The organism is Helicobacter suis HS1, assembly GCF_026000295.1.
Lineage (GTDB): Bacteria > Campylobacterota > Campylobacteria > Campylobacterales > Helicobacteraceae > Helicobacter > Helicobacter suis.
The window spans coordinates 1151328-1266670 of record NZ_AP026769.1; the positions used below are offsets into that span (position 1 = coordinate 1151328).

Below are 115343 nucleotides of genomic sequence, written 5' to 3' on the forward strand. Positions count from 1 at the left end.
AGCGCTTCTTTAATTGCGGCTAGTAGCTGTGGGGCTGCGCTTTTGCAGGGTTTAGAGCCCTCTAAGTATAGAGATTTTGGGCGGCATTTTGGAATGGCTTTTCAAATGGTAGATGATTTGCTAGATATTACCCAGTCTCAAGAGGTTTTAGGCAAACCCGCTTTGAGTGATTTTAAAGAGGGTAAAAGTACCCTGCCCTATATTCTTTTACACCAAAAACTAAATCCAGCCGATCAAAAAAAATTAGCCTCCTATTTTAAAGTAGAGAGTGAGGAGGTACAAGAGTGGTGTTTAGAGAAATTTAAAGAATTTGGCATTGCTCAAGAGGTTTTAAAAGAGGCAAGGGGTTATGTTGATTTGGCACTAGAGGCTATTAATGGCGAGGATAATGTGGCTTTAGAGCGCATGGCTAGTGCTATTTTAGAGAGAACATTTTAGGGAGGCTTTTTGTGGATAGCGGGTATGTGGTTGTGAGTTTCACCCATCAAAATCTCCCCGTTGAGTTGCGCGAGCAGCTAGCTTTTTCAGAAAAAAGTCTTTTAGAATTTCTAAGCGCGCTTAAACAGCATAGCGCTATGCAAGAGATCATGGCCCTTGCGACTTGTAACCGCATGGAATTTTATATTTTTGGGGCTTTAGAGAGTGTGCCTGTAATCTTAGAGTCTCTAGCCCGTGCTAAAAATATGCCCCTTACTTTGTTACAAGAAAAAAGCGTTGTGCACGCCCATAATCAGGCAATCCACCATACTTTTTCTGTGGTGAGTAGTTTAGAGAGCATGGTGGTGGGGGAAACCCAAATCACCGGACAATTTAAAAGCGCGTATAAAACATGTTTAGAGGCTAAGCTTTGTGGTAAACATTTAAGTAGGCTAGCTCACTTTGCTTTTAAGTGCGCGGCTAGTGTGCGCAACACCACCGCTATTTCGGCTCAGGTGGTCTCTATTGCCTCTATGGCTGTTAAACAGGCTTTAGAAGTCTTAGAGAGTGAAAAGTTGCCTAAAAAAGCCTTAGTGGTGGGTGTAGGGGAGATGGGACAACTGGTGTGTAAACATCTGCTTTCTAAGGGTTTTGAGGTAGCGCTATGCAACCGCAGTCTTAAAAATGCCCGCACTTTTGCCCAAACACTTGGTACAGAAAATTTAGAAGTACACGGGCTAGAAAACCTCAACACGCTTTTAAATATTTGCCCTTTTGTTTTCAGCGCCACAAGGTCTAAAACCCCCTTGATCACGCCTAATATGCTAGAATCTACAGCCTTTCGGCGCTTTTGGTTTGATTTAGCTGTGCCAAGAGATATAGAAGATCCAAAAGATGCACAGATTTGGCTTTATAGCATAGATGATTTAAAGGGCGTGATTGCTAAACACCTAGAGGAACGCGAACAGGATAGAAGAAAAGCCTACGGGGTTGTGGGCGCTTATACAATGAAGTTTTTAGAATGGCTACAAACATTAGAACTTGATCCGCTCATTAAAGGGCTTAGAGAACTGGCTAAAGAAGCCGCTTTAAAAGAGCTTAACAAAGCGCTTAAAAAGGGCTATATCCCACAAGAGCAGGGTGAGAGTGTGGCTAAGATTTTACACAATGCCTTTAACACCTTTTTGCACCACCCCACCGCCGTTTTAAAGAAAAACGCCCACAAAGAGGAGGGAGATATGCTTAGCGAATGCCTTAAAAACCTCTTTAATTTAGGAGGCGAAAACATGTTTTTAAACGCCTATCACTGCGAATATAGCAAAGGACTTTAATGCGCTACTCTACTCTCTTTGCCCCCTCTCTTAAAGAGCCCCCCAAAGACGCGGTTTTAAAAAGCCACCAGTTTTTGATTCAGGCCGGTTTTATCAAACAAATAGGCAGTGGCATTTATAGCTTTTTGCCCTTAGGGCAAAAGGTGCTTTCTAAGATTAAAAACATCATTAAAGAGGAGATGGATAAGCATGGCGCGCAGGAGTGCATGTTTAATTTCATCACACCTGCAAGTTTATGGGAACAAAGCAAAAGATTACATAAATACGGGCAGGAGTTATTAGTTTTTAAAGATCGCAAAAATTACCCCTTTGTACTAGGCCCTACGCATGAAGAGGTGGCGGTGGAAGTGGTGAAGGGTTTTGTGCAAAGTTATAAGCAGTTGCCCCTACATCTTTACCAGATTCACACCAAGTTTAGAGATGAGATTCGCCCCCGTTTTGGCTTGATGCGTGCGCGTGAATTTATCATGAAAGATGGTTATAGCTTTCATGTGAGTACGCAGGATTTAGAGCGCGAATTTAACGCGATGGAGCAGGTGTATAGCAGAATTTTTACACGGCTAGGTTTAAATTTTAGGGCTGTGCAGGCTGATAGCGGAGCTATTGGAGGCAATAAAAGTAAAGAGTTTGTGGTACTAGCAGAATGTGGAGAGGATAGCATTATTGCTTGTACAAATTGCTCGTATGCGGCCAATATTGAGATCGCTAGGCGTGCTAGACGCTGCGAACCAGATAATGTCCCTAAGGCCTCTTTTGCTAAATTTTCTACCCCAAATACCCCCACTATAGAAGCCCTAAGCGCCTTTTTTAAAGTAGATCCCTTTTTTATAATTAAAGCCATTGCTAAGCAGGTTTTATTTGAGGATCGCACTACACAAATTGTCTTTTTCTTTCTAAGAGGAGATGATTTTTTAGAGGAAACGAAAGCTTTAAATGCCATTAATCGCCTCTGTACTGGGCGGGCTTTAAGTTTAGAGGAGATTAGCGCTGAAACTTTAGAGCAAGCAGGCATGTTTCCCGGCTACATGGGACCTTATGGGCTTAAACATATTTTGCCAGATGCTTTAGTGATCTTTGATTGTGATTTAGAGGAGGCTAATAGCTTAATTTGTGGGGCTAATGAAAAAGAAATGCACTTTGTGGGCGTGGATTTAGCCACATTTGAAGGTTTGAACTATCAAGACATTGCTGCTGTAAGAGTACAGGATTTATGTCCGGAATGTCAGGGAAACTTAGAGCAACATAAAAGTATAGAAGTGGGGCATATTTTCCAGCTAGGAAATACCTATGCTAAAAATTTAGGGGCTAACTTTTTAAATACAGAGGGGGAAGCGACCTTTTTTGAAATGGGCTGTTATGGGATTGGGGTGAGCCGTTTACTCCCCGCAATTTTAGAGCAAAAAAGCGATTCAAAGGGTTGTGTGTGGAGTTTAGAGAGCGCACCCTTTGAGGTGGTGCTGGTGGTGGCTAATAGTAAAGATACAGAATTAATAGCCCTAGCGCAAACTCTGTATCAAGAATTATTAGAGGCGGGCGTAGATGTACTTTTAGACGATCGCAACCTGCGCTTTGGGGCTAAAATGATAGATTTTGAGCGCATCGGCAGCTCTTACGCTCTTATTATAGGTAAAGAAGCCAAATCAGGCCATTTAGAACTCATCAAACGAGAGGGGCTTAGCAAACAAATAGTAGAGCGCGTACAACTTATAGATATTTTAAAGGCGCGCTAAATGCCCCTTATTTTTATTGTAGGCTTGTTTTATATTGTCATAGAGTTCTTGTTAGTGTTAAGTGTTATCCAGCATTTAGGCTTATTTATCTTTTTGCTAGAGGTGGCTATTAGCGGGTTTATAGGGGGAGTTTTGCTTTTTAAAAATCCCTTTGAAGATCTAAAAAATATCAGGAATATCTCTTTTGCTGAGGATTTTGTTTTGCGCAGTTTTGGCGGGCTTTTATTGCTTTTGCCCGGGGTGCTCTGCGATATTTTTGGAATCATTTTAATTTTAATAGCCTCCATACGCCCCCAAAGAAAAAATCATGAGGAGGGGGTTGTTGATGTGGAAGTGCTGGATAAAGAAAAATGAAACCTCTAATTATTGGGAGTCGTGGGAGTGCTTTAGCCTTGTGGCAAGCGCGCTATATCCAAACTCAGCTAGAAAGTTTAGGGCTTTTAAGTGTTATTGAGGTGGTTAAGACTAAGGGGGATAAAATCTTAGATGTGCCTTTGGCCAAAATTGGGGGCAAGGGGCTTTTTACTAAAGAGCTTGAAGAGTTGTTGCTTAGTAAAGATATAGATTTAGCGGTACATTCGCTTAAAGATGTACCCGTAGAGTTTGTAGAGCCTTTGGATTTAGCTTGTGTGAGCGTGCGTGCAGATGCTAGGGATTGTTTTTTAAGTTTTAAATCCCCAAATTTTAAGGATTTGCCTAAAGGGGCCAAGGTGGGCACGACTTCTTTACGGCGTTCTATGCAACTTAAAAGAAAACGCCCCGATCTAGATACTTTGAGTTTACGGGGCAATGTGCAGACTCGTTTAAAGCGCTTAGAGGCAGGGGAGTTTGATGCGATTGTGCTGGCATGTGCGGGGGTCGAGCGTTTGCAAATTAAAGTACCCTATCAGATTCCCTTTGAGATTGAGGAAATGATTCCTTGTATGGGGCAGGGGGCTTTGGGGGTAGAAATGTGCACTAGTCACCCCTTGTTTAATACAATAGCCGGTCTTAATGATTCTACTAGCGCGTTTCTTTGCGGTGTGGAGCGCTTATTTGTTAAAAAACTGGGGGGCGGGTGTCAGGTCCCCATTGGTGTGCACGCTTCTTTAAAAGGAGATCATCTGGAAATATGCGCGGTTGTGGGGCTTGTTGATGGAAGTCAAATGATTAAAGAAAAGATTCAAGGATTAGCAAAACAGGCTAATACACTTGTTCAAACTCTGCTAGATCGATTTTTAGCTCAAGGCGCTAAAGAAATTCTAGCTAAAGCGCTTTAGCGTGTCCCATATTGCTTTTTACCAAAGATTCTTAGCCTACCAAAGCCTCTAACTTTTTAATAATTTTCTCATAAGTGTATTCTTGTAGTGTTTGGTTTAGGTCTCTAGCCACTTTGTTGTAATAATCAGGATTACCTAAGAGTGCATTGATCTTCTTTGCCATTTGTTCTGGAGTGTGAACAATGAGCTCTGCACATAATTCTTTAACATTGCCTATATCAGTACAGATAAAGGGGATACCAAATTGCATGCTTTCTAAAATGACCATGGGAAAATTGTCATAGGGAGCCCGGCTACCATGTAAAAATAGGGTAGCTTGTTGAAAGAGAGCTAGTACCTGTGTAAGTTAGAGTTTATTTTAATCCCACTACAATCACCTTTTTTAATTTTGATCAAGTTGTCTTTTTAATTCTTTTAAGTAGTCTAAACAATCCCATCTGTTTAAAGAACCTACAAAGACTAGGGGGATTTTAGCTAAGCTTAGATAGTAGCTCTTTAAAACAAAATCCTGCCCCTTCTCCTTGTAGTAATTAGAGACATTAAGTAGATAGGGTTTTAAAAGAAGGTCTGCTAAGTTGTTCTGTTGTTCTGTTGTTCTGTTGTTCTGTTGTTCTGTTGTTCTGTTGTTCTGTTGTTCTGTTGTTCTGTTGTTCTGTTGTTCTGTTAGGGCGCTTGCAATGGTTTTAGGTGGGCAAATGTCCTTTTCAAACACTCCATTTGGCAGAATATCTGCAGTACAATAGGGTTTTAGGTAGTCGTATCCATGGCTACCCTTGTGCAGGAAATAAACACAATCGTAGTATTTGAGAGATTTTTTAAACCTGTATTGTTGCCACCATGGATGAGAATCTCTGTGTATAATATGCAGTGTAAGAAGCGCTTTTAAAGCATCTTTGATAAAACGCTTCCAGCTAACGATGTTATCCATGATGGACCATTCTTCATGGCTTCTTAGAATTTTTTTCTTAGCCTTGACAAGTGGAAATTTATCTAAAATATAATCTGTACTCCATGTCCGCAAGGCTATATTGACTAGCAAATCACACTCAAAAGAAATAAGAAATTTTTGATAATCCTCAAGTTGCCCCCGCCAGTTGTCTTCTTCATAAACGATAAAGAAGTCAATCACGAAGAGATTGGGGGAAATTTCCACTGCTTCTTTACTCAAACCACCACTAGAAATAAGGCGAATAGGGCCTTTTCGAGTTAACCTCGAGAAGTTAAACATGCTACTAGTGATTACATAAACCACATGCCCAAATCTAGAGAGAGCTAAACACAAATTATAATCAGCTATAGCTGTCCCCGTCTGTAGAGGATAAAACTGCTCGGTGGTAAAAAGAATAGTCATGAAAATCTTCCTAATGTTTAGACGCAGCTTCTACACCCGAAAAGGCTTGTACAAAATCAGGTAGCCGCTTGCCCTGAATCTTTATAGTATCAAGGGCATGTGTGAGTTCTTGCATCTCTGAGGCGCTCAGTTTTACATTCAAATCTGCAACCACACCCGCCACATCTTCAATAGGCACTCGTGGGTCCACGCGGTGCTGGTAGAGCAGATCAATATAATCGGTGCGCAGGCGCTTGAGCATATGGTGCACAGCCTGCTTAATGTGCTCAGGTTTGCTATTAACCCCCGGAATCGCTTGCCCGTTTGTGGATCTACAGTGAAGTGCCCAAATGCTAAAAACATTTGGGCTTCCTAGGCTGATGTTGCCCGTAGGGAGAGTTTGGTTCTCACTCTGTGTCCCTATAGTAGGGATTTTACAGAGTTTGAGCTCCAACGCATTCCCTACAGGTCTCACACATCATATCTCCAAAGGCGTAACTTCCGACACTTCCTGCCGTAGATACGAATGTATGGGGACATTATACCACAAATTAGTGGCATTCATCCCACCCGCTAAAGACGAGTGGGATTTCTGCCGGAGAGTTTTAAAACCAAATTTAGTTGCAATCACGATCTTTTTTCTAAAAGGAGCCACAGCCTCACCTAAAATTTTTTCAGACTCCAAAGGGCCATAAGCCTCCGCGGTGTCAAAAAAAGTAACCCCTGTCCCATAAGCCCGGCGGATAATAGCAATCATTTCCGGGCGGTAAGGGACAGAGGTATCGTATTTGCGTGGCATGTTTTGCACCCCAAGCCCGATAGCAGAAACCTGCAATTTCCCTAAAAAGCGCTTGTTGGTTGCGCTGTGCTGTTTATTTTTAGAAACCTTACTCTCAAGCATTCCTGAGGAGAGTAAAGAGAGACCTAGTGCCCCTTTGAATGAGTAAAGAGCGCCGTTTTGGATTATGGGGTTGTTTTTCTGGCATAACTATCCTTTAAAGTGGTTAAAACTTTTAACTCAGGAACCCAGAGTCTACACAAAATTAACTTAAAAAGTGCAGGTGTATACGCCTAAGATTTTAAGCTAGAGTTTATTTTAATCCCACTACAATCACCTTTTTTAATTAAAAAATCGCCATGCTCGCTAGTTGTTGTGGGGGTAATTCTCTCTAGTTTTACTTACTTCTCTAACCTTCACTTCTTTACTCCTTACTTTGGGGGGGTCTTATGAAATCCCCTTTAATAAAACCTCTGTTGTTGGGTTTATCCGTGTGTTTGTTTGGCGGATGTTCTGTTGTGGGGGACTTGGTTTCTAGTGCTATCTTTTCTAAGAAAAAATCTAGCAACCACAATCAGAAATCGTTAGAAAAACATTCTACTCCACAGCAAGCTAAGCAAGAACAATCACCGCAAAAGCCAAGTGTATCACCTCAAACAGAGATGTGAATAGCTATTGAGGCCTATAACAGGATAGCTAAGTCTCATGCTAATGTTGGGTATTGTGCTGGTGTAGTTTCTGATGAATTTCAGTTCGCTACGGACAGAGATGTATTTAAGTCCACTATGGAAGACTTTAAAAGACTCGCTGTGAAAGGCAACGCAGAGGCTTACCGTTATTTGGGTCTCATGGATAGAACCTGTATCTATCTTATGCATCTGTGTTTTTCTCTCTAAGATAGACACAAACTCGCTAAAAGCTAGATCTCTAATTTTTCTGCTCCATAGCTTACGCATAACTTTCATGTTCAAATCTTCAATGAAAACATGGGCATATTGTTTAGCTAAATGGTTAGCTAGTTTATAGAAAAAAGTCCGTTCTTAAAAACTTAATTTTTCTGGCATTTTATGACGGCTATATCTATTGTTTATGGGATTAAAAAATCCTACCTTAGCGGTGGTATAAGCTAAACAAGTCTAAAAACGGGCATTTTGCACTGTATTAAGATTATCAAAGCTATTAAAGAGAGAGTATTGTTTATACAAACCTCTATTAGCCATTTTGGTTTTACCACTAGCTAAAGGCCTGCAAACTTCTAAGCAGGTTAAGATGTTTACTAAAGTTTTGTGTTGTAGCGGGGGTATCTACTCTAAAGAGAAAAAGCTACCAGTCTTAGCTGGCTTTGATAATTTTAAAAACCCCTAGCTTTGAGCGCGGGGAGTATGTTGACTTCTTAAGGGTTAAAACAGGTGGGTAACAACTACTCTTGTTGTAATTTTTTAGCTAGATCAATAACTTGTTGTATTTGGGCACTACTAAGCCTACCCTCATGCACAAAGCGCACTTTACCCTCCTTATCTAGCACAACAATTAAACTTTCTTGTTTTTTTAACCCCCAAGCTTTTTGCACCACCCCCTCATTATCCATAACCACCTGACTATCTGGGTGCTCTTTTTTAGCCTTTTTGGTTTCCCCTCGCACAAAAAGACCCGTTCCCATTGTGGCATCATCTACATTGATGATATTGGTCGTTTGGTATTTACTTGCATCAAAATGCCGCGCTACGATTTTATCCATTAAAGGCTGGTTTTCTACCTTAACACTTTTGCGTCCGGCTATATGCTGGAGAATACGCACCTTCCCGGGTAAACTTTTACTACTCCAAGTCTTGTATGCAATATCACCCTTGTTTAAAACAAGCTCCCCTTTATCTTGCACCACCACGCTTGCTAAGGGTTTGTTTAAAACAATGTTTGTCCCATGTACCATGCTCAATGTTAATAGCAAACTTCCAAATATTTTTTTCAACACACACCTCACAAAAGTTCGAGATCATGCTATCATAGATATTTAAACTCTTTTTAAATATTAAAAACTTAATTTGACAATAGCACAAACACTTTTGGCGATGATAGTAGTATAAAGAGTGATGATGAAAATTTTAGTGCGTTTGCCTAATTGGCTAGGTGATGGCGTGATGGCCACACCTCTTATACAGACTCTCAAAGCCACTTTTAAAGACGCAACTTATGTTCTTGTTGGCTCTGGTAGTGTGTGTGCACTCTTTGAGCGCGATTTACATAATGTCTTAATCATTGATAAAACCAAGAGCGCTAAATGCCGCATGTGGGCTACTTATAAACTAGCTAGAGACATTGGCCCTTGTGATATAGGTTTAGCCCTAACTAATAATTTATATGCGGCCCTTTTGCTTTACTTTAGCCAAACCCCTATTCGAATCGGGTATGCTAAAAATTGCCGCTCTTTTCTTTTAACCCATGCTTTAAAACCCCATAAAGGCCACCAAGTAGAGCGCTACTACCATTTATTATCCCCCCTAATGGCTTTAAATAATCCCCCACCTCTTAAATTAAAAGCCACTCCTCTTAAATTATCCCCTTTACAAAAACACATTGGGATTAGTCCGGGAGCTGCCTTTGGGAGTGCTAAACGCTGGAGTACAAATTATTTTGCAACCCTGATTCAAGCCTTATTAAATCAAGGGCATGCGATCTATCTTTTAGGTTCTAAAGACGATCAAAAAGTCATTCAAGAAATTTTAGATCAAACCCTGCCCCATGCCAATCTTTATAATCTATGTGGGCAAACCACTATCCCTGTTTTAATAGATACCATCGCCGCTCTTGATCTCTTAATTTGTAATGATAGCGGTCCTATGCACATTGCCACCGCTACACAAACCCCTTTAATCGCTCTTTTTGGGCCTACAGATCTGCATGAAACAGGCCCTTATAAGCCCTTAAAAGCACAATTACTCTTTAAAAATCTCCCCTGTGCGCCTTGTAAAAAACGCACCTGTCCGCTTAAAACAGGCCCTATTAAACCCCATGCCTGCATGGATACAATTAAGCCTGAAGAAGTGATTGAAGTAGCCATGCATTTATTAGAAACTAAAGAGTCTGCAGAGCTGTAAGAATGGTTTGTAACACAGATACATCATCTTTACTAGGGGCTTGCAAAGGTTTTTGTTTCTCTTTAAAAAAAAGGGTGATGTTTTGCCCATATTGAGAAATTTTATGGATTTTAAGCTGGTTAGCCAAAATTTTAATCCGGATAATTTGTAAAAACTGGGTGGTCATTAAATCTAGCGCTCCAAAACGCGCATGAATCTCACTTTGAATTGCAGCCACACTGGCTAAATCAAGGCATAAAGAAAGCCGTCTATAAAGTTCTAAACGCAAACTATCGCTACGGATTAAATCCGGGCTTAAAAAGCCACTGACTTGGAGTTTTAAATCTACGCTAAAACTTTCCTGTATCTCTCCACTCTCTTGAGAAATGGCCTCTTCTAACATTTTGGTATATAACTTATAACCAATGCCTTTAATATGCCCGCTCTGATTTGCCCCTAAAAAATTCCCCCCGCCTCTAATTTCTAAATCATGCATGGCAATACTAGCCCCGCTACCTAAATAAGAATTCTTTTCTAAGGCTAAAAGTCTTTTACTGGCTTGTTCTCCTAGTGTGTTTTTATCCTCTACTAAGTAGTAACAAAACCCTTCTTTATTCCCCCGTCCTACGCGCCCTCTTAATTGGTGCAAATCAGCCAAACCAAAGCGATCGGCTTGTTCTATGATAATGGTGTTAGCATTGGGTAAATGAATTCCTGACTCTACAATAGAAGTACATAAAAGCACTTCAAAATGCCCCTGTGCAAAATTAACCATGATCTGTTCTACTTCTTTTGCCGGAGTTTTAGAGTGCAAAATTTCTACACGCAAATTAGGGAGTAACTCTAAAAGTTTTTGTTTGACTTTGGGCATGCTTTCAATATGATTATGGATATAAAAAACCTGTCCCTTGCGGCGTAATTCTCTTAAAATAATCTCTTTGAGCAGGGGGTTTGTTTTTTCCTTCACAAAGGTACGGCTAGGTTTTCTATTAGCCGGAGGTGTTGTTAAAGTGCTCACCCCCTTGATTTTAGAAAGAGCCATGCTAAGCGTTCTTGGAATAGGGGTAGCTGACATGCTTAAAGAATGCACTTGGTGGCTTAAAATTTTGATCGCCTCTTTTTGCTTAACTCCAAATTTATGTTCCTCATCTACCACCACTAACCCTAAGTCTTTAAATTTAGCCCCTAAAAGCGCATGGGTACCCACCACTACAGAAATACGCCCCTCTTTGATCCCCTCTAAAACCTCCTTTTTATCCTTGCTAAAGCGATCTAGCTTGGCTACTTTAAGATTGAAGGGTTCTAGGCGTGCTTGGAGGGTGTTAAAGTGCTGGGCACATAAAAGTGTGGTGGGGACAAACATAGCGCTTTGCTTGCCACTTAAAAAGATAGCATAAATAGCATGCATGGCCACCTCAGTTTTGCCAAAGCCCACATCGCCATTGAGTAATCTATCCATGACGCGCCCTTGAGCCAGATCTTCTAAAATGGCTGTAATGCTACTCTCTTGATCGGGGGTTAGAGTAAAACCACAGGCTTGTTTAAAGGCCTTGAGTTTAGCGCTATCTGCGTTGATTTTCTCCCCCTCTAATAAATAGCGTTTAGCGGCTAAATTAATGATCTGTGAGGCCATTTCTAAGATTTCGGCATGGACTTTAGCCTTAAGTTTGATAAAACTACTTTTACCTAACTTATCCAAAACAGGGAAATTATTAGCGATGTAGCGCTCCACTAGGTGTAAATTTTCTACAGGCAATAACAACATATCCTCATTTTGATACTCTAAAGCGATAAAATCGCGCACACTGCCAAAAATACTTTGTTGGACAAGGCCCTTAAAAAGCCCCACTCCATAATTTTCATGCACGACAAAATCCCCCGGGCTTAGCTCATCTAAGATGAGTTTAGGGCGTAAAAATGGGTGTTTTTGTGGGTAGGAGTGCAAAGAGAAAAAAATCACATCTGGGGTACTAAAATGGAGCACACAATCAGAAACAACACTTTTAAAGGGGGCGTTTAGATGGTGTGTAGGGATTAAGTCTATATTCTTAGCAAGCAAAGTAACGCGTTTATGGGCGTTGAGTTGTAAAAATGTGTCTAATTGGTTTAAATGAATCTGAATATCTTGGCAATTAGGGGGGGTTTGTAGCACCGGTAAGCTGAGGGCATGTTTTAGATTATCAGCAGGGTTAAAATCAAAAATTTCTTTTGCCTCTAAATGGGCTTTTTGGCTTAAGGTGGCGCTATAGTGCTGTAAAAAATCAATCCCAAAATCCTCCAAAACCCAAAACCCAAGCGATCCAATATCTTTAATCAATACGCTACTTTCTAGTTTTTCTATCCTTTCTTGTAAAAGCGTGTAGTTTTCTTGGCTTAAACTGAAGAGTGCGGGCGTGATCTCTAAAAATTCTAAGAGTTCTGAATCGCTTAGCTGGGTAATTGGATCAAAGGTGCGGATATCCTCACAATCTTGCCCTAAAAAGCTAATGCGGTGTGGCTTAGTTTGACCGGGGATAAAAATATCTACAATATCGCCCCTAAAACTTGCCTCACCGGGTAATTCAATGATGTCTACAAAATCATAGCCATAATAATAAAACTTTTCTTTTAACTCTGCTAAAGAATAACTTTCTAAACACTCTATCATAAAACTTTGGAGTAATAAGGGTTTGGGTAAAGGGTGTAAAAGCGCGCTTAAAGGAGCGATAAGACGGGTTTGTGGGTTTGTTTCTTTAGATTGATAAAAACAACCCAATACGCTTAAAAGCTCTTTAAGTTCTGTGTTAAAAGCGCGCATATCATCAAGGTAATAAACTCTTAACTCCGGCAACACAAAAACAGGAATGTGGGGTTTAAAAAAGCGCCACACCTGTAAAGCTTCTTGAGCCTGTTTATTATCTGCAACCACTAAAATTGTGCTGTTAAAAGAAGGGAGAGCAAAATAAAGGCTAGATTGCATTAGGTTTTAGGATTTTTATTTTCTTCTAAAGCTTTGATCACTTCATTTCTAGGGCGACTCTCCCCGGCTAAGATTCCCTTCCGTTCAATAATTAATTCTGAACTCACAATTTTACCATCCACATACCCTAAGGGCATGATTTCAATCACATCAGCCTGTGCATTCCCGTTAAATTTACCGCTTACTACTAATCTTGCCGCAAAAATATCCCCCATAACCACACCATTTTTGCCAATCACAACAGTGGATTCAGAATGGACAATGCCTTCTAATTCGCCATCAATATGTAGATGGCAATCAATATTTACTTCTCCTTTGAATTTGGTGCCTTGGGCGATGATGGTGGCTGATCCGTTAGTAGGTTGTTTATGATCGTTAGTAAAGATTGCCATGCAATATTCCTTTCTTTGGTAAAAATAAAATCAAAGTCTCTCATATTCCAAGTGATAAAAAACATAGGATTAATCGGCTTGTCCATGAAACGCACTTCATAGTGTAAATGCGGTCCAGTGCTCATGCCACTACTGCCACTATAAGCAAGAAGTTGGCCTTTTTTGACAAATTCGCCGTTTTTAACTACAATTCTTTTAAGATGCGCATAATAAGTTTGAAAACCAAAGGGGTGGTAAAGTTTAACAAGCCTCCCATAACCCCCATTCCACCCGCTATTAGCCAAGCCCACCACCCCACTAGCGGTTGCATAAACAGGTGTGTTAATTGGCGTACTTAAATCCACACCTGTATGGTTAAACAAGCGGTGTAAAATGGGGTGAAAACGCTTAGCAAAGGGGCTAGAAATCCGCCGATACGATTCAAGTGGGTTATCATTGGGGATAAAACGCATGATAAAAGTTTTTTGAGCCCCTGTAATGCTAGCCACATCTAGGCGTTGGCTTAATGGCGCATCGCTAGTATCCTCCCCTTCAATCCCTACTGAATCTTCTAAATCGCTGATGCGATCGCCTGCTAGCAATAGCTCTTCTAAATAGCCTTGAACCTTTTCACTCAAATGCGCATGGGCTTGTGAACTCTTGAAATATTCTGCACTGAGTTTTTTAGTCTGGGCTTTGGTGGTTTTGATTTCTACATCAAAGGCATAAAGCGCGATGCCTAAAAACATGAACACGGCCAGTATAAATAAGAGAATGTAGTACATGATCTGTTTGTAGACAATGTGCACATTAATAGACTTACTCCCATCTTTGTAAGTCAACATTAAAATGAGGCGTTTATTCAGCCACACCCATAACCCCTAAATGTTCTGTAGTTTGGCGTTTTTCACGGATATGAGCCATATCTTTAATGCTATAGAAAAGATTTTTCCAGCTGACTTGAGAATCGTCTTTAAAAATTGAATCAAAGTGAGCCATGTCCCAATCCATGTATTTTGGCATGTCTACAATACGGCCTAAAAAGCGGATTTCATAGTGTAGATTATTGCTACTATAACCAAGTAGCTCTCCTTTTTGTACAAATGCATGCCTTTTAATCACAATGCTATTAAGGCGCGCATAGATTGAACTAAACCCAAAAGCATGTTCTAATCGTATTAATTTGCCATAGCCTTGATAATTTCTAATAAGCACCACATCTACCACTCCACTAGCCGTTGCATACACGGGTGTATCTGGCGTTGTATTAAAATTATACCCATGGTAGGGGCCTAAAGATCTCTTATTAGGGGAGTTGATCAAAGTTTTAGTGCTATAGGTTTTAATAGGTTCTCCATTAGGGATAAGGGCTAAAGCTAGGGTTTTATTAGGGATAGAGAGTTGTTTTAAATCCACACTGCTATAGGCATCATCGCCTTGACTCTTTTTAACCTGTACAAGATTTTCAAAATCTTTAATTTTACGGCTAACTAAGGCAATTTCTTGGGTTTTTTGAGAAATCTCAAGCTTGAGCGTGTTATTTTTAGTATACAGATTTTTATAATTGGTCTCTAAAATACCTTTTTCTAAAGTCATTTTACTAATCTTTTCAACCAAGTAGCCTAAAAACCACCCTCCGGCTAATAACAACCCGATAACTAGCATGGTGATTAAGAGTACATGCCGTTTTACATGCCTAGAAAGCCTGAGTTGTTTAGACCCATTTTCATCAATAATTGTTAAGACAAATTTATCTGGCACACAAACCCCTACTACCCTCAAAATGCCCCTGATACTTTTGATAGCCCTTTATAAATGTACGCACAACACTAAAAGACCCGGCCACCACAAACAAACCAGAAAAGGGGTTAAAAGTATCCCAGCTAAAGGGAGCAAAGGGTATGCACAATTGCTCTAAAAACCCCTCCAAAACCCCCCTATCTATCATCTGTGTATCTAATACTTCTAAAATCCACACCCGTTTAACACGGGATTTAAGGCTTTTTAAAACCCCATAAGCGTCTTTTCTTTGATAGCTATTATACACCAAATCCACTCTTTGATCGGCTAGGGCTTTAGCCAGAGCCTTAGCCCCGCCTACATTGTGCGCCACATCTAAGATAATAGAGGGTGTCAAAAACTCAAAACGACCCGGTAAATCTAAGGGTTTAAGTGTAGCAAGAGAAGAATCAATATTTAAGATTTCTAAAGCACTAATCGCTGTTTGTAAATTATCAACCAAAAAGGGTGGATAGTGGTGTTTGTGGGCATAAGCTTGTATGGCTAAAGAGGGGGGAGGCACTAGGGGCGCTAACTTTAAAGAATATTTGCTTGCCATTTGCTTGGCTAATTTTAAAAAGGGGCGGTTTTGGTGGGCTAATAAAATAGGTGTGTGTGGCTCTAAATCAATCATAGCTCTTAGTTTAGTAGTAGCAATTTCTTTTAAGCTATGGCCTAACCTTTCTGTGTGATCTAGGCTAATGGGTGTATAAATAAGAGCGATTCGTTTATTTAAAACACTTGTGCTATCAAATTCCCCTCCCAAACCCGCCTCAGCCACTAAATAATCACAATCTTGGGCTAGTACAATGGCTAAAAGAGTGGCGTATTCAAAGTAACTCATGGGTTCTAGGGGCAATGTTTGTAAAGTTTGGTGTGCTTTTTCTAAAGCAGCGTCTGTGATGATTCTACCCTGCGAATAAAAGCGCTCTTTAAAATTTAATAGATGAGGGGAGGTGAAGTGTAAAACTTTAAAGCCAGCCTGTTCTAACCCCAAAGTTAAAAAACGCCCTGTACTACCCTTACCATTAGTGCCAATGATTTGGATTTTAGGCACTTGATCCTGACAATACGCATTAAAAGTGGTGTAGATACGCTTAAAACGCTTAGGATCAAAGGGTGCGTACTCCTGTGCTTTAGAGGCTAGATAGTCTGTTAAATTCATTTATTGAGTTTACCTTCATAGGCAATTTGGGAGACAAACTGGGTAAGAGTTTGATCTAGGGCTTGGGAGATTGCATAAATGCGGTTATTGTAAGTGATGAGAGGGTCTTGTAATGAAACAGCGTAGTTATAATAACCGCTATCATGGAAAGTTTTTACAGTGCCCATTTTATTATTGTAAGTGTAATCCACATACACCGTAGCGCGGTAGAAGGTGGTAAAGCCCTCTTGATTTTGGCTAATAGAAGTATCAGCTACCCGCGTGATTTCAATGGTAATAATAGAATCGGCTTGTTTCTGACTAGTTAGGGTATTTTGGAAACGCTGTACAATGACGCGATTAAGCATGTCCTTAAAAGCCACAGAGTTTTTAGGGTTGGGCAAATTCACCACCAAGCGCACATATATACCTTTGCCTAAAACCTTATCTGAAAGGGCGGCAATGGGTTTATAGCCACAACCTGTTAATAAAACCAAGGCAAAAAGCGCGCTAATGGCTTTCATTGCACGACAAAATTCACTAATTTATGGGGTACGATAACTTCTTTAATCACGCGTTTTTGATCTAGCCATTTAGCCACGCTAACTCTAGCCTCTTGTAAAAGCGCTTCTTGATTTAAATCTTTTAAGATCACAATTTGCCCTCGTTTTTTGCCATTGATTGTAACGGCCATTGTAATTTGATCTTCTTCTAATGCGTGTGGATCTACATGGAGGGTTTTAAAATTACTCAAATTAAAAAGCCGTTTAGAAATTTCATGGCAGACATGGGGGATAAGAGGCTCTAACACATGGGTTAAAATATAATACCCTTCTGTCCACAAGGCGCTATTTGTGGTTTTTTCTAGGGCATTGAGTGCTTCCATGCAAAAGGCAAGCAAAGTATTAAAGGGATAATGTGGCTGGACTTTATCAAAAATATCATGGCATTTTTGTAAGGCTAAATAAATTTTTTTACGGGCTTCTTTTTCTGCATCGCTTAGATTATTTACATCTAAAAAGGGGAGTTGTTTACAAGCCTTTGCTAAAAATGACTTTTCATAAAATCGTTTTAAAAAACGCGCTGCGCCTTCTAGGGCTTGATCATTCCATTCTAATTCTTTATTAGGCGGTGCGACAAAATGGATATATGCCCTAGCAATATCTGCCCCGTATTTTTCTAAAATCTCTTGAGGCGTAACCACATTGCCCTTAGATTTACTCATTTTAGCGCCATTTTTAAGCACCATGCCCTGAGTGGTGAGAGCCTGAAAGGGTTCATTGATATGAAGATAACCCAAATCTCTAAGAGCCTTAGTAAAAAAGCGCGCATAAAGTAAATGCAAAATGGCATGTTCGATTCCGCCAATATATTCATCTACCTCCATCCAATAATCTAGTGCGTCTAAATCAAAAGCCTGTTTATCCCAAAGTTTAGGCGGGGTGGTGTAGCGTAAAAAGTACCAACTAGATTGGAAAAAGGTATCCATTGTATCAGTTTCTCGGCGCGCCTCTTGTCCACATTTAGGGCAAAGACAATGTTTAAAACTTTTATGTTTATCTAAAGGATTGCCCTCGCCATCAAATACCACATCTTCGGGCAATAAAATAGGCAAATTTTCTATTTTCTCACACACTAAGCCACAATGTGCGCAATGTATCATAGGAATAAGCGCTCCCCAGTAACGCTGGCGTGAAATACCCCAATCTTGCAAGCGATAATTAATAATGCGCTTTCCTAATCCCTTTTGCTCAAAAAGTGTACTAAGCTTTTCTTTAGCCTCTGTGGTGCTAAGCCCGTTATATTCCCCGCTATTTTTTAAAATACCTACTGGGCAAGGCGCTACTTCTCCTACAATGAGTTCTTTAATAGGGATATTAAAAAGGGTTGCAAAGGCATGATCTCTAAGATCACACCCGGGTACTCCCATTAACGCCCCGCTCCCATAATTATCTAGTACAAAATTAGCCATATAAACGGGGATAGATTCATTGGTTAAGGGGTGTAAAACAGATAGCGGTAATTTAACCCCTCTTTTTTCTAAAGAACGCGTACGCATATTGGTATTTTGAATGCTTAAAATCTCTTCTTTAGCCTCTGTGTTTAGTAAATCTGTTTTTAATAAAGCTTGGATTAACACATGCCCGGGGGAGAGCGCTACAAAAGTTACTCCAAAGATCGTATCAATACGGGTTGTAAATACCTCAATTTGTGTTAAATCCGATCTATTTAAACGCGCTATACTTTCAGCTTCTAATGCAAAGCTAAAAGCTAACCCTTCTGATTTGCCAATCCACTGTTCTTGCATGCTTAAAACTTGTGTAGGCCAAGAGCCTTTTAAATTCTTAAGTTCTTCTAAAAGTTCCTCAGCATACTTTGTAATTCTAAGATAGTATTGTGGCATTTGCTTTTGCACTACAGCAGAGCCACAGCGCCAGCATTTCCCATCAATGACTTGTTCATTAGCTAAAACTGTGTGATCAAGAGGACACCAGTTTAACCACGCCTCTTTTTGATATACCAAACCTTTAGAAAACATCTCTATAAAAAATTGCTGTTCAATTTTGGTGTAATTAGGATCGCAAGTGGCAAATTCGCGAGTCTTACTAAAGGAAAACCCTAGCGCCTTAAATTCCTCTTGCATGTTGGCTATATTTTTCTCTGTCCAGATTTTGGGGTGGATTTGGTGTTTGATAGCCGCATTTTCTGCGGGCATGCCAAAGGCATCAAAAGCCATTGGGTGTAATACATTATAACCCACTTGGCGGTAGTAACGCGCTAAAGCATCGCCGATTGCATAATTGCGCACATGCCCCATGTGTACCTCACCGCTAGGATAAGGCATCATGCTTAAAATATATTTTTTAGGTTTAGAAAAATCAGAACTAGGTTCAAATGCTAAATCATTAGCCCAAATTTCTTGCCATTTTTTTTCAATGATTTTAGGATTATAGGTTTGCATTAGTATTCCACATCTGTATTTTTAATGCTATCAATGATGAGTAATATCAAACAAAAGACATTACTAATTAGCGCCCCAATCATAAGAGTGTAGGCTAGAATTAGATTATTTAAAATTTGTAAAAATATAAAGGCTGGCATGAGATGAAGAAGCGCTACCAAAGACCCCCCCATTAACTCAGAAGCAAATTGTTTTTGTACCCCGATTTTAAGGGTTGTAACGATGAAATTAAGCGCCATAGCCACAAATAAAACCACCACATTAGGTTCATAAAGAAAGCCCGCAATAGAGGTGGTGCTAGCCAAACTAAAGACCGTAAAAACAACCCGACCCCAATCCATGGCTATCCTTTCTGTGGTTTAGACTCTTCCATGTTCATACAAGCGCCGTAAACGCTCCTTTTCTTGTTTGCGTTTGGCTTTTTTGAGCTCATTATCATGGTATTTGGCTAAATCAAAACCTAAAAGCACGGCAATACGGGGGGCTAAGAAAATAGAGCTATAAGTCCCTACAACAGTGCCAATGAGCATGGGCAAAGAAAAGCCAATTAAAATCCTAGACCCAAAGAGATAGAGCACTAAAAGCACAAAAAAGACGGTTAAAGAAGTAAGAAGTGTACGGGTCAAGGTACTAGAGATAGCCTCATTAATCACAAAATTAAGATCATTAGAGCGACCGGCAAGCATTTTTTCTCTAATGCGATCAAAAATGATAATGGTGTCATTAATGGAATAACCAATTAAGGTTAAAACCGCAGCGATAACCTCTAAGTTTAAATCAATATTAAAAACAATGGCGCTTGTAGCGGTGATGAGGCTGTCATGGACTAATGCTAAAATGCTAGCTAGGGCAAAGCGCCATTCATAGCGAAAACTCACATATAACATCATCGCTACAATGGCTAGTACCAAAGATAAAATCCCTCTTTGTTTGAGCTCATCGCCCACCTTAGGCCCTACACTATCTAATTTACGGATTTCAAATTTACCTAGAGGCGCTAAAATTTCTGTAATCTGGCTGCCTAAATCTTTGATTTCTTGTTTACCTACAGGAATTTTAATCACCACTTCTTGATCAGAGCCAAAGGCACTTACTTGTACCCCATTTAAATGGGCTTTTGCAAAGACTTCGCGGATTTGTGCTAAAGGCGCTTTTTTCTCAAAACGCACCTGTGCTACACTCCCCCCTGCAAAATCCACCCCCAAATTAAAACCCTTAAAGATAATCAAAGCTAAACAAAGCAAAAGTACAACACAAGAAGCCCCCAAGCCCCATTTAGAATACTCCATAAAATTTAAAATTCTCACCCGTTTAAAGAGTTCCACGGGCTATCCTTTTGTGATGTTTAACACTTTGGCTTACACCAAACCAAAGATAAAGGTTTTTCTTGCGTGAGAGTTTAGGTAGAATAGCTTGATAAAAGCCTTGCGTACCTATAATGGCCGTAAGAATTGAGGCTAAAATCCCAATGCCGGTAGTGAGCGCAAAACCCTTAACAGAGCCCGTACCATAGGCATAGAGCAATAAAGAAGCAATCAGAGAGGTTAAATTTGAATCAAAAATAGCGCGTGAGGCATTGGCATAGCCTGAAAATAGAGCCTGTGCTACACTCTCATTAGCCCTAAGCCCCTCTCTAATGCGCTCATTGATAATAATATTGGCATCTACGGCCATACCCACAGTGAGTACAATTCCAGCCATGCCCGGTAATGTTAAAGTCGCCCCAAAGATAGCCATGACCGCAACAATCAAAAATAAATTGACAATCAAGGCCATGCTAGCAATAACTCCAGCTAGGGCATAATAGGCAATCATAAAGACCATAACTAAAATAAAGCCAGAAATAAGCGCCACAATGGAGGTTTTAATGCTATCCGTTCCTAAAGAAGGGCCAATAATGCGCTTTTCAAGTACAACAAGTGGTGCGCTTAAAACCCCACTTCTAAGCGCAATGGCTAAATCGCTTGCTTGCGCTACAGTAAAATTCCCGCTAATCTGCCCACTTCCTCCCCCAATGCGTTCGCGGATATAGGGGGCTGAATACACTTTATTATCCAATACAACGGCCATGCGTTTGCCCACATTAGCCCCTGAAAAATCCCCAAAGATTTTAGCCCCCTGCGCATTTAATGAAAAACTCACAACAGGACGGTTATCTTTATCATAAACAACTTGGGCATTTGTTAACATTTCCCCATCTAAAATGGGAACGGCTTTTAATAATAACTTACCGCGCTCGCCTGTGTAGGATAATACAACATCGCCTAGTTTTTCTATCTCTGCACTGCTTAATTGATCTAGATATTCGTTTTTTTGCTCATCTACAGCCATCATTTGTAAATGCGCGGATTTGGTGATGAGATCCTTTGCCCGCTGTTCCTCTTCAATGCTTTTAATACCGGGCAACTGGACTAAAATCGCATCTTTACCTTGTTGTAAAACAGTGGGTTCGGCTAGGCCAAATTGATCGAGGCGGTTTCTAATGGTGCTAATAACCTGTACTACGGTTTGTTGCTTGAGAGCTTGGGCTTTTTCAAAGGAAAAATGCAAGTTATAGCTATTTTGGCTAACAAAAATCTCAATTCCATCTTTGCGCAAATCCTCCAAAATATGCGCAACGCTCTTAGCGTCATCTTTATCTAGCAAAGTAAAAGAAACACCCTGTAATGAAGAGCGCAAATCTTGGATTAACAAATTTTGTTGTTTGAAAGCATAATCTAAAGAGGTGGCTATAGAGGCATATTTATTTTTAAGCGCTTCTTGTACCTGCACCCCTAAAAGCAAACTCAACCCCCCCCTTAAATCCAACCCTAAAGTGATCTTAGGCCCCTTAGTTTGTAAAAAACTAGGCAAAGAAAAGCCCACCCCAAAGATAAAGGCCAGCATGAAAACCAATAATCTCGCATTAAAGATTCGAGACATTCAAAATCAATTGCTCCCTTTTTGCAAAGTGGTTTTTGTTTCGCTCTCTAATTCCTCAAGTTTGTAGGCAACATGGTTTTTAGAGAGTTTAACCTCTGTTGTATCATTAATTTTAACCTTAAAAAAAGTACTCTCCGGTTTGATCACCTCACAGATCAACCCTCCCTGAGAAACGATTTTATCCCCTTTTTGCAGACCCTCTAACATTTCTTTGTGTTTTTTGGCTTGGTTGCGTTGTGGACGGATAATTAAAAAGTAGAAAATCAAAAAAAGCACCAATAAGGGCAACAAAGAGGTTAAAATTTCCCGGCTCTGATTCATTTTGTTCCTTCATAGCATAAACCTAGCATTATAGCTACTTTTTCTAATTTTTGGCTTTTAAAAAGCTCCCTAAAATTAAAAGGTAAAAAGTACCCAAAATACCTGAGGCCATCGAACCTAGCAAAATGGCGATCTTAGAAACCTCCATTGCTTCTTTGCTGTTAAAAGCGATATTAGAAATAAACATGGACATTGTAAAGCCAATGCCTGCTAACATTCCTGCCCCTAAAATCTGCCACCAACTCACCCCATCAGGCCGTTTAGCAATCTTGATTTTCTCGGCTAAAAAGGTGATAAGAAAAATCCCAGCGGGTTTACCCACAATAAGCCCTAACATCACCCCTAATAAAATCTTATCCACATTAAAATGCAATTGCGCTCCAATATGCACCCCAGCATTAGCTAGGGCAAACAAAGGCATGATTAAATAAGCGCCATAAGGGTGTAAAACACGCTCTAAACGCTCTAGTGGGCTTTGTAAAGACCTAGTGGCACTCCGTAGAGCATACAAAGAATCGCGTTGTTCTTGATCTAGTGGTTTATTAAGTGGGGGAGAATGCATTAGGCTATCTTTAAAGCGCTGTAAAGATTGGTAAAAGGTTTGGAGCAACTCAGATTGTTGAGAAACTTTAATAGGAATAGTGAATGCAAGAGCCACAGCGGCGATAGTGGCATGGATACCGCTATTATAGGTTGTGATCCATAGAAAAACCCCTAGCAATAAATAGGGCAATAAATGGCGCACCCCCATTTTATTTAAACCAATGAGCATGGCTAAAATAGCCCCCGAACATAAAAGCCAAGTTATCTGTAAATTAGTGCTATAAAAAATGGCAATGACAATAATTGCGCCTAGATCGTCTGCTACAGCTAGGGTAACTAAAAATACTTTTAAAGAAGTGGGTACCCGTTTGCCCAATAATAAAATAACGCCTAAGGCAAAGGCAATATCAGTAGCCATAGGGATACCAAATCCATGCGCGCTATTTGTATTAACATTGAGGCTATAATAAATCAATCCGGGGACAAGCATGCCCCCTAAAGCAGCGATAACCGGAAAAGCTGCCTTTTGAAAGCCACACAACTCCCCATACAGAACCTCTCGCTTAATTTCTAACCCAACTAATAGAAAAAAGAAGGCCATGAACACATCATCAATCCACTCATGCAAAGAAAACCCTACAAAGGTTTTTCCAAAAACCCACCCAATTTGGGTGTGCCATAGTTCAAAATAATAGGGAGCTATAGCAGAATTAGCACAAATCATTGCTAGCACAGCGCTAATAAAGAGAAAAATAGTGGCAAAGTCAAGGGCATTTGGGTAGATTAAGTGTGCTTTGTAGCGATCAAGGAAAAAAGCTAAATCCTTAAAAATAATGGCCTCTTTTTCATATTGTGGCTTAGAAGGGAGGGAGTTTGCATTTCCTGTTTAGGATAGATTTTTTGAAGAGTGGTGGCGTAGTTTTTAACCTGCGCCCTATATGCCTTCTGACTTCCTTTACCGCTTTTGTGATCAAGGATATAAAATTTGGGGTCTTTATAAATTAGCATGTCTAAGCGCATGTAAGATTGGTGGGATTTAAAGCTAATTTCGGTTGCAATACTCCCTTGTTTTAAAAGATTTTGAAATTCTGGAAAATTGTGTAGGGCTAAGAGCCGCTTTAAAACCCCTTCTACTGAAACGCCTTGCAAGCTATAATAGTGTGTCAAATAAGCCTTTATTATTTCAAGAGACACGCCATAGCCATAGAAAAACTCTAAAGCCTTGTGCATGGCAATTCCAAAGAAACGCGCAGATTTACTTGCCTTTAAAGACTCTTCTGGTTTTTGATAATCTTCTTGTGCCCCAAAAGCTTTTTGATCTAATAGCAAACAAGGAATGCGATCGGGGGTTTTAAGGGGTTGTTGTGGGCTAGAGGTTTTAGGCTGCCACCCTTCTTTTCTTTCTTGGTTGTCTGGAAAAAGATTTAAATCCTTAGTGCCAATCTTAATCTTGAAAGCGCTTTCTGTGCTTGTAGGTTTCTTATTAGCACCCATTCTACTCCCATCCTTTTTAACAATGCTCAAACCCTCCTTAGCCCGTGTACAGGCCACATATAACCTATTAACTTTCTCTTTTTCATTCTCCTTTTGATACGCCTCTAGCGCTTTTTTGTATTCTGGATCTACTTCCTTTTCTCTATCTTTTGCTTTATAAAAAACACGCCCATTTGAATCAACGAACAATTTATCTTGATCGGTTTGCTCTCTGCTTGCCAAACGATCCATCAAAATAACATGCCCAAATTCCATTCCCTTAGATTTGTGTATAGTCATGATTTGCAAGCCTTGTTTTTGGCTTGAGGCGATCTTAATATCTTCTTTTTCTAAATACTCTAAGAATTCTTGTTTGTCATGGTAGTTAAGCGAGAGTTCTAAAAAGTACTGGGCACTTTGGCCATGAAGCTTTAACGCGCGCATTAAATCTAAAATATAGGTACTCAAATGGGAATTTTTAGCGGGGAGTTTTTCTTGTAGGGGGTAATCTAGCGCATAGCCTAGTAATTTAGAGATACAAGCAAGGTGGTAGCTTTGGTAGTCAGGCTCTAGATCGCAGCGTAGAGCGTAGATTAAAATTTTAACTTCATGCTGGGCAAGTAGGCGCAAATCTGTTTCACTCACAATCTGTACATTTTGTAAAAGCGGGTTATTTTCTTTAGATTCTATAAGAAAATCTTTTAGCCCGTTAACATCTTTGTTATTAAGGCACAAAATAGCAATATCCTCAGCAGACACGCCTCCATTAAGTAAAATTTCTATCTCCTCTAAAACCCCCTTAAAAATAGCTTCGTTTTTCTCCTTCTCGCCCTTCTCGCCATAACTTCTTGAATTTTGCTTATACTGCCCCACTTTAATCGTTTTAATCCGTACATAGCCTTGATCTTGGTAGTCTAATCTATTTTTAGGCAGGCTTTGGGGCTCATAACCCTCTATGACACGCAAAAAAGTATTATTCACAAAATCCAAAACAGCGCCTGTGCTTCTATGGTTATGCTTTAAAGATTGGCTTGAATTTTCCTGACAAACCCGTTCAAATAAAACGCTATCACTCCCTCTAAAGCGATAAATGCTTTGCTTGCTATCGCCCACAAAAAACACACTCCTATCTCCCCATTTTTGCCCCTTGCCTGCCTTGATTTCTTCAATTAAAGGTTTGAGAATCTGGTATTGTAGGGGGCTTGTGTCTTGAAACTCATCAATGAGAATATGGCGAATCTGGCTATCAAGTCTAAAATAAAAGAAATCCATATCAAAGGGGTTATTTAAAAGTTGCTGTACTTTTAAGGTGATAGTGGCAAAGTCAAGGGCATTTGGGTAGATTAAGTGTGCTTTGTAGCGATCAAGGAAAAAAGCTAAATCCTTAAAAATAATGGCCTCTTTTTCATATTGTGGCTTAGAAGGGAGGGAGTTTGCATAGATACCACTTTTTTCAAGTAATTCTAGAATAGACTCAAGAACATAAGAAGCCTTAAATCCATCGCCAAGTAAAGAGAAACAAAGGAAGCGGATTTTTTCTAATTCTTGGGGTTTTAGGGTTTGTAAAAAAGAGGTGAGTTTATCCTCTTTAGATACATTGCTTACCTGAAACTCAGATCGCACCCCCACAAAATAGCTAAACTTGCGTAGCACTTTTTGAAAAAAGGCATCTATAGTTTGAATCGCCGGGTCTGCTTTTAAAAACTGCGTATAAACATCTTCACTTTTGGGGGCAATTTGACTCCAAGAAAGATTATAGTTTTTCTGTAAACTCTCTAAGATAGCTTGGATTTTGCTATCACTGGGGATATATTTTTTATTTCTAGCCCAAATCTGGCTTTCTGTATGCAGACTAGCAAGGGTATTATAAATGCGCTCGCGCATTTCTGATGCCGCTTTGTTGGTAAAGGTGAGGGTTAAAATGGTGTTTGGCTTAGCTCCTTCAAAGAGTAGGGCGATATAGCGTAGAGTGAGAGCAAAGGTCTTACCACTGCCAGCAGAGGCTTTTAAAGCCAAGTAGGGTTGGTTGTATGCTTGTTTTTCCATTCTCTGATTGTAGCAAAAAACCCACTATTTTAAAAGATTACAACTTTAATCCCCAAAGTATCCAAGAGCACATCGCTAAACACCTCCAAAAAAGTTTTACATTGCGCCAGCAAGCCCATAAAGAGCTAGAAAAAGCTAAATTAGAAGTGGAGCGCGCTTGTGCGTGGGGGGGGAATATCCCTCTTAAATGCGGCTTAAAGAAGCGTTTAACTCCCATTAAATCTCTTTTAAAACAAGCTAGATTAGCCTATAGATACGCTGAGTGGGTACTATTAGAAACGCTTTTAACCCATACTCCCAAAAACTACACCATTAAAACTTTTAAAGAGAGTTTTTTAAAAACAAGGCGGTTAGATGTGCAATATTATCAAGAAAAGTATACACACAATGAAAACCTAATCAAATCCCACCCCCACGCTAGATTAAAAGATTTAGTACGCATTAAAAAGTCTATAGAACCGGGTAGTGATGCTTATAAAAGTGTAGGTGTGCCTTTTGTGCGGGTGAGTAATTTAAGCCCTTTTGATCTAAGTGCTAGCACAATTTTTCTAGACCCCAAAAGAGATTTAGAATCGCTTTATCCTAAACAAAATGAAGTGTTATTTAGTAAAGATGGCAGTATAGGGATTGCTTATTGTGTGCCACAGGATTTAAAAGTAGTGCTAAGTAGCGCCATTTTACGGCTTGAAATCAAGGATTGCAATATAATTAGCCCCCATTATTTAAGCCTAGTTCTAACTAGCCAAGTAGTAAAGCTGCAAGTTGAAAGAGAAAGTATAGGTTCTGTGATTGCGCATTTAAAACTTAGCAAAATTTCTAACTTGCTTATCCCTCTGCTAGATCAACAAATCCAGCAAAACATAGAAATTAAACTTAAAAAAAGCGCTGATCTGCGTACCCAATCTTTTAAACTTTTAAAGAGGGCAAAGACTGAGGTTGAAAGGCAATTAACCCACCAAATTAAGCATTCTAGCCACACCTAAGAAGATTAAAGATAATCCCCAAAGCCAGATAAAGCTATAGGCAATATGCCTTCCTAAAGAGAGTTTAGCAAGCCCTAATCCTAACCAAAGAGCTGGCGAAAAGGGCGAAATAAAAGTACCTAAAGTTGCACCAATAAGCATGCAATAGCCTACGCTTTGGGCTTGCCCTGTGGGTGCTAAATGGGCGATAATGGGAAAGAAAGTAAAATAATAGCTATTGGTGTCTAAGACTAATTTAAGAGGTACACCTAAAGCGCCTACTATCCACTGCAAAGAGGGCAATAAAGAAGTGGGGAGATAGGCAGTTAAATTTTTAGCAATGGCTTCTAACATGCCCGATCCGCTTAAAATGCCAATATACACCCCCGCACTTAATAAAATCAAGGCCATAGAAATAGCTTCAGGGGAGCATTCTTTAATCTTAGCCATACACGCCTTAGGGCTGTCATAATTAATCAGCAAGACAACACAAAGCGCGATTAAAAAGCAAAATTCGGGGGGCAAGATTTTACATATCACCGCTGATAATACAAGCACTGCCACGCACAAATTAGGGATAAAATGTTTTGCTGCATCTAAATTAGGGGTTTCTATCTCTTTTGAATTATTAGAGGGCAGGTTATCAGAGGGCAAGGCTTTTAAGCGTCTTGTTTCTCTATAACCTAAAACCACCGCTAAAAAAAGGATACAACAAAAGCCAATGGCTTGTAAGGGCAAGAGGGGATAATAAAGCGTGCTAGTTTCTACCCCAAGTACGCTAGCCACGCGCCCTAAAGGACCTCCCCAAGGCAAAAGATTAGCCAGCCCTGCGCTAGCAGCCACTAGTAACATTAAAAGATAGGGATTAAGTCTAAGACGCTCATAGATAGGCAAGAGTGGGGGGATTACTACTAAAAAGGTACTAGCTCCTGAACCGTCTAAATGCACAAGTGTAGCGATGATGCATGTACCCACACAAATAGCAATCGCATTTCCCTTAGAAAGGGCGATGATAGTTTTAATTAAAGGATTAAAAAGCCCCATATCATTAAGAATGGCAAAAAAGAGAATGGCAAAGATAAACATCAGCGCGATATTAAAGACTTTGTTAACACCATGTCTAAGATAAGAAACAAGTACATGGGAGTGATCTAAAAAAGTACGCCAGATTGAATGGGTTTGTAACATCTCTTTTATGGCGTTTTCAGAGGGGGTTTGAATTTTAAGGGCTTTTAATCCGGCCTTGTAGGCTTGGTAAAGCTCTTTTTCATGCACTACAGCGTTTTTAGGTTTTTTATTAAAATCATTGAGATTGAGGGTTTTATAGGCGGCTTTTTTAAAATGGGTGATTGCATCTTTGGGGGGGATTAAAATTAAAATTTTTCTAAAAAAGTTTTAATATGTTTAGGTTTAAGCAAATAAGCATAATTATTTGCAACAACCTTATGCCCAATAAGCCCGCTGGTGATCCAAAAACCAAGTAGGCCGATCAAAGGTACAAGCGTGAGCGCAACCATTGGGGATAAACGCTCGCGCAAGAGCGTATAAATAAGTGTAGCGATGATAGCGCATGCAAAGAAAGTTAACATTAACGCTCGGTTTTAAGCAAGGTACTAATTTCATTAGTTGCCTCGCCGGTTTTACTAGCTAACTTACTCACCTCATCAGCCACCACCGCAAACCCGCGCCCATGTTCGCCTGCGCGCGCGGCTTCAATGGCGGCATTGAGGGCTAATAAATTGGTTTGTTTAGCAATGCCATCAATCTTAGCAATCACTTCAACGATATTTGATAAATTTGCCTTAGTTTGTTTGTTAAATTCCTCTTCTTTGGCAAAATACTCATCTTGTTTCTTTTGCGCATCAATATTAGAAAGCACCCCCACAATACGCCTTGTACTCAAATTTCCCTCATCTTTTCTAAGGGCGGTTGCTTGGAATTTATAAGCGTAGTGATTCGTCTCATCTATGGGTTTGATCATGATTTCTAATTCTATAGGCTTGATTGCTTGGTTTTGGTGTAGATCTGAGGCTAACTTTTCTAGTGCTTGTAAAAAGAGGGGTTTACTCTCAGTAGAGAGGCAATTAAGTAGGCTTTGTAAAGACACTTCATTAGCATGCATCACACTTTGGGGCAAATGGGGGGAAAACCAACAAGAATTTTTAGGGTCTAAAATATCTGTTCCTTGCAAACAAATATCAAAAAGTTGATCAGAGATAAGGGATAAAGAAAGATTTAATCGTTCAATCACCTTGTCTAACTCTTGTCTATGGTGCACCTCATTATCAATATCTTGAATTGATCCGGCAATAAAAATTGGATTGCCTGCCTCATCGCGTTTTACCTCTCCATTATTGTTAAAGTATTTATAAACCCCTTGCTTATTTTTTAAGCGGTATTGGCTTGAATAAGTGGCCTTTCCGCTTTTATCCGCTAGACATGCAAAAAAGGCCGCATAAGTTCTATCAGCATCATCAGGGTGTACGCGATCTGCCCAAGCAGAGAGCAAATTGGGGAACTCTTTTTCATCTTGGAAACCTAGTAATTCGCGATACCTTTTAGACCATATAAAAGGGGTGCTACCATCTACTTTTCCATCCTTAGGATAATACATATACCACGATCCATTTAAATTAGCATCAATCATCTTTTTGTTGATAGAAAACTCTTCTTCAAGGGCTTAGTGTTTTTCTGTTAATTCTTTGATTTGCTGGTGCAAATGGGTACACTCCTCTATACGCGCTTGCAAGGCTTTTATTAATTGTATAAAAGCCTTAATTAGAGCACGCGCACTTTCAGAGGGAAATTCGTTAAAATTTTGTAAGCTAGAGTGGATTTGATCTAAAACCTTCATATCGTTTAAATCTGCTGGTGTGAGATTTGTAGCCAAACGATCTAAAAAACGGGTATAAACACCTGAAAACATAACAAACCTTAAGGATTAATTTAACAACACACGATAGCAAAATTAGGCGCGTTGGCCAAAACTCCCTTTCAAATCCAAAATACTAAAATGTAGCGCATCATCTTCGCACACTTCAATACAACGCCCGCAACGAATACACTCCCCTGAATTCACCGCTACACTTTCTACTCCCACCATCCAAAGCACTTGTACCTCAGGGCATATTTCTAAGCATAAATCGCACTTAGTACAGCGCATGGCATTGTGTTCTACTTTTAAAAGCGCATAACGGCCTATAACAGAATAAAACGCACCTAAGGGGCACAGACGCGAGCAAATGAGTCGATCGCCTAAAAAAGTATCTACACAAAAGAGAAAAAAGCCAACTATTAGCCAAGAGGCCGTACCATAAATAATGCCTCTTTGCACAATACCAATATAAGACACGCTTTCAAATGCGGGTAAAGAAAGAATAAAGGAAAGCACGAGGCTTAAAATTAAAAGAATGTAGCGCAGGTTTTTAGGCAGAGTCAAACTAACGCCTTTAAAGGCAAATTTACGCCTAACCCATGCGGCAAAATCTACAATTAAATTAATAGGGCACACCCAAGAACAAAAGCTCCGCCCTAAAAAAAGACCATAAATCGCCCCTATTACTAACGCCCCTAAGAGTACTAACATATCCACATGCAAACTAGCTAAAAAAACTTGCAAAGTAGCAAAAGGATCGCTAAGCGGAATAGTGTTAAAAAGCATGGAGGCGCTCAAATTACCCTTTAAAATAAAACCGGCAGAAGTGCTCATAAAGAGTAATAAAATACCAATTTGTACGATGCGTCTGGCGATGAGGTAGCGCATTAAAGCCCCTTGTTAAGGTAGTCTAGTGGGTTATCTGTTTTAGGATTAAGCGTATTGGGTTTGGCATTTTTAAGTTGTTTTTGATCTTGAGCTTGAGTGCCCCAGCTTTTGATATAGTGTTTACCCGCCTCTCCGCTTACAAAGGCGGTAGGTAGAATTTTAATAGAGGGTTCTTTAGTGATACAGGCGCGTTCACAAAGCCCACAGCCCACACACGCACTAGGCTCTACAACCGGCAAAGTATAGGTGTGCTCGCCCGTGTGCTTATTGTGTCTACTTTCTAATTTAATGGCTTTATCTATTAAAGGGCACACACGATAACACACATCACATCTTACCCCCCAAAACGCCACACAAGCCACCGGATCAATCACGGCAATCCCCATTTTTAGCGAAGAAATCCCTTGATCTTTTTTCAGGTGTTTTTTATCTAGCGCATCGGTAGGGCAGGCTTTAATACAAGGAATATCTGGGCAGAGATAACAAGGAGTTTTGCGGGCTTCAAAAAAAGGAGTTCCCATTTTGGGATAATCTAGCAAGGTGGCAAGTTTTAGCGTATCATAGGGGCAGGCTTTTACACATAGCGCACAGCGTACACACAGGCTTAAAAAACGCGCCTCATCTTCAGCCCCCGGAGGTCTAAGCGCGTAGGCATCTTGGCTATATTTAGCCTTAAGCATCGCACTTAAAAACGCTCCCCCTCCCACACATAAACAGGCCCCCTTGAATGCTGTTTGCAAGAAAGCCCGTCTTTGCATTTTAAACCTTAGTGATCTTCACCGCACATTTTTTATAGTCAGTTTGCTTAGAGATAGGACAAGTAGCATCCAAACAAACCTTATTGATAAAAACATTCTCATCAAACCAAGGCACATAAACTAAACCTACGGGGGGTTTATTGCGCCCGCGCATATCCACCCTAGCCTTTACCCTGCCGCGTCGTGATTCAATCCACACCGCATCGCCTTGATTAACCCCTAATTTTTCCCCATCTTTGATATTCATGTAACAAAGCGCTTCAGGCACTGCTCTAAAGAGCTCAGGCACGCGCATAGTCATTGTACCGCTATGCCAGTGCTCTAAAACCCGCCCGGTAGCTAGCCAGAAAGGGTATTCTTTATCAGGGCGCTCGGGGGCTTTCATGAAGGGTCTAAAGAAAATTTTGGCTTTATTTTCTAGACTTTTGGGTTCTTTAGTTTGTGGACCCTTCAGATCGCCACTCACTACCTTTTTCATGAGTTTTCCATAAAAGGCAAAGTCTGAATCAGGCGCGGCCTTTTTAGCGTAGTAATCGTATTTTGTGTTAAAGCGCCATCTAGTTTCTTTACCATTAACCACAGGCCAGCGCAAACCTCTAGTGCGGTGGTAGTCATCAAAATAGGCCAAATCATGCCCATGCCCGATGCCAAATTTGCGGTATTCTTCCCAAAGATATTTTTGGATAAAGAAACCATAACCTCTAAAGGGTTTGCCATCACTGCCTATTACATGCCGTCTATCCCCATGCACTTCTGAGTTAGGCGCACCCCTGCCAACAGGATCGCTAGCTAAAAATTTCTTAGCGTATTTATTGGCAAAGAGTACATCATAAAGCGTATCATTTTCATGATAGCCCATTTTTCTAGCCTCAGCTAAAACATTTGGCAGTGTGAGCTTATCATTGACTTTTTGCTCTTTCCAAACCTCTTTGAGTTTAAAGCGCTTAGCAAATTCTAAAATTTGCCAAGTATCACTCATTGCAGAACCCACCGGTGTAACTTGTTGTTTCCAGTGTTGTGATCGGCGCTCTGCATTGCCATAAGCCCCCCATTTTTCATAAATCATCGCAGTAGGCAAAATTAAATCTGCTACTTTTGCACTAATCCCGGGATAACAATCACTCACCACGATAAAATTATCCATTTCTCTAGCTGCTGCAATCCAGTGGTTAGCATTAGCCGTATTTTGCCAAGGGTTATTAACCTGTACCCAGATAAATTTGACCTTGCCATCTTCAAGCGCACGCATCATCGCTAAAAAGTCATAACCGGGTTTGGGATTAATTGTGCCTTTGGGCAAGTGCCAGAGTTTTTCAGCTGTTTTGACATGTTCGGGGTTTGTAACAACCATGTCAGCTGGCAAGCGGTTAGCAAAAGTACCCACCTCTCTAGCAGTCCCACAAGCGCTAGGTTGACCAGTTAAAGAGAATGCCCCAGAGCCCGGTTTAGCTTGTTTGCCTAAGAGGAAGTGCACCATGTAAGCTTGTTCATTGACCCAAGAACCGCGGGTGTGTTGGTTAAATCCCATAGTCCAAAAGCTCACAACTTTGCGCCCCTTTTCTATGTAAAGACTAACTAAAGTTTTCAATTTCTCTTTAAAGCCATCTAAAGGCTCGTTAGCATCGCCTTTAGCCACTTGCGCGACATAGTCTAAGGTATAGGGCTCAAGAGCTTTTTTAAATTCCTCAAAAGTAATTTGCCAGTGTTTACCCGCCTCTTTTTGGTGTTTCATTTCAAATACCTGACCTGCTTTAACCCCTAAATGTTGCAAAGCAACTGCCTCTTCCTTATCTAGGGTGATGGCATTTTGCTTTTTTACGATCTCTTTTTCACTGGGGCGGAATTTAGGGTGGTTGGGGTTATTGCGCATGCCATAGCCAATATCTGCATAGCCGGTTGTAAAGATGGTGTGTTTACTAACAAAGTCTTGATCGATGACTTCAGGGTGTTTATAAACAATTTCTCTAGCGATATAATTCCAGATAGCTAGATCGCTATTAGGTGTAAAGATAATTTCCATATCCGCTACACCAGAAGTGCGGTTAGAAAAAGTGGTGAGATTAACAACGCGTACTCTATCCGGATTACTAAGTTTTCTATCACTCACCCTAGACCACAAAATGGGGTGCATTTCTGCCATATTCGCCCCCCAAGTGATGATTGTATCTGTCTCTTCAATATCATCATAACACCCGCTGGGTTCATCAATGCCAAAGGTTTGTAAAAACCCAGCTACCGCACTAGCCATGCAGTGGCGCGCATTTGGATCGATATTATTGCCTCTAAAGCCGGCTTTCATAAGTTTACTAGCCGCATAGCCTTCCGGGATTGTGTATTGTCCGCTACCAAAAACCCCAACGCCAGTAACCCCGATTTCGTTGTAGTATTTTTTAAACTGCTTTTCCATTTCATCAAAGGCGCGTTTCCAAGAAACTTGTTTAAACTTACCTTTTTTATCAAACTCGCCCACTTCATTTACTCGCAAAAGCGGCTCAACTAGGCGATCAGCCCCATACATAATTTTGGCGTTAAAGTAACCTTTAATGCAGTTTAAACCCCTATTTACAGGAGCTAGTGGATCGCCTTTAACGGCCACGATTTTATCATCTTTGGTAGCAACCATGATTCCACAGCCTGTACCGCAAAAACGGCACACCGCCTTATCCCATTTCCAATCTCTTTGGGCCTGTTGGGCTTTTGCGGCTAGAGCTGGGGGGGTGAGTAAGCCTGCACTACCCATAGCCGAAGTGATGGCCACTGATTTTAAAAAATCCCGTCTGCTATTATCCTCAATAGGATTGTCGTGTTTTGATGCTTCAGATGACATAGACTCTCCTTTATAATAAGTTAGTGCCCCATTATACTAAAAATTGTTAGTCTTTTAGTAACACAACCTGTTTTTAGAAAGCTAGCATATGGAAAATAAGGGCACATTTAATAAGTTGATCATATCAAGCCCACTTAAATAAACGCCAAGACACGATGCGTCTCTTATTTTTGTTGTTAGGTGGGTTTGGGTTTAGCGACCAATTAAGCCCCCCTTAAGCTTAAAAACTATACAATGCCCCTTTTGCTAAATAGCAAGTGCTTAGCAAATGCTAAAGCAAGTGATCTTTGACATTTAAGCAAGAGAGTCTTGTAGCCAAGTTTGTTTTTACTTTTTGTTTTTTGTCTTTGGCTTAAGAACTCTAGTTAAAAACCTAGTTAAAACTTAAGAGTAATCTTGAGCCAGTTTAGGATTAACTTTATGGAGAGTTTGATCCTGGCTCAGAGTGAACGCTGGCGGCGTGCCTAATACATGCAAGTCGAACGATGAAGCCTAGCTTGCTAGGTTGATTAGTGGCGCACGGGTGAGTAATGCATAGATGACATGCCCTTTAGTTTGGAATAGCCACTAGAAATGGTGATTAATACCAAATACTACCTTACGAGGGAAAGATTTATCGCTAAAGGATTGGTCTATGTCCTATCAGCTTGTTGGTGAGGTAAAGGCTCACCAAGGCTATGACGGGTATCCGGCCTGAGAGGGTGAGCGGACACACTGGAACTGAGACACGGTCCAGACTCCTACGGGAGGCAGCAGTAGGGAATATTGCTCAATGGGGGGAAACCCTGAAGCAGCAACGCCGCGTGGAGGATGAAGGTTTTAGGATCGTAAACTCCTTTTGTTAGAGAAGATAATGACGGTATCTAACGAATAAGCACCGGCTAACTCCGTGCCAGCAGCCGCGGTAATACGGAGGGTGCAAGCGTTACTCGGAATCACTGGGCGTAAAGAGTGCGTAGGCGGGAGGACAAGTCAGGTGTGAAATCCTATGGCTTAACCATAGAACTGCATTTGAAACTATCCTTCTGGAGTGTGGGAGAGGTAGGTGGAATTCTTGGTGTAGGGGTAAAATCCGTAGAGATCAAGAGGAATACTCATTGCGAAGGCGACCTGCTGGAACATCACTGACGCTGATTGCACGAAAGCGTGGGGAGCAAACAGGATTAGATACCCTGGTAGTCCACGCCCTAAACGATGGATGCTAGTTGTTGGGAGGCTTTGTCTTTCCAGTAATGCAGCTAACGCCTTAAGCATCCCGCCTGGGGAGTACGGTCGCAAGATTAAAACTCAAAGGAATAGACGGGGACCCGCACAAGCGGTGGAGCATGTGGTTTAATTCGAGGATACACGAAGAACCTTACCTAGGCTTGACATTGAAGGAATTCCCTAGAAATAGGGGAGTGTCTAGCTTGCTAGACCCTGAAAACAGGTGCTGCACGGCTGTCGTCAGCTCGTGTCGTGAGATGTTGGGTTAAGTCCCGCAACGAGCGCAACCCTTTTTCTTAGTTGCTAACAGGTTATGCTGCGCACTCTAAGAAGACTGCCTGCGTAAGCAGGAGGAAGGTGAGGACGACGTCAAGTCATCATGGCCCTTACGCCTAGGGCTACACACGTGCTACAATGGGGTGCACAAAGAGATGCAAAGCCGCGAGGCAGAGCTAATCTATAAAACACCTCCTAGTTCGGATTGCAGGCTGCAACTCGCCTGCATGAAGCTGGAATCGCTAGTAATCGCAAATCAGCTATGTTGCGGTGAATACGTTCCCGGGTCTTGTACTCACCGCCCGTCACACCATGGGAGTTGTGTTTGCCTTAAGTCAGGATGCTAAAGCAGCTACTGCCCACGGCACACACAGCGACTGGGGTGAAGTCGTAACAAGGTAACCGTAGGTGAACCTGCGGTTGGATCACCTCCTTTCTTAGAGAAATGCCCTTGCATTTGTTTGCAAGGGCCACAGGCTCAAGGCTCTCTTGCTTAGGTGTTAATAAAGCCAATGTTAATGATGGCTTGCCTTTTTAGCCGTTTATTCCCAAGAATTTTTAGCCTTCCCCCACACAATGTGCCCTCTAAAAACGCCACGAGTCAAGGATTAACAAGAATTGGAACGCTAGTGTACACAGAAAAATCACAGAATTGATCAATATTGAGGAACTTTTATTACAAAAACGCTAGAATGGAGCGGACTTTCCTTGAATTATTGTGCTCATCGATTAAATGTTAGGTATGTAGGGGTTAAAATGGCTGGTTTTCAATCTCCTGTTAGTATCCATGAGGCGATGCAAAAGATCAAAAATAGGGAGTATTTGCTCCCTGCATTCCAAAGAGAGTATGTTTAGTCCCCCGAGCAGGTGGCTGAGCTATTTGACTCTTTAATGCGTGGTTATCCCATTAGCTCCATGCTATTTTGGGAAGTTGTAAGCCTTTATCTCTAACTAAGTATTTAGCATTTGTAGCTTGTGCCGTGAAGTTCTTGGCTTTAGCCAAGAGATTAAAGGCACTATGCCAAAAAGTTAGGCGCTTGCAATTTAGCGGCATTGTAGGCCTTATTAATTGTATAGAGGCTACAAGACCCGCCACCTAGCAAGCCTTGATGATCCTAATAATCCCCTAGCTTTAGCTATGGGGAGTATGTCAATAAGCGGTGTTTTTCCTCAAAAGTAAAATTTTTCTTTTTAATATCAAAGTCCGCCATTTCTTTGCGAATATAAGCCTCTACCTTTTTGATCTCTGCAGTTCTATGGTGATAAGGATTGTATGCTGCCCGTGTTATGCGAGGGTGGTGGGCGTATTGTTCTGCACCTAGTCTATAGTAGTCGTGTATTTCCTCATATCTTTGATGTGTTCCTTGCATGGAGGAACAATACAAAATTAGAAAAAAGCATAGAACTACACCATAAAATAGATACAAGATTAGGCTGGGATGAACAAAACCCCAAATTAAGTCTTAAAAGTAAAACATCAGAGGAGGTGATGTTTAAAGGTATTTATGATTGTTTGCACGCTGATGCTATTTTAAAATTGTTAGAAGATCTGGATCTATTTTTACCTAATCTCAACAAACATTTGAAGGTTTTTGAGGAGTCTTTGGGGGATTATTTAGATCACTAAAAAGATTGGGGGGTATATAGCTCTAATGTGGCTGTGTTCTAAAGAGAGATTATAACGCTAATTTTAACCTAGTTGATCCACACACTACAAGACTAAAATACGCGTGGGCAATTCTTTTCATGGTACTTTTATTCAAACCCCCTTTCTTGACAAACCTTCATGTTAGACTTATAATACGCGCGCCTTAATGAATATAGAAAGGATTGGGTTATGCGTCTATTTTTAGTCTTTTTTGCTATGTTGTGCCTCACTCTGCAGGCTCAAGAATTTAAAACAATGGGTACAAAGCCAAGCCTGATTAAGGGCAATAATTTTTATGTGAGTACGCGGGTTAAAGTCCAAGAAGTGCGCTTTAAAAACCAATATGGATTAGAGGTAGTCGGAAAACTCTTTACCTCAAAAAACATGCAAGAGGGCAAAAAATACCCCGCTCTTGTGACATCCTATGGGAGCTGTTAAAGAGCAATCTGCAAGCCTTTATGCGACAAAGATGGCAGAAAAAGGCTTTGTGGTTTTGGCCTTTGATTTGAGCTTTTGGGAGGAGAGTGCCGGAGTTCCGCGCAATGGTGTGCTCCCCGATATGTTTGTTGAAGACTTTAGCAGCGGTGGATTATTTACAGACTAGGTTTTTTGTTAATCCAGAAGAAATTGGGGTTTTAGGGATCTGTGCAAGTGGAGGATTTGCACTGGCTGCTGCTAAGATTGATTTGTACATTAAAGCTGTAGCGACTATAAGCATGTAAACATGGGAGAGGCAGCGCGCTATGGAATTAGGCACTCCACTACAAAAGAGCAAAGGCAGGCTCTTTTAAAAAAGGCTAGCAAAGAGCGTACAGAGGAATTTTTAAGCGGCAAAGTTAAAGAATGTAAGATTTTTGCTATTCTCAATGATTTAGACAAAAACTTTGAAAGAGAGACTAAGGGCTTTTCTGTGTTAAAGAAAAAGAAATGCTTTTAAGCAAGTTAGAACACCTAGACAAACGCCTAAGTTCTTATGAAATGAGCTGGAAGTTCTTTGGCTCTAGCTGTAAGTTATCATGCGAGTTTCTAGTAAGTTCTAACACTGTGTCATTTTAGTTTTTAATCGTATAGACAATTTAGTTCCTACCATTAGAGCAAACAACACTTAAAACTTTTTTTCCTTCTTATTTTAGTGCTGTAGCCATACAATCTAACTTATGGCTTTTAGTTTTTATCAATGTAGCTATCTAGTTCTCTAACTTTTGCTTACAAGTTCGTATCAATGGGCTATAAGTTCTTTTTTTGTAAAACACCATGCTTTTATTAGCCAAAGAAAGACTGCTTTTTTTGGAACAAGACTTAAAAACAAAAGAAGAAGAGTTTAAAAGAGCCAAAGAGAGCTATTTCAAAGCCCTAGAGAGCCATAAAGAGACCTTTTCATTAAAAGAAAAGCAAGACTTTCTCAAACAAAACAAACAATTTTCTAAACTCTCTAAGGATATTGTCTATATCTGTACTCTTATTTTTTAAAAATCTAGCTCCAAGTCCCTTGAATACGAAGTTTTAACCTAATGTGTACGCACACATGGTGTTATCCTGCACCGTATTTTGATTTAGGTCTTTTTTCAATTCTTTGTGCTATGCTACAAAGAATTGGGCTATCGCTAGATTTAAATTAAAAATCTAGCTCTTAAATGAGCGTTTAGCTCAAATAAAATTTGGGCGTTTTAAATGCCTTGTTAGTAAGGGAAAGAAGTTTAGCTTGAAAGTGTGCGAATTAGATAAAAATTTAGCAATGTTGTTAAGTCTTAAAGGGTTTGTATGCTAGATAGGGCTATAGGCTATATTAGATACTAAGCTAGATAGTCGCCCTATGGACTTATCTTTCTTAGATGATATTTTAGAGCATATGCGAAAGCCTAGACCTAGTGATAGCGATAAAATTGATAAGAAATTGTTGATTAAATTCAATCAATTTAACCCTAACTCAAAGTCTATTAAATCTAATCTAGTTGGCACAAAAACAGCTAGTCCTGTGCTTATTAAAAACATAGGGCAAATGAAACGCTCCCACTTAGGAAATGCCCTAAATTATGCTTTAGAAAATAGCGAAACAGCCTATAATGAAATGTTTTTGGAGTGTGATAAGCAATTCATCTTAGAAAGTTGGCTCAATGACTTTGATTTGACTAAAGATTATAATGAGGCTATGCACTTAGTTTTTTCTATCAAAGATAAACCAGATGAAGAAACTATGCATGGGCTTTTAAACTCTACTTGGGAGACCTTAAAAGTAAGGTTGCCTGAATACAAGTTTGCCCTTGTGCCACACGCTCATCAAGACCATGCCCATATCCATTGTTTTATCAACAAGACTAATCAACTAACACGAAGAAGACTGCGTTTTAAAGGGCGTGAGGATTGTAAGGAATTTTTTAACGAATTAAGAAGCGAGTTTGCTTATAGACTAAATGAGCATTTATTGAGCGAGGAATACTTGTATGTCAATGAGCCTAAACTCAAGGAATTAGACAATATCAAATTTCAATTACAAGACTTAGAAAAAGAAGAAAAAGCCTTAGAGCAAATCAAAACCCCACAAGATGAGTGGGACTTAAACAAGGCTTTACAAAGCGAGTATTTACAAGAACTCAAATATAAAAACAAAGCCCAAGCCCTAGACATTCAAAACAACCAAAGCACCCCTTTAAAACAAAAGATTTCTGAATTTAAAATCGCCCTCTTTAACCACAAAGACACAAGCGATGATGAAAAAGAAAACCTAGATATTGACAGAATAGACAAAAGAAAGCCAGTGAGCGAACACTTAAAAAACACGAGCAAACACGAATTATATGACCGCTTTTAGAACCTAACAAACTAAAAAACATAAAACTCTCATTCTTTAAGATTTCTTTTTATATTTTAATAAGGGAGCTTAGACAAAAACTTTGAAAGAGAGACTAAGGGCTTTTCTGTGTTAAAGAAAAAAGAAATGCTTTTAAGCAAGTTAGAACACCTAGACAAACGCCTTTTAGATAAAAACTCACACCTACTATTAGCTCAATTAAGGAATGTTGTTAAAACCAAGCAAAACACACAATATAACACTCTAACTAATCCTATCTTTTTAGCCAAAGCCTTAGAACTTCCTAAGGATAAACGCCCCACACTTAAAACTTTTAAAAACGCTTATTTTAGTGCTAGAAAATATCAATTCATGCTAGGAAGCTTTAAAGCTAAACAAGATGACCCCACTTATAAGCTTAATGATAACACTTATGAGCTAGTGAGTAAGCAATTACAAGATTATCAAAACACCATGCTTTTATTAGCCAAAGAAAGACTGCTTTTTTTGGAACAAGACTTAAAAACAAAAGAAGAAGAGTTTAAAAGAGCCAAAGAGAGCTATTTCAAAGCCCTAGAGAGCCATAAAGAGACCTTTTCATTAAAAGAAAAGCAAGACTTTCTCAAACAAAACAAACAATTTTCTAAACTCTCTAAGGATATTGTCTATATCTGTAATGAAATCATAGGGGCTAATAGGTTCTTAACCCACTATGACATTTCGCAACTTCAAAAAGTCCTAGAACACGCTAAAGATACTAAGCTAGAGCAAAAGGAAATTCAAGCCATCACAAAAGAACCTAACAACGATGAGCCTTGGATTGAGTTTGGTAAAAAAGAACAAGCTAGAGCTAAAGCACACTATCAAGCTATGCTAGAAAGAGAAAAAGCTAAAGAATTAGCTAAACAACAAGCTAACACCTTGCACTCTAATGAGCTTGATGATGACCCTAAAGCTCATGCTGGATTAAAACAAAATGACAACACAAACTTTAAAGGGCGTAATAGATAATGCTCTCAAGCGATGATTGCCTTTAATGTTCTTAATAAAGGGCGTTAGGGCATAGCTCCTTACTCTCTACTAAGATTTATATTCATACCACACAAGAGCATAACAAGAAAGTGGCTCTTGTATTTGATAGTTTGATAGAGAATAAGAAGGCTATAAGACAAGACAAACTATTAACTCACAATCAAAAACGCCTTAAAATCTTATTAAGATAAATAATCTAGCATTAGATAATTTTAATTAACTATTTAATGTTTTATTGCTAATTAAAAATGATTAGTTTTATAAGGGTTGTTAAAATCATTGAGATTTTATAGAGAACGCATTCCAAACAAAAAACCCCTCTAATCCTAAATGTTAATGATACAAACCGCTTACAACCTAACTTAAATAACACAAGCCTTGACTAATCATTCCTTCCACAACTGATAAAATAACTAAGCACTATCAAATACTTTCTTAATGATATTATTTATCGCCTACGCTTAGGTGTGGGAGTGTATTCATTGGAATTGTCTAAATCATCTGCGTTGTCATGGGAATTTGAGTAAGTCGCTGTTTTAATTTGGTCTATTTTGTCTATTAAAAAATCATAAGCACTTAAAGAAAGGTCTTTATAATGTGAAATGGGTTCTACCATATCTATTTCTATGCTATAACGCTTTTTATCTAACTCTTGCAAAGAATTTTGAAGAGTTAGTAAGTCTTGCTTAGTTATTTTTTGAGAACTTAAAAGCTTGTCAAATAAATTATTGTCATTATGCAAAGCCACTGCTATATCAAAAATATCTCTTGTTTTATTATCAGTTTTTCTAAAAGTAATCTTTTTAGCGATAATATTTTCTAAACTTTCTATATAAATATCAAAAGCAAAAATCTTTTTAGAATTATCTACATATCTCTCATTACTAGCATAATCCACTAAAACATCTATTTTAATGTTGTCTTTATTCGTTACGCCTATATGATTATGTTGGTCTATGTATCTTGTGCTATCAAAATGACTGCAATTATCTATCCATAATTTAGGGCTAAAAAATCCCAAACATTGAGCATCATTGACAAACAAATCAATATCAAAGCTTAATCTATGCTGGAAGTTAACAAACTCACTAAATCTCAGAGAGAACTCTTTTGTAATCTCAAAGCCTTTTTATACACTAAGGCTAAAAACTTTACGCCCATTCAAGATGTGAAGGGCTTGAATTTGAGCTTGAAAGTTGTTTTTGATAAAACTAAGGCTCTTTTCATTGATAGGGATTGATAGAAAGGACATGTAAAATATTCTCCATAGGAATGTGATAGTCTTGTGAAAACCATTCTATTTCTTGCTCTAGTGCCTCTGTTTGAATTGTACCTATAATATACTTGTCAGTATTGCTTAGATTAGTTGTTTTTTTATCCATAAAAAGCCCTATAAGATACTCTAAACTCACATGCTTATCTTTATTGCCAATAGAGTTATTGACAATTCTTTGATTATTTGGATAGAAAAAGGCGTTATAGCTTTGATTTTACGCTTAAAAACCTAGCCTTTGCTAAGACCAAAGAAAGCTTACCCAGACATTTAAACGATAAAGACTTACCTTAATAAGCAAAGTATCCTTATTATCTTTGTAATAAGCCTTAAGACTATAGGTTCTCAAATCTAATATTACCCCCTCTAATTTATAACAAAAAATAAGCCTAATCACTGCCCCTAAAGACATTTTAGAACATTTCAAAGAATACGTGATTTCTTTTTTCTTTTCTTTTAGCTCGTTAATTAAATTTGTTAAAGAATCTTCATTAAATACCCAATCATTCCCTTTGATTTGGGTTAAACAATAATCTAAAGCGTTGCGTAAATAAATTTCTAAGCTAGAGATTTTAGCGTGATGAAAGAAATAAGTTTTAAATTTTCTTTATATTGCTCTAGGCTGTCGTTTAATCTTTAAACTAGCTCAAATCAAACACTATAAGCAATATGGCACAGGCTTACATCTATTTAGGCATAGTTTTGCAACACTCATTTATCAAGAAACCCAAGACTTAGTTTTAACTTCAAGGGCGTTAGGGCATAGCTCCTTACTCTCTACTAAGATTTATATTCATACCACACAAGAGCATAACAAGAAAGTGGCTCTTGTATTTGATAGTTTGATAGATAGTATTTCTTTAAATTTCTATGCTACAATGATTACAATTCAAGTTAAGTTAAAAGGAATAGAAAAATGATTAAATTAAATGGTTTGAATAAAACTTTAAAAACAAGCTTATTAGCTGGGGTTTTACTAGGTGCTACTGCTCCCTTAATGGCAAAGCCTTTATTAAGCGATGAAGACTTATTGAAACGAGTAAAACTACACAATATCAAAGAAGATACGCTGACTAGCTGTAATACTAAGGTGGACGGCTCTCAATACTTGAATAGTGGTTGGAATTTATCTAAAGAATTTCCGCAAGAATATAGAGAAAAGATTTTTGAATGCGTAGAAGAAGAAAAACATAAACAAGCCCTTAATTTAATCAATAAAGAAGACACTAAAGATAAAGAAGAACTTGCAAAAAAATCAAAGAAATTAAAGAAAAAGCTAAAGTTTTAAGGCAAAAATTTATGGCTTTTGAAATGAAAGAACACTCTAAAGAATTCTCAAATAAAAAGCAACTTCAAACCATGCTTGAGAACGCTTTTGATAATGGAGCTGAAAGTTTTATTGATGATTGGCACGAACGCTTTGGGGGTATAAGTAGAGAGAATACTTATAAAGCACTTGGCATTAAAGAATATAGTGATGAAGGAAAGATATTAGCCTTTGGCGAAAGAAGTTATATTAGACAATATAAAAAAGATTTTGAAGAAAGCACTTATGATACTAGACAAACCTTATCTGCTATGGCTAATATGAGTGGCGAAAACGATTATAAAATTACTTGGTTAAAACCCAAATATCAGCTCCATAGTTCAAATAATATTAAGTTACGCCTATATGATTATGTTGGTCTATGTATCTTGTGCTATCAAAATGACTGCAATTATCTATCCATAATTTAGGGCTAAAAAATCCCAAACATTGAGCATCATTGACAAACAAATCAATATCAAAGCTTAATCTATGCTGGAAGTAATACATGCTCAAAGCTGTGCCTCCTCCAAACTTAATACTACTAGGATTAAGCCCTAAACACAAAGGCTGAAATAGCAATAGTTTGGAAAAAAAATACGCTTGAATTTGAGCTTGAAAGTTGTTTTTGATAAAACTAAGGCTCTTTTCATTGATAGGGATTGATAGAAAGGACATGTAAAATATTCTCCATAGGAATGTGATAGTCTTGTGAAAACCATTCTATTTCTTGCTCTAGTGCCTCTGTTTGAATTGTTCTTTCCCAAAGCCATCATTATTTTGCCTAAAATAATCATCTGCCATAATCTCGCTTTGCATTGCCATTGTTTGATTTAAAAAGAGCATTTGATTGGTAATTTCTTTTAAATATTTTAGAGTAAGTAATTTAATCCTTTGATTGAAATTTGCGTAGGCTTGGCTTTGAGCGTCTTTATTGGGGGCTTTGGTTAAATCAAGTGTGAGCGTTTGGATTTCTTGTTCTAATTCGTTATCTAAGCGAGTTGTCCTAAATACATTTTTAATAGGGTCGCATTTACCTGTCTCTTTATTTTCTGTGCAATAATGTATCCCTTGCTTATTATGGTTAGCTGTAGGGTCAGTTACACCAAACTCAGTTTGTAGGACATCAAGTCTTTTTAGAAATGGGTCAAGTTTCTTTTTTAACTGCCTATTATCATTAACCTTTTTCTTTACTCTAAGCAGAAATCTTCGTTTTTGCTCTTCTGAGCTATTGCCTGTTGCTAAAAGAGCTTGCTCGCTTTCATAATTACTATCGTTTACCATTTTACACAACATTTCCCCCCACGCTCTACCACTCAATTCCCCAGCAAGTGATTGCATGTTTTCATAGCCACTGCTACTTAGAGATTGGATTAAATTTTGCACATCTCTTGCGGTTTGGGTTTGTTCGCCATTTTTGGTGATTAGGTTATTGAGATTTTTAAGATTGACAATCTTATTGTTAGTAAGAGCATTGACATTAAGCCAAGGGCATTGTTGCTGTAAGTATTTGTTTCTTAACAAATTTTGTGCGTTCCAATTTTCTATGCTTTGCTTTAAATTCTCATAGTTGTATCTAATGCTCTCTATTTGATACTGAGCGTTTTGTATCACTTGCATGGGATTGGCTAAAGTAATGGCACTACCACTAATCAAAGAATTAGTTGTATTTATCATGTTATTGACTTTTTGCAACTGATTGATTTGGGCTTGAGCTTTAGAGATAATCTCTTCATACTTTTTAATGCTATCTACCATTTTACCTATCACAGTGGCTTGACCAGCATGGAGTTCTGGGTCATTGACAATCAAAGGAGTTTCCCCCTCTGCAAACACGCTTTTACAACATAAAAGCATGCTAAAAACTAATTTTTTCATTGTTAAACCTTTCATCTATTATTATCAAATCCATTTTTAACACTTGCTACAAAGTGTTTCACCCCAGCTTTAACACTCCTGTGATTTGCCATAGCACTTGCCCCTCCGCTGATTGCTCCAAGCCCAAAAGCTTTGGCTCCAGCTTGAAGCCCTGCTAATCCGCCCCCAGCATTTTGATAAGCTTGTTTCATTTGATTAGCTACCATAACCATAGAGCCTCCTACTACAGCTCCGCCTATTGTCATACCGATTTTTTGCATCATTTCTGTTACTGCTCCTACACCCCCACTTGTGCCAAAGATATTGTTGATAAAATCAGGCACTCGTTTGATGAGAAAGAAACAAACTACAGAGCCTAAAGTAATAATAGTTAAAAAGCCTACAATAGAGCTATGAGCGATATAAGAGTTCCAATCCCCCTTTAAGACATTACCAAAGGCATCAATGATATGCCCTTCTTTTGCCATTTTGTCAGCACTACCATAAAAGCCTTGTGCGATTTCTGTCTTAGTGGGTATGAGAGCATTAACCTTATAGATTATCCCATAATTTAAAAAGGCTACTTCCCTCTTCGTTTTCATATAAAAAGTAAGAGAAATGAGCTTTTTAAGATAGCTAAATAACATGCCCTTAGTTTGGGGGATTAAGCCTAAGGGCAATACAATTAAACCTAATGCTGACCACAAAAAAATTTCTGCTGTAACTAATAGCACAATAATGAGTAATAACCCTAAAAACAATAATTCCCCTAAAACCACTAGAAAAAACATGATGAGTTTAGGTATCATGGTAAGCCAATTAAACATGGTTACTCCATTAAAGGCATTATCCCATAGATTAACTATCATTGCATACGCACTTGAGGCTAAATTTCCTATGCTAAAAATTTCACTAGGACTTAAATTAGCGTTAGTGGGGATTTCTAAGCCATCATTTAGGCTTTGAGCGATAAGTATGGCTAGTTTTTCAGATGGCGTTAGTAGTCTCTTGTCTTGGCTCATTTTGTGAGTTTTTAGGTTGCTCTGAATTTTTATTAGCATTTACCCCCACACTTTGAGTGGCGCTACACCCATAGCGGTTTTAAACTCAAACATATCGCCCTCTTTCACTCTCTTATAAGCCCATATCATAAATAAAATGCTGATAATGGTGTTTAAAATGAGTTGTGCGTGAAAAAAACTACTAGCATGTTTAGCGAGGATTTCAGCTACTTTTTGGGCAGGTTCAACAAACATGCCCAAAATGACATCAAAAAAATTCATCTCCCCCTCCCCTTAGTATAACTCTGTGCTTGTAAGTTTTCTTTAGCGTTTTCTAAAATGCCTTTAAGCCTTTCATTAAAGGGCTTAATAATAAGACTTTCAATTCATCTTCATTCATGTGGTTTTTAGCGTAATTTAAAAATGTCGTTGCTATTTAATTTCTCTAAAGAACTTTCTAAAAACTCCGCCATAATGTGGATATTGGTAGTTTTACTCTCTATAATATGGGCTAGTTTCAAATCATCGTTACAATCCTTAGAAAAAGGCTTGTAAATAGTAGGGAATTGCTGTGTTGTAGCGTTTGTTCTTGTGTGTTAGTTTCTTTTTCATTAAGCTGGTTGTTTTCTTCTAAAGCAAGAGAGGCGATTTTACTTGTAGTGTTCTCACCTGTGGGTCTTGAATAGTCAATCTCATTAGCTCTTAAGTAGTTAGCAACTTCGTTTGTTTCATTTCTTAGGATTTGCAAACTTTCTAAAAGCCCTAAACTCTCATCATCTAAACCTTTCTTGATATTGTTATTCCTTAATGTTTCTAATTCTAAGTCTTGCTTGCCATTGTTCTTCTTGTTTTAGATAAGCTCTTGTGCGACTTGTTGCTCATAGAGAGTATCAGGGTTTTGGCTCTCATTGTATTGCTTTAAGCTTTTATTTTCAGCTTCTAGGGCATATTTTTCTAGTTCTTGTTTGGCTAACTCATTTTCATTCTCTGTGATACTAATTTCTTCGGCTCTTTTGATTTGGTTTTCTTCATGCTCTTGTAATGTCTTGCTTTCATTAGGGAACAAGACTTCTATGCCTTTACTTCCTTGTGCGATAGATTTTAATGGCTTGTCTCTTATGTTGCCCTCTTTGTCTGTGCTTAAGGGAGTATTTAGGCGTTTGTTAATCCCACACTGATGAATGGGTATGACATTAAGATTTTTATTCTCAAAAGTCAAATATTTAGCAGCATTAAGAGTCTCAAAATTGTCCGTTTTTAAATGCTCTTTATAAGGCTCTAATAGCTTTGTATCAATGCCACGCTTTTTAATGAGTGTAGCGTTTTGTAAATCATAGGGTTTAAGGTTTTTAAACTCATTGATGATTTTTTGAATTTCTTCGTTATTTTCGCTAGAGTTATCCCTTGCTTGTAGAGTGTCTTTTTTATTGCGATAGCCTTCTAACTTCCCAGCGAGTAAGTCTTCAACGCTGATATTTCTATCCTTACAAAAAGTAATGATATTACCGACCTTATCGGTATGAGTTTCTTTGTAGGTGTAACTAATTGAGCCATCTTTATTTTGATTTTTAAAGATGACTAAACTTCCCTCTTCGTTTTCATGCTTTAAGCAAGGGTTATTCTTGCTATGCTTATTTTTGTTGATAACATAGCCATTATCTAATAAAATCTCATGCAAAGGCAAGGCAGTGAGATTAGGGATATAACTCATAGGATTTTCTAACTCATAGGATTTTCCTAACGCTTTCTGCTCTTAGAGAGCGTATTTTGTGTGTAGCCATAATCTATAGTTGGCATTTCTTTTTTCACTTCTTTTTGAGCGTTATTTTGCTCTTTAGCTAATTCTTTAGCTTTTTCTCTTTCTAGCATAGCTTGATAGTGTGCTTTAGCTCTAGCTTGTTCTTTTTTACCAAACTCAATCCAAGGCTCATCGCTGTTATTACTCTGTGCTTTCTCTTGGATTTCTTGTTGTGTAGCGGTTCTATTAGTTTGAGCGTTAGTAGTCTCTTGTCTTGGCTCATTTTGTGAGTTTTTAGGTTGCTCTGAATTTTTATTAGCATTTACCCCCACACTTTGAGTGGCGCTATCTAAATTTTTGAGTGTTTTTGCTTGTTGCTTGTCTAAATGCTTTCGCATCACTTCATACACTCTATTATCCATAGGCTCTAAGCTATCTTTAGATTTAACTAAATAATCTTTTAAGACTTCGTGGTGTTCTTTTTCTAATTGGTGCCCCAAGATAGACTTAACGCTTAATTGCAAGCCCTTATCTTGCATGTGCTTATTACCATGCGCTTGTTCTAAGCAATCCTTAATCAAATTGATATGCTCTTTAGTGAGCTTGGTTGGCTCTTTTTGGCTTACCACTAATAAGACTTTCAATTCATCTTCATTCATGTGGTTTTTAGCGTAATTTAAAAAGCTCTCTTTAAAATCAAGCTTAGTCTTAATGCGCTTTTGTTTAATGTCAAGCTCAGTTTGTTTGAAGAAACTATGCAAGTTAGCGTATTTGTCTTTAAGGTCTATGTCATTGTTAGGGGCAATCTTGGGCTTTTCTTGCTCTTTTTCTGTGTGTTTGGCTTGTTCTTGTGTGTTAGTTTCTTTTTCATTAAGCTGGTTGTTTTCTTCTAAAGCAAGAGAGGCGATTTTACTTGTAGTGTTCTCACCTGTGGGTCTTGAATAGTCAATCTCATTAGCTCTTAAGTAGTTAGCAACTTCGTTTGTTTCATTTCTTAGGATTTGCAAACTTTCTAAAAGCCCTAAACTCTCATCATCTAAACCTTTCTTGATATTGTTATTCCTTAATGTTTCTAATTCTAAGTCTTGCTTATTTGATAGTTCTTCTTCTTTGCTTTGCTCTTGTGCGACTTGTTGCTCATAGAGAGTATCAGGGTTTTGGCTCTCATTGTATTGCTTTAAGCTTTTATTTTCAGCTTCTAGGGCATATTTTTCTAGTTCTTGTTTGGCTAACTCATTTTCATTCTCTGTGATACTAATTTCTTCGGCTCTTTTGATTTGGTTTTCTTCATGCTCTTGTAATGTCTTGCTTTCAAGCTCTTGTTGCTCTAACTCATCAGTAGCTCGTGCGATACCATCATCTTCATTCATTTGTATGTATTGCTCTTGTTGGTATTCATAATACTCATCTTCGCTCATTTCTAAAAAGCTTTTTTCTTCTGTAAGCTCTACTTCATTTTCGCTAGAATTTTGTATCTCATGTTTATTAGCATTTTTTGTCTCAACAATCACTTTTTCTAAACTTTCTACAAACTCGCTTGGATTATCATTAGAGATAGATTGCTCTTCATTGATTTCTTGTTGGAACGCATTAAAAAAATCGCTTACATTTTCATTGTCTTTTGTATTAGAGATTTCATTTTTCATGCTCTCAATGACTTCTAGCATAAAAGAAATGTCATCTTTTAAGCCCTCTTGGCTTAAAGACTTGATTTCTTGTTCTAAAATGCCTAAAAAATTGGTGGGGTCATTTTTAGAATTTTTAACTTCATCTAAAAAACTCTCTAAAAAAGCGTCCTTTCCATCATCACTCCAAGCTTTCCACGCCTTTAAAAATCCATTGATAAAATCTTGCATTATCTGCCCCTGCCTTTAGATTGAGTAAGCACTACTTCATCATTGGCAAAGTAGTGGTCATGCTTTTGTTGCTCTGCTCCTTTATTAAGAGTTTGTTGCAACATCGCTAACATTTGGGGATTGTTTTGAGCCATTTCAAGCATTTTAGAAAACTCTGCCATATTCATTTCATTGTTGTTTGGCTCTTTAGTGTTGTTTTCTTTGGCATTGTTGTCTGCATTAGGTGCAATTTGTTGCTGTGGTTCTTGATAGATTTTGTGTTGCTTTCTTTTTTCATGATGGGTTGCCCCATATTGATTGACATAATCTAGCACTTTGTTATACTGCTTTTCATTCAAATGCTTGGATAAATCATAAATCACCACTTTTAGAAAGCTCTTTGAGTGAGCGCATTGTTTATAAGCGCAGTGTAAAGTTTTAGGGTCTAATTCTTTAAGCTTAGTTTTGTCTAGCGTTTGAAAAACATTGACATTGTAGAGATTTTTAATCTCTAAAGTCGGCTCTATGTCTATCTTTTCTTTTTTAAATTCGTAAAAGGGCGTTTTGCCATCTTGCATATACTTGATATTACCCTCTTTGTCTCTTTGAGGAACTTTTTCATTCTCATAAATCACTTCGCCGTTAGAATAATGCTTAAGATTGCCCTCTTTGTCTTTAAGGGGGATTAAATTACCCTGTTCATCTCTTGCCTTAACATAGCGCATTTCATAATAAGAAAAAGAGCTTTAACATTGCCTTTAGTCCTTGTGTGATAAAAGAACTTTACTCTTAGTGTTGTTTTTAATATGCTCCACTTCTTTAGGGTTTGCCCCAAGTTTTAAGGCATCATCTAAACCTACCCAAACATTACTCTCATAGCCATTCTCATGTTGCTTGGCATCTAAAATAAGAGAATTTAAGCCATTATAGGCATTGCCAGCATTACCATTATAAGCTCTATTATTTGGCTTAAACTCTAATCCAGATTCTAAACTTTTAGCAATTTCGCTCGCTAAAAACCTAGCAAAAACCTCTTTTTGCTCTTTAATATCCATTTCATTCCACGCTTTCATTTAATGCTCCTTGTTTTTATTGACTTCATTTTCTAAGGAATGTTCTAACTCTATTTTTGTTTCTTGTTCGCTTTTAGGCTCTACTCCCATTTGCATAAAATCTAACATTTGCTCCTCACTTATAGGGTTGAAGAAGAATATGAAGATGATTTAGAATGGCTAAATGAAGAAAAAGAAGATAGGCTCTTTAATTACTATCTATATTTAAATGGTATTAAAGAAAGTGATGTAGAAGAAGTGTTTAATGAAAGTGTAGAAATCTATGATGAGTGCTTAATAGAAATCGCTCAAAATGTCCTTAAAGATAAATTTTCTTATGATATTGACTTATTGCAAGTTTTAGTAAAAGGTTATGCTAAAGAGATTAGAGAATTTTTGAGTTATAAACCTACAAAAGAAATCAAAGACTTTAAAGACAAAGACACCGCACTTTATATCAGCTTAGGAAAAGACTATGACAAAGAAAAATAGCCTAGATACAAAGCTGTTCCGCCTTTTAATACCATAGGGGTGTCGGCTAGATTTTTAACAATGGCTCTCATCAGTTTTTCATGATTAAGAGCTTGTTCGCTTAAACTCACTCTATAATGGGGTTTCTTGCTATCCATTTATCCAAATTCTCTCTTTCTTGCTTGTTTAATTTGGGTTTCATCACTTCTATAAGAGCATAGACACTCTCTTTATCTTCAATACTAGGAAACCATTCATCTAGCATAACAACCCCTAGCTTTCCAGTTTGCAATACAGAAACATAGAGACAATCTACACAAGCTCTTGGATGCTCTGCAATATAAGTGGGAGTATATTTGCATTGCTAATGAAAAGGGTGGTAGTGGTAAAAGCACGCTTTGTTTAAACTTAGCCGTGCAATTACTCAAAGACAATAAAGAAGTGGTTGTTTTAGATACAGATAGCCAAAAGTCTATGGAAACTTTTGCTACAATTCGTGCTGAAAAAGAACGCCCCACTTTTAGCTTATTTAATCGTAGTAGTGGCTTTAGCGATACCTTAAAACAAATGGTATCTAAGTATGAAAATATCCTTATTGATACTAAGGGGGAATACAGCAAAGAAACCCAAAAGCTATACTTTTAAGTGATATTGTGCTAGTGCCAACAACTCCTAGCCAATTAGACACTGAAGTCTTAGCTAATATGCTAGAAAGAATTGAGCAACTCCAAGAGCTTAATGAAAATCTAAGAGCCTTAATTGTCATCAATAGAATGCCTACTATTCCTACCCTTAAAGAAAGACAAGCCTTAATAGAGTTTATTAAAGAAAATAACCCTAGCGATAGGATTACACTTTTAGAAAGCTCTTTGAGTGAGCGCATTGTTTATAAGCGCAGTGTAAGCGAAGGCTTAGGGGTCATAGAATACAGCGATAAAAAGGCTATCAATGAGTGGGTTAATTTTTATAACGAATTAAAAAGCCATTTAGAAAAAGAGAAAAGACATGCGTTTTAGAAGAGTTAAAAAGCGCAAAAATAAACACAATAAGGAGCGTACAAGTATGGATTTACAACAAATTGATGAGCTAGAAAAGAAGTTTGAAGAACAAGCCCAAGATACCCCCCTAAAACAAGAGCCTAGCACAAAGGAAGTAAAAATCCCTAAAAAAAGGGGGCGTAAAAAAAGCTTGTTAGATGAAGATAAGAAAAAGAGCTTTAACATTGCCTTTAGTCCTTGTGTGATAAAAGAACTTGATGAATTTTTGCTAGAATTTGGCTCATTTAAAGAGACACGAAGCACTTTTATTGAAGAAGCGCTTATTAGGCATTTAAAACACAGAAAAAACACCCAAGAGCAAAAGCTTTTAAAGCAACTAGAAAGATTACAAAACAAAGAAAAGGGCAATAATGAAATTTATTGTCTTTATCATCATTACTTTCATCATTTTCTAGCTCTTTTTTAGAAAACATTGCTAAAAACCCACACTAGAACAAGAAATCAGCCAAGCTAGTTTAGTAGAGAAGTTAATCTTAGCTAATATCTTAGCCAATATGGTGTTTGCTAAGATAAGCAATGAGAATGCCCCTAAAATTCTTATTTCACGCTTGATGTGTAAGTTTAGTCCTATTGATTATGAAAGCACTATTCCTAGTGATTTTAAATCTTCGTATTTGTGGGGGTGCGTGATACGAATGGCTTCATGAGCTTCTGCTTGGCTTTGCTTACCAGCCTTGTATTCTCTTTTTTGATACACTTCTTTATAAATAGGCAAATAAAAGCTCTCTGCCTCATTTAAAAACTCTACGCTCAAACTTTCAGCATCTGTTCTAATATAAGTAATTAGTCCAGCCTCAAAGAGACTTTGAGCTAAAGATTGCACTTCAGCGATACCTAAACCTAAAGAGATTAGAGAATTTTTGAGTTATAAACCTACAAAAGAAATCAAAGACTTTAAAGACAAAGACACCGCACTTTATATCAGCTTAGGAAAAGACTATGACAAAGAAAAATAGCCTAGATACAAAGCTGTTCCGCCTTTTAATACCATAGGGGTGTCGGCTAGATTTTTAACAATGGCTCTCATCAGTTTTTCATGATTAAGAGCTTGTTCGCTTAAACTCACTCTATAATGGGGTTTCTTGCTATCCATTTATCCAAATTCTCTCTTTCTTGCTTGTTTAATTTGGGTTTCATCACTTCTATAAGAGCATAGACACTCTCTTTATCTTCAATACTAGGAAACCATTCATCTAGCATAACAACCCCTAGCTTTCCAGTTTGCAATACAGAAACATAGAGACAATCTACACAAGCTCTTGGATGCTCTGCAATATAAGTGGGAGTATGTTTAGGGTAATAGCCCATTTTATTGAGCCTTGCTGTGCCATCTATAATGCCTAGATTGCCTAGTAGTTTATTAGTATTATGAGCTTGTTTTTCACCATAGATATAAACCCCTATATCATCAAACGCATTCTCCATTAAAGCATAGCTACTATGCCAATCTCCTGTGCCTTGTGGGCTATGGATATTTAAAGCCACAATAGAGCTAACATAGACTTCTTTTGAAGTGGGTGGAATATAAAGCATGCTAAACTCCCTCATTAGTTTTAATTAGGTTCTAGTTTAGCAAAATTTCACTTACTACTTCTTATGATACTCATTGATAAAGCTACCTTATTAGGACTTTCAATAATGATGACCTTTGGGGAGCTTGACATTATGCTTTTTAGCTAACATCTCAGCAAAGCTAATTTGTTTAGGCGTAGCGGGTCTATTTTCATCATTATTAGAGCTACTAGCCTTTTTGTTGTTTTTCTTAAAAAACTCATGCAAATAGGCATTTTAGGTATTACTTTGGATTTAAAAATCCCATTAAAAAAATCTCTAACTAAAAAGGTTAAAAGTTCTTCTGTGTAGCCAATCATTTCGCCATCAAATTTGGTTTTTTTGGTTAATTCAAACATCATTTTTACGATTTCAACCCATGCTTTAAACATAATCTCAAATTGCTCTTTAAACAACTCTTCAGATAAAATCCACAACATTGCTTTTATTTTCTACAATCTTATCTAGCACTTCTTCCATTTGTTTCCCCTTGGTCAAATCAATAATGAATTGATAAGCATTTTCAAACACTTCTACCACTCTTTTACCCTTATGTGTAGGCGTAATAATGTGTTTTTTATCTTGGCTACTAGGGCTATAGGCAATTTTTTAAAGAGTAGGCAAGTAACTCGCATAAGTGCTAGGTCTGCCTATGCCTTTATTTTCTAAAAGCTTGACAAAACCTGCCGTATCTTTTAGTTATGCGCCTTTCAAACCCTTCCTCATTCGCTTCATAAACACGAGAACTTTCTTTTATCTCACCATTAGCAAAGAAATTGACATCTTCTTTACTATTATCCTTATGCGCTCGTCTTTCAAAGCTTAAATACCTTGCCCATTCAATAGGATTTCTAGAAATCATTCTTGCTGTATTGATTTGAGTTTTTACGACATAATTAGGCGTTTCTTGTTCTTTGTTAGGATTTTGTGTAGCGCTAGATTGGCATTCTTGCCTTGACTTTCAATGGTTCTTTCAAAAATCAATCTATAGAGTTTTAAAGCGTCTTGATTAGTGATACTAGCATTATAGACTATGCTTTCTAAATCTTCGTATTTGTGGGGGTGCGTGATACGAATGGCTTCATGAGCTTCTGCTTGGCTTTGCTTACCAGCCTTGTATTCTCTTTTTTGATACACTTCTTTATAAATAGGCAAATAAAAGCTCTCTGCCTCATTTAAAAACTCTACGCTCAAACTTTCAGCATCTGTTCTAATATAAGTAATTAGTCCAGCCTCAAAGAGACTTTGAGCTAAAGATTGCACTTCAGCGATACCTAAACCTAACTCAGAACTAGCTCTTTCTAAAAGCGTAGAAGTGATAAAGGGCTTTTTAGGTTTGGTCTCTACAACAGAGGTTTTTAAATCTTTTAAAAGACAAGCTTTATTATCCTTTAAGCTCTCAAAGAGTTTTAAGGCCTCTTCTTTATCATTGAATTTAATCTCTTCGCCCTTTTCATCACAATGCTTAATGATGACTTCTCTATTAGCATTGTCGTTAATCTTAGCTTGGATTTGATAGCTTACTTTTTCATTTTCTGGTAAAGCCTTAAATTTTTCAATCTCTCTGTCTCTATCTACAATAAGCTTTAAGCAAGGCGTTTGCACTCTTCCAGCACTAGAGCCTTTCATTTGCCCTAAAGCTTTGCCTAAATAAGGGGAGAGCGTAAAACCTAAAAGCATATCTGCAACTCGTCTTGCTAAAGCGCTTTGATACATTTGCTTATTAGTGTTTTCAAATAAAAGGGCGTTTTGTAAGCCCTTGTTAATCCCACTTGGTGTGATTTCAAAAAACTCCGCTAATGTTATAATGCACCACGCCTTTTAAGATTTTCAAATCATCATCGCTATAATATTTTCTAATCATCGCATAATCTTGTGTGATGAATAAGGGGACAACATTATAAGAACGACACAATGCTGGCATTTCTAATAAGTCTTTTGTGGGTCGTATTCAAAGGTCGGCTTAAAGTTATTACTTTCATCATAGCTTTTAAGTTGCATAAAATGCCCTATGGTAGCAAAGACCTTTGCTCCTGTGATTTCTTTAATCTTAGCTACCTTATTAGGACTTTCAATAATGATGACGCTGTTATTCATTTGATTGCTCCTTTAAAATGGGATTTTATTAGGATTTATCGTTTCTTCCAACTCAAGCACAGAAAGATAAACTAAACTTCTTAGGGACATAAAATCTTCAGGTAGAAATGATACTTGCAAATTCTTCTTCAGCACTATTAGACCAAGCTCTTGCATCATTTCTTACAATTTCATCTAATGCCCCTTCACTTCTAGGGGCTGGTTCAGGCTCATTGGTGTCAAAATTTCTAGGGTCTTTGGGGTCGACATATTTTTGCTCTGAAACTTGCAAATACCATAATTTTCTCGCATTCACATTAGGGATTAAAATAGGCTCATTAGTTTGTGGGTCTTTTTAAAAAGCTCGTTTGAATTTGTTAGACTGCTTTCTCATCTTCTACCCCTTGATTTAGTAATTTCCACTTCTTGTTCGTTCTCATAGTAATCAACATTATTAGTGAGAGCTAAACATGTTGGCAGTATCGTTCTTATAAACCATATTGCTAGGGCTATAGGCAATATTTGGTAAGCTGTTTGTGTAGGTTAAAGCGTCAATTTCTTTTGAAAAAAATTCTCTATTTCTTATGGTGTCAATCAGATCGTATCTTTTAGTTATGCGCCTTTCAAACCCTTCCTCATTCGCTTCATAAACACGAGAACTTTCTTTTATCTCACCATTAGCAAAGAAATTGACATCTTCTTTACTATTATCCTTATGCGCTCGTCTTTCAAAGCTTAAATACCTTGCCCATTCAATAGGATTTCTAGAAATCATTCTTGCTGTATTGATTTGAGTTTTTACGACATAATTAGGCGTTTCTTGTTCTTTGTTAGGATTTTGTGTAGCGCTAGATTGTGGTTCTTTTATTTGTGGCTCTGGCTCTTGTTTATAAGAGCTAGTATTGATTACATCGCCATCATCTAAAATGCTGAATAAATTAGGTTCTTCTCTTAAAGTTTGAAGTTTCTTTTTGCTGGGTTTATATGCCATTTTTTGCTCCTTTTAAAATTTAACTTTGGGTGTCTTGTAGAACTTCTTGTTCGCTTTCTTCATCGCCTTGTTGCATTTTCTTAAACAAGGCTCTTTTTTCTTCTGTGTTCATTTCATTGAGTGGCTTTTTTAAAATCTCATCAGTCTCATCATTTTCTTGCTCCGTGTTTTCATTCTTGCTTTTTTCTTGTGAAGTAGTGGGGTTTTCATGGTCTTTCTCGCTTTCTGTTGGGTTTGAATTTTCACTCTCTTTTTGTGGTATAGTGGGATTATTCTCGTTGTTACTTTCACTACTTTCATTTTCTGTATATTCTCCCTTATTACTTGGTTCTAAGTTAGCTGTATCTTGTTTGTTTTGATTAGGGGGCGTTGTAATTTCTGTAGTGGGTTGCGTAGGCTCTTCAACTCTTTTTCTTTCTACTTCTAAATCAATAGGCAAATTAGCTCTTTTTAAAAGCTCTTTATCTTTGAACCAATAATTAGCCTTAAGTTTTAAAGGGGTCGCTTTAGCCCCTGTAACAATTACAATGACTTCATCTGATTCTATATTCATAATGTCTTGGGCTGTGAGTAAGTTTCTACCTCAGTAATTATAAGAAGAACTACCTCCAAAGACTAATTGATTTTTGTCAGTAGAATAGTTTTTAGATTGTCTGGTAAATTCGCCCACTTCCTTAGAGACAATCTCAGCATCTTCAGCGCTATTCATCTTAAAGACAATGTTATAATGCACCACGCCTTTTAAGATTTTCAAATCATCATCGCTATAATATTTTCTAATCATCGCATAATCTTGTGTGATGAATAAGGGGACAGGTTAATTGATTCGACACATTACTATTAGCCATAAGTTCTCTATAGACATGCTGGTTGATACTAATAACTTTAAACAAACTCTCATAAAAATCTCTTGCTTTTAGATTTTCTTTATTAGGGTCTAATTCTAAAATAAGATTTTCTATACACTCTGTAATGTTTAGTTTTTTAGATTTTAAATAGCGCTCTAAAACTTCTTTGGCATTTTGAGGTCCGTTCTTAATTCTTCATAATCAAAGCTCATTTTAGAAGTAGCAATTCTTACTTGATTGCTCTTAAAAACAGACACAAAGCGATTAAAGGTAGAAATGATACTTGCAAATTCTTCTTCAGCACTATTAGACCAAGCTCTTGCATCATTTCTTACAATTTCATCTAATGCCCCTTCACTTCTAGGGGCTGGTTCAGGCTCATTGGTGTCAAAATTTCTAGGGTCTTTGGGGTCGACATATTTTTGCTCTGAAACTTGCAAATACCATAATTTTCTCGCATTCACATTAGGGATTAAAATAGGCTCATTAGTTTGTGGGTCTAGGATAATTTCGCCTGTTTTTTTATCGTGTTGATAGAGTTGTTTGTAATAACGGCTTCTTTTGTCAATCAAATTAACATAATCTCTATTTGGACCCATAGCGACATCAAAAAAGTTTGTTTCATCTTTGGAACAAACATCATACAAGGCATAAAAACTAAACAAATCTTTAGCTTTAGTACCCAATGGTCTTCGCCTTTTTCTTCGCTAATAAAGACATTATTGGCATTTTCTTGAACAAGCCTTAGGCGTTGGTCAAAGTTCATGGGTTTTACAATCCTTTTATCAAAAGGATTAAAATAGCAAGTATTATCATTAAATCAAACTTTTTCTCGCTTGGCACTCTAATATTCAAGCTCAATTCATTATCCGCACTAATAGCAAAGTGGTTCATGCTAACTCTATATCTAGAAGTAGGAATGGAAGTATTAAGGGTGATTTGGTAAAGCCACGCATGCGGTTTTACCAGCTCCGCGTGGTGCAACAATCATGGCTCCTAAAGGCTTGTCATAACACACATCTCTAAGTTTTGGAAAACCAAATTTTCCTAGAATAAAGCCATTATCAAATTGCACCCCTATCATAATCAGCTCTGTAATACCGCTATCTAAATAAGGCAAGAGCCTTAAAATAGCGTTTCTTAAAGCCCTATAATCTTTGAGTTTGTCTAAAGTCATATTAGTCCTCTCTTTTCTAATATAAATTGTAGCCATTAAAGGCATTAAAGAAATAAGCATAGTGATATAGACTTCAAATTTTAAAACTCTCCGGCAGAAATCCCACTCGTCTTTAGCGGGTGGGATGAATGCCACTAATTTGTGGTATAATGTCCCCATACATTCGTATCTACGGCAGGAAGTGTCGGAAGTTACGCCTTTGGAGATATGATGTGTGAGACCTGTAGGGAATGCGTTGGAGCTCAAACTCTGTAAAATCCCTACTATAGGGACACAGAGTGAGAACCAAACTCTCCCTACGGGCAACATCAGCCTAGGAAGCCCAAATGTCTTTAGCATTTGGGCACTTCACATCTAAGATACTCGCTCCCTTATAAAGCCCTACAAACACACTTTGAGAGAAAAAATAAGCCTGTCTAAACGACTTTAAGGCATCAAAAGTGTAATAATTTGCCAAGATAAAAAATAAGGGGATAAGTAAAATGCTAAAAAGCACACAAAAGGCTTTCACAAATTGCATTTTCATGCGTTATCCTTTTTTGACTCAGTAATAGATTGTTTTTCATTAAAGAGCATTAAGGACTTTTGAGATAGCCTACGCTTAATCCTAGTGTGTGGCGGTTCTTTTTAATGACATTTAAAAAGTCAAACAAATACTTTATATCTAGTCCAAAGTTTAACGGCGTGTAATTAGCGCTAACCTTAGATTTGTAAATGTCTATATTTGTGGTTATAGAACTAGGTGTGCCTCCATACAAATGCATTGAAAATTTAATCCCATGTTTTTTTGTAGCTCCAAAGTAATGCTGGTACCCCATTAAAACGCCCATATTAAAATTAGCGTTACTAGAAGTGTGGCTATAAGTGATTAAATCATCTGTAGCATTAGAGATAAGGCTTAGACTTTGAGTTAATTTTGTTCCTTTAATAGCAATTTTAGTTTTTTAGATTTTAAATAGCGCTCTAAAACTTCTTTGGCATTTTGAGAGATAAAGCAATTGATGTGTTTGCCTAGCTTGCGTTTGTTTTGATACTTTTTCATAGGCTACTTCTTAATTCTTTGGTGGGTAAGATTTCTTGGATATATCTAGTGTTAGTGGCTTTATCAAGCACAATTTGAACAACTATATCCACACTGCTTTCAAAGAATTTTCTAGCTACTTTTACATCTAAACCACTTTTATTCATCTGTAGATTTAAAGCAATCGCCTCTATGACCCCATGCACGCTATCTGCATGTAAAGTAGAAACCATGCCTTTATGCCCTGTATTGCCAAATCTTAAAAAAAGCATAGCATTTCGTGTGTCAATCTCACCTACCATAAGCCTATCAGGACTCATTCTCATTGCCATATTCAAGGCGTTTTCATAGGTAAATTTAGAACTTTCGGTCTTATCCACTAATAAGGATTTATGATTTTCAAACGCTCTTAAATCTAATTCTTCGCTATCTTCTACACTCACTATTCGTGTGTGTTTAGGGATAAATTCAATCAAAGCGTTTAAAAAGCTTGTTTTTCCACTGCCTGTGCCTCCACTAATAAGCAAGTTCTTTCCCTCAATCATCAGCTTTTGTAAATACTCATAGTCGTATTGACACACACTAGAGAGCTTGAAAGCTTTTAAATCAAACTTTTTCTCGCTTGGCACTCTAATATTCAAGCTCAATTCATTATCCGCACTAATAGCAAAGTGGTTCATGCTAACTCTATATCTAGAAGTAGGAATGGAAGTATTAAGGGTGGGGTAATTAGCGTTAAAGAATAAATCTCTAAAACTCGCTAATTGCTCCCCAAAACCAAGTAGAAAAGCTTTGTCTAAATTTTCATCAAAGACTTTTTCTCTAGTTCCATCAAGCTTATAGAGCCAAATTTCTTTTTCTTTATTCATAATCAGCTCTGTAATACCGCTATCTAAATAAGGCAAGAGCCTTAAAATAGCGTTTCTTAAAGCCCTATAATCTTTGAGTTTGTCTAAGTCCATAAAATTACTCTCTTTTTAACTCTTCAATCTTTTTACTAAGCGTTTCAATCTTGTTATCCAAGGTCTTAATGCGTCTGTCAAACTCTCTTTGTAAGCTTTCACGCTTATTGATAGCCTTGCCTAATTCATCAGTGCGTCGAACAATTAAATTGGCGTTGTTTTTTAATTCCTTAGCTTTTTGAATATTACTCAATGGCATTTCTGCTTCCTTTAGTACCACTCTTTGAACCGTTCTAGTGGCAGGGTCATTATCGTATTTGACTAATTGTTCTTGAACGCCTGCAAAATCGGTGCAACTTTTAGCCATATGGATAAGATTATCAAGTCCACGAAATAAAATCTCTGTTTGAAAAACTCGCACTCCCACTCCCATAGCCTTTATCGGTAGTGGTATCTAGTTTGCATTTATTAGCGTCTTCATACATAGTAAATTCAAATTGTTTTCCATACAAATCCACACAACCGCCAATATTCACACTTTTATTTTCTCTGTTAATGAAATAAAACTGCGTTTGCTTAATGGCTTTCATGTTTTCAAAGTCATAGCTGTATTGACAGACATTGTCGTTTCTAAAGGCTTGCATTTTAAAGCAAGAGCCATTTCTATCTACAATATCTAAACTCATCGTGTTGCCATTTCTAATGGGAGCGGTGCAAAATTCATAGTCCAAAGTTTAACGGCGTGTAATTAGCGCTAACCTTAGATTTGTAAATGTCTATATTTGTGGTTATAGAACTAGGTGTGCCTCCATACAAATGCATTGAAAATTTAATCCCATGTTTTTTTGTAGCTCCAAAGTAATGCTGGTACCCCATTAAAACGCCCATATTAAAATTAGCGTTACTAGAAGTGTGGCTATAAGTGATTAAATCATCTGTAGCATTAGAGATAAGGCTTAGACTTTGAGTTAATTTTGTTCCTTTAATAGCAATTTCTGAGCCCAAGAAAAAGCCGTTTTTAGTTTGCATAGCTTTGAAATGTTTTTGAGCTTTCTTTTTTTCTTTAAATTCTCTTTTAACTTGACTTTGTAACAACTCAGCGCTCTTTAAGGGAGTTACTTCTTGCTCTTTAAGGGTATTTTGTGGAGCAACTTTTTGTTCTAGCTTGTGTTCTAATTTAACTTGTGGAGTATTTTCTTCTTCTTTATCACTAGGCATAATGGCTAAAAAATCGCTATTATCCACAAAGCTTTCATTCGCATTCAAGCAACTAAGACTAGCTAAAAACAAGGCTTTTTTTAAATGTAAATCCATTACTTTCCTTTCTTATTGGTTAGGGACAATCCAATTATTGTGTGAGGCACAAGAATAATTAGCATTAGGTGTTTGCGCCCATGAGCAATACTTGCCTTTATCGCTAGATTTCCAAGGACTACCAGAGCTAAAACTATAAGACATACACAAATTACCATTCCCATTAGGGCGGTAATAAGTGGCTTGCCAATTGGTAAAATCTTGCGTGTTAATAAGTTGCTTAACACCATTATTGAGATTAAGCTCTTGGCTTAAAGTGGTGAGTTCAAAATTTTTACGATATTCATCGCTCAAATTAAGACTATTAATATAGATAGTCAAAGGAATGCGTTTGAGCGTTTTTTGAGCTTGTGAGACATAATAGTATTTATAGGTATCATACACTGCATCACTATCGCCCTCATTTCTAGGGCGGATATATTCAATGGTTGTGCCTTGATTGATGGTTTTATATTGTGTAACCCATTTAGCTAGGGTTCTTAGATTGCCTTGAGAATATCCTGTGTAACCATAGGTTTTAGTCCAAGAACCCCAGGAATCCTTACAATAAGAAGTGGCAGTCCATTGACTACTATTTAATGACATTTCTTGAATTTCAAAGGTAGTGTATTGTGGCAAATTATCATTAGAACCATCTGTAGTGTCTAAATCGCCTACTTCTTCGCCTTTAACTGAACTTGCAACATTGATTTTGGTATAAGGTTGGACAATTTTAGGCACTTTACCCATATCAGAAGTGTAATCACAGCCTGTTACATTGTAGTATTGATTAGCTACCGTATCAAAGATACGAATTTGAGTGGGGCGATAAGCCTCTAATTTAGCATCATCAAACTGCCATTACCACATGCATAAGTTTGATAACTAAATTTCAAAGGGCTAACCACATTATGACTGATAAAAACATTTTGTTTAGTGATAGGGTCAATATAGTATTGATTGACCACTCTTTGAACCGTTCTAGTGGCAGGGTCATTATCGTATTTGACTAATTGTTCTTGAACGCCTGCAAAATCGGTGCAACTTTTAGCCATATGGATAAGATTATCAAGTCCACGAAATAAAATCTCTGTTTGAAAAAAACTCGCACTCCCACTCCCATAGCCTTTATCGGTAGTGGTATCTAGTTTGCATTTATTAGCGTCTTCATACATAGTAAATTCAAATTGTTTTCCATACAAATCCACACAACCGCCAATATTCACACTTTTATTTTCTCTGTTAATGAAATAAAACTGCGTTTGCTTAATGGCTTTCATGTTTTCAAAGTCATAGCTGTATTGACAGACATTGTCGTTTCTAAAGGCTTGCATTTTAAAGCAAGAGCCATTTCTATCTACAATATCTAAACTCATCGTGTTGCCATTTCTAATGGGAGCGGTGCAAAATTCATTGGTATAATGGCTATCTGCACTAGCAGTGCCTCCATTGGCACTATTATCCCCATTAGCCCCACTTGTGCCATTAGCTCCATTAACTCCATTTGTGCCATCAATTCCATTAGCACCACTACCATTTTGAAGTCCGGGCGAATAAGGGAAAGGGATAAAGCCTCCTCCCATGCCCCCTATACCTCCGCCTCCACTCATAAAGGGGGTATAGCCACTATTAGAACTCCCACTAGAACCACTACCACTTCCAGCAATTGGGGGGAATGGGTTAGAGCCTACGCCTTGATAACCACTTGTGCCATTAGCTCCATTTGCTCCACTACTTCCATTTTCCCCTTTAGCCCCATTATTACCAGAAGTGCCATTTACTCCATTTGCACTTGTGCCATTAGAGCCAGCGTTATTGCTTGTGCCTCCATAACCACTTGCATATCCCATGCCACTTGCCCCACTCCCACTAAAACCTTTGCCATTTTTACTAGAGACATACGCACTTTTACTCACCCCTATGGCATTAGACATCTCACTATCGTTTTCACCGCCTAAGACAATCCTTGTGCCTTTTTTAAGAACCAGTTTGCTTTTAATTTCTTTAATGGCGTTTGGGGGGCTTTGTAAGGTCTTATAATCATTGCCCTTTTTAATATGCGTTACACTAATTGAAAGATTAGCTCTATTCTTAGAGACCTTGTAATGACCCATAGCAATGGTATTTTCTTGAACCTTATTACCCACAACCACAAAAGCTTTAAATTCGCTATTTTTTCTTAAATTCCAATCTTGCATGGTCTGTATCACAAGAGCATGGCTTATTGAAGTAACTAAACATAAACTCATCAAAATTTTAAAAACATTAGATTTCTTCTTCATTATTAACTTCCTCGTTTGATTTTTTGATTAGTGGTTTTTTCTCTTTAAAAAACTCCGCTAGAACCTCCCCATCTTTTGGTTTGGGGATAAAGATGTCTAAATTAGGGGTAATAAACACTCTGCTCCCCTCTCTAATGATGATAATGGGGTTTTGCGCTCCGTATTGTCTTAGCATTTGATTGATAACTTGGTTAATCCCCATGCCTGTGTTTCTAGTGAGTTGCATAAGCAAGTAATCCCCAAAAAAAGGGTTGCCATCACCTTTTCTATTTTGCCTATTAGCTAAGGCTGAAGTAATTCCTATTAAAAGACCATTAGAGAGCGTGTTAGTGAGTAAGGGGATACCATAGCGTTGAAAGTTTCGGCTAATGTATTTGCCTACTAAGCCATTATAACCCTTCACATCAGCCCCCCTTGCGTTAGTGAGCATGATGTTTATGCCTTGAGGCGTGATAATTCTAGTCCAAGCAATGTTAAGGCGGTATTGTCCAATTTGATTGTTATTATTGTAATAGCCTATAACCTTAGAGCCTTTAGGGATTAGCACCGCTCTACCCATAGAAGCAAATATATCGCTCTCTACTTGGGCGGTTACTTTTCCAGCAATTTGAGAGCTAATAGGCGTGATTAAAAAGGCTGGTATCATTCTATCAGCGGTTATAGTTCTTAATAGCTTATGCTCATTAGTGCCGATGTCTTTATATTTTAAATTGCTAAAACTATCCACGCCATATTCCGTCTCAGGCTTAATGGCTGGTTTAGTTGGTTCTAAAGGTTTAAGGCGTGTGTTTAAAAACTCTAATTGCTCTTTAGTATGCTTTAATTTAGGTTTCATTTTAGGGGGGCTTTGTAAAACTTGTTGCAAATGCGTGATGGTGTCATTTTGCTTGTTGAGATTGCTGTTAAGATGACTATAATCTGTAATGATAGGATTAGTTGAAACATTGGTAGTAGTTGGAGCTGTAGGTTGTGGCGTAGTTATTGTTTTGGGGTTTTCTTCTTTTTTTGGTTCTTCTTTGACTTCTTCAAAGAAATAATCGCTTAAGGGGAATTTACTTTCTTCTATGCTGTAAATTTCTTCTTTATTGTTATTGTTTGAACCTTTATTAGCAAGCAATCCTAATGCCATTAAAACAACAAAGCCCCCAACACCTAAGCCTATCTTTTTAAGCAAGGATTGTTTCATCTTGCCCTCTTTGCTATCTTTTCTATACAAAGATAGGCTTTACCAAGCTTTAAATTCCATTGATTTGAGACATCTTCAGCGATTAGATAATCGCCTACTACTCTGCTATTAACAGGATTATCATAGCCATCTACGACCTTATAAACCACAGGGAATTTACTTCTAGAATTAGAGCGGTTGAACTTAAAATAAGTAAATTGCTCATCATTAAAGATTTGGGTGGGTAAATCATCTTTATACTTAGATTTAACAATCTTTTTGCACATCCATAAGCAATACCATTTGCGTTTTTTCTTATCTATAATGACATAGCCATATTCCATTTTTTTCTTGTTGATATAGATGTGATTGACATTGTCCCCAATCCTAATGAACTTGCCATCATCTTTGATTTTGGCGGAGTAATCCACATACTTCATTTCATCTTGGCTGTGTCTATGCTCTTTTAAAGTTTTAGTTTTGTTACTAATCACTTTAAAATTTTCTGAAGCCTTTCTAGAATTAGCTAGAGCGTTACTAGGGGGATAACTAGGGGATTTGAAACGATTTAAAGAAAGGGGAGCATTTGCTATTGCTGTTTTAGTAGTAGGGTTTTTTGACTTTGGGTTTTGTTCTTTAATGCTGTGTGATTTTTTAGTTATCTTTTTAGGTGCGTTATGGCTTACTTTAATGTCTTTGTTTGGGGTGCTATGAGTGGTTTTAATTTCTTTATTGGTTTCTTTTTTGGAGCTAGTGAAATGTTTAAAATACTCTTTAGAAGACACATACACCATTAAGGCTGGGTTTTTAGAACTTGTGTAAGTGGTTGAAAACACATAAAAGCTATACACCTTACCGCTTTTTCCAATAATAGTAAGGTTGCTATCCACTCCGATTTGTAAAGGCTTAATGAGTAAAATATTAGAAATCAAATGCTCTTTATCTTCGCCTAGCATTTTAGTAGAAAAACCTATATCATCGCCTAAAACTACTTGAGCAATGGGTTCATCAAAAATAAAAGTGGTTGTCATAGCGTATCTTAGGCGAATATTAAAAGTATCGCCTATGGTGTAATGGATAAAATGAGCGTTATCTTTTATGGAGCGGTTTTTAGCAAAGAAGTTACTTTGAATAGCGTTAAAATTAGTCATGGGTTTTAGGGAATTATCATCATTATTATTGTCATCGTTTTGTGGGTATGCATCATCGCTCTTTTGAGTTTGTTTAGACACTTCTTTGTTTGCATAAGGACTATTAGCACTAAACGCACTAATAGGCACATCATTAGGTTTTGGAGTTAGCTTGTTATTGACATAATTAGTGGCATTATTGATAGTTTGCTTGGCGCTATTAAGAGCATTATTAGTGAATTGTTTGGCGTTATTTAACATTGTTTGAGTTTGTGTGTTATTTGACTGGCTATTTTGTATAGGTGTAGTGGGTTGTGAATAGGTATTTTGATTTTGAATAGGTGTTTGTGGATAATTAGGCTGTGTGTTGTAGTTAGTGCTAGGTTGTGTTTCTTGTGGCTGGTTATAGTTATTTGTAGGTGCGTTATTAAAGGGTTGTATTGTAGGATTTTGTGAATAATCCATAGGCTCATTATAATTTTGAATGCTATTTTCTGCTAATAAGCTGACAACAGCCTTTGATAGGTTTTTCTCTAAGCTGGCAGATTATCCTAGATTCAAATCTAAAAAGCATTCTAAGCAGTCTTTCTGTGTCCCGCAACACTTAGAGATGGATTTAGGCAACAACCAAGTCAAGCTACCCAAATTCAAAGAAGCTATTAAAGCCAAGTTTGGGCTTTAATGCTTGCGATTTCACTCAAGGAATATTTATCTACGATAAAGCCTGTAGGGTTTTTAGGCATAGAACTATAATCAAATTGAATAAGGGGTTTGAAGTGATAGATTAAAGACACTCTGTAGCGTTTTTCAGAGATTAAATAGCCTTTATCAAAGACCTTAGCTACAATATCTGCTACAGCGATATTTTGTTGTTTGCCTTAATCTACAAACCAAACTCACTAAAGCGCAAAGGAGATTGTCTAAGAAGAGTTAGAATAGATACTGCCCTTGCCTGATACTAACTGCTCTAAAGTTTTCCACACTTCTTCAGAGCTTTGCTCTCTTATGGTTTCATTCAAGCGGATTTTGTCATCAATATGATTGATAGTTTCTCTAGCTATAATGTAAGAGCCGACTAGATTTCTTAAAAATGCCTCGCCATAATCTACTTTGGTATCCGCTCTTTGCACCACAGCAAAATGCTTATCGCTATTAGCAAAGTCTATAAAATAAGGTTCAATTTGTTTTAAAGGCATTAAAAAAGCTAGAGCCACGCTTAAAGAAATAACACCTATTAAACCTCCTATGGCTAGTCTATACGCCATTTGAGTATTCTTTCTTTGTATTTCAAACACGCTAGATAAATCTAATTCATCTTTTTTAAAACTCTCTAGCTGAGAGTTTAATTGTTGCATGACATTGTCTTTAAGCTTGTGTGTAACAATGCGTTCTAACTCAGGCAACACCCTTTCTTGAATTTTATTCGCCCATGTTTCAAAAGAGATTTTTTCTAGCTCTTGGTTTTTAGCAATGTTTGTTTGAATGCTTTTGATTAGCTCCCCACCCGTCTTTAGCGGGTGGGTGATTCACATGCTCTCTTATCTCTTGTAAATTAGACATACAAGCCCCCTGCATCATAGGTGCATTTAACGCACAAGGGGATTTTTTCATCTCTATGAATTTATCTGAGCATGCATTTAAAAGCGCAGCCACTAATATAAAAGCTAGATATTGCATCTTTTTTCATGTTAAACAAGCCCCTTTTAATCCCACTCGTCTTTAGCGGGTGGGATGAATGCCCCCTACCCTTGATTTTCTATGTATCTTTTGATGGTTTCTGGGTTAGCTTCTCCTATGGAACAGGCAAAAAATCCATCTGTCCAAAATTTTTGTTCTTTCCAAAAATGCTTGCGTAAGAACGGGATAAATCTTGGTTCTCTCCAAACTCTATAAGTAGTCATCTGCTTGATCCGCAAGATAATGGAACTGATAGACACCCTAGGGATATACTGAATCATCAGGTGTAGATGATCTTTATCTGTCTCCATTGCTATGATGATAAAATCTGAACTTTCCTCTATCTCTTCAAGCACAGACTTTATAAAAATAGCCACATCTCCTACGAGCAACTTTTTTCTGTATTTACACACTAAAATCAAATGGGCTTTTAGATTATGTTTGCTCCTGTTTGTGGACAAATAGCCTTTGAGTTTGTAATGGTTTTCTTTCATAGCTCTACCTCAAAAATATTTTATAAAATTATGTTATAATGATGTAAAGTTAAGGCGTAAGAAATTGCTTAAAGCAATAAAGTTTAGAATTTATCCCACCATAGAGCAAAAAACCTTGATACACAAGCACTTTGGCTGTGCTAGGGTGGTCTATAACTACTTTTTAGTATACCGCCAAAAGCAATACGCACAAGGCATTAGAGAAAATTACTTTAGCATGCAAAAGGCGCTCACTACTCTCAAAAAACAAGAGGCTTACGCTTACCTAAGTGAATGCAACTCTCAAAGCTTGCAAATGGCACTAAGACAGCTGACAACAGCCTTTGATAGGTTTTTCTCTAAGCTGGCAGATTATCCTAGATTCAAATCTAAAAAGCATTCTAAGCAGTCTTTCTGTGTCCCGCAACACTTAGAGATGGATTTAGGCAACAACCAAGTCAAGCTACCCAAATTCAAAGAAGCTATTAAAGCCAAGTTTCATAGGCATTTGCCTACAAACTCTATCGTCAAACAGGGGTTTATCTCTTGTGTAGCAGATAAATACTATCTCTCTATAAGCTATGAGGATAATGAGCCTGAACCTAAACCCACAACTATCAGAAAAGCTGTGGGTTTAGATATGGGTTTAGAGTCTTTAGTCATCGCCAGCAATGGCGTGTTCTACCCATATAAAAAGTTTTTCCAGAATCTACAAACCAAACTCACTAAAGCGCAAAGGAGATTGTCTAAGAAACTAAAAGGTTCTAATAATAGAAAAAAACAAGCTAAGAAAGTGGCACAAATCCACGCTTCTATCAGGAATAGCAGAGAGGACTACCTACATAAAATCAGTAATGAGATAACCAATCAATACGATTTGATAGCAGTAGAAACCTTGAAAGTTAGGAATTTGGTCAAAAACCACAAACTCGCTAAGAGCATTGCCAATGCCAGCTGGTCTAGGCTCATTAGTCTATTAGAATATAAGGCTGGTTGGAAGGGTAAAACCCTTATCAAAATTGACCAATACTTCCCTAGCTCTCAAATCTGCTCGACCTGTGGGAGCAACACAGGTAAAAAGCCACTGCCTATTAGAAATTTTATCTACCCTTGTTGTCAAACATACCACCACAGAGACCTAAACGCTAGCATCAATATCAGAAACTATGCTTTGGGAATGCTAGATGAGCGACACGCTATCAAGGTAGATAAAACTAGGGTAGGGATTACCCGAAGTTACGCTTGTGGAGATTCCGCTAACGGGGCTGTAACCAAGTATGGCTACATACTGGATACTGCTAGTTATGGATCGTTGAAGCAAGAAGCCCACCCGTCTTTAGCGGGTGGGTGATTCACATGCTCTCTTATCTCTTGTAAATTAGACATACAAGCCCCCCTGCATCATAGGTGCATTTAACGCACAAGGGGATTTTTTCATCTCTATGAATTTATCTGAGCATGCATTTAAAAGCGCAGCCACTAATATAAAAGCTAGATATTGCATCTTTTTCATGTTAAACAAGCCCCTTTTCTAAGGCCCCTTTTCTAAGTGTTTTTTGTCATCAAATTTTTGATAGGTGTTATTGACAAAGACTTCTTTCCAAGTAGTAGGGTAGTGTTTAATAAGATTTTCAATATGTTCTACCATGCTAGAATTGGAGCTAAAGATTTGTAAGTAATTACCCAAAGAGCTAAGGCTCACATCTATAATGTTAGATGAGCCATCATTCATGTTTTTGAGTAAGACCTTGTATTCATTAACGGCGGTGTTTTCTAAAAAATGTTTTTCTGTATCGCTTAGTCTAATGCCAAATTTATCGTTTAAATCTTTGGTATCAATATTTCTTTGGGGATACAAAATTAATTCCTCCATTGATTTAATAAAGCTTTGAGCGTTTCTCACTTTTGCCTTGTGGTTAATAAGTTGTACAGCTAATTTTGCATTAAGTTTGAATTTTCTAGCTTGCGTGATGATTTCATTGATTTTTTTATTCATCATTTCATTTTGAGCGTAAGACTTAAACTCATCAATAAAACACAAAAACCCACGATTGATTCTCAAGGCTCTATCAATCATTTTATGAAAGACATAATAGGCTAAAAGCCCAGCGTCATCATCATTGTGTAAAATGCTATCAGTATTTATGGTGCTAATACGAGTTTTAAGAATTATTGCTTACATGCAAAGTTACATCTTTATGAAATTCATCTACAATGCTTTTGATACCACAAACAAGGGTATAAGCATCATTATATTGCTCGTTTTTCTCTAATAAATCCACACTCTCTTTCAATTTAGAGATAGTTTGCTCTAAGTTGTAAGCAATAGTTATTTTATTAGGTTCTTCTACTTATCAATAGCGTTTAAAAGGGCTGTTCTATCTTCTATCTTATCATTATGTTTGTCATAGCTATCTACTTTTGCCATTTGGGCATAAAAATGCAATAAAAAGGCTCTGTTACTTGCGCTATCTTCTAATGAAAAAGGATTAATATGAAAGCTTTCGCCTTCATTATAAATCCCATCAAAATACTTGGTAAAAGAATACAAGCCATTTAATCTATCAAGAGCTAGAATGTCAATGTTAGGGTATTTTAAAGCACTCATCATCAAATAGCTAATAAGCGTGGTTTTACCAGCTCCTGTTGCGCCAATAATCATGGTATGTCCTACCACTCGTGCCACATTATGGGCTAACACGCCTTTATGTTTGACTTCTTGGTTGTGGAAGTTAAACAAATAAGGGCTATGGTCTAGGTTCTTAAACACAGATAAGGGCATATCCCCCCATGAATTTGCCCTAAAACCTGTATTATTTTTCTCAAACAAGATTAAAGAGGCAATCACTTGGGAAGTTTGATTTCTCATTCTAGGATTGATATTGGCGTTATTAGGAAAAAAAGAAAAATAAGAGGGTTTTAGCCCTATGGTTTCTGTAACACTGCCTAGTCCAGCGTTATTTCACACAAAATTGAGCCATCACTTTATAAGATTGCTTGGTGAGCGTGAAATCTAGGTGGTAGACAACAAGTTCTTCATCTTTTTCTAAATTTTCTTCATTGACAACTTGTGCTAAATGAATGATTTGATTTTTTAAGGTTTGTATCATTTCATAGGTAAGAACCTTTAAGACACCGATTTGTTTGATTTTCAAATGGTTTAAAGTCTCTTTATCTTTTAGTAGGGCAAACTCGCTCTCAAAGGTAAAATGCCCTAAGCTATTCTCTAAATGCTTTTCTAGCAATGAGAAGTCTTTATCCCACAAATAGCTACAAGAAATTTCTGTTTCATTCTCTAAAGTTTGAGCGATTGGCTCTTGTTCTTTGTTTGAGTAAAACTTTTCTAAATGCTTTTTAATATCTAGAAATTCTTCATCAATTTGTATGGACTTCTTGTCTAGGATTAGTTCAATCATTGTCTTCCTTTTGTTTTGTGTTTTCATATCCATTTGCGAAAAGTCAATGTTTTTCACTCTTTCTATGGTTTGAATGAGTAAGGCTCTTTTACTTGTGGCACTAAAGGTTGTCTTTTTGTTGAACTTGTTTTTCTTGTCTTTGTTAGAGCTTGTATTTGAATTGGTCTCATTGGAGCTATTTTCATTCTCTTGTTTATTCTTCTTTACAATGGCTGTTTGGTAAAAACAAAGATTAGAAGGAATGTCTTTGTTGGTTAAGTCTTTGTAAGTTAAAGTGTTAGTGGTGTTAGGATCAAACACTAAAAAATACTCTGTTTTGTAGATTTCCTTGCTCTCAAATTGCGTGATAATAGCTTTTGCGTATGGGTTATCAATATTTGGGCTTTGGTTGATAAATTCTTTACGCCTTTTAGCGACAATCCTTAATTGAATGTCTTTACTAATGGTGTTTAAAACATTTTGCCTTGTATCAAAATAGCCCTCCAAATCTTTTTGCATTAAGTTTGAATAACTTAGTCCTTGTAAAGACATAATAGCGACTAAATTTTCTTGTTTAGTGATGATGAAAGTATCATCATACAAGCCTAAAATATTGCATTCCTCTGTCATAGAATAGGTTTTTGGAACAAAACCTGTTAAATCTAGAGCAATCTTATTAGACTTAGCGTTAAATGCGAGTTTGTAGAGCATATCTAGTAATCGTTTAGCCCCTTGTCCGCCCACAAAACTGATAAAGCTTTGTTCATGCATAATGCTAGGATTAAATATTTGCTTTTGATAATCTTTTTTAGTTTTGAAAAAACGTTCATGCGCTCGTTTTTCTCTAATAAGACCACACTTATAGAGAATTTAGAGATAGTTTGCATCTAAATTTGGTTTTAATGTTTTTGCCATGTTTCTTCTACTACGATTTCTTGTTGCATATCCTTTCCTTTAAGCATAAAATGAATTGGATTTGGTTTTAATCTTAGAATGGGCGATTAAAATGTCGCTTATATCTTCATCAAAGAACTCCGCTATGCTAAAAACCAATAAAAAGCACACATACAGCATTAAAGAATTTAAAAAATCTAGCCAAGGTATCATTACAAAAGGAACAAATCCTGCGATTAAAAAGCTTTTAGCATTGAGCCAAAGAAACTTTTCTTTAGAGCTGATTTCTTTGAGATTAGAAACTGAAATGCCGACTAATTGCATTTGTTTTCCTTTAAAAAATACTCATAAACCAATTAGCTAAGGCTGGGGCTTTAAAAAAGATTGCAGCGCCTATGGCAATAGCAAGGACTGTCATTAAGATTTCTTTCCATCTGTCTAAATTTTTCCATATGAAAATAGCAAGCCCTAAAAAAATGACCATCAAAATACCCTTAGCGGTGGGGCTAGTGAGTTGTTGTTCAATGCTATTAAAAAAGGTAGTCATATCCGCTTGTAATAAAGGTGGTGAAAAACCTAAAAAGGCGATAAGCTTTCTAAAATGCCTTAATTTTTTCATGCGATATTCCTTTCTTTTTTAATCACACAAAATTGAGCCATCACTTTATAAGATTGCTTGGTGAGCGTGAAATCTAGGTGGTAGACAACAAGTTCTTCATCTTTTTCTAAATTTTCTTCATTGACAACTTGTGCTAAATGAATGATTTGATTTTTTAAGGTTTGTATCATTTCATAGGTAAGAACCTTTAAGACACCGATTTGTTTGATTTGAGATAGGTTTAAAGTCTCTTTATCTTTTAGTAGGGCAAACTCGCTCTCAAAGGTAAAATGCCCTAAGCTATTCTCTAAATGCTTTTCTAGCAATGAGAAGTCTTTATCCCACAAATAGCTACAAGAAATTTCTGTTTCATTCTCTATATCTTACCTTAGAACTTTCTCATACATTTTCTAAAGACATGGAATATAAGCGATTTATCATGATTAAAGAGCGCGGAGATCATCTCTATTTGCACCAATACAGCGAACAGGTTTTTAAAAAGAACTTTTGTTTTGTGGATTCATATCCATTTGCGAAAAGTCAATTTGCAAAGTGTCTTTCCAATAAAACAAAAATCTAAAATTTCATATGGCGTCATTCTTAAGCACTCTATTGAAAGTAGTTTGAAACTTTGGGTGAGCTATTAATGGGTTCGCCCACACACTCTATGTCTTTTAATGCTTTTAAGAGATTTTTCTTTACAATGGCTGTTTGGTAAAAACAAAGATTAGAAGGAATGTCTTTGTTGGTTAAGTCTTTGTAAGTTAAAGTGTAAGTGGTGTTAGGATTAGAAATAGGCGTGAATTTTAAAACGACATTATTAGTTTTTTGCATAAACTCTTGGCTAGGAATGTGCATAATACATTCTTTTTTGTTGATTGTTACTCTCTTAATTTCTTTAGCAAACTTTTCTAAGAAACGCATAATAAAATAGAAGAAGGGCGATGGTATATTGTTCTTTTTGTTAGCTCCTACTGAATTGTAGCCCAAAACCCTGACTTAGTAGAACTCCAACTCTTTCAGATTACCAAACCCCCCACACCCACTACACCGGGTCAAAAAAGCCCTATCAACCTTGTTTTTAAACTTGTCAACTCTTGCCACAATCTGTAAAAATGTTTTAGCGTAATGTCTATCTAGAGCAATCTTATTAGACTTAGCGTTAAATGCGAGTTTGTAGAGCATATCTAGTAATCGTTTAGCCCCTTGTCCGCCCACAAAACTGATAAAGCTTTGTTCATGCATGATAACATTACCTTTCGCCAGCCGGTGCGTTTCCAGCAAGAATCTTATGTTTTGATCCGCCGTATCACAACAAAAGAGGGAAAATTTGGCTATCCATGCCTTAACATCGCTCAAAGGGGTCAAGAATCTCCTAACATGCCTCTTTGTTTAAAACAACCCGGACAAGCTGATTTTGTTGTTAAGAGAAATTATGTAACCCTAGAATTTTTCACCCCTCTTTTTACAAATGTTACGCGCAAAATTTCTTGATTTTCTATTCTCTGCTAAAATCTTACTAAAAATAAGGATAGCATGCGCATTTTTGTATTTTTACTAGCTCTTTCTTTGTCTTTGCAAGCAATAGATAATTTTCAAGCAATGCATCAGGTTAAAGAGTGGCTACGCGAGTTTTTACCAAAAGATACTCAAACCACAAATTACTATGTTCTCTATCCTGAAACAGAAATGAGCCAAGAAAACAAGGTTTCTTTTAAGTTTGCAAACCAAAACTACACCTTTCTTTATGCCATAGCCAAGCACTTTACACATAACAAGCTAGATAAAAATGCTTGAATGTGCTCGGGTATGCTTTATGCAGGTAAGTTATATAAGGCTTTTTGTTTGCAAGGTTTTAAAGACGCCTTTGTCCATGTTATAAAAAACACGCAGGAGATGTATTTGACCCTAAATATGACAGGTTTTTATAACAAGCCTACTATGTCGCTTTTAGTCTTTAAACCTCTTGAACATGATTTTTATAACACCTTTTATTTAGAATACTATGGTTGGCAAACAGCCTACCAACGAATCGATCATTATTGCCTCTCTAGAGACAATCCAAACGGCTCTCAAGCCCTCATTCCTATGAGCGCTATTACAAACGATCTCTTACTTAAGCTTAGTAAAGTACCCCACAAACATCTTTGTTCCATAGAAAGTCTTGAGCAGTCCTTACCCCAAAAGATCAAAATGGGGAGTCAAACTTACTCCCTTCTAAAACTCACCTCCTCCTTTGATGCTTCTTTACTTTTAAGCTGTGATTATATTATCAATAGCAAAGGAAGTGGCTATGTTGGGCTTTGCCACACAAACACCACAAGCCGTTTTATCTACAAAGAAGGCTATCTTACCTTAGAACTTTCTCATACATTTTCTAAAGACATGGAATATAAGCGATTTATCATGATTAAAGAGCGCGGAGATCATCTCTATTTGCACCAATACAGCGAACAGGTTTTTAAAAAGAAAGGAGGGATTAAAGAACTTGTAAGAAGCCATGTTTTTTACTCTCAAAGTAGAGACGATCCTAGTGGTAAAAATCCCTTAAATACTGATGACTATTTTAATACCTCAGCTTTAGAGAGTCTAGCCACTCTTTGCTACAAGCATAGACTTTGCATAAGAGAGTAGACATGCGTTTTATTTTAAGTTTTTTGCTAAGTTCTTGTTTGTTGTTGGCATGTAAAATCTATTCTACTTGTAATTGGGATCAATGGAATAAATTAAGCAAAACGGACTTTTTAAAGAATAGAGGCTATGACCAAATAAGTTTTAAAAAAGAGAAAAACGAAGTTAATATCCATAGCCAAACTTATTCCTTTATCCATGTGTATGGCAAAAAAGCAGATGATTTTCATAGAGCTTTGTGTGTAGGGGTGTTTTCTGCCTCTAAAATGCAAGATAAATTTTGTCTGGAGGATATGGAAGATCTATTAAGTCTTAAAAATAGCCAAAACCCTGACTTAGTAGAACTCCAACTCTTTCAGATTACCAAACCCCCCACACCCACTACACCGGGTCAAAAAAGCCCTATCAACCTTGTTTTTAAACTTGTCAACGGGATTTTCTATTTAGCGCGTTTTTCTAGTGGTTTTACGGTGTTTTATCAAGCTAAAGGAGGCTTACAATATAGCCTGCAAGAGATCAATAACAATCTCTTAGATAAACTTCGCCAACACAAAAAAGCTCTCCAAACCACTCTAGCCCCCGATAACATTACCTTTCGCCAGCCGGTGCGTTTCCAGCAAGAATCTTATGTTTTGATCCGCCGTATCACAACAAAAGAGGGAAAATTTGGCTATCCATGCCTTAACATCGCTCAAAGGGGTCAAGAATCTCCTAACATGCCTCTTTGTTTAAAACAACCCGGACAAGCTGATTTTGTTGTTAAGAGAAATTATGTAACCCTAGAATTTTTCACCCCTCTTTTTACAAATGTTACGCGCAAAATTATGATCACCTTTATCTACAAAGGCCCCTTGCTTTTTTATTTGCACCAGTATAGCCAACAGGATTACGATCGCAAAGGTACTATTTTGGGTACACAAATTTTCTACCGCCAAAGTTTTAACGATCCTAAAAAAGAACACCTCATCACTTTTGAAACTTTCACAAAATATTATCCCAATGCTCTAGGACAAAACCCATGCCCCTAGAAATCCTTAACCACAGCGATTTAGCTCCGGATTTAGAGACAGATTTATCCTACAAACTTATTCCGCTTATGGAGTATTTAAACATACAGGGTCTAGTAGAATTACTGCTTGTAGATGTAGAAAAGATGCGGGAGTTAAATTTAGAGTTTAGAGGACTAGATAAAAGTACCGATGTGCTAAGTTTCCCATTAGAAATACCCGGGCAAAAACTGTTAGGGAGTGTGGTGATTAATGTAGAATTAGCCACAATAGAAGCCAAACAAAGAGGGCATAGTTTGTTTGCAGAAATCACGCTTTTATTTGTACATGGCTGTTTACATCTTTTAGGTTTTGATCACGAAAAAGATAGGGGGGAGCAAAGAGAGAAAGAAGAGGAAGTGATTAGAGTTTTTAATCTACCTGCTAGTTTGATTGTGCGCACACAAGAGTTTTAAGGATTTTAAAATTTTGCTCCCAATGAGGGTTTAAAAAAAGAGGGCGCAAATGGGGCGGTATTTTTAAAAGGCGGCAAGCCTGCTTATAAGGTTTTGGAAGAACTCTAGAATCATTTTTAATAGCCATACCCACATAAACAAGCCCCCCACCTAAGCCCACAAAATAGGTTTGTTTTGCGGTTACAAAAACTCCATTGAAACGATTTTTTTCTAACTCTAGGCGTTGTTTAGCGCTAAGTACATAGCCTAGATTTTTTAATAAAGAAGTGATGTAGTAAAGGTTTTGTAAATGCGTAGCAAATACCCATACCCCACACACTTTAACAGGATTGATAGCCGGGTAGAGTTCTTGCTTTTCTTTTTCTAAGGCCTTGAAACTGCGCACTAAACCCCTTGCCACATTAAATCCCGGAAAAACCCCTTCTAAAAATGGATTGCTTACGCATTGCCTAAAAATATTGCGCTTAAAACGCGGGCTAAAGTTTGTCTCGTCCTCAAAATAGCGGTATTTATTTGTGTGTAAATATTCTCTTAATGTGCGCTTTTGTGTGTAAATAAGCGGGCGGATCAAATCATAGCCTACGCGTTTTTCTAAAGCGCTAAAGCCTAATAAAGTTTGTAAACTGCTTCCTTTAGCTAGTTGCATGAAAAACCACTCCAATTTATCATTAAGATGGTGGGCTAGGATTAAATGGGTGTAGTTAAACTCTTGAATAATCCGCTCAAAAAAACTATAGCGCTCTTTTCTATAACGCGCTTCTAAATTACTCCCGCTTAAATGCACTTGTCCTATGTGTACACGCTTGCTATATTTTTCTGCTAAATGCTTAGCATAGGCGATCTCTTCTTGACTCTGTGCGCGCAATCCATGATCTAAAATGGCGATGTCAAAGTTTACACCCTCTTTTTTAAGCAAAAAAAATAACGCCACTGAATCACCCGTATTTAAAATCAAATCCTTCGATCGCCTATTAATCACCCAAGTATTAGCCGCTAGCTGTAGTCCAAAGAAAAAGGCCCAGCAATGATAAACTACAATTTCAAAATCGTTGCTCCATTTACTTTTAGATGAATTTTAACAAAAGGAGCAACCCCTGCATGGTAGCATTTTTAGCCCGTTTCTTCCGTTTTAAAGAGCGCCGTACTTCGCTTGGTATTGAAACTTTAGCCGGTCTTACCACTTTTGTAACTATGGCTTATATCGCCATTGTCAACCCAGCCATTTTACAAAAAGCAGGCATGGATTTTGATGGCGTGTTTATGGCCACTTTGTTAGCCACTATTGTAGGTACTTTAATCATGGGGCTTGTGGCTAATTATCCGATTGCTATTGCCCCCGGGGTGGGCATGCACGCCTACTTTGCCTTTGTGGTGGTACTTGGCATGGGCATTCCTTGGCAAAGCGCTTTAGGGAGTGTTTTTATTGCCTCTGTGATTTTTTTATGCCTCTCACTGACTGGTTTTAGAGAGGCACTCATTAAAGCCATTCCCACCTCTTTAAAAGCAGGTATTGCAGCCGGGATCGGGCTTTTTATTGCCTTTATTGGCATGCAAAATGCCCATTTAGTTGAATCCTCTCCAGCTACTATCATCACCTTAGGCAATTTTTCCCAGCCCATTGCCTATATGTCCTTAATTGGATTATTTATCACCATTGTTTTACTCGTCAATCGTGTACGCGCGGCTATTTTTTTAGGCATTCTCATCACCGCTTTTTTAGCACTCCTTTTAGGACATCTTAAACTCCCTGAACATCTCTTTGAACTCCCTAAAAATATAGATAGCACTTTTTTAAAGCTTGATATTTTGCATGCCTTTAAACCAGATTTAGGCGCTGTGATCTTTACCTTCTTTTTAGTCATGCTCTTTGATACCACAGCTACCATGATTGGAGTAGCCAAGCAAGCTAATCTTTTAGAGGGCGATTATTTTTTAAACGCTAGAAGCGCTTTATCAGCAGATGCCATTGCTAGCGCTATAGGGGCTCTTGCAGGCACTTCGCCCACTTCTACCTACATTGAATCGGGCGCGGGAGTGAGTATGGGAGGCCGTACGGGTTTTACTTGCGTTGTGGTGGCTTTTCTCTTTGCTTTGCTCTTTTTTTTAGCACCTTTGGCTAAAGCTTTAGCTAGCGTGCCAGCCATCACCTCTCCCGCACTCATTATTGTAGGCTTTATGATGATGAGTCATTTAAGCCAAATTGATTGGCAAGACTTAGAAGAGGCTTTGCCTGCCTTTTTTGTACTCTTTTGGATTCCAATTTCTTATAGTATTACAAATGGCGTGGGTATAGGTCTTATTCTTTACCCTTTAATTAAAATTTCTCGGGGCAAGTTTAAAGAGGTACACCCCCTACTCTATCTTTTTGGGGTCTTGTTTGTGATTCAATTTGTATTAGACGCTAAAGTCTAATTTATTTTGACAATGGGCCAAATTTTTAGCGTTTTTACCTTGACAAGGGCGGCTCTTTGTAGTAGAATACGCGCCGTGTTTGATACACCTAGCCGTGCCGCAAATCCATGGTAAGCTGTTTGTAAACCACTTTCCTAGCTGTTGGGGAAAGTTCTTTGCTGTTGTTATGTTGCTCTCTGTCTCCTAACTTAGATTTGGAAACCTAAGAAACCACGATGACCATTGTGCCTTAAAGAGGTTAATCTTTTGTTAATGCTTTGGATTTGCTAGCGCGCATGGTTTAAAAATGCCATGCGTGTGAGATAAAAAATAAGAGATTGCGCTCAAAGGGGCTTTGTTTTTCTGGGTTTAGAAAAATCTTCATGCCAACCTCTACATCTACAATATGCCATGTTACAATCGTGCGGAATTGTACCCCAAATGTCCCAATAGCCCTAAAGTAAGCGGGTTTGAAAGTAAAATCTCCAAAAGACCTCCATGTATTTAAAATCAAATCCTTCGATCGCCTATTAATCACCCAAGTATTAGCCGCTAGCTGTAGTCCAAAGAAAAAGGCCCAGCAATTAATAGGGTTTTTATTGTAGGCCACCATTAAATCCGCCCCCACCCCATAAGTGAATAAATTAGCCTGCTTAGAAGTTCCGGGGTCCAACAGTACATTTCCATAATCTAAAAAAGCATAATAACGGCCATAAGACCAATCATGCTTAGGGTTGTATTCATATCCCCAAGTAATAGATGCTCCTTGAAGAGGTTTGTTAGCATTTAAGGGTTTTAAATAGACCATACCCACTTGATAAGCCGAAGACATATAGCTTAAATTCTTAGCCCAACAAATAGAGAATAGAGCCAGTAAAATCCAACACTTACAGAGTAAAACCCCCCATGCTTTCATGCCAACCATTTGTTATTTGTTTTTGACCCTTATAATCTGGTGCTAGATTTGGACATAGTTTAGAATTTTAGCTTGGATAGCTGGCTGGATATGTAGGCGCAAATCTAAAAGACTTAAAGGGAGAGGACAGTGGCTAAGTTTTATCATATCTTTAGAGGTTACTAGTAAAGAAGTGGCTTTATGATTTACAAATTCTTGTTGCAAACGCTTTAGAGAAAAATTTGCATGATCAAAAAAGTAGAGTTTGCCCACCACTTTAGGCAAATAAGCATCTAAACGGCTAGGATTAGCAATAGCTGTTACTAAGAGCATTCTAGGAGTGGGGTTTAAAACCTGTACTTCTCTTGTGTAGTCCACTCCCTCCTGTGCGATAATATCAGCTAGAGTGTAACACTTAGGGCATTCGCGATAAATCCCACTAGGCAAACAAAAATTAAAATAAGGCGTGGATTCTGGCTTGAGTAAGATATTGAGTTTTTTAAAATTAAAACGAAACCCATCATCTAATAACACCACCTGTGCTCCCAATTTTTTGGCCTCTAATATGCCTTCTTTGCGCGCTTCACTCACAATCACGCTACATTTATTTAGCGCCTTAGCCAGCAAAAACGCCTCATCGCCTGCTCTTTGTTCAGATACTAAAATATCCCCATACACACTCACCACCACTAACCCGCTAGAAGCGCGCTTATAACCCCGACTCACAATGCCTACATGGTAGAGTGGGGCTAAGATTTGGGCAAGTGCTAAAATAAAGGGTGTTTTCCCACTCCCTCCAGCCACTAAATTACCTACACTTACAATAGGAATATCTAAATCCTCAAAAGAAGCTAATTGCCGTTTAAGGGTTGCGATTTTTTCATAAAAAAAAGAGAGCGGATATAGCCCGTAAGCTAAAGCTTTTTGAAAAAGAGAGGGGTGATAAAAATAGCGTTCTAACCAAGTCATAGGGGGCATAAAGTTGGCATCACGCGTTTAAAGGCGTTTTTAGCCACTCTTTCTTTTATCGTGTGCACTAAATCAGGCACAAAACCTAGATTGATTAAATCTTGAGTATTTAAATGCGGGTTTTGCTCCATGTGTAAAAGCAATGGATCAATTTGTGTATAGCTATAGCCTAGTTCGTCTTGATCGCTTTGGTTATGATAAAAATCTGCACTGGGTGGTTTATTTAAAATACTGCTAGGGATTTCTAACATGCGCGCAAGCTCATAAACTTGGGTTTTAAATAAATTGCCAATAGGATTAATGGCGTAGGCTAAATCCCCAAAAATCGTGCCATATCCTAATAGTATTTCGCTTTTATTACTCGTGCCCACCACTAAAGCGTTGTTAGCTAAGGCATAATCATAAAGCATAGCCATGCGCATCCGCGCGCAAAAATTACCCTGCCTAATTGGGCTAGCCTCTTTGTATGCTTGTTTAAAGGCGCTATGGTAGGGGGTAATAGGGCATTGAGTATAAGCAATATTAAAACGCTCACAGAGTAATAACGCATCTTGCATAGCGCTTTTTGGTGTGTTTAAAGCGGGCATGAGTAAGGCATGGGTGTTATTTTCAAAGGCTTTTTGGCATAACACCCCCACAACCGCGCTATCTACCCCCCCACTTAAACCATAAACCACGCGTACAAAACCGCGTTGAGAACTCTCTGTTTGTAAAAATGCTACTAGTGTTTGAATAATAGAAAGGTGTAATTGCATGGGTGTATTGTAGCATAGTCTACTAAGAGGAATGGTGGCTTGAGGCGGAATCGAACCACCGACACGAAGATTTTCAGTCTTCTGCTCTACCGACTGAGCTATCAAGCCTTCAAAAGCCTCCATTCTACTATAAATTACGCTAAATTTTACTTAAGATGTTATAATGATACATTAATTCTAGAAAGGAAGCTAATGCGTTTAGTCTCTTGGAATGTTAATGGCCTGCGCGCCTGTATGCAAAAGGGTTTTTGCGATTTTTTAGAGCAAAGCCAAGCAGATATTTTTTGTGTACAAGAGACTAAAATGCAACAAGAACAGGCGTCTTTTTGTTTTGAGGGGTATGAGGTCTTTTGGAATAGTGCACAGAAAAAAGGCTATAGTGGCGTGCTCACTCTAAGCAAAATTGCGCCTTTGCAAGTTAGCTATGGCATTGGCATAGCAGAACATGACACAGAAGGGCGGGTAATTACCTGTGAATACCCCAATTTTTATTTGGTTAATGTCTATACCCCTAATGCACAAAGAGGTTTATTGCGTTTACCTTACCGTTTAGAATGGGAGCGTTCTTTTAGAGGGTTTTTACAAAATCTTATGCAAAAAAAGGCCGTTGTGGTGTGTGGGGATTTAAATGTAGCGCATAATGAAATTGATCTAACCAATCCACAGAGTAACCGTTATAATGCTGGCTTTAGCGATCCTGAACGCGATGCATTCAGACAATTACTCAATTTAGGCTTAATTGATACTTTCCGCCATTTTTATCCCACTAAAGCAGAAAGTTATACTTGGTGGAGTTATATCAATCAGGCACGGGCTAAAAACATCGGTTGGCGCATTGATTATTTTTTAACTTCTCAAACCCTTAACTCTTGTTTACAAAGCGCTTATATTTACAACCACATTCTAGGTAGCGATCACTGCCCGGTTGGATTGGATTTACATGAGACGCAAATCCTTTAAAGATCTTTTAAACCCTTCTAAATCCCCTATTCCTTTGCCCTATTTTAATCCGGAGAAAGCAGATGCTTGCCTAGAGTGTAGCGGGGAGTGCGTGCCTAGTTGTCCAGAGAAAATTATTTTTAAAGCAGAAGAGAATAAACCTTATTTGCGGGTAGAACAAAGGGGTTGTATCTTTTGTAAAAAATGTGTTTTAGCCTGTGAGAGTACGGGGTTTAAAGTGCTAGAAGAGGCGCGGGGTGATTTAATCCAAGCAATTGCCCAGATTGATCTAAGTACATGTCTAAGTTATCAAAAGGTGATCTGTTTTTCTTGTAAAGATATTTGCATGGTAGATGCTATCCACTTTACAGGGCTTTTTTATCCTAGTATCCAAACGTCTTGCACGGGTTGTGGCATGTGTGTGGGGGTGTGCCCTACTCAAGCAATCCAACTTATTGCACAAGGAGGTTAAAGTGAATATTTCAAGTGTGATTGTCAAGGTTAATGTAGAAACTTTTGAGGCTTCTTTAGAAGCTATTCAAGCCATTTCTCATGTAGAAGTACCCACCTTTGATCGGGATAAGGGTATTTTAATTGCCTTGATTGAAGCGGATAATGTCCAAGAAGAATTGGAGGCTAATAAAGCCATTGAACAAGCTGTAGGGGTTTTAAGTGCGCATATGCATTATAGCTATGCCGAAGATGACCAACAAGCTTTAGGCTTACAAGAAATCATTCAGAAAATCCAAGATTCAGACACTAAAAGCGTGCGTTATAGCGGAGATGTACGCCACTGGATGCGTTAGTTAGCCTTTCTTGTATCTAACCACTGGGATTTAAGGTCTAAAGCGTTTTGTAGTGAATCTTCTAATTTATTGAGTATGCTTAACAGGGGAGAAAAATTAATCCCAGTTTGGGTTGCGTTTTTAATTTCCTTTCGCAATGCATTTGTCAAACTCAGCGCTTTATCTAAATCAATGGGGGGTTCGATGGCATGTTTAAAAATCGCCCCTAAATTCTTTGGCTTGTCTGGTGTATCTTGATTAGGAGAGAGTACAGATTTTAGATCCTGCGATTCTTGGTGGAGCTTATCTAATTGCTTGACTTGTTGGTAACTTTTCCCTGTATTGATGGCATCCTCAAGCATTTTATTACTCTTGGTAACTAACTGGGCTGCTAACCCTGCGCTCTTGATTTGTTCATCTACGAGTGCCTGAATATCAATGGCTATCAGTGGCGACAAACAAAGCGAAAAAAGCAAGAAAAAAGGAGCTAAAACATAGGGGTATAATTTAAAATCCATGTATCCAAGCATGCTAGTAGTCTACTACTTAGATTAATGGTGGAGCCGTGGGGAATCGAACCCCAGTCCAAAAATCACATCCTTTCGCGGGCTTCTACATGCTTAGAGAAATTGGTGAGATTCTGGTGCTTGCGATCCAATCTCTCTAAAAATCTTAGCAAGACCATAGCCCTTTTCTTACTTTAAAAGCGGGCGCTTTTTAAAGGGCCGTATCCATGCCCTTTGTAAATCGTTTTTAGAATAAATTTGAATCGTAAGTTTCCGGTGGGCTACGCTGCGATCGCGTAGTTGGGAGCGTAATTAGGATTGTTTACGGTTATTGTTTGTGTCGTTTTACAAGAGACACTTGGCATGCCACCCACGCGACGCAACTCCTGTCGAAATCCTGTTCAGCCCCATATCCAAAAAGATACCGCCTAGATCGTCTGCTAAATGGCTACAGGCCTTCTGTATATTGGTGTTTAAAGCCTGCGCCATTTGCCCAAACTCATCTTTAGAGCGCAAGATCATCGTCGTCTAAGCTTTTAGGCTTTGTTATTAGATTAAACGCCTACACTGGTTAAGTCCCCTAAAGAACAAACTATTTTCTAATCTGATCAATGACTTTTCTATATTGCTTTAAGTTGGTGTTGATTACCCAAGAGATTAGTTTTTTGATCACAACTCCATACACCTTGTTAAGAATTGTATGAATCGCATCATCGCGGTTTTTATCCATTTGGTTGCGATCAACTAAACTAACTGCGCCAAGACTAATTGAATTTGCACCAGCAAAACTATCCGAACTTGTTATTTGTTGCAAGTAAGAATAAGTGATGGCATGCTCTGCACCTACATTAATGGCAAAGTTATGGGTGGTGCGCCCTGTTTTTGGTTCAAAGAATTGAAACAAAACAGCCCCAGCACTTTGATCGACTGTCGTTTTCATGTTAGTATCTTCTGGGTTGTCTATATTAATATCTGCATCTTCAAGTATACCCACCCATCCTTTGATTTTCAAAACAGAATATATTTTAATTTTTTGCTCGGGTGTTAAGTTTTGTACAGATGTGAGGTGTATGATGTTATAACCCTTTTTTTCAAGTACCTCTTGAACTTGCTTGACTAGGGCGCTTTGGAATTGCTTAATATAGGGTTCAACATTTTCATCTGCTTGGATATGTGGATCTAAAATAGCAATGGTGTGGTTATTTAGATCTTCTTGTCTAATATCAATGGGGTAGTTAAAATCTAAAGAGGTGGCATTTTTCTTAGGCCTTAGCTTTTTAGCTTGCTTGTTTGTAGGTTTTGTTCCAGTATTGATAGCACAGCCTGAGAGTACAAGAGATATTGCCAATGTTATTAAAATTCCCTTTGTTATTTTTTGCATGAGACTCCTTGCTAAAAAGTTGTTATTTTTAGGATTTTCTTTGTTAATTTTAGCAAAAATAACCCTTAACTCTGCTTAGTGTGCCCCATTTAGCCATTATTTTCTCTAGCGTTTAAAATTTCTTACTATTAGCTTCATCTAGGATTTTTTGTGCAATGGCGGCCACATTTTGGCTAATGTCTAGGGAAGTACTGGCAATTTCTGCATTATGTATCGTGGTTTCTTTAAGCGTTTCCATTGCCTCGTTGATTTTACTAATGCTAGTGGTTTGCTCCTCTATAGCATTGGCTGCATCGTTAATACATTGTGTGAGAGATTGCGTACTCACCTCAATTTCTCTTAAAGATTTTTGTGTGCGCTCAGCTAACTTTCTCACCTCATCAGCCACCACCGCAAACCCTCTGCCATGTTCACCCGCTCTAGCTGCTTCAATAGCGGCATTTAAAGCTAATAAACCAATTTGATCGGCAATTTCATTAATAATAAGCACCATGTTTTTAATGCCATCAGATTGTTCGATCACTTCATGGCTTTTAGCATTCACCCCCTGCATAGAGGCGCTAATTTGCTCAAGCATGCTAGTAGTCTGCTCTAAAGACTGCGCTTGTTGTTTGGAGGCATCTTGTAAGTTAGAGGCAGTTTGATTAAGGGTTTTTGTCTCTTCATTAAGGGTATGGGCAAAATCTAAAGAATGCTTTAGCGAGTCTACGATGCTTTGTTGCAGGGTGTTAAGATCGTTAACGAGTTGCAAAAAGCTACCCTGCAAAGTGGCCGTATCCATGCCCTTTGTAAAATCGTTTTTAGAATAAATTTGAATCGTGCTACAAATTTGGCGAAAAGTGCGATCCAAAAAGGCAAAAAAATCATTAAGATTACTCCCTAAATGCTGGAGTTGTGGGTTAGAGGCATTTGTTTTAATGTTTTTACTCAAATCTCCTGCCCGTACACTGCCTAAAATATGTAGCGCCTCCTCTGAAAAGTTTTGATCGTCTGCTAAATGGCTACAGGCCTTCTGTACATTGGTGTTTAAAGCCTGCGCCATTTGCCCAAACTCATCTTTAGAGCGCAAGATCATCGTCTGTGGGGCTTGCTTACTCTCATAATTAATAAAGCTAAAAAACTGGTTAAGTCCCCCATTAAGGGTTTTAATATTGCCTGTAATCTTGCGGTAGAAAAAGTAATACAAAGGTACGACTACAATTAGCAAGATTAAAGCCACAATGCAGGCATAAATATAAAAGGAGTGCCTGACATCTCTTTCAATCTCAGAGGTGATCATGTAGGTGCGCTTAGCCACATTATCCATATAAACCCCCGCTCCAACCCACCAATCATCTGTACCGGCAATCTTTTGGGCATAAGAAATTTTAGGCGTATCTTGAGACCCGCCTCCTGGCAAGGGCTTAGGTGCGATGTAGTCTACAAAACCCCCGCCCTGCATTGCCTTAGTATAGAGGTCTTTAAAATAGTGCACCCCGTTAATATCCTTGAGATTTTCCTCATCTACCCCAATGCGGTACTCCGGGTTGCCTGTATACATCAAAGTGGTTTTCTTAAAAACAAAATAATAACCCGATTTATCCCTTTCAAAGCGAAAGCCTTTAAGCCTATCTATAACGATCTGTTGTCTTGCTATATCTGTAGGGGCATTTTTAATGGCATTAGAGAGGCTATAGGCCAAAGTGTCAATAGAGAGTTGGAGTTTTTCGCCTAAAAGCTGTTTAAAATCCTTACTGACAAAAGTATTAACGCGATCCACAGACTCATAACTGCTCTTAGCAAATAAAAGCAAAGTTGCCACCACCACTAAAATCGTAAAAAACCACAAAGCTACGATTTGTTTACCTAAAGAAAATAAATGCATAAACTGCTCCTATTAATTTGCTCACTCACCCTAAAAGCTTAAAGGCTAAAAGGCATTTAATTTTCAGGCGGGTTCTCTTGCTCTTGTATGTCTGTGCGTGTTTTTCCTCTCATTTATTCCCTCTTTTAAAGATGCGTTTAAGTCGCCACCACCAAGCCCTCTTTTGGTTTAATAAAAGCCTCTCAGCCTTTTTTTGCGCGGCTATTTCTCTTTTTATTTCTGCTACTGGCCTATCAAAGATAATTTCTATATAATCCTCACAATCATCTTTTGTTTCAATGCGAATTACATTATCAGGGATAGCCTCTTTGTTTGTCTCTGGATTTTCTACTTTCTTTTCTCTTGCCATAAGCGCTCCTTAGAATTTCTTAATCACAATGCCCCCATTCTCTACATCAAAAAGTAGATTGGAGGTATCTGTATGCGTTTCTAAAAGCAAAGTCGCTAGTCTATCCTCTATTTCCTCATACAAAGCCCGTTTAAGCGGACGCGCGCCATAAATAGGATCAAACCCGCTTTTGGCGATGTATTCTTTAGCCGCTTGGCTAATCTCAATTACAATATCTCTTTCCTTGAGTTTTTCTTGGATTTGCATGAAGAGTAAATCTACAATCTGTACAATGCTCTCCATTTCTAAAGGATTAAAGATCACCACATCATCTAGGCGGTTTAAAAACTCGGGTTTAAAATAATTTTTAAGGGTATCTTGTACCGCTTTTCTCTTAGCCTCTGCATCGCTTAATTGGATAATAGCCTCGCTGGCGATATTGCTTGTTAAAATAATAATGGTGTTTTTAAAATCCACCACCACCCCTTTATTATCCGTCAAACGCCCCTCATCTAAAATTTGTAAAAGCATATTAAAAACATCTGGATGTGCCTTTTCAATCTCATCAAAGAGTACCACACTATAGGGCATGCGCCTAACTGCCTCTGTTAATTGCCCCCCTTCCTCATAGCCCACATACCCCGGAGGCGCGCCCACTAACCGACTGGCCGCATGTTTTTCCATATACTCGCTCATATCTAGGCGGATCAAATTCTTTTGGCTATCAAAAAGAAAGCGGGCTAAACTTTTAGCACTTTCAGTTTTGCCCACCCCTGTAGGCCCTAAGAATAAAAAGCTTCCAATGGGTTTATTTGGATCGCTTAAACCGGCCTTATTGCGCTTAATGGCCTTAGAAATGGCGCTAATAGCTGTTTTTTGCCCGATTACATGTTTTTCTAGCTCTTCTTCCATGTGTAAAATCTTATCTTTTTCCTCTTGTAGCATTTTTTGTACCGGGATTTGTGTCCACTGGCTCACAATGCGCGCAATCCCCTCTTTACTCACCGCATGTTCTAAAAGAGAGCCCTGTTCTTGCATAGTAGAAAGTTGTTTTTCTAAAGCCTGTACCTCTTTTTCTTGGGTGGGGATTTTGTCATGATCGATCTCAGCGGCCTTTCTAAAATCTGCCTGTTGTTTGGCTATTTCTGACTCGCGCCTTAAATTTTCAATGGTATTTTTAGCCTCTGCAATGTCTTTAAAAACCTTTTGTTCGTTGCTAAACTGCGCCTCTAGCCGTTGTTTTTCCTCTAGCGCATGTTCTAATTCTTTTTCTACCACCGCTAAACGCTCTTTATTGCCCTCGCTTTCCTCCATTAAAAGCGCTTGCTTTTCTACCTCTAATTGTTGGATACTGCGCTTGGTTTGAGAAAGCGCAAAGGGCTCAGATTCAATTTGCATTTTAAGTGCTGCGGCTGCTTCATCAATTAGATCAATGGCCTTATCGGGTAAAAAGCGATCGGGGATATAGCGGCTGGAGAGTTTAGCGCTAGCCACTAAAGCGCTATCATTAATGCTTACATTGTGATGGGCTTCTAGCGTTTCTTTAAGCCCTCTTAAAATCTGTAAAGTCTCATTCACGCTAGGCTCATTTACAAAAATAGGCTGGAAACGCCTAGTTAGCGCGCTATCTTTCTCAAAATATTTGCGGTATTCTTTTAGCGTAGTCGCGCCAATGGTGTGGAGTTCTCCTCTGGCTAAGGCCGGTTTTAAAATATTAGCTGCGTCCATGCTCCCCTCTGAAGCACCCGCCCCTACTAGGGTGTGGATTTCATCAATAAATAAAATCACATTCCCTGCTTTTTTGACCTCCTCTATCACTTTTTTTAAACGCTCCTCAAATTCGCCTCTGTATTTAGCCCCCGCAACAAGCATGCTTAAATCTAACATCACCACCCGTTTATGTTGCAAGGAAAGCGGGACTTCTTTTTTAGCAATTCGTTGAGCTAGTCCTTCTACAACAGCGGTTTTACCCACCCCCGGCTCACCAAGTAAAATAGGATTATTTTTAGTTTTTCTAATAAGAATTTGCATCATGCGCAAAATTTCCTCATCGCGTCCAATGACCGGATCAAGCCCATTATCTAAAGCTTTAGCTGTAAGATTGATCCCATATTTTTCTAAAGCCTCTAAATTAGCATCATCATTAGGTTCTTGGATTTTAACCCCCTGCCTTAAACTCTCTAAAGTTTTTAAAAGCTCTGTTGTGTCTAAAAACTGACCAAAACATGCTTTAAAACTTTCTATATTAGCCTCAATAAATGTATCAATGGCTGCGTATAAATCCCCCTTTTTAAGCGCTAAACCTAAGGCTGTTTGCAAGCCATCGGCTAAATTTTTACTTAGCCGTAGATCCTGCGCGCTTACCTGCGAACTTTTGGGCAGTTTATCGGCTAAACTGCGGGCTTCTAGCTCTAGCGGGGTTTTATCTACCCCCATTTTGATTAAGGCTTGGTTGAGTAAAGAGCTATGATTAGAAAGTAAAGCCCAAAATAAATGCAAAGGCTCGATCTCAGGATTTTTAGCGTGTAAGGCTAAAGAAAGCGCTTGATCGAGGGCTTCTTTGAGATTATGCGTGAGTTTTTCAAAAACAAAAGCCATAAAAGTTCCTTTTTAAAAAATGTAGAGATTATAACGATTATTGGTTATTTTTGCATCATAGTTTTTAATCTGCTCCTTAGTCCAGCTATACTATACTTAAGGGGTTAAACCAACACGAGAAAAAAATTGTTAAAACTTATCCAGTTTGTTAGAAAAACCTCCAATTTTAGTTCTTGGGTATTGCGTGTGGGGCCTGTTTTGTGTATGGGCTGTGTGCTTTTGCAGGGGGCAGGTTCTAAGGTAGAATCTGTTACGGGTAGTGGCGCTTCTGGTAGTAGAAGCCATGCAAGAAGTTTAGATAGAAGAATCGGACAATCTTTACGGCGAAGCTTATCACACAAGCAAAGACACATGGAGCAAACCAAACAAACTAAACCGGTAAATAAGCAAACCAAGCAAGCAGCCCAGGCACCACAAAAACAGCAAAAAGCTTCCCCAGAGGATATGGTAGAAAACCGTAAAGATGGGATTGTGGGGGGAATTGCTCTTACGGTAAATAACGATCCCATCACTCTTTATCAGATTGAGATGCAAGAAAAAGTAAACCATGTTAACCGCCAACAAGCGATTAACTCATTAATTCTCCAGCGTATCCAAGCCCAAGAGATCAAACGGCTTAAAATTGATATAGAGGACGATAAAGTTGATGCTGAGATTGAAAATATCGCTAAACATAATGGAATGAATGTTAGCGATTTTATGCGTACCCTAGCAGGTGAGGGGATTAATCCAGTTGCCTACAAAGCGCAGTTAAAAAAGCAATTAGAAACACGGGAGTTATTGCGCAATATTTTACTTTTTAATGCAAACACCAATAGCGAAACCAAAATGCGCGAGTATTACAATGCCCATAGAGACGAATTTACTGTACCTAGCGATGTGCTTGCCACCCGTTATACAGCTAAAGACACCCAGACTCTTACCCAAGCCCTAGAACATAAAGATACAGATGTACCCGGAGTTACTAAGGGCGAGGAAAGAATTAGCATTAAAGCTTTAAATCCCCAAATTGCCCAGATGTTTCTCTCCACTAAAGAGCACACCTTTACACCTATTTTAAATGCGGGTGGGGGTAATTATGTGGCCTTTTATATTGAGGAAAAATTAGGCAAACAAGAGGTGTCTTTTGCTCAAGCAAGGGGTTTTATTGCCAATAAATTAATAGAGGAGCAACAAGATAAAATCTTAGCCGAATATTATGAAAAACTGCGGGTCAAAGCTAAAATCAAATTTTTACGCTAGGGCTTTTTGGTGGAGCAATTAGCCTTTATTTATAAAGACTCGCTTTTTAGCGTAGCGGTTTTGGCTTTTATTATCGGGGGTGTAATTTTACTAGATTATTGCCGCTCCACTCTAGCCCATCGCCGCAATCTTAAAATTCTTAACGCCCTCTCACTTTCTTACACACAAGTAGAACTAGCCTTTGAAGTACAACAACTTTTACAAAAAGAACAAGAAAACCCGCTGGAGGTTTTAGGGTTTAAAACATGGATGTTTCTAGCCAAACACTACGCTACATATGGTAGCAGTGAGCAGGCTATTAAAATTTATTTAGTACTCTTGCCAAAATATCAAAATGAGCGCATTGTGATTTTAGAAAACTTAGCCAAAGCCTATATTGATATGGGTTATGTGCAAAAAGCGCGCGATATTTTGGTGGAGGTTTTGCGCATTGATCCTAGAAACACCCATGCGTTGCAGGCTATGGTGCAGGTTTATGAAACAATGTGTGATCCACAAACAGCTTTAGAGATTTTAGAATGTTTAGACGCTTTAGGGGAGAGTCGGTTATTAGATGATTATTACTACCTACAAATGCAAGTTTTAATGGAGCAAGATTTAGGCTTAGAGGATAAAAGCATGGCTATTTTAGAATTAGGACGCCAACAAAGTAAACTTTATAAACTAGCCCTTAAACACCTTAAAACTTATCATAAAACCTTGTTTTTTGAGGAAATCGCGCATTTAAAAGAGGCTGTACCTTTTATTGATTTACTTTGGGATATAGACTATTTAGAAATCAAACCCTATTTGCAAGATTTACACCCCCATCTCTTAGAAGTGTTTGTGGCTAAGGGGTATATACAAGGAAAATGCCACACTTTAGAGTTAGAAGTCTTTAAAACATTTCAAAAACAATATGCCTTGAGTTTAAACTTTAGCTATAAGTGCACAGCCTGTAAAAGTCTTTCTCCATTTGAGAGTTATCGCTGTTTGGTTTGTGCTAAAATCGGACCAAAGGAAGTTATCTTGAGTTTAGACAAACACCCTAGCGATTATAGTAAGAATAGTAATTTGAATTAGGAGAATGCATGAAACATGTTGAGCTTTTTTGTGATGGCTCGGCTCTGGGTAATCCGGGTTTTGGTGGGTATTGTTCTATTCTGCGTTATTGCGGTGTTGAAAAAATCATTCAAGGCGGGGAATTACACACCACCAATAACCGCATGGAGTTAAGAGCCGTCAATGAAGCCCTTAAAGTTCTCAAAGAATCGTGTAAAATTGATTTATACAGCGACTCAACTTATGTTTGTTATGGCATTAGTGAGTGGTTGCAAGTCTGGGTCAATAAAAATTTTTCTAAGATTAAAAATGCGGATTTATGGAAAGAGTTTTTAGCGCTTAAGGCTAATCATTTAATCACTGCCCATTGGATCAAAGGCCATAACGGGCATACAGAAAACGAGCTCTGTGATAAACTTGCTAGAGAACAAGCCCTAAACTACAAACAAAAAGCTACGCTTTGCCCGTCTTAAGGATAAAAAGGATTTGAGATGTTTGAAACCCTCCAAAAACGCTTGGGTTATGTGTTTAAAGACCCTTTATTACTACAACAAGCCCTAACACATAGAAGTACAAAGGCACATAAAAACAACGAGAGATTAGAATTTTTAGGCGATGCCGTGCTGGATTTAGTGGTGGCTGAGATTTTATTTACCCGTTTTACGGATTTACAAGAGGGCGATCTCTCTAAAATGCGCGCTTCTTTAGTTAATGAAAAGGCCTTTTTTAAATTAGCCTTATCTTTAAACTTGCAAGATCACATTTTAATCTCACAGGCTGAGGCTAATAATAATGGCCACACCAAACCCTCCATTCTTTCTAGTGCCTTTGAAGCCTTAATGGGGGCTATTTATTTAGAAAGCGGATTAGAGATCATTAAAAACTTAATCCAAGATTTATTAGACATGGCCTACCCTAATTTATCCCCCAAAACCTTGTTTATGGACTATAAAAGCGCTTTACAAGAATTAACTCAAGCGCGTTTTAAAGCCATTCCAATTTATGCGCTTAAAAGTGAAAGCGGCCCGGATCACGCCAAGCAATTTGAAATGCAAATTTTTATTTTAAATAAACTTTATGGAACTTGCAAGGCAGGGAGTAAAAAACAAGCCGAACAACTTTGCGCCCAAGTGGCTTATAAACAATTAAGTAAGGAATTGCCTTGAATACACTGGGTAGAATGCTAAGGCTTACTACCTTTGGAGAATCGCATGCAAGCATGGTTGGAGGGGTTTTAGAGGGAGTGCCATCTGGTTTGATTCTGGATATGGATTTTATTCAGGCAGAAACTAATCGCCGTAAAAGTACGGGTATTTTTACCACCCCTCGCCAAGAAGAGGATATTATTGAACTTGTAAGCGGGGTATTTGAGGGCAAGAGTACCGGTGCGCCCATTGGGCTTTTAGTGCATAATCAAAATGTCAGGAGTAAGGATTATTCTAATCTTAAAGAGAATTTTAGACCCGGGCATGCAGATTTTAGTACTTTTGCTAAATATGGCATTAGAGATTATAGAGGCGGGGGGCGTGCATCGGCTAGAGAAAGCGTGATTAGAGTGGGGGCTGGAGCGATTGCTAAACTTTTATTAAAGCAGCTTGGCATGGAAGTTATGGGGGGGGTTTTTAGTGTGGGGGGGATAGAGGCTACTAACTTAGATTTTAATTTTGCTAGAGAAAGTGTTATTTGTAGTTTAGATGCTAAGGTAGAGGCTAATCAAAAACAAGCCATTTTAGAGGCTAAACAAAGCGGAGATAGTTTGGGAGGGGTTGTTTTAATTAAAGCTAAAGCGCATAAAAATCTACTAGGTCTTGGCGAACCCCTCTATGATAAATTAGATGGGCGGATTGCCAGCGTGATGATGGGGCTTAATGGGGTGAAGGGGGTTTTTATAGGCGATCCTCATGCCTCTTTTATGCGGGGTGGTGCCTATAACGACGCCATGAATAAAGAAGGCTTTAAAAGCAATCATAGCGGGGGGGTACTTGGAGGAATGGGCACAGGGGAGGATATTTTAGTGTGGGTGCATTTTAAACCCACCTCTAGTATAGCCCTTAAACAAGAGAGTATCAATATCCATTACCAAAGTGTAGAATTAGAGATTAAAGGTAGGCATGATCCTTGTATTGCAATTCGTGGGAGTGTGGTGTGTGAGAGTTTGTTAGCCTTAGTGGTGGCAGATTTTCTACTCTTAAATATGGGGGCTAAACTTAGTGGTGTGGAGGCGTTTTATACAAGAGATTAGTAAATCTATCCGCTAAAGGCGGGTGGACTTAGACTTGTAATAATTCATGACGGGTGATACCCATAAAGGTTGGATCTACTTATATTTAATTTTTACACGCTTCCTCATATCCTAGCTCACAGGCCTTTTTAAAATACTCATCAGCTTTTTGTGGATCTTTTCTTGCACCTCCATTAAGATACATAGCTTCCAAGTCAAAATAAGCCTTAGCATTTCCCAACGCTACACACAAACACCCTTTAACATTTGCTCTCCTTTGAAATAAAACGACCTTTAAAAAACAAGGTAATGCATTTGTCCGGATTTCTGCTAAGAATAGTTAAAATATGCTAAAATAGGCAGAAAGAGAGGTATATATGCAAAGTTCACGATCTGGCAAAAGTAGAGGCAATAAAACCCATTTAAATGAACCAGCGGATATGCAAGAAATTTATCAAAGTTTAGAATCAGGGAAAAATAGAGTTCAGGCTAAATTGCTTTCACCTAAACAAATGCTTTTAGAATTGGAGGAAGGGGATTTTAACACCAAAGAAGCATGGTTTGTCAAAGACGATCAAGATCAAAAATATGTTGTGATTCCAGAATCCTTACTCCAATACATCGTACGGATGATTCAAAAAGCCTATGAGGATAAAGTTATCGTAGAGTTAGAACGAGACATGGCCACACTCACCCCTATAGACTTTGCAGATGCGATGGCGGTGGTCTTTAAAAAATTGGAAGCTATGCGTGGAAGCGTGTTGAGTTTGCCTAAAATTAGCCTCAAATGGCGCTTTAAACGCTCTAAAGCTTGGCAGAAACGCGTGATCTTTCCTTTTACTAGAAAAAGCTTTTTACAAACCTACAAGGGACTCATCACCCCTCAAAACCCCTTAGATACCAATACTCCGCCTAGAAAAGTGGGTATTTTCATCGGCTGTTTGAGCAATTATAACTATACAGAGGTGGGTCAAAGCCTACTTTCTTTACTAGATAAACTCAATATCAGCGCTTTAATCCCTGAGCAGTTTTGTTAACCCACAAATCCCGATTTCTTTGGGGATCTAGACACAGCCTATTTTTTAGCACAAAAAAACATCACCTCGCTTTATTCTATTGCCTCTGAAGTGGAGGCTATTTTAGCGCCAGAGGCCACCTGTATAGGCATGCTTAAAAAAGACTATTTGCACATTAGACACAAAAAGAGAGGTTGTGCAGTTGCATTTTGGCGGCGGAACCCCCACCTTCTTTAATGCCACGCAATTAGAAATCATTATCCAAAGTATTTATAGCCTCTTTTCTAATTTTTCCTCTAAAGCAGAGCTTAGCTGTGAGATTGATCCTAGACACTTTACTTTTGAGCAGATGCAGGTACTTAAAAATCAGGGGTTTAATCGCTTGAGTTTTGGTATCCAAGATTTTGACCCTGTGGTACAAAGGGCTGTTAATCGCTTGCAAAGCTTTGAGTTGGTGCAAGAAAAAGTGCAGTGGGCTAGGGATTGTGGTATCCACTCTATTAACTTTGATCTTATTTATGGGTTGCCTTTCCAGAGTATCCAAAGTTTTGAACAAACCCTTTTAAAGGTGCTTAAGCTTGATCCTGATCGTCTCGCGGTGTTTAATTATGCCCATGTCCCATGGATTAAGCACACTATGAAAATTGATCCTAAAACCTTGCCTTCACCGGAGCAAAAGTTAGAACTCTTGCAGTTTCTCATCGCCTTTTTAAAAGATCACGGCTATGAGATGATAGGAATGGATCACTTCGCCAAAAAAGACAACGAGCTTTATAAAGCCTTGCAAAATAAAGAGCTTAGGCGCAATTTTCAAGGCTACACCACCCAAAAATTTTCCCAGACAATAGGCGTAGGGGTTACTAGCATTGGGGAGGGGCTAGATTATTACACCCAAAATTTTAAAGACCTCAAGCACTACGAACAAGCGCTAGATAACAGGCATTTGCCGGTAGAAAGAGGGATAGTTTTAAGTGCAGAGGATAGGCTTAGAAAAGAGGTGATCATGCATTTGATGAATAATTTAGAAATTGATTTTGCAAGTATTGAAAGGGCGTTTAACATTGATTTTAAAGCACACTTTAAAGAGGCGCTTAAGATGCTTAAACCTTACGAACAAGATGGCCTACTCACCTTAAGCGATACAGGGCTTAAAACTAGCGCCACAGGGGCAATGTTAGTGCGCAATATCGCTATGGTTTTTGATAGCTATCTTAAAACCCACCAAGGAGAAAAGCGTTTTAGTCAAACCCTCTAATGGCTTTAATGCCCTTTGGCAAGAAATAGAAAGCAGTACAAATGCTTGTGTTAAATGCGCTAAATGTATACCTAGTTGCACGATTTATCGTATCCATAAAGATGAAATCACCTCTCCGCGCGGGTTTTTAGATTTGATCGCACAGGTCAAACAAGAGAGTTTAGAGCTAGATAACTCGCTTAAAAAAATCTTTGAAACCTGCTTTTTATGCACCACTTGCGTACAAGTCTGCCCCCTGCATTTGCCAATAGATGCCATGATAGAGAGAATCCGCCACATGAGCGCAAATAAACATGGCATTAGTTGGCATAAAAGGGCGTATTTTTATCTTTTAAAGCATCCTAAACTTATGGATTTTATGTTTTCTCTTTGTGATGTACTCGCGCCTTGTGTGTTTAAAAGAGAAGAGGATAAACTCAAATGGCGCTTTAAAGGCTCTAAAGCTTGGCAGAAACGCGTGATCTTTCCTTTTACTAGAAAAAGCTTTTTACAAACCTACAAGGGACTCATCACCCCTCAAAACCCCTTAGATACCAGTACTCCGCCTAGAAAAGTGGGTATTTTCATCGGCTGTTTGAGCAATTATAACTATACAGAGGTGGGTCAAAGCCTACTTTCTTTACTAGATAAACTCAATATCAGCGCTTTAATCCCTGAGCAGTTTTGTTGTGGAGCACCGGCGTATTTTACAGGGGATCTAGACACAGCCTATTTTTTAGCACAAAAAAACATCACCTCGCTTTATTCTATTGCCTCTGAAGTGGAGGCTATTTTAGTTCCAGAGGCCACCTGTATAGGCATGCTTAAAAAAGACTATTTGCACATTTTAGAAAGCCTAAGCGATGAAAAGGATCGCATGTCTTGGCTTGAAAAATTTAAAGTCATAGAGGATAAATTACAATTAGCCTCTGCTTTTTTAGCTAATTCTACCCCGCTTAAAAATTACTTACAGGAGCGCCCACAAATCCCCCTCACTCTTACCTACCACGATCCCTGCCATGCCAAAAAGGTTTTAGGGGTTTTTAAAGAACCCCGCGCACTTTTGCAGATCAACCACTCTTTAATTGAAATGCAGGAGAGCGATCGTTGTTGTGGGTTTGGAGGGGTGAGCATGCAAAGTGAGCATTATGACTTGGTTTTAAAAGCAGGAGCGCCTAAGGCTTTAGACATCGCTCAAACTAAGGCACAGGTGGTGAGTGCGGAGTGTTCGGCTTGTAGAATGCAGATTAATAACTCCTTAGCACAAATCGAATCGTCTGTACAATTTTTGCACCCTATAGAACTCTTAGACCATGCGCTCACAGATTGCAATTTTTCTTTTTTTAAAAACAAATCTTAAAAAAATTATGCTAGAATAGCCGAAATACTTAATATAAAGAAGAGGATGACATGAAGAGAGGATTTTATGCCTTTTTATCAAGTGCCATGGTACTTGGCGTAACAGGCCTGCAAGCCGAAAGGAATGCGTGGTATGTGGGAGCAAGTTACGAAGTAGGGCAGGTTGGAGAAACAGTAAGAAACCCTAAACCGGGAGGTAGTGATTATAATTTTAGCAGGTTACCTTCTGGCCATTACAGCCTTTTGGCCGTGATGCAAGGACTTGGTATTAGCGTGGGGTATAAACAATTCTTTGGTAAGAAAAAATGGTTTGGTCTGCGCTACTATGGCTTTATGGATTATGGACACTCTGTTTTTGGGGCTAACGAGCTGGTACCTGGTAAAGGCACTTTTGCTAACCTCACTGACATGTTTACCTATGGCGGTGGTATTGATACGCTCTATGATGTGATTAATAAAGATGATGTAACCTTTGGGTTCTTTTTAGGAGCAGCCATTGCTGGTAACTCTTGGGGCAACACCACAGGCGGACCGCTTCTTACTATTGCTTATCCAGCCAATTCTGAACAAGTCCTAGACCCTGCCATTTTCCAATTTCTCTTTAATCTAGGTATGCGCACCACTATTGGCAAACACCAAGAATTTGACTTTGGGATCAAAATCCCCACCATTAATGATTACTACTTTAACAAAAAAGGGCTCTCTTTTACTTACCGCAGACAATATAGCTTGTATGTGGGGTATCGCTACAACTTCTAATGCTAAAATGCCCCTAAAACGGGGGCTTTCTTATGGACAGACAAAACACGCAACAGGCTTTACAGGCCATCTTAAACAAAGCACTTGAAGAAATCAAAGAGGTTTTAACTTCTAGTTTTAATGCAGATTTACAAGTGGCTATCAAGCAGGAGAGGGCTAAGCTTGAAAAAGAATTTAATACCCGCCTGCAAGAAAAAGATCAAAAGATTGCCAACCAGCGTAAACATCTCCAGATCATAACAGCCAAACTAGAGGAAAACCAAAAACAAATTGTTACCCTCAAGCAGGCTTTAGAGGAAAAAAACAAGCCAGTAGCCAATCCCCAAGAGGCGTTGAAAAACAACCAACCGGAGGAGAGAGGCCATGTTTTGGCTTTAGAGGAGAAAATTGCCCGATTAGAAAAGATCATTAAGGTGCAAAATTACCGCATAGAAGGCCAGCGCAATCTGATTTTAAGCTACCAAGAGCAGTATGAGGATGGCTCCCTGCCTTGGATAGAGGAGGGCGAGGAAATAGACTTAAAGACAGAGGAAGAACCCCCTAAAAAGTAGGGACGATAAAGACGCTTTCTTGTTGTACAAAGATATTTGGATCGTCTGTGCTATAGGCCTTAATCACGATGGGTAAAATCTCTTTTTTAGAGTGGGTAACATCGTGTTTTTCATAAGATTCTTTGGCCAGTTTAATAGACATGCGCAAAATCACAACTACCTTTAACTTGCCTTGAGGCGCAATAGAAAGCGTGTTTTTAGGCCGTAAAATACTAATATCAGGGTCATCTACATTAAAGGTGTACTCGTGGGTCTTGTTGCTGGTATTTTCAAATAAAAAGATGTAGCTATTATCCACAAAGCCGTTTTTAATGCTATAAAGTTGCCCGCCATGCGTGATGTCTAAAAGCATAGTAGATTTTCTAAGCGTGCCAATGATAAGAGCAGCTACAACCACGAGCAATACCCCCAAATAAGCCCAAGTTTTAAGCCGCCACATTTTAACCTTGCTATGTGTAGCGGTGGCGTTAGTTGAAGACCAATTAATTAGGCTTTTTTTATTGAGTTTGCCCATTGTAATGGTGCAAGCATCTACACACTCTAAGCAATTAATGCACTCTACTTGCATGCCCTTTCTAATATCAATGTGGGTGGGGCAAACTAAAACGCAGTGGTTACAGCTCACGCATTCATTGGCCTTATCGCGTTTTTGTGGAAGGGTGGGGATTTTAATATCATTTGCATCATAAATAGCCCCGCCTCTTTGTGTGTCATAAATGGGATTTAAAGTATCATCATCAAAGAGTACGCTTTGTACCCGCGCATAAGGGCAAAGATAGATACAAAAATGTTCTTTAACCACCACAATATCAAAGAACACAACCGCACTTAAAGTTAACCAGATCGTTAAAAGTAAGGGGTGGTGACTAGGGTGGGCAATGTGGTTAAAAAATTCTAATGGTGGGACAAAATAAAAGAGAAGCACGGCCATAGACATTAAAGGCACGGGAGCGAATAAAAAGAGGCCTACGATTTTCTTAAGGCGATTAGCCGCTGTGGGGGGAGTGGGGCGCTGTTTATTAGCAATTTTAGCATGCAAGCCTAAAATCTTGGTCTCAATCAGATCGCGATGAATCACTCTAAAAATAGTCTGCGGACAACCCCAGCCACACCAGACTCGCCCAAGCATTGTGGTCATAAAAAAGATAAAAATAAAAAGAAAGATCACCAAAAAGGGGAGAAGATACATCTCTTGGGTGTTATAAATTTTGCCAAGTAAGTGGAGTTGTCCACGCTCAAAGGAAATTAAAAAGATCTGCCCATCTCCTATGTGCAAGAAGGGAATGATCATAGGGATAAGAGCAATGGCAACATAAACAAAGTAGCGTTTGAGACGGAAGGAGCGGTGAAAATAGGTGTCCTTATTGGTATAGCTCTGCGTGTCCATGGATAAAAATCCTTATTAAGATGATTACGCCATACTATCAAATTTTAATTAAGTGTGTTTAAATGGGGGTTGTACTCAATTATTGGCTAGATAAGGTAGTATAATCACAACCAAAAAGAGGAAAGCCGAGTGCAAAAAATACTTGTCATTTCAGGACACCCCAATTTAAAAACATCAAAGGTAACCAAAATCATTTTAGAGAAAATGGCAAAAGCATTGCCCAATACGGATTTTCTTTATCTGGACACTACCTACCCTGATTATCAAATTGATGTTGCCCGCGAATATGCGCGTTTAGTGCGCTATGATGTAATTATTCTACAATTTCCAATTACTTGGCATAGCGCCCCCTCCCTACTCAAGCGCTATATTGACGATCTTTTATTTTATAATTTTGCCACCGATTCTAAAGGTGGCAAACTTAAAGGGAAAAAATTGATGTTATCAGTTACAGCTGCAAGACACCAAGATATTTATCAAGAAAGCGGTTATGCAAAATGCACGCTGGATCAATGTTTATACTGCTTTGATATTATAGCGCGTGATGCGCGGATGGAAAAATTGCCTAATGTTTATATCTATGGAATGGGTTATTCTGTCCACTCTATTTAGCAGCTGGGGTTTTTGTTATCGCTGCTTTTATCTCTTTGGCTATTGGCACAAGTGTGGGTTCTATTGTCTCTTTAGGGCCCATAGCTGTAGGATTATTTTGCTGGAGCTATGCTATCAATTGCATTCAAAGCATTAAGACTTTTAGGATAGCCAATATAGGGAATGAGTGCAGTTATCACGCCTATTAGTTTCTTTCTATCATTGCCCGCAGCAATATTCCCACCGACATGGGCCTTAAGTTGCGCGTCTGCTCCTCCTAAGGAAGTTAGATACACAAAGGTTAAAAGCTCTCTAAAAGGCAGGGTTAAACCCTCTCTAGTGTAGTAGTCTCCAAAACAATTTTCTGATAAAAACTGGCGGATATGCTGTTCATCTTTGGGAGCGTGGTGTTGCATTTTATCAATCATGTCTCCAAAGAATTTTCTTTGGATAGCTAGACCTTTTTCTTGCCTTTGATCTCTACTCACACTTTTTTGTGTCTCTAAGGGGAGTTTAAAGCCATGCGCGTTTAAGATTACATTAGTAGCCTCTAAAAAATCATACACCCGTCCAAACCCCACATAGGGCACTGCCTGATATAAAATTTCTTTGATAGCAACGGGATTAACATGGTTTTTAAGGGCTATCCCAAGCATGTTTTTATACTCACCAAGTGCAGGGATAGCTACCAAAGAGGCTAGGACTAATTGCATATATTCTTGAGTACTCAAACCGGATTGAGCAAGGGCCTCACCTAAAGAAAAATTTAAATACGCACTCACAAAATCCGGATCACTTTGGCTTAGAGGCAAAGACGCGTCTTTAAAGAGAGTATCAAAATTGTGCTGTGCAGTTTTAGTTAAATGTGGTGTGTGGTTTTTGTTGTGTACAGAGGCCATTGCGCGCATATACTTCGCATCGCTAACCTTCTCCCCCTAGATCACATTGACTCCATCTTTAACTCCAGTTAAGGCAATGTGAGATCCACCAGAATCTAGCCCCGCTCCATGCCAGTGCTTAACACCCGGTGGGCAAGAGATCACATCTCCTTCATGGGCCACACTCACTTTCCCATCTTGCGTACCCGTATAAATCACCCCTTTAGTTACAATGAGTGTTTGGCCAGCAGGGTGAGTATGCCATGCACTCCTAGCCTTAGGTTCAAAGGATACTAAACCCCCTCCAAAATGATGCCACTTTTCAGACTTAAATAACATCTGCACATGCACAACACCGCTAAACTTAGAACTATCCCCCTCAAACCCCCCTAATTGTCCCTTACGCGTAATTTCTTGTCCTTCCATGTGTTTTCCTTTCAAATGCTTAGGCGCTCCGGGCAATAAAGCCACACAAATAGCCAGCCATAAAGTCAGCCGTAAAGAATTAATCATCAAAAACCTTTTTAGATTAAAATTATTAAGGCGCTCACTCTAGCGCAATGTCTCTTAAAAGGCTAGAAGTACTTTAGAGATTTATAAATAGCTGTAGTTAGCATAATAGCAAGTGGTTTTTAAGCCCTCTTAGCTACAATTAAGAGCCATAGTCTGCTCTTAAAGGATTTTTATGCCAGTTCCTAATGCTTTTGCTCTTATTCCTTTTTTAGTCTTTATTAGCATTTATTTAGGCACAGGTCTTTATTTGGAGCTAAGCGGTGTGAAAATGGGCTTTTATCAACTCCCAGGACCCGTAGCCGCAGGGGCGGGTGTAGCCACAGCTTTTTTACTCTTTAAAAGCGATCTTAATAAAAAATTTGATGATTTTTTAGCCGGGTGTGGGGATAAAAATATCATGACTATGTGTACCATTTACTTACTAGCTGGGGCATTTGCTGTGGTGAGTAAGGCAATGGGAGGGGTTGAGGCTAGCGTGAATTTTGGGCTTAGTTATATCCCCGCGCAGTATTTAGCAGCTGGGGTTTTTGTTATCGCTGCTTTTATCTCTTTGGCTATTGGCACAAGTGTGGGTTCTATTGTCTCTTTAGGGCCCATAGCTGTAGGATTAGCGCAGCAAAGCCATTTATCCATGCCCTTAGTGTTAGCAGCTTTAATGGGAGGGGCAATGTTTGGAGATAATTTATCCATTATTTCAGATACCACTATTGCTAGCACCCGTACCCAAGATGTAGCCATGCAGGATAAATTTAAAATCAATCTTTATATTGCCCTGCCGGCTAGTATTTTAACCGTGATTTTGCTTTTAATTTGGGGACAACCTGAAAATGTCGCTCCGATTCAAATCCATGACTACTCTTTAATCAAAACTTTACCTTATGTCTTTGTTTTAACTCTAGCGCTTTTAGGGGTAAATGTGTTTTTAGTACTTTTTAGCGGAATTCTTTTATCCGGGGCTATCGGGCTTTATTATGGCAATTTCACTCTTTTAAGTTTTGGCAAGGAAGTTTATAACGGCTTTACTAGCATGCAAGAAATTTTTCTGCTCTCCATGCTTACTGGCGGAATTGCCTTTATGGTCGCGCGTGAGGGGGGCATTGCATGGATTATTGCTAAAATTGAAACCCTCATTGTTGGCCAAAAAAGCGCCAAAATAGGCATTGCAAGTTTGGTTAGTTTAGTGGATTTAGCGGTTGCTAATAATACGGTGGCTATTGTGATTGTCGGGGAGATTAGCCGTAAAATCAGTTTAAAATTTGGAGTGGATCGACGCGAAAGCGCGGTGATTTTAGATATTTTTTCTTGTGTCTTTCAAGGTTTAATTCCCTATGGCGCACAAATGTTAATTCTTTTAGGATTTGCTAAAGATAGCGTAGGCTTTTTAGATGTCGTTGTTTTTCTCTGGTATCAAGGACTCTTAGGGCTTTTTACTTTGTTTTATATTTTTTCTAGCACCTACAGCGGTGCTATTTTAAAAAGCTTAAAAAAACAGCAAGTTGCTAATCTGTAGCTTTAGCCCCTTGTACTTTTGGAGTGCCCCGGTATTCATAAAGAAAGGGCACGCCTTTGACAAGTTTTGTAGCTAAAATGCTTTTGGTAACCTGTTGTACTTCTTGAACCTCTTTATCAGACACATCTGTAGGGCTGTGGAAAGCAGAGGCGTAGACTTTATTTAAGATATCAATTTTACCTTGTGTGTTTCTAGCCCGTTTGATCTCTTTAAGAATAACCGCTGCTTTAAGATTAGATTCACTCCCCAAAAATCCGACTAAAACCATGTGTACATTGGCTTCTTTAAGGCGTTCTTGAATGTGGCCTAACTCGTTGCGACAATGAGGACACATGGGGTCTGAAATAATATAAAGGTCTTTATGCACCCCTTTATTACTAGAAGACAGATTGATCACATAATCTTTAGGGACTGCATCAAACATGGCATTAAGCGACTCGCTATTTTGCTGTTTAAAGTTATGGCTTTGGGTTTGGTGGTAGATTGATTGGACTAGTTCTGTATCCTTATTGCTCGTGCTAAAGAAAATATTGGTAATGCCTATCACAAGATCGCTACTTTTATTAACTAGCAAGGGGATATGATATTGCGTGTCTGGATCTTCTACAACCACTATTTGAAAATCTTTATTGGCTTTTAAAGGTTTAACCTCTAGTACATTGACTTTCTTATGGATTTGCTTATCAATCAAGCGAATCACATTACTACCCACCTCACTTGCTCCAGCAAATCCAGCACACAACGCCAACACACAACAAAACCCGCGCATGACAACTTCCTTGTATAAAAATATAAAAACTTCTGCCCATTGTAACACTAAATGATTAATAATAAGTCCAAGAGAGAACACCCATTAAAATCCATGCGCTATAATGCTTACATGTTAGATTGGTTAGCCTACATGAGCGATCAAAATGTAGAGGGGTTTTTGCTCCTATTTTTGCGTTTAAGTGGGGTGATCGCGCTCTTTCCTTTCTTTGATAATAATCTTATTCCTGTCTCTATAAGAGGGGCTCTTAGTTTTTTTCTAACCCTTGTGTTTTATCCCACTCTACCCCACCCCCCACTCTACACCACAGCAGAAACTTTTTTAATCGCTTGCTGTGCGGAGTTTTTCTTAGGGCTATGTGCCTCATTTTTTTTACAAGTGGTTTTCCACGCTATTGCTTTTGCCACAGATACGATCAGTTTTTCTATGGGTTTAACTATGGCTAGTGCTTATGATCCTATCTCAGGGGCTCAAAAGGCCATTGTGGGACAGGTTGTTTTGCTTTTAGCTATTCTAATCATGCTACAAACCTCCATGCACCATTTAATCATTTTATGGGTACAGCACAGTTTAGAAAAAATTCCCTTAGGGGGGTTTGTTTTTACAAGCCACATAGCACAAGCCAGCATGCAGGCCTTAGGGCATTTATTCATGGTAGGTTTTAGCATGGCCTTTCCTATCCTAGCCATTATTATGTTTGGCGATATTGTCTTTGGCATGATCATGAAAACCCACCCACAATTTAATCTCTTAGCTATTGGTTTTCCGCTTAAAATTGCCATTGCTCTATTAGGGCTTATTTTAATCATGGCCTCTATTATGCACCGCTTTAAAGAGCAATTATTACAGGCATTCCATGTACTGACAACTCTCTTTTAAAGGAATATCTATGGATTTAATTAGTTTTCAAGAAGCCCTAGATTTGGGGTTAACACTCCCTTTAATGCCTTTGGAAAGTAAACCCATTGCTTTAAATAAGGCACAGGGACGTATTTTAGCAGAGGATATCTATGCACAAGACCCTCTGCCTAAAGTGAGCAATTCGGCTATGGATGGCTTTGGGTTGTACTTAGAGGATTTAGGAAAATCCTTACCTATTGCCCATACCATTTATGCGGGCATGGACACCACATCTTTAGAATTACCCCCCCACACCTGTGTTAAAATCATGACAGGAGCCCCTATCCCTAAAGGCGTAGAACTAGTTGTACCTTTTGAAAAAATGCAAAGTTTTACAGATACCCATGCCCACGCCCCACAAGGTTTTAAGAAAGGGGATAATATCCGCTTTGAGGGTGAAAATATCAAAAGTGGGGATTTGATTTTAACAAAGGGCACGCGTTTATCAATCGGGCATATTGCTTTATTAGCCTCGCAAGGAATTGTATCTGTACGCGTTTTTAGGCGTTTAAGAGTGGGGGTTTTTAGTAGTGGTGATGAAGTAATAGCCTTAGGAGGGCATGCGCATAAACACCAAGTCTATGATACTAACGGGGTTATTTTAACTAATCTTTTAGAAAAACATGGCTTTGAGCCAATGCACTTAGGTTATTTACAAGATGATCTTGAGGCGCAAAAAAAAGCCCTAATCAGAGCTTTAGATCATGATGTGATTATTAGTAGTGCGGGTGTGAGTGCAGGTGATAAGGATTATTTTAAAGAAACGCTTTTATCAATGGGTGCACAAATCCACTACCATGGGGTTAAGCTTAAACCGGGTAAACCCATTATGTTAGCTAGTCTCTCTGAAAAAATTATCTTTGGCATGCCGGGTAACCCTTTGAGTTGTACGCTGACATTTTTAACTTTAGTGTTGCCTGTTTTAGAAAGATTGGCACTTAGTTTAGCTAAACCAACCACTTTTAAAGCCACTTTGGCAAATCCGCTTATTTTAAAAGGTAAACGCACACATCTAATTTTAGGGCAATTACAAGGTGGAGTCTTCACTCCCTATCAAAATAACACTTACGGCGCAGGGGCTATTAATGCGCTTAGTGCTTCTAATGCCATTGCTTGTATCCACCAAGTAGAAGAACCAGTACAGAGTGCAGAGGTGCTATTGCTCTTGTAAACTTACTCCCGCGCCATAAAGCCGCAACTTAGCTAAGCAAATTAAGACGCAGCTATAAGGTTTTGTGCTAAATCGCCAGAGTAAGGGCTCACTCTTGGAGTAGAGGCTATAGACCACCCTAGCTAGCCTATGATGATTCTCTCAATCCTCTAGCTTAACGCGCGGGGAGTCTATCAACCTTAAAGAATTTGGAAACCATAGGTAATGGTAAACATAAGGTGGCTACGATCAGAGTCAACATTGCGGGGTAAGGGGACAGTTCCCCAAGAGTTACAATAACCAATGCAGTAGCCCTTTTTGGTGATGTTGTTGTAATACTCTAATTTCAGATCAAACTTTAAGTTATAGCGGCTTAAAAAATACCCTAAAAAGAGCGCGACACTTTGTTCATTTGCCCGGGGGGAGGTGGTTAAACGGCCTAAAACTTTCCAAGTAATGCCATGGAAGCGCGATCCAAAATATAAAAATCCATTAAGGGCATCTTTACCAACGATGTTGTTAATTTCAGCATCATAGATACTATTCGTCCAGATGTTATAACCAAGAGGGTCCCCATAAATCCCAATATCCCCGTTGGCATTGCCAATATTTTTATAAATACTCCCCCCAAAAATCCATTTGTTATAGTAGAAGCGGGAGCGGAAAAAAAGAGTTTGACCCGCCTTACCCATTGTTTCTTGTTGGAATAAGATCATATCATAGCCGCGCCCTGATGGAGGGAAAAAGGGGAAAAGCCCCACAAAAGTACCCACCCATCTAAAACCCTTATTTCTAAAATTAGGGTTGGTATCATAAGTGATATTAATCCCGGGGGCATTCATGCGCCCAAAAATGGAGTAAAAGTAGGGGTTGATCTTCCAACCCTTGTGTTGGTATTTAAAATCAGCAATCATTAAAGGTTTGCCACTAGTATAATAACGCCCAAAAGGCCAAAACCAGTCGCTTGAAGCAGAAGCACGCGCATCTGAATACAGCACGCGTAGTTTCATATCTTTATACTTAGCATACCCTTCTACCCCTTGGCTAAAAGAAGTAAACCAGTCATAATCAGAGAGTTCATAACGCCCGCCTTTAATACCAAAAATGCCTTTATAATCATAACTAATGTAGGCGTTATTCACCATCGCATAGCGCGGTTTTTGCACATGCAAACCACTATGCCCGGCATACCAGCCAATATATTCCCAAAATATCCCGCCATCATGTTGGTAGAAATCTCCGGGGCCCCCGGGCTGACCCGGAGGAATGTTATTACCTTGATAGGCCGTAGAGTCATAAGGCAAAGCCGAAAGCATACCCCCCAATTCAGCATGTAAGCCCTTATAAATATCCATGCTGATATTCATTTCAGCCAAAAGAGAGGTATAACTCCCTGTAGGATAAATAAATTTAGACGGATCGTATTTTCTATTATTAAAGCCATACTTGGTATAGCTACTCAGTTTCCCGCTAATGCTCATGTCAAAGGCCAAAGCACGATCAATTACAAGGACAAGGAGCACAAAAACAAGCCACTTCGTAATATTCTCTCTAACTTGCATTTGCATGGAAACCTGCTTGGATGGAGTTATAAAAACGGGCGTATTATAGCAACAACACACTTAAGGAGAAGTTCTCCTTAAGCTAGAAAAAAAGACTAGAAACTATAGCTGATGTGAGTCATCAAGTGGCTTCGATCTTGTGCCACTGTATGAGCAATACCACCCGTGTTTTGCGGACCTTGTGCAAAGCCAGCCGCAGAGAACAGACCCGTATTCAAACTTAAAGGTTGTCCCATATAGCTTAAGAAGCCCACACCTGGGTTATAGCCCGCGCGAATCACTTGCAAGAACCATTCAAGCTTGATACCAGCTGAAATATGTTTGCCAAATTGGTAGTCTAAATACAACGCTAGAGCTTGGCCATCTGCACGAGGAGCTGTAGTGTACCTTTCGGCTAACTCCCAGTCAAACTTACCATACACCGCACCAACCTTTGCATACGCAGTAAAGGCGTCAGCATCGGTGATGTTGTTGATGGATGCAAACCCTAATGAGTAGATACCACCTGTCCATTGTTCTACGCCGTCGATAGCCACTGGGTTACCATATGTACCGATGTTTTGGTTCGGGTTACCGATAGTATCATAGATACCAAAGCTAACATTGTAGTTGTTAAAGTCTAGGCGTTCTTTAATCAAGATAATCGCACCGCCCGGACCTTGTAACCCGCGCCATTTGCCACCATCTAAGAAAGGATCCCAAGTGTTATAACGAGCGGGTGCATAACGGCCGTATTTGGCGTTGTTCCACTGATAAACATACATACCATAGAAGGTAGTTTGTGAACGGAAACCACGCCCGTTAAATTCTGGGTTGGTGTCATAATACATTTTAATTTCTGGAGCGGTAAACACTTCTGGAGAAAACCACACATGCGGGTGGATAGAGAAGTGTTTATTCACTTGATAAATCAAGCCAATTTTATGTTCGCCCCAAGGTTTTTCGCGATAGATTGGGAACATCCATTGTCCGTCAGCAATGCCACGGCCCCAGGAGCTAAACACTTGGAAGCTTAGCTTATTAGTTAGCTTAAACAGCCCATAGAAACCTTGCGATAATTGATAAAACCAGTCAATGTCTTTAACCTGAGTGGTGTCATAACGCCCTAAAACCATCCAAACCCGATCGCTTTTATATTGGAGATTAGCCTTATAAATTTCATAGCGGCGTGATTGACCGGGAGTGTAGGCACTAGCTGGGTAGTAGTTTGGGAAAAGCCCGTTCCACTCACCCATAAACATATAGCCAATCCCGCGAGGGTCAGCTATACCGCCATGTGCCATCGCGTATTGGTAAGTACCAACTTGATTAGCAGGGCCCCAGAAAGGAATACAAAAACCCCCGGCGCTATTGTCATGACAATCAGCGGCCGCATTTTTCCAAGCCTGTGGGACTTGAATATCGTTGGCGTATTTATCATAACGCGTACTATCATAGGGCATGCCACCAAGAGCACCCCCAACAGTTGCACTCCACCCTTTACCTAAGTGTAGAGTGGTTTCTAATTTACCCGTCAACTCCACAAAAGTACCAGTCGGGTAAAGCCCTTTGACTGGGTTAATAGGGGAGTTGTTAAACCCCACCTTAGAGAAGTTGATGAAATCCCCATGGACCTCATAACTCAGAGCGTCCAAACCAGAGAGCCCAAAAGAAGAAGAGACGAGCAAAGCGGGCGTGAGCGTGTTGCGTAGCTTACGGGCACCCCTAGCCCACTTACCCCAACAGCTAGTTCCACCTTCTGGCTTTGTCTGTTTATTTTTTTGATTCATAGGTGCTGCCTTTTCATAATAACGGTATAACCTCGAGATGAAATCTACACAGAACATGCTCGCAAAAACTCCAATCGAGCTATGCCCGAGACCATGATTGTGTTCGCGTATTTTAATATAGTTTAGATATTTTTTTTCTTAAATGAAAACCAATTTTTTCTAATTTAACAGACATTAATAATATTATCTTAAGCGCTTTAATAATATTTCTCTTAAAATTTCAAAGTGATATTGGTCATGATGTGGCTACGATCCTGATAATTAGCCTTAAAATCGGGGTTGTTGTACTGCGGCAAGCCAAAATAGCCCACTTGATAACCTTGATGGATATACACGCCGTAGTATTCTAATTTGAAGTGTACAAAAACTGAAGTTGTAAAAGCGTAGTCTAAACTAAGCGCGGCGGAGTATTCATTCGCGCGGCCTAAATGGCCTTGTGCATTATGATTAGCATTACTCACCCGACCAAAAATATGCCATGCAAATTTCTTATAAAAGCTACCCACAGAGCCATAAATGGTTGTGGTGTTAGCATTTGTTAGCGCATCAGCTAGGCCGTCATAGGCGGTATTATCCCAAAAGTCATACCCGACAATACTTGAGCTTACATAGTTGTTTACATAAGAGGTGTTATTCCCCATTGGCATGGTGTGGCTTCCTAAATAAGCATCTGGGTTGCCAAAGGTGTTATAAAGCCCTAAAATAACAGACCAGTGATTCCACCAAAAAACTTGGCGGATATTTAAAGCAACCCCGTATTTACCAATTATTTGACCTAAAGCCCCCGTCCCATTACTCACCGCATCCCAGATACTCCAAGTATGGGTTTTAGAATTGTACCAACCTGAGTCATAAACCGGCACGGTTAGCATTAAAAGCGTTTGGGAGCGAAAACCAACATTTTGGAAATTTTTATTCGTATCATAAATTAATTTAAAGCCCGGGGCGTTGTAGGTTTTAGGGGAGAAATAAAAGAAAGCCTGTGCGGTTAAGTTTTTATAATCATAAGTGGCGGTGATGCCATGCCAGCCATAGTTAGCCCTCGTGCCATTGGGTTGGTTGTAGGTTGTGGTGGCGTAGAATTGATAAATCCAAGAGTTAAAAGCAAGACCGCGTCCATAAGAGCTCCACCACCATAGCTTAAGATTTTTGATAGGTCTGTAGTAAAACTCAAAGCCTTGGTTAGACCCGCTCATAAAATCAATATTGGCTTCATAACGCCCAATTTTAAACCCAAAGATATGTTTGTAATCATATTGCAAAAAGGCGGTATCTAGTACATAAGGTCTTGCATGATAAGCCCCAGTCTATCCTGATCGGTACCGGGTTGATCGGGTAAGAAGGGTCCATTCGATAAAATTATGCACCACTGAGCCAAAAACCTGCCCGTTTTGATCTTTTAAATATTTTGTACCATCATAAGGAATCCCCGCCATTGCCCCGCCTAAACTAAAACTAAGAGTATGCCCATTTTCCTCTATAGCTTTAGGCAAAAGCCCTACTTTGATTTGAGCAAACCCAACAACATCTGTAAAAGTCTCAGTAGGATAAATGCCGTATTTGGTGTTGATAGCCGAATGGTTAAACCCGATTTTAGAAAAATTTTCTCCACGAGTCAAAGCCTAAGCGGTTACCATAGTAGCCAATCATCCAGTTAGCATTGCCAAAGTTTTGGTAAAAAGAAAAGAAAACCGCAAATTTCTATGGAAGTCTAAAGCCATTGAAACTCCTTAAAACAAAATGGTTTAAAACTGAGCCTTGATTGCTGTCATTAAAAACCTCCTATCTTGATGTGTAGCGCCCACGCTTGGGTCTAATGTGTACCAATTAGCAATATTATAGCCCTTGTGGGTGTCTACTTCGTTAACAAAAGAGTAAAACAAGGTAGAGATGTAATGACTCCATTTAATCCCTAAATTCCACGCTAGGCTTTGCTCGTTGGCTCTGGGTGAAAAGGTTAATCTACCCACCAAACCCCAAAAAATCTTTTTATGAACTCCCCCTGCAAATAAATAGCCGGTAATAGAATTAGGCGAGAGCATGTTATTCATCAATCCTCCATAAACGCTATCATCGCGTATATCAATGACAATTGGGCTTCCGTATAAAAAAATCTTAGCGGCTGGATTGCCAAAGTTCTGGAAATACCCCCCGCCAAAATTATATTGATCGTAATCAAAACGTTGGTGGATATAAATACTACTAGCCCACTTGCCATACATGGAACCACGATACCAGTTATCATAAACGCGGGGGTCATAAATGGGGAAAACCACAGTCATTGTTGTGAGTGATTTTAAACCAATCCCTTCAAAAAGCGGGTTACTATTAAAATATAGCTTAAAACCGGGGGTGGTGTAGGTGTTAGGGGAGAAATAGACAAAAGAGACGGCTGAAAAATAGCGGGTATCATAATTTAACCCCACTGCATGGATTCCCAAATTAACCACCTGCCCTTTTTTATTCGTCGTAGTAACGGGGGAGTACCAGGGCCTGATAAATTCCCCCACCGCTAAAGCCCGCCCAAAGGAGCTAATCCAGTGCAACTTAAAACAAGAAAGGAATTTATAAGAGACTTCAAACCCTTGCGTGTAGCCACTCATGAAAGCTGCTTTGGAGGCATA

The 115343-nt window shown here is 38.5% G+C and carries 92 protein-coding genes, 1 tRNA gene, 1 rRNA gene, 1 other RNA gene and 49 pseudogenes (2 of these 144 cut by a window edge); 47 read left to right on the forward strand and 97 right to left on the reverse strand.

Annotated features, from left to right (window positions below; genetic code table 11):
- The 5 genes in view from OO773_RS06245 to hemC are tightly spaced (at most 11 nt apart) and all read left to right on the forward strand, a layout consistent with a single transcriptional unit that may run on beyond the window.
- Positions 1-438 carry the final stretch of a polyprenyl synthetase family protein gene (locus OO773_RS06245; protein ID WP_006564917.1) on the forward strand. It extends 468 nt beyond the left edge of the window, so the window shows 438 of its 906 coding nt (coding positions 469-906); its start codon lies beyond the left edge, outside the window; it ends in the stop codon at positions 436-438.
- Positions 439-449: 11 nt separating this feature from the next.
- Positions 450-1748 carry a glutamyl-tRNA reductase gene (hemA, locus tag OO773_RS06250; protein ID WP_006564916.1) on the forward strand — a complete coding sequence of 433 codons (1299 nt, stop codon included), beginning with the start codon at positions 450-452 and terminating at the stop codon, positions 1746-1748.
- On the forward strand, positions 1748-3478 hold the full coding sequence (locus OO773_RS06255; protein WP_006564915.1) for a proline--tRNA ligase: 1731 nt from the start codon (positions 1748-1750) through the stop codon (positions 3476-3478). The genes hemA and OO773_RS06255 overlap by 1 nt, the downstream gene beginning before the upstream one ends.
- The gene (locus tag OO773_RS06260) at positions 3479-3832 is read left to right on the forward strand and encodes an FxsA family protein (protein WP_040499351.1); all 354 of its coding nucleotides are present in this window, start codon (positions 3479-3481) and stop codon (positions 3830-3832) included.
- Positions 3829-4737, forward strand: coding sequence for a hydroxymethylbilane synthase (hemC, locus tag OO773_RS06265; protein ID WP_006564914.1), 909 nt, complete (start codon positions 3829-3831; stop codon positions 4735-4737). The genes OO773_RS06260 and hemC overlap by 4 nt, the downstream gene beginning before the upstream one ends.
- A gap of 31 nt (positions 4738-4768) precedes the next feature.
- Here the strand turns inward: hemC and OO773_RS06270 are convergent.
- The 6 genes and pseudogenes from OO773_RS06270 to OO773_RS06295 all read right to left on the reverse strand — a co-directional run.
- Positions 4769-5017, reverse strand: a pseudogene (locus OO773_RS06270) (glycosyltransferase); the annotation flags it as partial.
- 102 nt (positions 5018-5119) lie between these two features.
- Entirely contained in the window at positions 5120-6088 is a 969-nt protein-coding gene (locus OO773_RS06275) for a glycosyltransferase family protein (protein WP_264828482.1), read from the reverse strand.
- Between the two features lie 10 nt (positions 6089-6098).
- On the reverse strand, positions 6099-6521 hold the full coding sequence (locus tag OO773_RS06280) for an aldo/keto reductase (RefSeq protein WP_197734420.1): 423 nt from the start codon (positions 6519-6521) through the stop codon (positions 6099-6101).
- 24 nt (positions 6522-6545) lie between these two features.
- Positions 6546-6902, reverse strand: coding sequence for an aldo/keto reductase (locus OO773_RS06285; protein WP_205429532.1), 357 nt, complete (start codon positions 6900-6902; stop codon positions 6546-6548).
- Positions 6903-7694: 792 nt separating this feature from the next.
- Positions 7695-7904, reverse strand: a pseudogene (locus OO773_RS06290) (RNA-guided endonuclease TnpB family protein); the annotation flags it as partial.
- 361 nt (positions 7905-8265) lie between these two features.
- Positions 8266-8814: a YtfJ family protein gene (locus tag OO773_RS06295; RefSeq protein ID WP_176486743.1), complete on the reverse strand. Its 549-nt coding sequence runs from the start codon at positions 8812-8814 to the stop codon at positions 8266-8268.
- Positions 8815-8935: 121 nt separating this feature from the next.
- On the opposite strand from OO773_RS06295, the gene waaF reads away from it, so the two are divergent.
- Positions 8936-9940 carry a lipopolysaccharide heptosyltransferase II gene (gene waaF / locus OO773_RS06300; RefSeq protein ID WP_006564554.1) on the forward strand — a complete coding sequence of 335 codons (1005 nt, stop codon included), beginning with the start codon at positions 8936-8938 and terminating at the stop codon, positions 9938-9940.
- Here the strand turns inward: waaF and mfd are convergent.
- From mfd to OO773_RS06365, 13 genes are read right to left on the reverse strand one after another with little or no spacing between them, the layout of a single operon-like run.
- Positions 9918-12878, reverse strand: a complete 2961-nt coding sequence (mfd, locus tag OO773_RS06305; protein ID WP_006564553.1) for a transcription-repair coupling factor — start codon at positions 12876-12878, stop codon at positions 9918-9920. The genes waaF and mfd overlap by 23 nt on opposite strands.
- Positions 12878-13270, reverse strand: a complete 393-nt coding sequence (locus OO773_RS06310; RefSeq protein ID WP_006564552.1) for a bactofilin family protein — start codon at positions 13268-13270, stop codon at positions 12878-12880. The genes mfd and OO773_RS06310 overlap by 1 nt, the downstream gene beginning before the upstream one ends.
- Complete coding sequence (locus tag OO773_RS06315; RefSeq protein ID WP_006564551.1) at positions 13183-14121, reverse strand: M23 family metallopeptidase; 939 nt, start codon at positions 14119-14121, stop codon at positions 13183-13185. The genes OO773_RS06310 and OO773_RS06315 overlap by 88 nt, the downstream gene beginning before the upstream one ends.
- Entirely contained in the window at positions 14108-15010 is a 903-nt protein-coding gene (locus OO773_RS06320; protein WP_006564550.1) for a M23 family metallopeptidase, read from the reverse strand. The genes OO773_RS06315 and OO773_RS06320 overlap by 14 nt, the downstream gene beginning before the upstream one ends.
- A complete protein-coding gene (locus OO773_RS06325; protein ID WP_006564549.1) occupies positions 15000-16193 on the reverse strand; it encodes a folylpolyglutamate synthase/dihydrofolate synthase family protein in 1194 nt (397 codons plus the stop codon). The genes OO773_RS06320 and OO773_RS06325 overlap by 11 nt, the downstream gene beginning before the upstream one ends.
- Entirely contained in the window at positions 16190-16696 is a 507-nt protein-coding gene (gene lptE / locus OO773_RS06330) for an LPS assembly lipoprotein LptE (protein ID WP_006564548.1), read from the reverse strand. The genes OO773_RS06325 and lptE overlap by 4 nt, the downstream gene beginning before the upstream one ends.
- Positions 16693-19134, reverse strand: a complete 2442-nt coding sequence (gene leuS / locus OO773_RS06335) for a leucine--tRNA ligase (protein WP_176485930.1) — start codon at positions 19132-19134, stop codon at positions 16693-16695. The genes lptE and leuS overlap by 4 nt, the downstream gene beginning before the upstream one ends.
- Positions 19134-19475, reverse strand: a complete 342-nt coding sequence (locus tag OO773_RS06340; RefSeq protein ID WP_006564546.1) for a DUF6394 family protein — start codon at positions 19473-19475, stop codon at positions 19134-19136. Before OO773_RS06340 ends, leuS begins: the two co-directional genes overlap by 1 nt.
- Before the next feature lie 18 nt (positions 19476-19493).
- Positions 19494-20459 carry a protein translocase subunit SecF gene (gene secF, locus OO773_RS06345; protein WP_006564545.1) on the reverse strand — a complete coding sequence of 322 codons (966 nt, stop codon included), beginning with the start codon at positions 20457-20459 and terminating at the stop codon, positions 19494-19496.
- Entirely contained in the window at positions 20446-22056 is a 1611-nt protein-coding gene (secD, locus tag OO773_RS06350; protein ID WP_176601985.1) for a protein translocase subunit SecD, read from the reverse strand. The genes secF and secD overlap by 14 nt, the downstream gene beginning before the upstream one ends.
- Positions 22057-22062: 6 nt before the next feature.
- Positions 22063-22377: a preprotein translocase subunit YajC gene (gene yajC / locus OO773_RS06355; RefSeq protein WP_034376267.1), complete on the reverse strand. Its 315-nt coding sequence runs from the start codon at positions 22375-22377 to the stop codon at positions 22063-22065.
- Between the two features lie 43 nt (positions 22378-22420).
- On the reverse strand, positions 22421-23704 hold the full coding sequence (gene nhaA / locus OO773_RS06360) for a sodium/proton antiporter NhaA (RefSeq protein ID WP_264828732.1): 1284 nt from the start codon (positions 23702-23704) through the stop codon (positions 22421-22423).
- A gap of 32 nt (positions 23705-23736) precedes the next feature.
- Positions 23737-26439: a UvrD-helicase domain-containing protein gene (locus tag OO773_RS06365; RefSeq protein WP_264828483.1), complete on the reverse strand. Its 2703-nt coding sequence runs from the start codon at positions 26437-26439 to the stop codon at positions 23737-23739.
- On the opposite strand from OO773_RS06365, the gene OO773_RS06370 reads away from it, so the two are divergent.
- Positions 26424-27422: a restriction endonuclease subunit S gene (locus OO773_RS06370; protein WP_006564541.1), complete on the forward strand. Its 999-nt coding sequence runs from the start codon at positions 26424-26426 to the stop codon at positions 27420-27422. The genes OO773_RS06365 and OO773_RS06370 overlap by 16 nt on opposite strands.
- Here the strand turns inward: OO773_RS06370 and OO773_RS06375 are convergent.
- The 8 genes and pseudogenes from OO773_RS06375 to napA form a co-directional block, all read right to left on the reverse strand.
- Positions 27387-28676 (reverse strand): SLC13 family permease, encoded by a 1290-nt coding sequence (locus OO773_RS06375; RefSeq protein WP_231102832.1) that lies wholly within the window; start codon positions 28674-28676, stop codon positions 27387-27389. The genes OO773_RS06370 and OO773_RS06375 overlap by 36 nt on opposite strands.
- Before the next feature lie 98 nt (positions 28677-28774).
- Positions 28775-28990 carry a hypothetical protein gene (locus OO773_RS06380; RefSeq protein ID WP_264828484.1) on the reverse strand — a complete coding sequence of 72 codons (216 nt, stop codon included), beginning with the start codon at positions 28988-28990 and terminating at the stop codon, positions 28775-28777.
- 8 nt (positions 28991-28998) lie between these two features.
- A pseudogene (locus OO773_RS06385) lies at positions 28999-29202 on the reverse strand (methyl-accepting chemotaxis protein); the annotation flags it as partial.
- 558 nt (positions 29203-29760) lie between these two features.
- Positions 29761-30048: pseudogene (locus OO773_RS06390) on the reverse strand (PAS domain-containing protein); the annotation flags it as partial.
- Positions 30049-30081: 33 nt separating this feature from the next.
- The gene (locus OO773_RS06395; RefSeq protein WP_040499214.1) at positions 30082-30327 is read right to left on the reverse strand and encodes a hypothetical protein; all 246 of its coding nucleotides are present in this window, start codon (positions 30325-30327) and stop codon (positions 30082-30084) included.
- Positions 30328-30369: 42 nt separating this feature from the next.
- Positions 30370-31164 (reverse strand): quinol dehydrogenase ferredoxin subunit NapH, encoded by a 795-nt coding sequence (gene napH / locus OO773_RS06400; protein WP_034376278.1) that lies wholly within the window; start codon positions 31162-31164, stop codon positions 30370-30372.
- The gene (napG, locus tag OO773_RS06405; protein WP_034376280.1) at positions 31164-31922 is read right to left on the reverse strand and encodes a ferredoxin-type protein NapG; all 759 of its coding nucleotides are present in this window, start codon (positions 31920-31922) and stop codon (positions 31164-31166) included. The genes napH and napG overlap by 1 nt, the downstream gene beginning before the upstream one ends.
- Position 31923: 1 nt before the next feature.
- Positions 31924-34749 (reverse strand): periplasmic nitrate reductase subunit alpha, encoded by a 2826-nt coding sequence (napA, locus tag OO773_RS06410; protein WP_050780205.1) that lies wholly within the window; start codon positions 34747-34749, stop codon positions 31924-31926.
- Positions 34750-35166: 417 nt separating this feature from the next.
- On the opposite strand from napA, the gene OO773_RS06415 reads away from it, so the two are divergent.
- A 16S ribosomal RNA gene (locus OO773_RS06415) occupies positions 35167-36667 on the forward strand.
- Positions 36668-36987: 320 nt separating this feature from the next.
- Positions 36988-37164: pseudogene (locus OO773_RS06420) on the forward strand (DUF262 domain-containing protein); the annotation flags it as partial.
- Positions 37165-37367: 203 nt separating this feature from the next.
- Here OO773_RS06420 and OO773_RS06425 read toward each other — a convergent pair.
- Positions 37368-37601, reverse strand: a complete 234-nt coding sequence (locus OO773_RS06425; RefSeq protein ID WP_141556982.1) for a hypothetical protein — start codon at positions 37599-37601, stop codon at positions 37368-37370.
- Positions 37602-37720: 119 nt separating this feature from the next.
- Here OO773_RS06425 and OO773_RS06430 point away from each other — a divergent pair, with 119 nt between their 5' ends.
- From OO773_RS06430 to OO773_RS10030, 7 genes and pseudogenes are all read left to right on the forward strand, one after another.
- A complete protein-coding gene (locus OO773_RS06430; protein WP_158650292.1) occupies positions 37721-37858 on the forward strand; it encodes a hypothetical protein in 138 nt (45 codons plus the stop codon).
- A 210-nt stretch (positions 37859-38068) separates the two neighbouring features.
- Complete coding sequence (locus tag OO773_RS06435) at positions 38069-38317, forward strand: hypothetical protein (protein WP_050780202.1); 249 nt, start codon at positions 38069-38071, stop codon at positions 38315-38317.
- Entirely contained in the window at positions 38304-38483 is a 180-nt protein-coding gene (locus OO773_RS06440; protein WP_050780203.1) for a hypothetical protein, read from the forward strand. The genes OO773_RS06435 and OO773_RS06440 overlap by 14 nt, the downstream gene beginning before the upstream one ends.
- 120 nt (positions 38484-38603) lie before the next feature.
- Positions 38604-38816: a hypothetical protein gene (locus OO773_RS06445; RefSeq protein ID WP_264828485.1), complete on the forward strand. Its 213-nt coding sequence runs from the start codon at positions 38604-38606 to the stop codon at positions 38814-38816.
- A gap of 350 nt (positions 38817-39166) precedes the next feature.
- Entirely contained in the window at positions 39167-39349 is a 183-nt protein-coding gene (locus OO773_RS06450) for a hypothetical protein (RefSeq protein ID WP_264828486.1), read from the forward strand.
- 343 nt (positions 39350-39692) lie between these two features.
- Positions 39693-40685: pseudogene (locus tag OO773_RS10025) on the forward strand (relaxase/mobilization nuclease domain-containing protein); the annotation flags it as partial.
- A gap of 72 nt (positions 40686-40757) precedes the next feature.
- Positions 40758-41678 (forward strand): annotated as a pseudogene (locus tag OO773_RS10030) (relaxase/mobilization nuclease domain-containing protein); the annotation flags it as partial.
- Between the two features lie 469 nt (positions 41679-42147).
- Here the strand turns inward: OO773_RS10030 and OO773_RS06460 are convergent.
- From OO773_RS06460 to OO773_RS06475, 4 genes and pseudogenes are all read right to left on the reverse strand, one after another.
- Positions 42148-42720, reverse strand: coding sequence for a hypothetical protein (locus OO773_RS06460; RefSeq protein WP_264828487.1), 573 nt, complete (start codon positions 42718-42720; stop codon positions 42148-42150).
- Between the two features lie 150 nt (positions 42721-42870).
- Positions 42871-42951: pseudogene (locus OO773_RS10210) on the reverse strand (nucleotidyl transferase AbiEii/AbiGii toxin family protein); the annotation flags it as partial.
- Positions 42923-43147 (reverse strand): hypothetical protein, encoded by a 225-nt coding sequence (locus tag OO773_RS06470; protein WP_264828733.1) that lies wholly within the window; start codon positions 43145-43147, stop codon positions 42923-42925. The pseudogene OO773_RS10210 and the gene OO773_RS06470, both read right to left, overlap by 29 nt.
- A 69-nt stretch (positions 43148-43216) precedes the next feature.
- A pseudogene (locus OO773_RS06475) lies at positions 43217-43599 on the reverse strand (CAAX protease); the annotation flags it as partial.
- Here OO773_RS06475 and OO773_RS06480 point away from each other — a divergent pair.
- The 3 genes and pseudogenes from OO773_RS06480 to OO773_RS10045 all read left to right on the forward strand — a co-directional run.
- Positions 43599-43892, forward strand: a pseudogene (locus OO773_RS06480) (tyrosine-type recombinase/integrase); the annotation flags it as partial. The pseudogenes OO773_RS06475 and OO773_RS06480 overlap by 1 nt on opposite strands.
- Complete coding sequence (locus OO773_RS10040; RefSeq protein WP_406600073.1) at positions 43889-44260, forward strand: hypothetical protein; 372 nt, start codon at positions 43889-43891, stop codon at positions 44258-44260. The pseudogene OO773_RS06480 and the gene OO773_RS10040, both read left to right, overlap by 4 nt.
- Positions 44261-44271: 11 nt before the next feature.
- A complete protein-coding gene (locus OO773_RS10045; RefSeq protein ID WP_406600074.1) occupies positions 44272-44709 on the forward strand; it encodes a hypothetical protein in 438 nt (145 codons plus the stop codon).
- Here the strand turns inward: OO773_RS10045 and OO773_RS06490 are convergent.
- The 7 genes and pseudogenes from OO773_RS06490 to OO773_RS06525 form a co-directional block, all read right to left on the reverse strand.
- Positions 44633-44956: pseudogene (locus tag OO773_RS06490) on the reverse strand (nucleotidyl transferase AbiEii/AbiGii toxin family protein); the annotation flags it as partial. The gene OO773_RS10045 and the pseudogene OO773_RS06490 sit on opposite strands and share 77 nt — an antisense overlap.
- Before the next feature lie 75 nt (positions 44957-45031).
- Positions 45032-46171 (reverse strand): annotated as a pseudogene (locus tag OO773_RS06495) (hypothetical protein); the annotation flags it as partial.
- Positions 46168-47130, reverse strand: a pseudogene (locus tag OO773_RS06500) (P-type conjugative transfer protein TrbL); the annotation flags it as partial. The pseudogenes OO773_RS06495 and OO773_RS06500, both read right to left, overlap by 4 nt.
- 86 nt (positions 47131-47216) lie before the next feature.
- Positions 47217-47418, reverse strand: a pseudogene (locus OO773_RS10050) (P-type conjugative transfer protein TrbL); the annotation flags it as partial.
- Positions 47415-48847: pseudogene (locus tag OO773_RS06515) on the reverse strand (hypothetical protein). The pseudogenes OO773_RS06515 and OO773_RS10050, both read right to left, overlap by 4 nt.
- A gap of 26 nt (positions 48848-48873) precedes the next feature.
- A complete protein-coding gene (locus tag OO773_RS06520; RefSeq protein WP_176485348.1) occupies positions 48874-50730 on the reverse strand; it encodes a V-type ATP synthase subunit I domain-containing protein in 1857 nt (618 codons plus the stop codon).
- Positions 50730-51782 (reverse strand): annotated as a pseudogene (locus OO773_RS06525) (ArdC family protein). Before OO773_RS06525 ends, OO773_RS06520 begins: the two are co-directional and overlap by 1 nt.
- Before the next feature lie 129 nt (positions 51783-51911).
- Between OO773_RS06525 and OO773_RS06530 the strand changes: the two are divergent.
- Positions 51912-52253 (forward strand): annotated as a pseudogene (locus tag OO773_RS06530) (hypothetical protein); the annotation flags it as partial.
- Here OO773_RS06530 and OO773_RS06535 read toward each other — a convergent pair.
- Together OO773_RS06535 and OO773_RS06540 are read right to left on the reverse strand one after the other, a co-directional pair.
- Positions 52250-52390, reverse strand: a pseudogene (locus OO773_RS06535) (nucleotidyl transferase AbiEii/AbiGii toxin family protein); the annotation flags it as partial. The pseudogenes OO773_RS06530 and OO773_RS06535 sit on opposite strands and share 4 nt — an antisense overlap.
- Positions 52360-52590 (reverse strand): annotated as a pseudogene (locus OO773_RS06540) (hypothetical protein); the annotation flags it as partial. The pseudogenes OO773_RS06540 and OO773_RS06535, both read right to left, overlap by 31 nt.
- Between OO773_RS06540 and OO773_RS06545 the strand changes: the two are divergent.
- Together OO773_RS06545 and OO773_RS06550 are read left to right on the forward strand one after the other, a co-directional pair.
- Positions 52587-53248 (forward strand): annotated as a pseudogene (locus OO773_RS06545) (AAA family ATPase). The pseudogenes OO773_RS06540 and OO773_RS06545 sit on opposite strands and share 4 nt — an antisense overlap.
- A 46-nt stretch (positions 53249-53294) precedes the next feature.
- Entirely contained in the window at positions 53295-53696 is a 402-nt protein-coding gene (locus OO773_RS06550; RefSeq protein ID WP_264828734.1) for a hypothetical protein, read from the forward strand.
- Here the strand turns inward: OO773_RS06550 and OO773_RS10055 are convergent.
- The 22 genes and pseudogenes from OO773_RS10055 to OO773_RS06660 form a co-directional block, all read right to left on the reverse strand.
- Positions 53647-54137: pseudogene (locus OO773_RS10055) on the reverse strand (DNA topoisomerase); the annotation flags it as partial. The gene OO773_RS06550 and the pseudogene OO773_RS10055 sit on opposite strands and share 50 nt — an antisense overlap.
- Before the next feature lie 105 nt (positions 54138-54242).
- Positions 54243-54383 (reverse strand): annotated as a pseudogene (locus OO773_RS06565) (nucleotidyl transferase AbiEii/AbiGii toxin family protein); the annotation flags it as partial.
- Positions 54353-54823, reverse strand: a complete 471-nt coding sequence (locus OO773_RS06570) for a hypothetical protein (RefSeq protein WP_000965788.1) — start codon at positions 54821-54823, stop codon at positions 54353-54355. The pseudogene OO773_RS06565 and the gene OO773_RS06570, both read right to left, overlap by 31 nt.
- Before the next feature lie 54 nt (positions 54824-54877).
- A pseudogene (locus OO773_RS10060) lies at positions 54878-55066 on the reverse strand (DNA topoisomerase I); the annotation flags it as partial.
- A 191-nt stretch (positions 55067-55257) separates the two neighbouring features.
- A pseudogene (locus OO773_RS10065) lies at positions 55258-55528 on the reverse strand (DNA topoisomerase); the annotation flags it as partial.
- Position 55529: 1 nt separating this feature from the next.
- A pseudogene (locus tag OO773_RS06580) lies at positions 55530-55754 on the reverse strand (hypothetical protein); the annotation flags it as partial.
- 25 nt (positions 55755-55779) lie between these two features.
- A pseudogene (locus tag OO773_RS06585) lies at positions 55780-56557 on the reverse strand (DNA topoisomerase); the annotation flags it as partial.
- A gap of 82 nt (positions 56558-56639) precedes the next feature.
- A pseudogene (locus OO773_RS06590) lies at positions 56640-56774 on the reverse strand (TraM recognition domain-containing protein); the annotation flags it as partial.
- A gap of 2 nt (positions 56775-56776) precedes the next feature.
- Positions 56777-56938, reverse strand: a pseudogene (locus tag OO773_RS06595) (toprim domain-containing protein); the annotation flags it as partial.
- Positions 56939-57027: 89 nt separating this feature from the next.
- A pseudogene (locus tag OO773_RS06600) lies at positions 57028-57269 on the reverse strand (type IV secretory system conjugative DNA transfer family protein); the annotation flags it as partial.
- Between the two features lie 165 nt (positions 57270-57434).
- A pseudogene (locus OO773_RS06605) lies at positions 57435-57908 on the reverse strand (hypothetical protein); the annotation flags it as partial.
- 19 nt (positions 57909-57927) lie between these two features.
- Positions 57928-60068 (reverse strand): annotated as a pseudogene (locus OO773_RS10070) (type IV secretory system conjugative DNA transfer family protein).
- 178 nt (positions 60069-60246) lie between these two features.
- Positions 60247-60459, reverse strand: a complete 213-nt coding sequence (locus tag OO773_RS06615) for a hypothetical protein (RefSeq protein WP_180370895.1) — start codon at positions 60457-60459, stop codon at positions 60247-60249.
- Positions 60460-60523: 64 nt separating this feature from the next.
- Positions 60524-60874, reverse strand: a pseudogene (locus OO773_RS06620) (hypothetical protein); the annotation flags it as partial.
- A pseudogene (locus tag OO773_RS06625) lies at positions 60865-60975 on the reverse strand (replication regulatory RepB family protein); the annotation flags it as partial. The pseudogenes OO773_RS06625 and OO773_RS06620, both read right to left, overlap by 10 nt.
- Positions 60972-61916 carry a CpaF/VirB11 family protein gene (locus OO773_RS06630; RefSeq protein ID WP_006564526.1) on the reverse strand — a complete coding sequence of 315 codons (945 nt, stop codon included), beginning with the start codon at positions 61914-61916 and terminating at the stop codon, positions 60972-60974. The pseudogene OO773_RS06625 and the gene OO773_RS06630, both read right to left, overlap by 4 nt.
- 4 nt (positions 61917-61920) lie before the next feature.
- A pseudogene (locus tag OO773_RS06635) lies at positions 61921-62127 on the reverse strand (hypothetical protein); the annotation flags it as partial.
- 3 nt (positions 62128-62130) lie between these two features.
- Positions 62131-62578 (reverse strand): annotated as a pseudogene (locus tag OO773_RS06640) (collagen-like protein); the annotation flags it as partial.
- Between the two features lies 1 nt (position 62579).
- A pseudogene (locus OO773_RS06645) lies at positions 62580-63170 on the reverse strand (hypothetical protein); the annotation flags it as partial.
- Positions 63171-63182: 12 nt separating this feature from the next.
- Positions 63183-65431: pseudogene (locus OO773_RS06650) on the reverse strand (collagen-like protein).
- Positions 65415-66617 (reverse strand): DNA type IV secretion system protein ComB10, encoded by a 1203-nt coding sequence (locus tag OO773_RS06655; protein WP_034375657.1) that lies wholly within the window; start codon positions 66615-66617, stop codon positions 65415-65417. The pseudogene OO773_RS06650 and the gene OO773_RS06655 overlap by 17 nt, the downstream one beginning before the upstream one ends.
- A complete protein-coding gene (locus tag OO773_RS06660) occupies positions 66614-68191 on the reverse strand; it encodes a TrbG/VirB9 family P-type conjugative transfer protein (protein WP_406600075.1) in 1578 nt (525 codons plus the stop codon). The genes OO773_RS06655 and OO773_RS06660 overlap by 4 nt, the downstream gene beginning before the upstream one ends.
- A 19-nt stretch (positions 68192-68210) precedes the next feature.
- On the opposite strand from OO773_RS06660, the gene OO773_RS06665 reads away from it, so the two are divergent.
- On the forward strand, positions 68211-68408 hold the full coding sequence (locus OO773_RS06665; RefSeq protein ID WP_264828495.1) for a hypothetical protein: 198 nt from the start codon (positions 68211-68213) through the stop codon (positions 68406-68408).
- Here OO773_RS06665 and OO773_RS06670 read toward each other — a convergent pair.
- The 3 genes and pseudogenes from OO773_RS06670 to tnpA form a co-directional block, all read right to left on the reverse strand.
- Positions 68386-69225: pseudogene (locus tag OO773_RS06670) on the reverse strand (VirB8/TrbF family protein); the annotation flags it as partial. The gene OO773_RS06665 and the pseudogene OO773_RS06670 overlap by 23 nt on opposite strands.
- A 67-nt stretch (positions 69226-69292) precedes the next feature.
- Positions 69293-69403, reverse strand: a pseudogene (locus tag OO773_RS06675) (type IV secretion system protein VirB7); the annotation flags it as partial.
- Between the two features lie 65 nt (positions 69404-69468).
- Positions 69469-69897, reverse strand: coding sequence for an IS200/IS605 family transposase (gene tnpA / locus OO773_RS06680; protein WP_034376438.1), 429 nt, complete (start codon positions 69895-69897; stop codon positions 69469-69471).
- Positions 69898-69961: 64 nt separating this feature from the next.
- Between tnpA and OO773_RS06685 the strand changes: the two genes are divergently transcribed.
- Positions 69962-71227, forward strand: a complete 1266-nt coding sequence (locus OO773_RS06685; RefSeq protein WP_073117121.1) for an RNA-guided endonuclease InsQ/TnpB family protein — start codon at positions 69962-69964, stop codon at positions 71225-71227.
- Between the two features lie 27 nt (positions 71228-71254).
- Here the strand turns inward: OO773_RS06685 and OO773_RS06690 are convergent, their stop codons facing one another.
- The 11 genes and pseudogenes from OO773_RS06690 to OO773_RS10090 all read right to left on the reverse strand — a co-directional run.
- Entirely contained in the window at positions 71255-71389 is a 135-nt protein-coding gene (locus tag OO773_RS06690; RefSeq protein ID WP_000738747.1) for a hypothetical protein, read from the reverse strand.
- Positions 71390-71407: 18 nt separating this feature from the next.
- Positions 71408-72046 (reverse strand): annotated as a pseudogene (locus tag OO773_RS06695) (transporter); the annotation flags it as partial.
- A gap of 177 nt (positions 72047-72223) precedes the next feature.
- Positions 72224-72838, reverse strand: a pseudogene (locus tag OO773_RS06700) (VirB4 family type IV secretion/conjugal transfer ATPase); the annotation flags it as partial.
- Positions 72834-73292 (reverse strand): hypothetical protein, encoded by a 459-nt coding sequence (locus OO773_RS06705; RefSeq protein WP_264828735.1) that lies wholly within the window; start codon positions 73290-73292, stop codon positions 72834-72836. The pseudogene OO773_RS06700 and the gene OO773_RS06705, both read right to left, overlap by 5 nt.
- A gap of 195 nt (positions 73293-73487) precedes the next feature.
- Positions 73488-73586: pseudogene (locus OO773_RS10075) on the reverse strand (integrase); the annotation flags it as partial.
- Positions 73574-73982 (reverse strand): annotated as a pseudogene (locus OO773_RS10080) (transporter); the annotation flags it as partial. The pseudogenes OO773_RS10080 and OO773_RS10075, both read right to left, overlap by 13 nt.
- Before the next feature lie 243 nt (positions 73983-74225).
- Positions 74226-74489, reverse strand: a complete 264-nt coding sequence (locus OO773_RS06715) for a hypothetical protein (protein ID WP_006564000.1) — start codon at positions 74487-74489, stop codon at positions 74226-74228.
- A 10-nt stretch (positions 74490-74499) separates the two neighbouring features.
- Entirely contained in the window at positions 74500-74784 is a 285-nt protein-coding gene (locus OO773_RS06720; protein ID WP_006563999.1) for a TrbC/VirB2 family protein, read from the reverse strand.
- Positions 74781-75143 (reverse strand): annotated as a pseudogene (locus OO773_RS06725) (hypothetical protein); the annotation flags it as partial. The gene OO773_RS06720 and the pseudogene OO773_RS06725, both read right to left, overlap by 4 nt.
- A gap of 229 nt (positions 75144-75372) precedes the next feature.
- Positions 75373-75747: pseudogene (locus tag OO773_RS10085) on the reverse strand (integrase); the annotation flags it as partial.
- Between the two features lie 107 nt (positions 75748-75854).
- Positions 75855-76011 (reverse strand): annotated as a pseudogene (locus tag OO773_RS10090) (integrase); the annotation flags it as partial.
- Between OO773_RS10090 and OO773_RS06735 the strand changes: the two are divergent.
- Genes OO773_RS06735 through ybeY form a run of 5 tightly spaced genes read left to right on the forward strand, consistent with a single transcriptional unit; the run spans position 76003 to position 78856 of the window.
- Positions 76003-76257 (forward strand): hypothetical protein, encoded by a 255-nt coding sequence (locus OO773_RS06735; protein WP_264828496.1) that lies wholly within the window; start codon positions 76003-76005, stop codon positions 76255-76257. The pseudogene OO773_RS10090 and the gene OO773_RS06735 sit on opposite strands and share 9 nt — an antisense overlap.
- 42 nt (positions 76258-76299) lie before the next feature.
- Positions 76300-76560 carry a hypothetical protein gene (locus OO773_RS06740; RefSeq protein ID WP_050780145.1) on the forward strand — a complete coding sequence of 87 codons (261 nt, stop codon included), beginning with the start codon at positions 76300-76302 and terminating at the stop codon, positions 76558-76560.
- Between the two features lie 48 nt (positions 76561-76608).
- Positions 76609-77397: a hypothetical protein gene (locus OO773_RS06745; protein WP_073115667.1), complete on the forward strand. Its 789-nt coding sequence runs from the start codon at positions 76609-76611 to the stop codon at positions 77395-77397.
- Between the two features lie 2 nt (positions 77398-77399).
- Entirely contained in the window at positions 77400-78422 is a 1023-nt protein-coding gene (locus tag OO773_RS06750) for a hypothetical protein (protein ID WP_040499088.1), read from the forward strand.
- Positions 78413-78856 carry an rRNA maturation RNase YbeY gene (ybeY, locus tag OO773_RS06755; protein ID WP_050780143.1) on the forward strand — a complete coding sequence of 148 codons (444 nt, stop codon included), beginning with the start codon at positions 78413-78415 and terminating at the stop codon, positions 78854-78856. Before OO773_RS06750 ends, ybeY begins: the two co-directional genes overlap by 10 nt.
- Here the strand turns inward: ybeY and tilS are convergent.
- Positions 78825-79811 (reverse strand): tRNA lysidine(34) synthetase TilS, encoded by a 987-nt coding sequence (tilS, locus tag OO773_RS06760; protein WP_264828497.1) that lies wholly within the window; start codon positions 79809-79811, stop codon positions 78825-78827. The genes ybeY and tilS overlap by 32 nt on opposite strands.
- 143 nt (positions 79812-79954) lie before the next feature.
- Here tilS and OO773_RS06765 point away from each other — a divergent pair, with 143 nt between their 5' ends.
- Positions 79955-81268 (forward strand): NCS2 family permease, encoded by a 1314-nt coding sequence (locus OO773_RS06765; RefSeq protein ID WP_040499087.1) that lies wholly within the window; start codon positions 79955-79957, stop codon positions 81266-81268.
- A 280-nt stretch (positions 81269-81548) separates the two neighbouring features.
- Here OO773_RS06765 and OO773_RS06770 read toward each other — a convergent pair whose 3' ends face one another.
- The 4 genes from OO773_RS06770 to OO773_RS06785 all read right to left on the reverse strand — a co-directional run bounded on the left by OO773_RS06770 (position 81549) and on the right by OO773_RS06785 (position 83974).
- The gene (locus OO773_RS06770; RefSeq protein WP_231102786.1) at positions 81549-82163 is read right to left on the reverse strand and encodes an outer membrane protein; all 615 of its coding nucleotides are present in this window, start codon (positions 82161-82163) and stop codon (positions 81549-81551) included.
- Between the two features lie 42 nt (positions 82164-82205).
- On the reverse strand, positions 82206-83111 hold the full coding sequence (locus tag OO773_RS06775; protein WP_040499093.1) for a tetraacyldisaccharide 4'-kinase: 906 nt from the start codon (positions 83109-83111) through the stop codon (positions 82206-82208).
- Positions 83108-83866: an NAD+ synthase gene (locus OO773_RS06780; RefSeq protein WP_040499086.1), complete on the reverse strand. Its 759-nt coding sequence runs from the start codon at positions 83864-83866 to the stop codon at positions 83108-83110. The genes OO773_RS06775 and OO773_RS06780 overlap by 4 nt, the downstream gene beginning before the upstream one ends.
- A gap of 32 nt (positions 83867-83898) precedes the next feature.
- Positions 83899-83974 (reverse strand) — tRNA-Phe (locus OO773_RS06785).
- A gap of 84 nt (positions 83975-84058) precedes the next feature.
- Between OO773_RS06785 and OO773_RS06790 the strand changes: the two genes are divergently transcribed.
- From OO773_RS06790 to OO773_RS06800, 3 genes are read left to right on the forward strand one after another with little or no spacing between them, the layout of a single operon-like run.
- Positions 84059-84826, forward strand: coding sequence for an exodeoxyribonuclease III (locus OO773_RS06790; protein ID WP_034375190.1), 768 nt, complete (start codon positions 84059-84061; stop codon positions 84824-84826).
- Positions 84807-85277, forward strand: coding sequence for a 4Fe-4S binding protein (locus OO773_RS06795; RefSeq protein ID WP_034375192.1), 471 nt, complete (start codon positions 84807-84809; stop codon positions 85275-85277). The genes OO773_RS06790 and OO773_RS06795 overlap by 20 nt, the downstream gene beginning before the upstream one ends.
- A gap of 1 nt (position 85278) precedes the next feature.
- Positions 85279-85611, forward strand: coding sequence for a chaperone NapD (locus OO773_RS06800; protein WP_040499085.1), 333 nt, complete (start codon positions 85279-85281; stop codon positions 85609-85611).
- On the opposite strand, the gene OO773_RS06805 is transcribed toward OO773_RS06800, so the two are convergent.
- From OO773_RS06805 to OO773_RS06830, 6 genes are all read right to left on the reverse strand, one after another.
- On the reverse strand, positions 85608-86108 hold the full coding sequence (locus OO773_RS06805; protein ID WP_040499084.1) for a hypothetical protein: 501 nt from the start codon (positions 86106-86108) through the stop codon (positions 85608-85610). The genes OO773_RS06800 and OO773_RS06805 overlap by 4 nt on opposite strands.
- A 37-nt stretch (positions 86109-86145) precedes the next feature.
- Positions 86146-86505, reverse strand: a transfer-messenger RNA (tmRNA) gene (gene ssrA, locus OO773_RS06810).
- Between the two features lie 183 nt (positions 86506-86688).
- Positions 86689-87477: an HpaA family protein gene (locus OO773_RS06815; protein WP_040499083.1), complete on the reverse strand. Its 789-nt coding sequence runs from the start codon at positions 87475-87477 to the stop codon at positions 86689-86691.
- 112 nt (positions 87478-87589) lie between these two features.
- Complete coding sequence (locus OO773_RS06820; RefSeq protein ID WP_006563989.1) at positions 87590-89341, reverse strand: methyl-accepting chemotaxis protein; 1752 nt, start codon at positions 89339-89341, stop codon at positions 87590-87592.
- A 109-nt stretch (positions 89342-89450) separates the two neighbouring features.
- The gene (locus OO773_RS06825) at positions 89451-89690 is read right to left on the reverse strand and encodes a hypothetical protein (RefSeq protein WP_034375198.1); all 240 of its coding nucleotides are present in this window, start codon (positions 89688-89690) and stop codon (positions 89451-89453) included.
- Positions 89691-89699: 9 nt separating this feature from the next.
- A complete protein-coding gene (locus tag OO773_RS06830; RefSeq protein ID WP_006563988.1) occupies positions 89700-92267 on the reverse strand; it encodes an ATP-dependent Clp protease ATP-binding subunit in 2568 nt (855 codons plus the stop codon).
- Between the two features lie 126 nt (positions 92268-92393).
- Here OO773_RS06830 and OO773_RS06835 point away from each other — a divergent pair, with 126 nt between their 5' ends.
- From OO773_RS06835 to OO773_RS06880, 10 genes and pseudogenes are all read left to right on the forward strand, one after another.
- On the forward strand, positions 92394-93509 hold the full coding sequence (locus OO773_RS06835; protein WP_264828498.1) for a peptidylprolyl isomerase: 1116 nt from the start codon (positions 92394-92396) through the stop codon (positions 93507-93509).
- A 9-nt stretch (positions 93510-93518) separates the two neighbouring features.
- Complete coding sequence (locus tag OO773_RS06840; protein ID WP_232088085.1) at positions 93519-94571, forward strand: tetratricopeptide repeat protein; 1053 nt, start codon at positions 93519-93521, stop codon at positions 94569-94571.
- A gap of 8 nt (positions 94572-94579) precedes the next feature.
- A complete protein-coding gene (gene rnhA / locus OO773_RS06845; protein ID WP_006563986.1) occupies positions 94580-95023 on the forward strand; it encodes a ribonuclease HI in 444 nt (147 codons plus the stop codon).
- An 18-nt stretch (positions 95024-95041) separates the two neighbouring features.
- Positions 95042-95716, forward strand: a complete 675-nt coding sequence (rnc, locus tag OO773_RS06850; RefSeq protein WP_006565018.1) for a ribonuclease III — start codon at positions 95042-95044, stop codon at positions 95714-95716.
- Entirely contained in the window at positions 95713-96792 is a 1080-nt protein-coding gene (gene aroC, locus OO773_RS06855) for a chorismate synthase (protein WP_073115670.1), read from the forward strand. The genes rnc and aroC overlap by 4 nt, the downstream gene beginning before the upstream one ends.
- Positions 96793-97148: 356 nt before the next feature.
- Positions 97149-97808, forward strand: coding sequence for a DUF2603 domain-containing protein (locus OO773_RS06860; RefSeq protein WP_264828499.1), 660 nt, complete (start codon positions 97149-97151; stop codon positions 97806-97808).
- A gap of 133 nt (positions 97809-97941) precedes the next feature.
- Positions 97942-99042 (forward strand): annotated as a pseudogene (hemN, locus tag OO773_RS06865) (oxygen-independent coproporphyrinogen III oxidase); the annotation flags it as partial.
- Positions 98987-100381: a (Fe-S)-binding protein gene (locus OO773_RS06870; protein ID WP_233424253.1), complete on the forward strand. Its 1395-nt coding sequence runs from the start codon at positions 98987-98989 to the stop codon at positions 100379-100381. The pseudogene hemN and the gene OO773_RS06870, both read left to right, overlap by 56 nt.
- A gap of 50 nt (positions 100382-100431) precedes the next feature.
- On the forward strand, positions 100432-101139 hold the full coding sequence (locus OO773_RS06875) for an outer membrane protein (protein ID WP_006563981.1): 708 nt from the start codon (positions 100432-100434) through the stop codon (positions 101137-101139).
- A 32-nt stretch (positions 101140-101171) separates the two neighbouring features.
- Positions 101172-101690, forward strand: a complete 519-nt coding sequence (locus OO773_RS06880) for a coiled-coil domain-containing protein (RefSeq protein ID WP_040499082.1) — start codon at positions 101172-101174, stop codon at positions 101688-101690.
- On the opposite strand, the gene ccoG is transcribed toward OO773_RS06880, so the two are convergent.
- Positions 101680-103077: a cytochrome c oxidase accessory protein CcoG gene (ccoG, locus tag OO773_RS06885; protein ID WP_006563980.1), complete on the reverse strand. Its 1398-nt coding sequence runs from the start codon at positions 103075-103077 to the stop codon at positions 101680-101682. The two genes, OO773_RS06880 and ccoG, sit on opposite strands and share 11 nt — an antisense overlap.
- Before the next feature lie 129 nt (positions 103078-103206).
- Here ccoG and OO773_RS06890 point away from each other — a divergent pair, with 129 nt between their 5' ends.
- A complete protein-coding gene (locus OO773_RS06890; RefSeq protein WP_264828500.1) occupies positions 103207-103689 on the forward strand; it encodes an NAD(P)H-dependent oxidoreductase in 483 nt (160 codons plus the stop codon).
- 92 nt (positions 103690-103781) lie between these two features.
- Here the strand turns inward: OO773_RS06890 and OO773_RS06895 are convergent, their stop codons facing one another.
- Both OO773_RS06895 and OO773_RS06900 read right to left on the reverse strand, forming a co-directional pair.
- The gene (locus OO773_RS06895) at positions 103782-104576 is read right to left on the reverse strand and encodes a carboxymuconolactone decarboxylase family protein (RefSeq protein ID WP_080552433.1); all 795 of its coding nucleotides are present in this window, start codon (positions 104574-104576) and stop codon (positions 103782-103784) included.
- 27 nt (positions 104577-104603) lie between these two features.
- Positions 104604-105059, reverse strand: a complete 456-nt coding sequence (locus tag OO773_RS06900; RefSeq protein ID WP_307777256.1) for a cupin domain-containing protein — start codon at positions 105057-105059, stop codon at positions 104604-104606.
- Positions 105060-105231: 172 nt separating this feature from the next.
- On the opposite strand from OO773_RS06900, the gene OO773_RS06905 reads away from it, so the two are divergent.
- Positions 105232-106569, forward strand: coding sequence for a Na+/H+ antiporter NhaC family protein (locus OO773_RS06905; RefSeq protein ID WP_034375300.1), 1338 nt, complete (start codon positions 105232-105234; stop codon positions 106567-106569).
- On the opposite strand, the gene OO773_RS06910 is transcribed toward OO773_RS06905, so the two are convergent.
- Entirely contained in the window at positions 106559-107338 is a 780-nt protein-coding gene (locus OO773_RS06910; protein ID WP_232087270.1) for a DsbA family protein, read from the reverse strand. The genes OO773_RS06905 and OO773_RS06910 overlap by 11 nt on opposite strands.
- A 111-nt stretch (positions 107339-107449) precedes the next feature.
- On the opposite strand from OO773_RS06910, the gene fliR reads away from it, so the two are divergent.
- Positions 107450-108217, forward strand: coding sequence for a flagellar biosynthetic protein FliR (gene fliR, locus OO773_RS06915; RefSeq protein WP_034375304.1), 768 nt, complete (start codon positions 107450-107452; stop codon positions 108215-108217).
- Between the two features lie 10 nt (positions 108218-108227).
- On the forward strand, positions 108228-109409 hold the full coding sequence (locus tag OO773_RS06920) for a molybdopterin molybdotransferase MoeA (protein ID WP_006563977.1): 1182 nt from the start codon (positions 108228-108230) through the stop codon (positions 109407-109409).
- A 179-nt stretch (positions 109410-109588) separates the two neighbouring features.
- On the opposite strand, the gene OO773_RS06925 is transcribed toward OO773_RS06920, so the two are convergent.
- From OO773_RS06925 to OO773_RS06940, 5 genes and pseudogenes are all read right to left on the reverse strand, one after another.
- Positions 109589-110950 (reverse strand): outer membrane family protein, encoded by a 1362-nt coding sequence (locus tag OO773_RS06925; protein WP_040499090.1) that lies wholly within the window; start codon positions 110948-110950, stop codon positions 109589-109591.
- A 95-nt stretch (positions 110951-111045) separates the two neighbouring features.
- On the reverse strand, positions 111046-112719 hold the full coding sequence (locus OO773_RS06930) for an outer membrane family protein (protein WP_006563975.1): 1674 nt from the start codon (positions 112717-112719) through the stop codon (positions 111046-111048).
- A gap of 212 nt (positions 112720-112931) precedes the next feature.
- Positions 112932-114332 (reverse strand): annotated as a pseudogene (locus tag OO773_RS06935) (outer membrane family protein); the annotation flags it as partial.
- Positions 114328-114405, reverse strand: a pseudogene (locus OO773_RS10095) (outer membrane family protein); the annotation flags it as partial. The pseudogenes OO773_RS06935 and OO773_RS10095, both read right to left, overlap by 5 nt.
- Positions 114406-114464: 59 nt before the next feature.
- Positions 114465-115343, reverse strand: the 3' portion of a protein-coding gene (locus OO773_RS06940) for an outer membrane family protein (RefSeq protein WP_264828501.1). Its footprint extends 480 nt past the window's final position; only the last 879 of its 1359 coding nucleotides appear in the window; its start codon lies off the right edge, out of view; the stop codon is at positions 114465-114467.

Bases quoted from the DNA above. Each gene is read 5' to 3' on its own strand.
- OO773_RS06255 (WP_006564915.1), top strand. From the start codon at position 1,748: ATGCGCTACTCTACTCTCTTTGCCCCCTCTCTTAAAGAGCCCCCCAAA.
- OO773_RS06260 (WP_040499351.1), top strand. From the start codon at position 3,479: ATGCCCCTTATTTTTATTGTAGGCTTGTTTTATATTGTCATAGAGTTC.
- hemC (WP_006564914.1), top strand. From the start codon at position 3,829: ATGAAACCTCTAATTATTGGGAGTCGTGGGAGTGCTTTAGCCTTGTGG.
- OO773_RS06275 (WP_264828482.1), bottom strand. From the start codon at position 6,088: ATGACTATTCTTTTTACCACCGAGCAGTTTTATCCTCTACAGACGGGG.
- waaF (WP_006564554.1), top strand. From the start codon at position 8,936: ATGATGAAAATTTTAGTGCGTTTGCCTAATTGGCTAGGTGATGGCGTG.
- mfd (WP_006564553.1), bottom strand. From the start codon at position 12,878: ATGCAATCTAGCCTTTATTTTGCTCTCCCTTCTTTTAACAGCACAATT.
- OO773_RS06310 (WP_006564552.1), bottom strand. From the start codon at position 13,270: ATGGCAATCTTTACTAACGATCATAAACAACCTACTAACGGATCAGCC.
- OO773_RS06325 (WP_006564549.1), bottom strand. From the start codon at position 16,193: ATGAATTTAACAGACTATCTAGCCTCTAAAGCACAGGAGTACGCACCC.
- lptE (WP_006564548.1), bottom strand. From the start codon at position 16,696: ATGAAAGCCATTAGCGCGCTTTTTGCCTTGGTTTTATTAACAGGTTGT.
- leuS (WP_176485930.1), bottom strand. From the start codon at position 19,134: ATGCAAACCTATAATCCTAAAATCATTGAAAAAAAATGGCAAGAAATT.
- OO773_RS06340 (WP_006564546.1), bottom strand. From the start codon at position 19,475: ATGGATTGGGGTCGGGTTGTTTTTACGGTCTTTAGTTTGGCTAGCACC.
- secD (WP_176601985.1), bottom strand. From the start codon at position 22,056: ATGTCTCGAATCTTTAATGCGAGATTATTGGTTTTCATGCTGGCCTTT.
- yajC (WP_034376267.1), bottom strand. From the start codon at position 22,377: ATGAATCAGAGCCGGGAAATTTTAACCTCTTTGTTGCCCTTATTGGTG.
- OO773_RS06370 (WP_006564541.1), top strand. From the start codon at position 26,424: ATGCTTGTTTTTCCATTCTCTGATTGTAGCAAAAAACCCACTATTTTA.
- OO773_RS06365 (WP_264828483.1), bottom strand. From the start codon at position 26,439: ATGGAAAAACAAGCATACAACCAACCCTACTTGGCTTTAAAAGCCTCT.
- OO773_RS06380 (WP_264828484.1), bottom strand. From the start codon at position 28,990: ATGTTAACTTTCTTTGCATGCGCTATCATCGCTACACTTATTTATACG.
- OO773_RS06395 (WP_040499214.1), bottom strand. From the start codon at position 30,327: ATGTTTTCAGGTGTTTATACCCGTTTTTTAGATCGTTTGGCTACAAAT.
- napH (WP_034376278.1), bottom strand. From the start codon at position 31,164: ATGCGCTACCTCATCGCCAGACGCATCGTACAAATTGGTATTTTATTA.
- napG (WP_034376280.1), bottom strand. From the start codon at position 31,922: ATGCAAAGACGGGCTTTCTTGCAAACAGCATTCAAGGGGGCCTGTTTA.
- napA (WP_050780205.1), bottom strand. From the start codon at position 34,749: ATGTCATCTGAAGCATCAAAACACGACAATCCTATTGAGGATAATAGC.
- OO773_RS06425 (WP_141556982.1), bottom strand. From the start codon at position 37,601: ATGCAAGGAACACATCAAAGATATGAGGAAATACACGACTACTATAGA.
- OO773_RS06430 (WP_158650292.1), top strand. From the start codon at position 37,721: ATGTTTAAAGGTATTTATGATTGTTTGCACGCTGATGCTATTTTAAAA.
- OO773_RS06435 (WP_050780202.1), top strand. From the start codon at position 38,069: ATGCGTCTATTTTTAGTCTTTTTTGCTATGTTGTGCCTCACTCTGCAG.
- OO773_RS06440 (WP_050780203.1), top strand. From the start codon at position 38,304: ATGGGAGCTGTTAAAGAGCAATCTGCAAGCCTTTATGCGACAAAGATG.
- OO773_RS06445 (WP_264828485.1), top strand. From the start codon at position 38,604: ATGGGAGAGGCAGCGCGCTATGGAATTAGGCACTCCACTACAAAAGAG.
- OO773_RS10040 (WP_406600073.1), top strand. From the start codon at position 43,889: ATGATTAAATTAAATGGTTTGAATAAAACTTTAAAAACAAGCTTATTA.
- OO773_RS10045 (WP_406600074.1), top strand. From the start codon at position 44,272: ATGGCTTTTGAAATGAAAGAACACTCTAAAGAATTCTCAAATAAAAAG.
- OO773_RS06520 (WP_176485348.1), bottom strand. From the start codon at position 50,730: ATGCAAGATTTTATCAATGGATTTTTAAAGGCGTGGAAAGCTTGGAGT.
- OO773_RS06550 (WP_264828734.1), top strand. From the start codon at position 53,295: ATGGATTTACAACAAATTGATGAGCTAGAAAAGAAGTTTGAAGAACAA.
- OO773_RS06570 (WP_000965788.1), bottom strand. From the start codon at position 54,823: ATGCTTTATATTCCACCCACTTCAAAAGAAGTCTATGTTAGCTCTATT.
- OO773_RS06615 (WP_180370895.1), bottom strand. From the start codon at position 60,459: ATGAAAATGCAATTTGTGAAAGCCTTTTGTGTGCTTTTTAGCATTTTA.
- OO773_RS06630 (WP_006564526.1), bottom strand. From the start codon at position 61,916: ATGGACTTAGACAAACTCAAAGATTATAGGGCTTTAAGAAACGCTATT.
- OO773_RS06655 (WP_034375657.1), bottom strand. From the start codon at position 66,617: ATGAAACAATCCTTGCTTAAAAAGATAGGCTTAGGTGTTGGGGGCTTT.
- OO773_RS06660 (WP_406600075.1), bottom strand. From the start codon at position 68,191: ATGGATTATTCACAAAATCCTACAATACAACCCTTTAATAACGCACCT.
- OO773_RS06665 (WP_264828495.1), top strand. From the start codon at position 68,211: ATGCTATTTTCTGCTAATAAGCTGACAACAGCCTTTGATAGGTTTTTC.
- tnpA (WP_034376438.1), bottom strand. From the start codon at position 69,897: ATGAAAGAAAACCATTACAAACTCAAAGGCTATTTGTCCACAAACAGG.
- OO773_RS06690 (WP_000738747.1), bottom strand. From the start codon at position 71,389: ATGAAAAAGATGCAATATCTAGCTTTTATATTAGTGGCTGCGCTTTTA.
- OO773_RS06705 (WP_264828735.1), bottom strand. From the start codon at position 73,292: ATGATTGAACTAATCCTAGACAAGAAGTCCATACAAATTGATGAAGAA.
- OO773_RS06715 (WP_006564000.1), bottom strand. From the start codon at position 74,489: ATGCAATTAGTCGGCATTTCAGTTTCTAATCTCAAAGAAATCAGCTCT.
- OO773_RS06720 (WP_006563999.1), bottom strand. From the start codon at position 74,784: ATGAAAAAATTAAGGCATTTTAGAAAGCTTATCGCCTTTTTAGGTTTT.
- OO773_RS06735 (WP_264828496.1), top strand. From the start codon at position 76,003: ATGCATGATAACATTACCTTTCGCCAGCCGGTGCGTTTCCAGCAAGAA.
- OO773_RS06740 (WP_050780145.1), top strand. From the start codon at position 76,300: ATGCGCATTTTTGTATTTTTACTAGCTCTTTCTTTGTCTTTGCAAGCA.
- OO773_RS06750 (WP_040499088.1), top strand. From the start codon at position 77,400: ATGCGTTTTATTTTAAGTTTTTTGCTAAGTTCTTGTTTGTTGTTGGCA.
- ybeY (WP_050780143.1), top strand. From the start codon at position 78,413: ATGCCCCTAGAAATCCTTAACCACAGCGATTTAGCTCCGGATTTAGAG.
- OO773_RS06765 (WP_040499087.1), top strand. From the start codon at position 79,955: ATGGTAGCATTTTTAGCCCGTTTCTTCCGTTTTAAAGAGCGCCGTACT.
- OO773_RS06770 (WP_231102786.1), bottom strand. From the start codon at position 82,163: ATGAAAGCATGGGGGGTTTTACTCTGTAAGTGTTGGATTTTACTGGCT.
- OO773_RS06775 (WP_040499093.1), bottom strand. From the start codon at position 83,111: ATGACTTGGTTAGAACGCTATTTTTATCACCCCTCTCTTTTTCAAAAA.
- OO773_RS06780 (WP_040499086.1), bottom strand. From the start codon at position 83,866: ATGCAATTACACCTTTCTATTATTCAAACACTAGTAGCATTTTTACAA.
- OO773_RS06790 (WP_034375190.1), top strand. From the start codon at position 84,059: ATGCGTTTAGTCTCTTGGAATGTTAATGGCCTGCGCGCCTGTATGCAA.
- OO773_RS06795 (WP_034375192.1), top strand. From the start codon at position 84,807: ATGAGACGCAAATCCTTTAAAGATCTTTTAAACCCTTCTAAATCCCCT.
- OO773_RS06805 (WP_040499084.1), bottom strand. From the start codon at position 86,108: ATGGATTTTAAATTATACCCCTATGTTTTAGCTCCTTTTTTCTTGCTT.
- OO773_RS06815 (WP_040499083.1), bottom strand. From the start codon at position 87,477: ATGCAAAAAATAACAAAGGGAATTTTAATAACATTGGCAATATCTCTT.
- OO773_RS06820 (WP_006563989.1), bottom strand. From the start codon at position 89,341: ATGCATTTATTTTCTTTAGGTAAACAAATCGTAGCTTTGTGGTTTTTT.
- OO773_RS06825 (WP_034375198.1), bottom strand. From the start codon at position 89,690: ATGGCAAGAGAAAAGAAAGTAGAAAATCCAGAGACAAACAAAGAGGCT.
- OO773_RS06830 (WP_006563988.1), bottom strand. From the start codon at position 92,267: ATGGCTTTTGTTTTTGAAAAACTCACGCATAATCTCAAAGAAGCCCTC.
- rnhA (WP_006563986.1), top strand. From the start codon at position 94,580: ATGAAACATGTTGAGCTTTTTTGTGATGGCTCGGCTCTGGGTAATCCG.
- rnc (WP_006565018.1), top strand. From the start codon at position 95,042: ATGTTTGAAACCCTCCAAAAACGCTTGGGTTATGTGTTTAAAGACCCT.
- OO773_RS06860 (WP_264828499.1), top strand. From the start codon at position 97,149: ATGCAAAGTTCACGATCTGGCAAAAGTAGAGGCAATAAAACCCATTTA.
- OO773_RS06875 (WP_006563981.1), top strand. From the start codon at position 100,432: ATGAAGAGAGGATTTTATGCCTTTTTATCAAGTGCCATGGTACTTGGC.
- OO773_RS06880 (WP_040499082.1), top strand. From the start codon at position 101,172: ATGGACAGACAAAACACGCAACAGGCTTTACAGGCCATCTTAAACAAA.
- ccoG (WP_006563980.1), bottom strand. From the start codon at position 103,077: ATGGACACGCAGAGCTATACCAATAAGGACACCTATTTTCACCGCTCC.
- OO773_RS06895 (WP_080552433.1), bottom strand. From the start codon at position 104,576: ATGCGCGCAATGGCCTCTGTACACAACAAAAACCACACACCACATTTA.
- OO773_RS06900 (WP_307777256.1), bottom strand. From the start codon at position 105,059: ATGATTAATTCTTTACGGCTGACTTTATGGCTGGCTATTTGTGTGGCT.
- OO773_RS06905 (WP_034375300.1), top strand. From the start codon at position 105,232: ATGCCAGTTCCTAATGCTTTTGCTCTTATTCCTTTTTTAGTCTTTATT.
- OO773_RS06910 (WP_232087270.1), bottom strand. From the start codon at position 107,338: ATGCGCGGGTTTTGTTGTGTGTTGGCGTTGTGTGCTGGATTTGCTGGA.
- fliR (WP_034375304.1), top strand. From the start codon at position 107,450: ATGTTAGATTGGTTAGCCTACATGAGCGATCAAAATGTAGAGGGGTTT.
- OO773_RS06920 (WP_006563977.1), top strand. From the start codon at position 108,228: ATGGATTTAATTAGTTTTCAAGAAGCCCTAGATTTGGGGTTAACACTC.
- OO773_RS06925 (WP_040499090.1), bottom strand. From the start codon at position 110,950: ATGCAAGTTAGAGAGAATATTACGAAGTGGCTTGTTTTTGTGCTCCTT.
- OO773_RS06930 (WP_006563975.1), bottom strand. From the start codon at position 112,719: ATGAATCAAAAAAATAAACAGACAAAGCCAGAAGGTGGAACTAGCTGT.